We start from the raw sequence: 113,552 nt of genomic DNA, 5'->3' as shown, positions 1-113,552 counted from the left end.
CACTTCCTCGGCGGCGCATTGGCTCTTGGCGCGGGCGCGTGCATTCCGCCCGACCAGTCGCCGCTGGGGCGGCTGGCAGCGGAACTGCGGATCATCGAGGCGGCGGGAAATGGCACGCTCGGGGTCGAGATTTTCAACACTGCCACGGGCGGCTCGGTCGGGATCAATCAGGACAAGCGCTTCGGCCTTTCGTCCACCTTCAAACTGAGCCTTGCCGCGCTGCTGCTGCAACGCCACGCCGCAGCCACGATCGACGCCGACCGCCGCGTGACGTGGAGCGAAGCCGATCTGGTCTTCCACGCACCCTTCACCCGCGACCGGATCGCCAGCGGCGCAACCTTGCGCGAGCTGGCGCGCGCGGCGCAGCTCACTTCGGACAACCCTGCGGCCAATATCCTGCTGCGCAATCTGGGCGGCCCCGCCGGGATGACCGCCTTCTGGCGAAGCCTCGGGGACGATGTCAGCCGGCTCGACCGTTACGAAACGCAGCTCAACGATGTGCCAACACCGGAATTCCGCGACACCACCACGCCTGCCGCCATGGCGCGCACGGTGGCAAGGATCATTTATGGCGATGTGCTTCCCGAAACGGAGCGCGCAGAGCTGAAAGGCTGGATGGTCGAAACCGACACGGGGCTGAAGCGGGTACGCGCGGGCCTTCCCGAGGGCTGGATCGCAGGCGACAAGACCGGCACCAGCGGCCTCATCAACGGCGCGGAATACATCTATTCCGATATCGGCTTTGCCGAAGGGCCCAAGGGCGAAGGCCCGCTGACCTTCGCGTGCTATTTCCGCGCGCGCCAGACCGAGGAGGACGTCCTTGCCCGCGGCGAACAGGCGCTGGCGCGTGTGGGCCGGATCATCAAGGAATTCGCCGAACCCGAACGCGGGCTGCCGGTGGTGGGCAAGATCTACTGATCAGTGATCCGGCGTCGCTGACGCCTTCTCCTCGCCGCCGAAGATCGCCACTTCGTTGATGCCGTCACTGGTCGCGCGGCCGCGATACATGCCAGTGGTGTTGAAGCTGAAGAACGCGCCGCCAAGCGGGGTCACGAGAATGACGCCGCCATCCCCGCCGAGCGATTTGACATCGGCCATCACGCCGTCGGCGATGCCCTGCTCGCTTTCGCGGCCCATCCGCAGCCGCGAGCAAATTTCGTGCGCCACGCCGACGCGGATGAAATATTCGCCCCAGCCCGTCGCCGAGACCGCGCAGGCGCGGTTGTCGGCATAGGTTCCCGCCCCGATCAACGGCGCATCGCCCACCCGGCCCCAGCGCTTGCCGGTCATCCCGCCGGTCGAGGTGCCCGCGGCCAGATTGCCCTTGGTGTCGAGCGCCACCGCGCCGACCGTGCCGAACTTGTGATCGACATCGAGCGCGGACACCTTCTCCTCCTTGAGCCGCTCCAGCGCCTCGGCCCTCGCCGGTGTGGCGAAATAGTCGGGCGGGGTCACGGCAAAGCCCTTTTCGACCGCAAAGGCCTCCGCGCCCGCGCCCATCAGGAACACGTGCTCGCTTTGCGTCCTCACCGTATCGGCAAGCAGGATCGGGTTCTTGACCGTCTTCACCCCCGCGACCGCGCCCGCGCTGCGATCCCGCCCATCCATGATCGAGGCGTCCAATTCGTTCGTGCCGTCCCAGGTAAACACCGCGCCCTTGCCCGCATTGAACAGCGGCGAATCCTCCATGATGATGATCGCTGCCTTGATCGCGTCCATCGCCGCGCCGCCTTCGCTGAGAATCTTCGATCCCGCATCGAGGGCCGCCTGCAACGCCGCCTCGTATTGGCTGCGTTTTTCCGGCGTCATCTTGTCGGGGTCGAGCGTGCCCGCCCCGCCATGGATCGCCAGCGACCACTTGGGCGCTTCCCCGGCGAAAGCGGGTTGCGACAGAAAGGCAAGGGCGAGCGCGGCGGCGAGTTTCTTCATAGGGCGAAGGTGTAACGCGGCGTTGCGCCTTTCGCCAGCTTTGCAGCATCGCGCCTGCACGCTAGGGCAAGGGCATGATCTATCGCCCGCTCACCCCCGCCGATGCCCCTGCGCTTGCCCAGCTTGGCGCGGACACCTTCGTCGCCGCCTTCGGAACGCTTTACACCCCGCAGGATCTCGCCAAGTTTCTGGACGAGGTTTACAGCCCCGATGCCGTGGCGCGCGAGATTGCGGGCGGGCAATGCAGATATCGGCTGGTGGAGGATGACGGCGCGCTCGTCGCCTTCTGCAAGCTGCGCCATCCCACCAAGTTCACTGACCATTCGGATGCCGTCGATCCGATCGAACTGGCGCAGCTTTATGCGCTGCCCGGCTACACCGGCACCGGCGTCGGCGCGCAGTTGATGGACTGGACGCTGGAAACCGCGCGCAGCCGCGGTCACGATGCGGTGCTGCTCAGCGTCTATGCCGAAAATCACGGCGCGCAGCGGTTCTACCAGCGGTATGGCTTTCAAAAGATCGCCGACATCACCTTCAAGGTGGGCGATCACTACGATCCGGAGTATCTCTACGAACTGAAACTGTGAGGGAGAGCGCAATGAGCGAATTCGGCTGGGCCAGCACCACGGACGAGGTGCTGGCAGAGATCGACCTGTCGGGGCGCACGGTGTTCATCACCGGCGCGAATTCGGGGCTGGGTCAGGAAACCGCGCGCGCGATGGCAGCGCGCGGGGCGCATGTCATCATGGCCGGGCGCGATCAGGAAAAGCTCGATGCCAGCGTCGCCGCGATCCGCACCGATCAGCCGCAAGCCGCGCTCGACACGATCACGCTCGATCTCGGCAGCCTGGAATCGATCCGCGCCGCCACTTCGCGCGCGCGCCAGCGGTTCGACAAGATCGACCTGCTGATCAACAATGCGGGCGTGATGGCGACCCCGTTCCTGCACACCGCCGACGGGTTCGAGATGCAGTTCGGGACCAACCACCTCGGCCATTTCGCGATGACCGCCGAACTGATGCCGCTGATCGAACGCGGAAGCGCGCAGCGGATCGTCAACCTGTCGAGCCGCGGGCATTTCATGGGGCAGGTCGATTTTGCCGACCCGCATTTCGCCCGCCGGCCCTATGATCCCTGGGCAGCCTATGGCCAGTCGAAGACCGCCAATGTGCTGTTTACCGTGGGGCTCGAAGCGCGATACGCGGTGTTGGGGATCCACGCCTATGCGGTGCATCCCGGCGGGATCGAGACCAATCTCGGCCGCCACATGACGCCCGAAATGCGCGAAGGCCTGATGAAGCGCGTGACCAGTTCGGATGGCGGCTTCCAGTGGAAGACCATCCCGCAAGGCGCGGCGACGACATGCTGGGCGGCAACCGCGCCCGAGCTTGAGGGCAAGGGCGGCGTCTATTGCGAGGATTGCCATGTCGCATCGGTCGACGACGAATCCTCGACCGCGGGGGTGCGTTCCTATGCGCTCAACCCCAGCCATGCCGATCAGCTCTGGAAGCTGTCCGAGGATCAGACCGGGGCGAAATTCCCGAGCTAGTCCGCGATGAACTCCGCCAGCAGGCCAAGCGCGTCCTTGGCCTCGCGGGTGGGGAGGATCGCCATAAAGACGTGCGGCGCGCCCTCGTATTCATACAGGCGCGCGTCCACCCCGGCGCCGCGCAGGCGGGCAAGGAAGCTGCGCGAATCGACGATAAACAGGTCGTGCCGCCCGGTCCAGATCCGCGTCGGCGGAAGCGCTGCGAGCATGTCGGTGGACGCATAAAGCGGGCTGACCTCGGGCGCGTCCAGCGCGCGCGCCTCGGCCACCAGCGCACCGCAGGCGCGCAGCGTGCCGATCTTGAGCATCACGTCATGCGGCTCGACCGCGGCGATCGCGGGGTCTGCCAGCCCCAGATCGAGCCATGGCGCAAACAGCGCCAGCTTGCCCGGCTGCGCGCCCCCTGCCGCGATCAGCCTGAGCGCGAGCGCCAGCGCCATGTGGCCGCCCGCAGAATCGCCATTGAGGATGATCCGCGAAGGATCGTGCCGCGCGGCAAGATCGGCCCACACCGCATCGGCGAGCGCATCCTGATCGGCATGGCGCGCCTCGGGCACCACGGGATAAAGCGGCACGGTCACGCTGATCCCGCAACGTGTTACCATCGCGGCGACCAGCGGCCAATGCACCTTGAACATCGGCCGCACGAACCCGCCGCCGTGAAAATAGATCATGTGCCATGGCGCCGGCCCCGCCTTGGGGTGGAGCGTGACCACCTTGTGGCCCAGCATCTCGCTCTCTTCCACGATGAAGCGCTTGCGGAATGAATCGGGCATCGGCGCATCGACTGGCAGCGTGCGGCCCGCCATCGCGGCGCGAAAACCCTCTGCGTCGAGCGGGAATACCGGCGTCTGGCAGCGCATCAGCGCTTTCACCAGCCGCATCACCATGCTCGGCGCGTTACTGCGCAGTTGGATCGCACTCTCGGTCAGCATCTCTTTTCCCCTCGCGCTGGCAGAGTGGCGCGGCGGCGCGGTGTGTCAAGCGCCCGCGGGTCATTGCCCCGCCACCGATTGCAGCCTATATGCGCGGCCATGTCTTCCATCCGTCCGTGGCGCACGATCGAGCGGCGCAAATCGCGCCAGATCATGGTGGGGAATGTCCCCGTTGGTGGGGACGCTCCCATCACCGTTCAGACCATGACCAACACCCCGACCGAGGACGTGCGCGCGACGCTCGACCAGATCCGGCGGTGCGAGGATGTGGGCGCGGACATCATCCGCGTGTCCTGTCCAACGGAAGAATCGACGCGCGATTTCAAGAAGATCACGCAAGGCGCGAACATCCCGATCGTGGCCGACATCCACTTTCACTACAAGCGCGCGCTGGAGGCCGCAGACGCCGGCGCGGCCTGCCTGCGGATCAATCCGGGCAATATCGGTTCCTCCCAGCGCGTCGCGGAAGTCGTGCGCGCGGCCAAGGCCAATGGCTGCGCGATCCGGATCGGCGTGAATGCCGGTAGCCTCGAAAAAGACCTGCTCGAAAAATATGGCGAGCCCTGCCCCGAGGCGCTGATCGAAAGTGCGCTCGACCACATCAAGCTGCTGCAGGATCACGATTTCCACGAATACAAGGTCGCGGTGAAAGCGTCGGACGTGTTCCTCGCGGTCGCGGCCTATCATGGCCTCGCTGAAACGGTCGATTGCCCGCTGCATCTCGGCATCACCGAGGCGGGCGGCTTGATCGGCGGCACGGTCAAATCCTCGATCGGGATGGGCAGCCTGCTGTGGGCGGGCATCGGCGACACGATCCGCGTCAGCCTCTCGGCAGAACCTGAGGAGGAGATCAAGGTCGGCTACCATATGCTGAAGGCCTTGGGCCTCAGAACCCGCGGTGTGCGCGTGGTGTCGTGCCCGTCCTGCTCGCGGCAGGGTTTCGACGTGATCCGCACGGTGGAAACGCTCGAAAAGCGGCTCGAACACATCAAGACCCCGATGAGCCTGTCGGTATTGGGCTGCGTCGTCAACGGCCCGGGCGAAGCGCGCGAGACCGATATCGGTCTTACCGGCGGCGGCAATGGCAAGCACATGGTCTATCTGTCGGGGCTGAAAGCCCACGCGATCGACGACGAGGCGATGCTCGATCACATCGTCCGGCTGGTCGAGGAAAAGGCCGCCGCGATCGAAGCGGGTGAAGCCACCGCCTTCGATCCTCACGCCGCCCCCGCCGAAGCCGCAGAGTGATCCGCGCCTCTCTGGCGATCGCCCTCGCGCTGGCGCTGGGCGCCTGTGCGAGCGTGCCTGATGCCGCCGCGGCCCACCCAGAAGCGCAGCCCTATGCTGCGAGCGCCGATGCCAGCGCCGAAGTCGATGCCGCGCTCGCGCGCGCCGCGGCCTCGGGCAAGCGCGTGTTAATGGTGATGGGCGCGAACTGGTGCCACGACAGCCGCGCGCTCGCCGGATGGCTGGAAACCCCCCGCTTTGCCGCGCTCGCGGCCGAGCGTTACGAGGTCGTCTTTGTCGATGTCGGGGTGCCGCAAACCGGGCAAGGCCGCAACCTCGACATCGCGCGCCGTTTCGGGCTTGCAGAGATGCCCGGCACGCCTGCCTTGCTGGTGCTGTCGGCGCGAGGCGAACTGCTCAACCGCGACACCGCGACAAGTTGGCGCAACGCCGCCAGCCGCAGCGAGGATACCATTTTCGCCGAACTTGCCACTCTTGCACAAAGCCCGAAAAGATGATCGCCGCCCTCCTCCTTGCCCTCGCGCTGGCGATGGATGCCTTTGCCGTTGCGCTGACGCAGGGCGCGAAATTCCGGCCTTCTGCACGTCAGGGATTAGCGATTGCGGCGACCTTCGGGGTGTTTCAGGCGCTGATGCCGCTGGCCGGCTGGGTGATCGGCGCGGTCGCGCTCACCTATGTCGAGGCGTTCGATCACTGGATCGCCTTCGGTCTGCTGACCTTCCTTGGCGTCAGGATGCTCGGCTTCGGCGGCGATGATGATGAGGATGCGCCTGCGCTTACCGGCAAAACGCTGCTGATCGCAGGTGTCGCCACCAGTATCGATGCGCTCGCCGCAGGGATCACGCTGCCCACGCTCGGCGTCTCGCCCTGGGCTGCGGCGCTGCTGATCGGGCTGGTGACCTTCGCGCTGAGCGGCGCGGGCGTGGTGCTGGGCCGGCGCGCGGGCGATCACATGGGTGAATGGGCCGAACGGATCGGCGGCCTCATTCTGATCGGGCTGGGGGTGAAAATTCTCGCCGAACATTCGGGCTGGATGTGAGGCTGTCCTACAGCCGCTGATGCTGGCAGACTGGCGCGCATGATCATCGGCCCTCCCCTTGCCGCGATGCCTTTTTCCGCCCCGCGCTTGCAGGGGGTTTTTTCGCTTCTGGACAGTGTCTCATGTGTCTCCAACACGGCGGCGCGCGGGTGATGCTGCACGTGGTCCACCATGCCGACTACATGGCCCCGCGCCCTGAACGCGGATCGTTCCGTTTCGACAAATACTATCTCGTGATGGAGGAACTGCGCGCCTCGGGCGCGCCGATCACCGAACACGCGCCGCAGCCTTGCCCGCGTGAATGGCTCGAAGCGGTTCACTGCCCCGACTATGTCGACGAGGTGTTCCGCGCCAAAGTCCCGCGCGAGAAGGAGCGCCGGATCGGCTTTCCCGTCACCCCCGCGATCCGCGACCGTGTGCGTCACACCAACGGCGGCACCTGGCTCGCCGCGCAGCTGGCGCTGCAGCACGGCTATGCCGCCAATTCCGCAGCCGGAAGCCACCATGCGCTGCACGACACGGGCGCGGGCTATTGCGTGTTCAACGATCTTGCGGTCACCGCCAACCGCCTGATTGCCGAGGCCCAAGCGGCCCGCGTGCTGATCGTCGACCTCGACGTGCATCAGGGCGATGGCACCGCCAGCCTCACCGCCGGACGCGAGGACATCTTCACGCTTTCGCTGCACGCCGAGAAGAACTTTCCCGTGCGAAAGGCGCGCTCCAGCCTCGACATTGGCCTGCCTGACGGGATCGCGGACGATGCCTACATGGCGGTGCTGCGGCAGCACCTGCCGCGCGTGATGGACGATTTCGCCCCCGATTTCGTGCTCTATCAGGCGGGCGTCGATCCGCATGGCGACGACAAGCTGGGGCGGCTCGCGCTGAGCGATGCGGGCCTCGAAGCGCGCGACCGGTTCGTGATTGGCGAGGCGCGCGGGCGCGGGCTTCCGGTGGCAAGCGCGCTGGGCGGCGGCTATGGTGACGATGCGCGCAAGGTCGCCGCGCGCCATGCCGCCTCGATGCTGGCGATGGCAGCGCAGAACAGCGCGTTTCCGCCTCCCCCGGCGACGAGTGGAGGCTAGCATACGACAGGCTGCTTGGCCCCTTATTGGGAACGCGCCAGCGCCCGTTTACGTTGAGAGACAATGAAGCGTCGCGATATTCTCAAGGGAACCCTGGCCACTGCTGCCGCGCTTGCGCTGCCGGCACGGGTGTTCGCCGCGCCGATGGGCGGCTCCCCGCGCGACCGCATCCTGTTCGATATCGCGAAACGCGAACTCGTCCGCCACGGCAATGCGATCTGGCGGCGCGACATCGTCGGGATTGCCGATTTCGGGCTGCATTCGGCCAAGCCGCGGTTCCACTTCGTCAATCTGGAACGCGGCGAGATCAAGTCGCACCACGTCAGCCACGGCACCGGATCGGACCCGCAGCACGATGGCTGGCTCAAGCAGTTCAGCAATATCGAAGGCTCGAACGCGACCAGCCGCGGGGCTTACGTGACGTGGGAATGGTACACGGGGCGCTATGGCACCTCGGTGCGGCTGGGCGGGCTCGACCAGTCGAACGAGGCGGCGCTGCGGCGCTACATCGTGATGCACCACGCAAGCTATGCCGAGGATTCGCATCTGGCGCAGTATGGGCGTCTCGGCCGCTCGAACGGATGCTTTGCGATGGGCACCGCGCAGTTCCGCGAGGCGTTGCTTCACCTGTCGGGCGGCAGGCTGCTCTATGCCGATTCGCTGGGGCTGGAGGAGGATGGCTCGATCCAGCCGGTGCCCGCGCTCGCGATGATCGACCGCGCGCCGCTCGACCTGTCGCCGCGCCCTTCGATCAGCGGATACTGACGTTTCCTACACCCCGGCGCCGCGATAGATTGCGCGCGGCTCCTTGAAACTGTCGAAGCAGGTCGGCCCCCGTTCGCAAAAGGCGCGGCCCCTTGCGAACGGGTGTGAACCTCGCTGGGCTGATCCCGCCCCGGCTCAGGTGTCCTGAAGATCGTCCTCGATCACGATCACCTCGTCGGTCGGCACCGCGGAACGGTTGCGCACGCGCGGCTGATCGAGGCTGGCGAGCACCTTGGTGTCGCGGCCGTAGATGTCCTTGAAGGTCGCCATCTGGCCGTTGATGTCGGTCGCCATCGTGAAATAGGTGATGTAGGCTGCCCACGGCTTCTGCAACGCAACCTTGGTGTATTTGCCCCCGGTCGAGATCGCCACCGCCTCATCGCGGGTCGCGCCCTTGCCGACGATCGCCATCGTGATCGCCAATTCGAGCGCGCGTTCGGTCCGCACGCAGCCATGCGACAATGCGCGGAATTCATTGGCGAAGAGGTGCCGCGACGGGGTGTCGTGGAAGAAGATCGCATGCTCGTTGGGCATCTCGAGCTTCATCTGGCCCAGCGAATTTCCCGGCCCGGGCTGCTGCACCACGCTGACGTATCCGTTCGCTCCCCTGGTCGCGACATAGCCGTTGCGCTTGCCCCACGCGGGATTGGCAAGCACCTTTGCGCCCAGCCCCTCGCCCTTCACGATCGACTGCGGCACGGTCCAGGTCGGGTTGAACACCACGCCTTCGACCACTTCGGCCAGCTGCGGGGTGGCGGTGCGGCCCGGCTTGCCGACGATGGTGCGGTAGGTCTTGATGATCTTGTTCTTCACCGTAAGCCGCAGCTGGAATTCGGGCACGTTGGTGATCAGGTATTGCGGCCCCAGATCGCGCGCCAGCCACCGCCAGCGGTCCATGTTGGCGCGGATCAGTTTGCGCTTGCTCACCTGTCCGTCCGAAGTCGCGGCGAGTTCGGCCTTGAGCTTGGCGTAATCGGGGTGCGTGGGCGCAAGCTTGGCCAGCGTGCCCGCGATATCGCCGGTTTGGAGCGCCTGTGCGAGCACGGTGCCCGAAGGGTTGGCATCGCGATCGGGATCGACCACGAACCACTGTTCGCGCGCATCCATCGGAGTGCGCCCGTCACGCAGGTCCTCGACCAGCCAGACGAAGCTTTGCGAAGCCATCCGGTTCAACTCGTCCGACGGGCCCGATGCCAGCGCGACCTTGAGCGGGGCGAGATCGTAATCCTTGGGGTCGAGCCCTTCGGCGCCGATCCCTTCGATCACCGCGACCAGTGCCTTGGCCTGTGCCAGCGTCCAGGCCTGCACCAGCGGCGCGGCCGGGGCCGCAGGCTGCGCGGTTGCCGGATCGGCGACGGCACCGGGAAACGCCTTGGTGAAGGCATCGGACGCATTGGGCGCAGGCGCGGGGGCCGGCGCGGGAGCCTGTGCAGGCGCGGGCCGGGGGCTCGCGTTCTGCGCCAGCGTCGCTGTCGCCACCAGCGCAGCCATTGCCGCGCCGCCTGCCAACCTGCCCAAGAAACTCGTCATTATCCGTTCAGCCTTTTCGCCCCGCGCCGGAACATCACCGCACGCATCATCGTGACCGCGACCTTACCCGCAGCACCGCGCCCCTATCAACCACCTTGGCTTTCACCTGCATTAATGTTCACGCCTTTGATCGGGGGCAACACTTGGGATGTGACCTTGGCGGCGGTCTTGCCTAAGGGTGCGCCATGTTGCGCCGTGACCACGCCCTGCTCCCCTTCGCCGCCGCGCTTGCGGGCGTGGGCTTCCTGTCGCTGATGGACGCCTTCATGAAAGAGGCCGCGCTGATGATCGGCGCCTACACCGCGACGCTGCTGCGCGCGCTGATGGGCGCGGCGCTGATCGCGCCGCTGTGGTGGCTGCGCGGCGGGCGGATGCCCGGCACGGCAGCGCTGAGGCTGCATATCGAGCGCGGGATCGTCTCGGCCTTCATGGCCCTTACGTTCTTCTATGCGCTCACCGTGCTGCCACTGGCCGAGGCGATCGCGCTTTCCTTCATCGCCCCGCTGATCGCGCTCTATCTAGCGCGCGTGCTGCTGGGCGAGGTAATCAGCCGCCATGCGATCGGGGCGAGCCTCCTGGGCTTTGCCGGCACGCTGGTGATCGTCGGCGGCAGGATCGGGCAAGGCGCGTTCGATGCGCGCACCGCGCTGGGCATTGCCTCGCTGTTCATCTCGGCGCTGCTGTATGCGTACAATTTCATTGTCATCCGCCGCCAGGCACAGGTGGCCGGGCCGATGGAGATCGCGACCTTTCATAGCGGGGTGAGCGGTGTCGTGCTGCTCGGGCTTGCGCCGTTCCTGTGGCAGACACCGGAGCCTGCGGCGCTGGCACCGCTCGGCGCGGCCGCCGTCCTCACCGTGTGCGGATCGGCGGCGATCGCCTGGGCCTATGCACGGGCCGAGGCCAGCGCGCTGGTGGCGACCGAATATTCGGGCTTCGTCTGGGCCTCGGTGTTCGGCTGGCTGTTTTTCCGCGAGGGCGTGGCGCTGCCGACGCTGGCGGGAACCGCGCTGATCGTGACCGGCTGCTGGATCGCCGCCCGCGCACCGCGTCCGGGTGCCGCTACGGTGTTCGAATAACACCTTTGCATGAGGCCCCAAAGTCCCCTGCCCCCCTTGACCTCGCGCGCGGGGGTGGGCAGGAGCGGCGACGAAAAACCGCGCCCCTTTGGAAGACTAGTCTTCGTGTGGATCGGGGGCGGGCCAATCAGAAGGATGGAACCCCTCTCATGACCGCAATCGGCCAGGATACGCTCGGCACCCGCCAGATGCTCGATGTGGGCGGCAAGCAATACGCCTATTACTCGCTCGCCAAGGCGGCAGAGCAGCTGGGCGATATTTCGAAGCTGCCGATTTCGATGAAGGTCTTGCTCGAAAACCTGCTGCGTTTCGAGGACGGCGGTTTCACCGTCGATCGCAAGCACATCCAGGCGCTGGTCGACTGGCAGGCGAACCCCGCGACGGGCGAGGAAATCCAGTATCGTCCCGCGCGCGTTCTCCTTCAGGACTTCACCGGCGTGCCCTGCGTGGTCGATCTGGCCGCGATGCGCGATGCGATCAAGAAGCTCGGCGGCGACACCGCCAAGATCAACCCGCTGGTGCCGGTCAACCTCGTGATCGATCACTCGGTGATGGTCGACGAATTCGGCCACCCCAAGGCGATGGAAGCCAACATGGCGCTCGAATACGAGCGCAATGCCGAACGCTACGACTTCCTCAAGTGGGGCTCGAAGAGCTTCCAGAACTTCACCGCCGTGCCCCCGGGCACCGGGATCTGCCACCAGGTCAACCTCGAGCATCTGGCGCAGGCCGTGTGGTCTTCCGAAGGCCCCGACGGCGTGATGGTCGCCTATCCCGACACCTGCGTCGGCACCGACAGCCACACCACCATGATCAACGGTCTGGGCGTGCTGGGCTGGGGCGTCGGCGGGATCGAAGCCGAAGCCGCGATGCTCGGCCAGCCGGTCTCGATGCTGATCCCCGAAGTGGTCGGCTTCCACCTCGAAGGCCGCATGGCCGAAGGCGTGACCGCAACCGACCTCGTGCTGACCTGCGTGCAGATGCTGCGCAATGTCGGCGTGGTGGGCCGCTTCGTCGAGTTCTACGGCCCGGGCGTTGCCAACCTCACGCTCGCCGACCGCGCGACCATCGCCAACATGGCACCTGAATACGGCGCGACCTGCGGCTTCTTCGGGATCGACGACAAGACGCTCGATTACCTGCGCCTCACCGGCCGCTCGGAAGAAAACATCGCGCTGGTCGAAGCCTACGCCAAGGCGCAGGGCATGTGGTTCGATCCCGCGAACGAGCCGGTCTTCACCAAGACCCTCAGCCTCGACATGGCCGCGGTCGTGCCCAGCCTTGCCGGTCCCAAGCGCCCGCAGGACAAGGTCGTGCTGCAGGACGTCGATGATCTGTTCAACGGCGACCTTGCCAAGGTTTACGGCAAGGCCGAAGCCGTCCGCGTCGGCGTCGAGGGCGCGGCCCACGACATCGGCGACGGCGACGTCGTGATCGCCGCGATCACCAGCTGCACCAACACCTCCAACCCCGATGTGCTGATCGCTGCGGGCCTCGTCGCCAAGAAGGCGAACGAACGCGGCCTGAAGCCCAAGCCGTGGGTCAAGACGTCGCTGGCACCCGGATCGCAGGTTGTGACCGACTACCTCGTCAAGTCGGGCTTGCAGGAACACCTCGATGCGGTCGGCTTCGACCTCGTCGGCTATGGCTGCACCACCTGCATCGGCAACTCCGGCCCGCTGGCTGCGCCGATCAGCGCCGCCATCAACGGCAACGACATCGTCGCGGCATCGGTCCTGTCGGGCAACCGCAACTTCGAAGGCCGCGTGTCTCCCGATGTGCGCGCCAACTTCCTCGCCTCGCCGCCGCTGGTGGTCGCCTATGCATTGAAGGGCACGGTCACCGAGGACATCACCACCACCCCGATCGGCCACGACCAGAACGGCGCGCCGGTAATGCTCGCCGACCTGTGGCCGAGCAACGCCGAAATCGCCGAGCACCGCGCCGCGAACATCGACCGTTCGATGTTCGAATCGCGCTATGCCAACGTCTACAAGGGCGATGAGCACTGGCAGGCGATCACGGTCGAGCCGTCCGACACCTACCAGTGGCGCGCCGGGTCGACCTATGTCGCCAACCCGCCCTATTTCGAGGGCATGACCATGACCCCGGCGCCGGTCACCGACATCGTCGATGCCAAGCCGCTCGCGATCCTCGCCGATTCGGTCACCACCGACCACATCAGCCCGGCCGGATCGATCAAGGAAGACAGCCCCGCGGGCCGCTTCCTGATGGCCAATCAGGTCGCCAAGAAGGACTTCAACTCCTACGGTTCGCGCCGCGGCCACCACGAAGTGATGATGCGCGGCACCTTTGCCAACATCCGCATCAAGAACGAGATGGTCCCGGGCGTCGAAGGCGGCTTCTCGACCTTCGGCGGCGAGACGATGGCGATCTATGATGCCGCGATGAAGCACAAGGAAGCCGGCACACCGCTGGTGGTGATCGGCGGCAAGGAATACGGCACCGGCTCCTCGCGCGACTGGGCGGCCAAGGGCACGATCCTCTTGGGCGTGCGGATGGTGATCGTCGAAAGCTTCGAGCGGATCCACCGTTCGAACCTTGTCGGCATGGGCGTGCTGCCCTTGCAGTTCAAGGAAGGCGACACCCGCGAAACGCTCGGCCTGTCGGCAACCGACACGTTCTCGATCCGCGGCCTTGCCGATCTGGTGCCCGGTCAGGACATCACGGTCGAGGTGACCCGCGAAGACGGCACGCGCTTCACCTTCACCGCGCTGTGCCGGATCGATACCGCGAACGAGATGGAATATTACCGCCACGGCGGGATTCTCCATTACGTTCTGCGCAAGCTGGCAGCGTGAGAACCGCATGATCCGCGCCCGTCTCGTCCTTCCGCTCTGGTCCGCAGCGCTGTTGGCGCTGGCGGCCTGCGGGGGCGAGGCGGACGGGGAGCAGCCCAAGCGCGATGCTCCCTCGCCGCCGTTCGGGCTCGAACTGGCCTTCGCCTCTTTCGCGGACGAAGGCGGCGCGGCGAACCCTGCCCCTTCCCCGCTGTCCGCGCTGACACCAGCCGAGCTTGCCGCGCGGATCGCGGCGGGCAACGTGCGGCTGATCGATGTCAGCACCGATGCCGAGGTCGCCGAAGCGCGCATTGCGGGCGCGGAGCACATCGCGCTCGACCGCTTCGAACCCGAAACGCTCGACCTGTCGGACGGACGCGAGGTGGTGCTCTATTGCCGTTCGGGCCGCCTCTCCGCCATCGCGGGCGAACGGCTCGCTGCGGTCACCGGCGCGCCGGTGGTGCATCTCGATGGCGGGTTGATCGCTTGGGAAGCCGCCGGGCTACCGGTCGAGACGGCGGCGCCATTGCCGCGATAATTTTCCCGGTGAAACGCAAAAAGGGCGGCCTTCCGAATGGAACGCCGCCCTTTTTTGTGCGCCGCGAAGGCAGCGTCAGCCGATCAGTTTGCGCCGGCCCAGCACTGCTGCGGCGGCGAGGCCGAACAGGATCGTCATCGGCGGCGCAGGCACATCGTGACCGCCGGTGGTGCCGCTGCTGCCCGAGGTCGACGACGAGGACGAAGACGAGCTGCTGCTGCTGCTCGACGAGGAAGACGACGAGGAGCCCGACGAACCGCTGCTGCCCGAGGACGAGGAGCTGCTGCTCGACGAGGACGACGAACTGCCGCTGCTGCTGCTCGTGCTACTGGTCATGTCGCCCGATGTCCCGCCACTCGAAGACGAGGAGGAAGAGGACGACGACGAAGACGAGGATGACGACGACGAGCTCGACGAGGAGGACGAGGTCACCGCGCCGGTCGAGGAGCTGACATTGCCCGAAGAGCTGGACACGTTGCCCGACGAGCTGGACACGTTGCCCGACGAGCTCGACACCGCGCCCGTGCTGCTCGACACTGCGCCCGTCGACGACGAGACATTGCCCGAGGACGAAGACACCGCCCCGGTCGACGAGGAGACGTTGCCCGAAGTGCTGGTGCTCGACACCGCACCGGTCGAGGACGAGACCGCGCCTGTGCTGCTGGTGCTCGACACCTGGCCCGTGCTGCTCGACACCGCTCCGGTCGACGAACTCACCACGCCCGAGGACGAAGTGGTCGACGAGGAAATCACGCCGGACGACGATGTGGTCGAATTGTCGATGTCGATATCGATCACGACCCCGCTCGACCCGCTCGACGAGCCGCTGGTGCTGCCCGAGGTCGAGGTGGTGGTGGTAACCGAGACATCGCCCGACGACGATCCGCCGCCGCCGAAGAAGCCGCCGAAGAAGCCGCCGCCGATCCCGCCGCCAAAGCCGCCGCCGAAACCGCCGCCCCAGCCGCCGCCGGGCCCACCGCCGCCCGAAATCGGCGGCAAGGGCGGAAGCGGCGCAGGCATGTAGGCAACCTGCATCAACGGGGGGCATTCGTTCGTGTCGGTATAGGTCTGCACCGTGCGATCGGGCAGGCTGGCCGCGCCGGCGGCATCATAGGCTCCGACCGGCTGGCATTCGACCGTCCGCTCGACGATCCGGCGGCGGCGTTCCTCGGGCATCGGGATCACGCGCTCGCGGGTCTTGATGTAGCGTGCGCCGGTGACCGGATCGACCGCGACCAGCTTGCCATCGATCTTGGTGGCGAAGTCGGGCGTATCGGTGTTCATCGGCTCGGCCATGCGCACCGCGCCGCCTTGCAACAATGCAACCCCTGCCGCGGCGGCAGACAGCTTTGCGATGGCCAGTTTGAGCGACATGGTCGGTTACCCTGTTCAAATTGCGGCCCCGGCGCGCGAGGAGCCGCACCTTTGCCAAATCCAGCCTGCATTTGATGGCAGAAGGCTGCGACGGGCAATCGGGTTAACCAAGGATCGGGGCGCGAAACGCCCGAAATTGCCCGCAAAACGGCCGATTTCACCCTGCCTGTCCCGTAGTGGCACCGAAAACGGCAGCCCCGTTAGCCAAATGGTTAAGGCTGCGACTGGCGGTGGCGGGAATCAGTCCTCGAACAGTCCCGATTGCACCGGGGGCGATTCTCTTGGCGGGGTCATGTCGAGATGCTTCCACCCGTCTTCGTTGAGCATCCGCCCGCGGGCGGTGCGCGCGACCAGTCCCAGCTGGATCAGGTAGGGTTCGACCACTTCTTCCACCGTGTCGCGCGGCTCGGCAAGACCGGCGGCCAGCGTCTCGATCCCCACGGGGCCGCCCTTGTAGGTGGTCGCGATCATCGTGAGATAGCGCCGGTCCATCAGGTCGAGGCCCAGCCGGTCGATCTCGAGCCGGGTCAGCGCCTCGTCCGCCACCGCGCGGGTCACGCTGGGCGCGCCCGCGACATCGGCAAAATCGCGCACGCGCCGGAGCAGCCGCCCAGCCACGCGCGGGGTGCCGCGGCTGCGGCGGGCGATCTCGTGCGCGCCGTCGGGCTGGATCGCGAGCCCCATCAACCCCGCCGCACGGGTGACGACCTTCTCAAGCTCGGCATGGGTGTAGAAATTGAGCCGCACCGGAATCCCGAAGCGGTCGCGCAAGGGGGTGGTCAGCAACCCCTGCCGCGTGGTCGCGCCGATCAGCGTGAAGGGCGGCAGGTCGATGCGGACGCTGCGAGCGCTCGGCCCCTCGCCGATGATGAGATCGAGCGCGCGGTCCTCCATCGCAGGGTAGAGAACTTCCTCGACCACGGGCGAAAGGCGGTGGATTTCGTCGATGAACAGCACGTCATGCGGTTCGAGATTGGTCAGCAGCGCGGCCAAGTCGCCCGCTTTGGCGATGACCGGGCCGGAGGTGGCGCGAAAGCCCACGCCAAGCTCGCCCGCGATGATCTGCGCCAGCGTGGTCTTGCCTAGGCCCGGGGGCCCGAAGAACAGCGTATGGTCCATCGCCTCCCCCCGCGCGCGCGCGGCGGCGATGAAGACGGCGAGGTTGCCCTTGGCGGCTTCCTGCCCGACGAACTCGGCCAGGCGCCGCGGGCGCAGGGCAGCGTCCGGGTCGCCGGGCTGGCGGGCGCCACAATGTATCGGGGTGTGGAGGGGGTCAGTCATTCATACCTGCATGTGTCGCGCTGGTAATCCCATGCGCCGCCCCGGTCGAGGCAAGTGTCGATGTCGAGCCAATCGTCAATCCATGCTCCGGCGAACATGCCACCGATAAGAATGGCAAAAGCGATGGCAGCTCGCTTCACTTCTCACTTCCACGAACTGCGCATCCCGACGCCATAGACCCTGGCACAAGTTCAGGGTGACGAAGAAGGGAATAATCCTCTGAAATTCCGTCATGCTGAACTTGTTTCAGCATCCATCGCGCGGCATCCTCCGGGCCATGCGGCAAGAGCGCAACCCTTGCGTCTACATCCTCGCGAGTCAGCCACACGGCACACTTTATATCGGGGTCACCAGCGACCTGATCGGCAGGCTCTGGCAACATCGCAATGGCGTCGTCGAAGGCTTCACCAGCCGCTACAAAGTTCACCGTCTCGTCCGCTACGAGCTGTTCGGCGATATGGAGCACGCGATCCTGCGCGAAAAGCAACTGAAACGCTGGCACCGGCAGTGGAAGATCAACCTGATCGAGAGCGAGAACCCCGAATGGCATGATCTCGCCGCAGGGCTGGGGTTTCCGCCGGTAGGGCCGCGCAGAATTCCTGATGGATCCTGAAACAAGTTCAGGATGACGGAGGAAAGTGCCGACCATCACCCGGCCGCCTTCTTCAGCGCCACGCGGATCAGATCACCCTCGCTCGCGCCCTCGCCCAGTTCTTCCAGCGCGCGGGCAACGGCCTGCGCCGCGACCGCGGGCTTGAAGCCGAGGTTTTCAAGCGCGCTCGCCGCGTCGGCACCGACGCTGCCTGCGGGCGCCGCCGCCGCGCCAATTGCAAAGCTCCCGCCGCCGCCCGGCATACCGCCGGCCTTGTCCTTCAGTTCGTTGACGATCCGTGCCGCCAGTTTCGGCCCCACCCCGTTGGCGCGAGTCACCATCGCGGCATCGCCCTTGCCGCAAGCCTCGCGCAGTTCCCCGGTCGAGAGCGCGGAGAGGATCGCCAGCGCGACCTTGCTGCCGACGCTCTGCACCCCGGTCAGCAGCCGGAACCAGTCGCGTTCTGCGCTGTCGGCAAAGCCAAGGAGGCGCATGTCGGTCTCGCTCACCTGCATCTGCGTGTGGACCGTGCAGAACTCGCCCACCGATCCCAACGCGGCAAGCGTGCGGCTGGAGCACCACACCAGATAGCCCACCCCGCCGACATCGACGATGGCCCAGTCTTCGCCCGTGCTGTCGAGCCTGCCGGATAGCTTTGCAATCATGGTTTGTTCCTTGGCGCATCGCAGGGCCTAAAGCCAGAGGGAGGTTGTCCGCTGTCCGCAATTCAGGCGCGCGCGTGCCGCGTGTTGGAGACACATGAGACACTGTCCAGAACGCAAAAACCCTGCTCCCCCGAAAACCTGCGGCAAGGCCGGCAGTCAGCAAGAAATAGGGCATGGCGCAGGTCATGGCGGCAGGATAGCGCGCGGCCATGCAGTAGGAAAACGCCGCCTGCTCGACACGCGGCGCTTTTGCGGTAAGGAACCCAACCCATGAGCTGGAACACCTTCGGGCGCGTGCTGCGCTTTACCACTTGGGGAGAGAGCCACGGGCCTGCGCTTGGCGCGGTCGTCGACGGGTGCCCTCCGGGCCTCGCGATTTCGGAAGACTTCATCCAGCCCTTCATGGATGCAAGGAAGCCGGGCACCAGCCGCTTCACCACCCAGCGGCGCGAGGACGACATCGTGCGGATCCTCTCGGGGGTGTTCGAGGGTAGGACCACCGGCACGCCGATCGCGCTGCACATCGAGAACACCGATCAGCGCTCGAAAGACTATTCGCAGATTGCGCGAGCATATCGTCCGGGCCATGCCGATTACGCCTATGACGCGAAATACGGCATCCGCGACTATCGCGGCGGGGGGCGTTCCTCAGCGCGCGAGACTGCGGCGCGTGTGGCGGCGGGTGCGGTGGCGCGGCTGGTGATTCCCGAGGTGACGATCACCGCCTACGTCTGCGAACTTGGCGGCGACCGGATCGACGCAGGCAACATCGACCATGCCGAGATCGCCAAGAACCCCTTCTTCTGCCCCGATCCTGCCGCCGCGAAGCGCTGGGAAGAAAAGGTCGATGCGGCGCGGAAAGCCGGGTCATCGCTGGGCGCAGTCGTCGAGTGCGTCGCCACCGGCGTTCCGGCAGGCTGGGGCGCACCGATCTATGCCAAGCTGGACAGCGATCTGGCCGCCGCGATGATGAGCATCAATGCGGTCAAGGGCGTCGAGATCGGTGACGGCTTCGATGCCGCGCGGCTGACGGGCGAGGAAAATGCCGACCGGATGCGCCCCGGCAAGGACGGAATGCCCGAATACGCCAGCAACCACGCGGGCGGGACGGCGGGCGGCATCTCGACCGGGCAGCCGGTGGTGTGCCGCGTCGCCTTCAAGCCGACCTCGTCGATCCTGACCCCGGTGGAATCGATCAACAGCGCGGGCGAAGCGGTCGAAGTGGTCACCAGGGGCCGACACGATCCGTGCGTCGGCCTGCGCGGGACGCCCGTGGTGGAAGCGATGATGGCGCTGGTGCTGGCCGATCACAAATTGCTGCACCGCGGCCAGACCGGCCGCTGACGCGCCGCCCCTGCCACGCCACACCCTGGCTGACCGCCAAGGAACTTTCGCGCGCGCCGCATCTTCCCTTGCCCGAGACAACGCTTCGGCAAGGAGACGACTGCATGGCCTATTTCACTACCCGCGATGGCACCGCGATCCGTTACAAGGAACTGGGCGAAGGCCGTCCGGTGATCCTGATTCATGGCTGGCCGCTCTCGGGCGACAGTTGGGACCCGGTGATGATGCACCTCGCCGACAACGGGATGCGCGCAATCGCCTATGACCGGCGCGGGTTCGGCGGATCGGATCATGCGGCAAGCGGCTATGACTACGACACCTTCAGCGACGATCTGGCCGATCTGATCGCGCGTCTCGGGCTCGATGCGAATATCGGCCTTGCCGGGTTCTCGATGGGCGGCGGCGAGATCGCGCGTTACATGAGCCGGCACGGCGGCAAGGGCGTGACCGCCGCGGCGCTGGTCAGTTCGGTGGTGCCTTACATGCTCCAGACCGACGACAATCCCGAAGGCGTGCCCGATGCGACCTTCAAGGAAATGACCGAGGGAATGAAGGACGATTTCCGCGCCTTCTTCACCGGATTCTTCAAGGATTTCTACGGCGTCGGCGGCCCCGGCACCCCGGTGAGCGAGGAAGAACGCCACTGGGCGTGGCAGACCGCGATGAAGGCGTCGCAATATGCGACGCTACAATCGGCCGCGGCCTTCGCCTATACCGATTTTCGCCCCGATCTGGCGCATTTCAACGTGCCGACGCTGGTGATCCACGGCACCAACGACAAGACCGTGCCGATCGAAGCGACGGGCCGCAAGGCCGCCGCAGGGATCGCGAATGCCAGGCTGATCGAATATGCCGATGAACCGCATGCGGTCTTCGCAACCGTGACCGACCGGCTCAGCTCCGATCTGGCCGAATTCTTTGGCGCCAACCGGTAAGACCCAACCTGTCCGGATCGTCCCGCCCCGGCCTATGGTCGTGGCGGGCGCTCCGCACAGCGATGCGATCAGTGGCTTGGACTATCGCGGCACGTCCTCGAGGGTAGCCGGACGCTTGTCGAGCCGCTCTCGTTTGGCAGCAATCAGGCGCTCCTCGTCCTCTGGTTTGATCAATGCGCGACCCTCGTCCACTGATAGCAGGGTGAGCTTTGGAGCCTTGTAAGGTTTACGCATGCGACCGGCGACCTTTTTTCAAGCGGTTACAATACGATCAACGTGACATAACGGTGTATGATTTGCAACAACGCCGCAGCAGCTACCTGAACGTTAGCCAAGGTAAGTTGCGCGTCAGTGGTAAAAAAAGTGCAATTGTTACGCGTCGCGACAAAATGATGATTGTGAACGCTCTCAAACTTTCAGCTCGTGGTGTTGGTCGCAGTCTGGTGTCATTTCATCGGTTTTCCCTGAGGTTTGGAATTAACAGCCCAGCCTAACCCAAGACCGTCCGACCATCGCGCGGCGGAAAGACTTTCACCGCCTTTGACAGATTGAAAATTCCGATCTTCGCAATCGCACAAATCAACTTTTGTGCAGCGCAAAACCGCCTATCTGGGCACCATCGGTTTCAAGCCTCTCTCAACCACCCAACACAAGGACAAACTCCCATGGGTATCATCGGTTCGACCCTCACCCCCTTCACCGCCACCGCCTTCCAGAAGGGCAAGGACTTCTTCACCGTCACCGACGCGGATCTCGCGGGCAAGTGGTCGGTGTTCTTCTTCTACCCGGCCGACTTCACCTTCGTGTGCCCGACCGAGCTTGAGGACATGGGCGAAAAGTATGCCCAGCTGCAGAGCATGGGCGTCGAAGTCTATGCCGTCTCGACCGACACGCACTTCAGCCACAAGGCCTGGAGCGACACCTCGGACAAGATCGGCAAGCTGACCTTCCCGTTCCTGGGTGACCAGAACCACGTGCTGTCGAACAACTTCGGCGTGCTGCGTCAGGATTCGGGTCTGGCCGACCGTGCGACCTTCGTGGTCGATCCCGACGGCGTGATCCAGATCATGGAAATCACCTGCGAAGGCGTGGGCCGCAATGCCAACGAACTGACCCGCAAGATCAAGGCCGCGCAGTATGTGCGTGCCAACCCCGGTCAGGTCTGCCCGGCAGCATGGGAAGAAGGCAGCGACACGCTGGCCCCCTCGCTCGACCTGGTCGGCAAGATCTGAGGCATAAGGCCTTACAAGGACCGGCAGGCGCGCCGCCCCACATAAGCAGGCGCGCCTGTCGCAGCACCCCGGGAGTTGCCAAAAGGCTCCCGGGTCGTAGCCGGGACCGGCCGTTCGCCCCTCCCCCCTTTCGGGGCGTCCGGGCCGGTCCTGTGTTGCTGCCATCCCCTCGCCATCACCACATTCCGCGCGGCCTTTGACCGGCCCCGCGCCCGAAGGATTTCTCATGCTCGACGCCGCAATGCAGACCCAGCTCAAAGCCTATCTGGCGAACCTGCGCGAAGGCGTGGAACTGGTCGCCTCGCTGGACGACAGCGAGAAGTCGCGCCAGACCCGCCAGCTTATCGAACAGATCGCCGCGCAGCACGATCTCGTCACCGCGCGTTTCGACGGCACCGACGATCGCAAGCCCAGCTTCATCATCCGCCGCGCGAGCGACGCGGAGAAGTGGGTGCGGTTCGCAGGGCTCCCGATGGGTCACGAATTCACGTCGCTGGTGCTCGCGCTGCTGTGGGCCGGCGGCCACCCGCCCAAGGTCGACGCCGATCTGATCGAACAGGTCCGCGCGCTCGAAGGCGATTTCAATTTCGAGATGTTCTTCTCGCTCTCGTGCCACAACTGCCCCGACGTGGTGCAGGCGCTCACGCTGATGGCGCTCGAAAACCCGCGCATCACCGCGACGCTGATCGAAGGCGGCACCTTCCAGGACGAGGTCGAGCGCCGCGACATCATGGCCGTGCCCGCGACTTTCCTGAATGGCGAGCCGTTCTACAACGGCAAGATGGAACTGGCCGAGATCCTCTCGAAGCTCGACGTCAATGCCGATGCGCGCGCTGCCGAGAAACTCAGCGCCAAGGCCCCGTTCGAAGTGCTGGTGGTCGGCGGCGGCCCTGCCGGTGCGGCTGCCGCGGTCTATACCGCGCGCAAGGGTTTCAGCACCGGGATCGCAGCGGAACGCTTCGGCGGGCAGCTCAACGATACGCTCGGGATCGAGAACCTGCCGGGCACGCCCTATACCGAAGGCCCCAAGCTGACCGACAGTCTCAAGAGCCACGTGGGCCAATATGACATCGACCTGATGGACCTCGCCCGCGCGGTCGAACTGCGCGCAAGCAAGGATGTCGGCGGGTTCCACGAAGTCGTGATGGCCAACGGCGCGACCCTGCGCGCGCGCTCGCTGATCCTGTCGACCGGCGCACGCTGGCGCAACCTCGGCGTTCCGGGCGAAGCGGAATATCGCAACAAGGGCGTGGCCTATTGCCCGCACTGCGATGGCCCGCTGTTCAAGGGCAAGCGCATCGCGGTGATCGGCGGCGGCAATTCGGGTGTTGAAGCGGCGATCGACCTCGCCGGCATCGTCGGTCACGTCACGCTGGTCGAATTCGACGTGAAGCTGCGCGCCGACGAAGTGCTTCAGCGCAAACTGCGCTCGATGCCGAACGTGGAAATCATCACCAATGGCCAGACCACCGAGGTTCTGGGCGATGGCACCCGCGTGAACGGCATGGTGGTGAAAGACCGCGCGAGCGGGGACGAACGCCGGATCGATCTGGAAGGCGTATTCGTCCAAATCGGCCTTGTCCCCAACACCGAATGGCTGCAGGGCACGGGCCTCGAACTGTCGAAGCACGGCGAAATCGTCACCGACGATCACGGCGCGACCAATATCCCCGGCATCTATGCCGCGGGCGATTGCACCACCGTGCCGCACAAGCAGATCGTGGTTGCGATGGGCGAAGGCGCGAAGGCGGGTCTGGGCGCGTTCGACTTTCTGATCCGCAACGAGCCGGTGGAAGCGATTGCGCAGGCGGCGTAATCCGGCCCAAAAGTGACATGGAAAGGGGCGGGCTCTCCACCGGGGGGCCCGCTCTTTTTGCTGTGCGCCACGCGCGGCACTGATCGCCCCACTCAATCAAACCCTCCGCATTAATCGATTGGACGCACCATCATCATCGCGTCATTCTCCCCCCATAGGCTGCGCCCCCGAGGCGAGTCTGGCACATGAGAGGAGATACAATCATGGATGCAAAAACCGGCGATATCAGCGGCGGCTGCCCGTTCAACGGCAGCGTCGACATGCGCAACCTTCTGGGGCGCACCAACCGCGACTGGTGGCCGCAGGCCCTGCAGGTCGACATCCTTACCGAAGGCGGGCGCAGCGCGAACCCCTATGGCGAAGACTTCGACTATGCCGAGGCGTTCAATGCGCTCGATTACAATGCGCTGAAGGCCGATCTCACCGCGCTGATGACCGACAGCCAGCCGTGGTGGCCGGCCGATTACGGGCATTACGGTCCCTTCTTCATCCGCATGGCCTGGCACGCGGCGGGCACCTATCGCACCGGCGACGGGCGCGGCGGGTCGAACTCGGGCCAGCAGCGGTTTGCCCCACTCAATTCTTGGCCCGACAACGGCAACCTCGACAAGGCGCGCCGCCTGCTGTGGCCGATCAAGCAGAAATACGGCAAGAACATCAGCTGGGCTGACCTCTTCATCCTCACCGGCAATGTCGCGATCGAATCGATGGGCGGCCCGGTGTTCGGCTTCGGCGGCGGGCGCGCGGACGTGTTCGAGCCGGAAAGCGTCTACTGGGGCACCGAGGAGCAGTGGGTCAACGAAGGCGTTGCCACCCGCATCCAGCCCAAGGAAGGCAAGGCGCTCGAAAACCCGCTCGCCGCGATCCAGATGGGTCTGATCTACGTCAATCCCGAAGGTCCGGGCGGCAATCCGCACGATCCCGAAGGCATGGCGCGCGACATGCGCGAAACCTTTGCGCGGATGGCGATGAACGACGAGGAAACCGTCGCGCTCACCGCGGGCGGCCACGCCTTCGGCAAGGCGCACGGCGCGCACCCCGCCGACACCTTCGGCGGCGCGCCCGAAAGCGAAGACCTGCACCTGATGGGCTTTGGCTGGCTTAATGACGCGGACGAGATCGCCAGCGGGAACATCACCACCTCGGGGATCGAGGGCGCTTGGACGCCCAATCCGACCCAGTGGGGCGGCGACTATTTCCGGCTGCTGTTCAAGTACGATTTCGAGCTGGTGAAGTCGCCCGCCGGCGCGCACCAGTGGCAGCCGATCAATCCCGATCCCGAAGACATGGCCCCCGACGCGCGCGACCCGTCGAAGAAGGTGCCGACGATGATGACCACCGCCGACATGGCGCTGAAGTGGGACCCGGAATATCGCAAGATTTCCGAACGGTTCCTGCACGATCAGGCGGCGCTGGACGATGCCTTTGCCCGCGCATGGTTCAAGCTGTGCCACCGCGACATGGGCCCCAAGGTCAAGTATCTTGGCCCCGAGGTTCCGCAAGAAACGCTGATCTGGATGGACCCCGTGCCGCAGGGCACCACCCCGTCCGATGCCGAAGTCGCGCGCTTCAAGGCGGCGATCATGGACAGCGGCCTGTCGGTGCGCGAACTCGTCAAGGCGGCGTGGGCTTCGGCCTCGACCTATCGCAATTCGGACCACCGCGGCGGGGCCAACGGCGCGCGCATCCGGCTGGAACCGCAGCGTTCGTGGGCGGTCAACGATCCCGAGGAACTGGGCCGTGTGCTCGACACCATCGAAGCGCACCGCGGCACGCTCAGCATGGCCGACGCGATCGTGCTTGCCGGCAACGCGGCCATCGAAAAGGCCGCCAAGGATGCGGGCTTCGAAACGGAAGTGCCCTTCCTTGGTGGCCGCGGAGATGCGACCGACGAACACACCGATGCGGCGAGCTTCGAGCCGCTCGAGCCCTTCGCCGATGGCTTCCGCAACTACCTCAAGACCAAGGCACAGGTCCGCACCGAGGAAATGCTGATCGACCGCGCGCATCTGCTCGGCCTGTCGGTCCCCGAAATGACCGTGCTGGTCGGCGGGATGCGGGCGCTGGGCGCGGTGAGCAAGCACGCCCACCACGGCAACAAAATAGGTGTCCTCACCGAAACGCCGGGCAAGCTTACGCCCGATTTCTTCCGCAACCTGCTCGACATGGGGACCAAGTGGGCCCCCGTGGATGACAGCGGCGACGAGGAATATGTCGGCACCGACCGCGCGAGCGGCGAGGAAAAGTGGCGCGCGACCCGTACCGATCTGGTCTTCGGATCGAACTCGATCCTGCGCGCGCAGGCCGAGGTCTATGCCGAGAGCGGGAACGAGGGCAAGTTCGTGTGCGACTTCATCTCGGCCTGGAACAAGGTGATGAACGCCGACCGCTTCGATGTGACCTGGGCGAAATATCACTGAGCCTATCACGCCTGAACCGAGGTTCACGGCTGATTGCGAGAAGGCCTCCGGTGGCAACACCGGGGGCCCTTTTCATGGGGCGCGCGCTGCGGTGCTTGCGCCCTCCGCTGCGCCGCCTAGTCTGGCCTCCATGCTGAAACTTACTCCGCTGCTGCTCGCCGCAACTGCCCTCGCCGCTGCGCCCCTTGCCGCACAGGACGACGCCCCGCCTCCGGCCCATGCTGCCTCCACGCCCGAGGCCACGAAAGGCATCGGCGCAGGCGCCCGGCCCGTCGGCGCAGCGTGGAGCCGCTCGCCGGTGATCGCGCCCCATGCGATGGCGGCGACCGCGCACCCGCTCGCAACCCAGATCGCGCTCGATATCCTGAAAGCGGGCGGCAGCGCGGTCGATGCCGCGATTGCCGCCAATGCCGCGCTCGGCCTCATGGAGCCGACCGGCAACGGCATCGGCGGCGATCTGTTCGCGATCATTCACGATCCCAAGACCGGCGCGCTGGTGGGCCTCAACGGCTCGGGCCGCTCGCCTGCGGGGCAGACATTGGCGCAATTGAAGGCGAAGCTGCCCGAAGGCGCGACCAGCCTGCCGCCGGTGGGCGCGCTGCCCGTCACCATCCCCGGCACGGTCGATGCATGGTTCGAGATGCATGCCCGCTATGGCAAGCTGCCGATCGCGCAGGTGCTCGCCCCTGCAATCCGCTATGCCCGCGAAGGCCACCCGGTCGCCCCCGTGATCGCGATGTATCTGGAACGCGGGCTGAAGAATTACGAAGCGCAGCAACAGCGCACCCCGTTCGATTTCGCCAATGCCCGCAAGACATGGTTCGCCAACGGCCGCGCCCCGCGCGCGGGCGAGATGTTTCGCAACCCCGATCTCGCCAACACGCTGGAGGCGATTGCCACCGGCGGGCGCGATGCCTTTTACGAAGGGCCGCTTGCCAGGGTGATGGTGGACTACCTGCAGAGGCAGGGCAGCGCCTTTACACTCGCCGATTTTGCCGCGCATGACAGCGAATGGGTCAACGTCGCCTGCACCGCCTATCGCAAGGGCTACGAATTGTGCGAACTGCCGCCCAACAGTCAGGGCTTTGCCGCGCTGCAGATGGTCAACATCCTCAGGAACGTCGACCTGTCGCAGTGGGAGCGCGGCAGCCCGCAGGTGCTGCATTACATCACCGAAGCCAAGCGGCTCGCCTTCGAGGATGCGGCGCGGTTCTATGCCGATCCGGCCTTCGCGCGCGTTCCGGCAGAATTGCTGACCGAGAAATATGGTAGGCAGCGGTTCGCGCTGATCGATCCCGCCCGCGCCACCCCGGCCTTTTCGCCGGGCGCGCTCACCGCGCCCAAGCTGGAGGGTGAAGGCGACACCACCTACATGACCGTCGCCGACAGTTCGGGCATGATGGTCAGCCTGATCCAGTCGAATTATCGCGCGATGGGCGGCGGGCTGGCGCCCGACGGGCTCGGCTTCATGTTTCAGGACCGGGGCGAGCTTTACAGCCTCGATCCCGCGCACCCCAATGCCTATGCCCCCGCCAAGCGGCCGTTCCAGACGATCATCCCCGCCTTCATCAGAAAGGATGGCAAGCCTTGGGCAAGCTTCGGGCTGATGGGCGGCGGGATGCAGCCGCAGGGCCATGTGCAGGTGCTGATCAACCTTGCCGATTACGGGATGAACCTTCAGGAAGCGGGCGATGCCGCGCGGCTGCACCACGATGGCGGCCGCCAGCCGACCGATGCGCTGGCGGGAAGCCCCGCCGATACCGCGCCGATAGACACGCTGGGCGTGCTTCAGGTCGAACCGGGCATCCCCGCCGCCACGGTCGAGGCGCTGCGCGCGATGGGCCACAAGGTCGAGGTCGAGACCACCGGCATCCCCTTCGGCGGATACCAGATCATCGCCCGCGATCCCGTGACCGGAGTCTATTCCGGCGCGACCGAGATGCGCAAGGACGGGCAGGCCGCAGGCTACTGATTTATTATCATATATTAACGGAGCCTTCACCAGCTTGCTACTAAGGCGCTGATTATTCGAGTAGGGTTTACTCGCACAGGGCCGCAATCATGTCGCTGATCGAACCCATCCTGGTGCCGCCTTCCGCGGTGCGCGATACGCGCATGTCCGGAGGCGAACACCCCTCCCCCTTCCCGCTTTTGGGAAGCGAACGGCTGCGCGTGCAGTTCCTGCGCAGCGACCGCCTGACCCCGCCGGATCGTCGCCGCTGGGCGAATCTCACCGCCTGCGCGGCGCCCGGCAACGTGCTTGCCGCCGATTGGTGCCTGTCCCCCTTACTAGAGGATTACCCGGCGCGGCTGGCGGTGGTGTGCGATCGCGCGGGCGGCTGGATCGGGATGCTGCCGATCGCATATGAACGCCTTCCCGGCACCGGCTGGCTGGGCGGATGGCACACCTGGCCGCTTGGCGCAGCGCATGCACATACCGGCCTGATCGGCACGCCACTGGTGCGCGCGGGCGCCGAACACGCCTTCTGGGAAGCGCTGCTGGCGCAGCTCGATGCGCGGCCCGGGCTTGCCGGCGGGCTGTTTGCCGATGCGCTCCCGCTCGACGATCCCGCCACGCTCGCGCTGGTCAGCCTGTGCGCGCAGCAAGGGCGCGCGCTGCACGGCTGGGGCGGTTTTGCACGCTCCGCCTGGCGCCCCGACATTCCCGCCAAGCCCCGCGCCGAAATGCTGATGCGCTCGCGGATGGAAGAGCAGGAGGCATTGCTAGCGGTGGCGCATGGCCCGCTCAAGCTGGCCTTCCACCGCCATGCCGAGGATTGCGGCCCGTGGCTGGCGGCGTTCCACGCGCTCGAACGCGGCGGCGGGTCGCTGGGCGCGGCACCCTTTGCGCCCGCCACCTTGCGCAGCGTGATCGCCGCCGGACAGCAGCGCGGCGCGGTGCGGCTGGCCAGCCTTGCCGCGGGGGAGACGATCGTGGCGATGGCCGCGTGGCTGGTGTCGGATGCGCGCGGCTATGGGCTGGCGCTGGGGATCGATGCCCGCGCGCGCGGTTTTGCCCCGCACCGGATGCTGATGCGGCGGATCGCCAAGCATGCGCGGCATGAAGGCATGGTGCAATTCGATGCCTGCGCCGCCGCGGGCACGGTGCCCGATCTGATGTGGCCCGAACAGCGCCGCTTTGCGCGCTTTGCGGTGGCGATCGGCGGGCCGTGCCGCCGCGCGCTGCTTGCCCGCGCGATGGGCGCGCTCGACAGCGGCGCGTCCGCCTAGGCGGGCAGCGCGAGCGGCTTGGCCCCGAACATCGCCTGCCAGCCGGAAATCTCGTCGATTACCGCATCGTCGAGCGCATGCACCAGATCGGCGACCGCGCGGTAGGTGAGCATGGCAGGATCGCCGCCGAGCAAGAGTTCGACCCGCGCGCCGATGCCCGAAAGCCGGTCGGCGGCGGCCTGCGAGATTGCGGCGAAGCGTTCGAAATCGGCAAAATAGCGGATCCCGGCAAGGTTCGCGCCCAGCGTCGGGAAGGCGACCCCGCAGAAGGTGAAGAAGGCCGACAGATCATGCGCACGCGCCTTGGGCACCCATCCCAGCGCGCCCGCGCCCTTGAGCGCAAGATAGGCCGCCACCGCCAGCACCGCGAGCACGAAACACGCCTCGGCCACCTTGTCGATCCTGTGATGCGCGCGCGCCAGATTGCGCGCCTTGCTGCGGTGATAGGCGACTTGGCCGGCGATATGCGGCAGCACCGCGCCTTCGAGCCCTGCGCGCAGGTAATCGCGCGTCACCGCGACCTGCGGCAGCCCGACATCGCGCAGCGCGTGACGGGCGAAATGTTCGGGCCAGCGGTCGGCGAGCTGCCCGCCCCCGTGGCCGTGCGCGTGCCCGTGGCCGCCGCCGCCCGGCTGCGGCCAGCGTCCGGCAGGGCGTGCGACCCCCAGCACCAGCAGCGCGGGCGCGTGGCGCAGATATTCCGCCGCGCGCCGCATCGCGAACCAGCGCCGGTGTCACCCCAGCCGCAGGCCCGCCGCGGTCAGCGCGATGATCCCGCCCAGCAGCAGCAACTCGGCCAGCGCAAAGCCCCACTTTTCCTCCTGCATCCCCGCCGGAAGATAGGCGAGGCCCACCACCACCGCGAGCGTGGCGAGCACGAAGTTCACGCACATGCCCGAGCGATAGGCATCGGCCAGCCGGTTCGCGACCCCGTCGGCCCAAGCGTAAAGCGGCAACACCTCGTCCGCCAGCGCGCGCGCCACCGCTCCGTCGCCGCCGGGCATCGCGGCGGCGGCGGCGATCACCGCTGCCCCGCTGCCCGTGGCAATCGCTTGCGGCGCTTCGTAGGGAACGCGCATCGATCCCAACGCGCCGGGCGCGCCGCTGAACACGCGCTCGATCCGGCGGTAGAGCCCGAACAGGCGGCTCGACCGGGGGCGCCAGCGTTCGCGCGAAGGCTGCGCGGGCGACCAGCCTTCGACCATGATCGCGGCGCGGATGATCGCTTCCAGCCGCGCCCAGTCGGGGGCGGCACCAAGCGTCGCGGGGTGGCCCAATTCCTCGGGCCGGGTGAGAATGCGCCAGGTCGCGGGCTGCGCGGGGTCGATCAGTAGCACCGGCGCGCCCAGCGCCAGCGCGGCGGTGACGGTGTGGCCCGTGCCGCCGGGCAGATTGCTGACCCGGCCGTCCCACACCGCGATGACGAGATCGCTGCGTTCGATCATCACCCGTCCAGCCAGCGCGACATTCTCCGAGGCGAGCGTATCGAACGCGCGCGCGGCTGCGATGTCGTCCGGCGCGGCAAGGCTGGCGCGCCACAGGCCCGCAATCTCGCTATCGCGATCGGCCAGCGCGAACACCCGCGCACGTGCGGTGGTGGTGCGGATCGCCACCACTTTGGCGCGCGCGGCAGGATTCTGCGGTTCCCCGCCCGCCAGCAGCGCATCGGCATCGCCAAGGCTTTCGGGATGGGCATTGATCGCGGCGTTGAGCCGCGCGCCGAAGGGCAGCACCGCGGCCAGTTCCCAGCCCGTGGCCAGCGCATGGTCGGCGGCAAGCTGATCCGTGCCGTCGACCAGCAGGCTGTGCAGCCGCACCGCGCCGCGCGCGCCCGGTAGGCCTGCCGCAATCGCCTCGATCCGGGCAAACAGCGCGCCCAGCCCTTCACCGATCGCATCCGCATGCGCGCTGTAGGCAGGGTTGGCCGCGCGGTGTCCGGTGATCCCGAGCGCGAGATGCGGCTGCCAATCGGCATCGAGCGGGGCGGGAAGCGCAGCGGGCGAAGGGTTGCTTGCTGGCATGGCTCGGTCGTGTCCCCCGCCGCTTGGCACGCCTCCGCCGCGCACCCCCCGTGCGCGCCCGGCCGTGCTGGCCAAGGTTAATCACGCCCGCTGCCCCCGCACAAGCACCAAGCGCACAAATTGACGCTACGGCAACGAGGGCGTAACCTGGTGCGAGCGGCTGAGGTGGGGAGGCGCTGAGGATGGCATGGCTCCGGTTTCTCGCGGCGGTGGTCGCGGTATGCGCGTTTGCCCCGCTCGCCGCGCAAAGCCCCGCAGGCCCGCGCACCTATCCGCAATCCGATTCCCGCTATGCCGCGCCCGAAAAGGACGCCGCGGTGCTCGCCCGCCAACAGCAGGATTACGCCGCCGATCTTGCGCTGTGCGAGGGGGGCGACCTGCCTGCCTGCACCGCGCTTGCCGCCGCGCTGCGCGACGGCGCGGGGCAGCCGCAGAACCGCCCGGTCGCCGAATTGCTGTGGCGCAAGGCGTGCGATGGCGGGATCGCGCAGGCGTGCCGCGACCTTGCCGATCTGGTGCGGCTCGCCGATGGCTGGGAGGTGAGCGCCGAACAGGCCGAACTGCTCGCACGCGCCTGCACGCTTGGTGCAAATAATGCCTGCGCGCCCCATGCGCGGCTGGTCGAAGACGGTGTCGGCGCGCGTGCCAACCGCGCGGCTGCCGATGATCTGCGCCGCGTCGCCTGCACGCGCGGCGATACGGCGTCCTGCCTTGCGCTGGTGCAATCGCTTACCGGCCCGCGCCGCAGCCCTGCCGCGCGCGAGGAAGCCCGCACCATCGCCGCGAAGCTCTGCGCGGCGGCGGGCGACAGTTTCGAATGCACCGCCGCGCGCCGCCCCTTCGGCCCGGTATGGCGGGACGATCGCGCCGCGCTGCTCGCCGATCTGGAACGCGCCTGCGAAGGATACGGCGGGCTGGCCTGTTTCGATCTGGCGCAGGAGGAACTCGCCGCACGCAGCGCACCCGATGACAAAGCGGCGAACGCACGCGCTCTCGCGGCGCTGGATCGGGGTTGCCCGGCAAGCGCGGATGCCTGCACCCTCGCCGCGCGGCTGCGCGATGAGGGTGCGATGCTCGCTGCCTGCGATGGCGGGGACCGCGCCGCCTGCCACGCGTTTGCCATGCGGTATCAGGACGGGGGCTTTGCCGCGGGCGATGTGCGCAAGGCGCAGGACCTGCTGATCGCGCTGTGCGAAAGCGCGGACGCGGATGCGGCGGCCGAACGCGCGAATACCTGCGGGACGGCGGGCATGCTGCTTCTGGCAAGCGCACCGCCCGACGATCCGCCGCCTGATACTGCCCGCGCCGAAGCGCTGCTCTCGCGCGGCTGCGCGGCGGGAGCGGAGGAAACCTGCTTCGTGCTTGCCGACGAATGGGTCGCGGGCAACCGCCTCGCCCGCGATACGCCGCGCGCCTATGCGCTGATCCATGATGGCTGCACCGCCGGCTTCAGGCGCGCGTGCAACTGGCTGATCAACCGGCTTGCGCGCGATCCGGCAACCCCGCTGCCGCCTGCCGATAGCGACGCCGATGTCGAGGGTGCCGAGCCGCCTTTTCCTCCCACGCCGCCGCGCCGGGTGGCCGAGGACATCTGCACCACCTCGCACGTCGCCTATCGCGGGGTGACCTATGCCGACACCGTCTGCCCCAGCACCGCCTATGTCATGGAAGGCAGCCTGGTTGCCAAGGGGGCTGCTCCCTGGACGGCGCTGATCTGGCGCCCCGAACGGATCGGCACGCTTGCGGTGGGGCCCAGCAGCCGCGTGCTGTGCGGCGGCACGGTGGTGCGCACCGGCTGGGTGCTGACGGCCGCGCATTGCCTCACCGATCAGGGGCTCGACATCACCCGCACCGGGCACCGCCTGCGGCTGGGGGTGAGCGATCCCAACGGCGCCGAAGGGATCAGCTACCGCATCACCGCGGCCCACCCGCACCCCGCCTATACCGGCGCGCAGCCCTATTATTTCGATGTCGCGCTGATCCGCTATGACCCTAACAGCGGCACGCGTGCCGGGCCTGCCTTTGCGCCGCGCACCGTCGCCACCGATGGCAAGGCGATGGATGCGCGGATCATCACGCCCGCCGCGCCCGCACAGGTGTTCGGCTGGGGCCGCACCGAACTGGCGCAGGGGCCGGTGCCCACCAGCCTGCTGCGCGGCACGGTCCTGCTGCGCACCCCCGATGCCTGTCAGCGCACGATCAAGGCGCCCGACGGCGCGCGCGATACGGTCTTGTGCGCGGACAGCGCCAACCGCCAGCAGGCGTGCAGCGGCGACAGCGGCGGCCCGCTGATGGTGTTCGAACCCGGCCCCCAGGGCCCGCGCACCCCGGTGGTGATCGGGGTGATATCCTCGGGCAAGGCCTGCGGCACCGCGGGCAAGCCCAGCCGCTTCACCCGGCTGGCGCATCCCGCGGTGCAGGACTGGCTGCGCCGGATGCTACCCCCGCGCTAGCCTACCCTCGGGCGGGGCGATCAGCCCGGGCCGATCGGATTGTTGGTGGGATCGACATCGTCGGCAGGTGCCGGGGTTTCGGTCATCATCGGTTCGGCCGCCGGGGTTTCAGCAGGCATTGCGGCGGGCGTTTCGGCAGGGGCCATCATCTCGGCCTCGGTGGTGGCGGGCGCAGCGGGTGCTTCCTCGGCCTTCTTCCCGCATGCCGAAAGCGCCAGCGCAGCCGATGCAAGCCCCGCAAACACAACGATTTTTCTCATGTCCTCTTCCCCCGATCACGGCGCCCCAAGCCGGGTGCCGGGGCGAAAGCTATCATGACCCCAGCCGCAATAGCAATTGCGCGAAAGGGGGGGCGCGGCGCAGCGGGTCCATCAGCGGATCGTTCGCCAGCCACAACAATCCGGGATCGCGCGCCTCCCACGCCGCGTCGAGCAGCGCCAGCGCCGCCGCCGCCTCGCCGCGCTGGGCATGGACCTGCGCCTGCTGATACTGGCTGTTGTCGAACCCCTCGGCGATCTCCTGCAAGGCCGCATCCGAGCCCGCTGCATCGCCCAGCCGGTGCCGCGCGATCGCGGTCGCGGTGAGCGCGTAGGATTGGCCCGCCTCCTTGCCCGCCGCGGCAAGCGCGCCTTCAGCATCGCCCTCCATCAGCAAGGCGATCGCAATTGCGAACTGCGCGCTGGCGATGCTCGGGTTGAGCGCGAGCGCGCGCTGCATCCGCGCCGCGACCGTGCGGGTGTCGCGCGCGAACAGCGCGACATAGCCTGCACTGCGGAACGCGCGGGCGTTGAGCGGGTCGAGCTTCAGCACCTCGCCGATCATCCGCGTTGCCGCCTGCACGTCGGGGCCATAGGCGAGGAACCCCGCGACCGAGCGCAGCACATCGGCATCGCCCGGCGCAAGCCGCTGCGCCGCGCGGTAATGCGGCGCGGCCCCCGCCCGGTCGAGCCGCCCGTTGTTGAGCACGAAGCCCAGCGCCAGATGCCCGCGCGCCAGCCGCGGTTCGATCGCGATGGCCCGTTCGGCCGCGGCACGCGCGGCATCGAACAGGCGGCGCATCTCGCGCTTGTCGCTGACGACATTGTTGGCGACCGCGGCCAGCATCGTCGCGCGCATCGCGTGCGCGGCGGCATAGGCGGGATCGTCGCGCACCGCGGCCTCGAACTGCGCGAGCGCGGCGCGGTCGCTCTCGTCCCCGGCGGACAGATCGTAAAGCGCCATGCCGCGCAGGAACGCCTCGTAGGCGGCGACCGAAGCGGTGCCGCCGATCTCGCCCTGCGCGCTGGCGGCGGCTCTGGCCTCGGTATCGGAGGCGACCGTGGCGACCAGCGAGAGCGCCACGGTCTGCGCGATTTCCGATTGCACCGCGAAGACATCGGCAAGCGCGCGGTCGTAGGTTTCGGCCCAGCGCACCGCGCCGCCGTCGATCTCGACCAGCTCGGCCGAAACGCGCACCCGCGCGGTGTCGCGCTGCACGCTGCCGCGCAGGATATGGGCGACGCCGAGTTTACGGCCGATCGCGAAATCGTCCTCGCCGCCGAGCGCGCTCGAGGACGTGGGGGCGGCGACGCGCAGCCGCGGATTGCGCGACAGGATCGCGCGCACCTCGCGCGCCAGCCCCTCGGAGAAATACTTGCGCGCCGGATCGCCGGTTTCGTTGGCGAAGGGGAGGACTACCATCGACGTGCTCGCCGCCCCCGCCCCGCCGATCAGCCCGAAGCGCCACGCGCCGACGAGGCCCGCTGCCCCCGCAAGCCCGATCCCGCCCGCGACCAGCCCGCGCCGCGACAGCGCAAATCCGCGCGCAGCCGGGGGCGGCATCGCGGTGGGCACCGGCACTGGCGCGGCGGCACCGGGTGCTCCGCCCAGCCGCGCGCGCACCGCGACGAGGATCCGCTCGGCAAGCGGATGGCCGCGAGTGCCGTCCCAACCGGTGATGTCGAGCACTTGAAACTGCCGGAACCCCAGCGGCGCCATCGTCCCGTCGATCGACAGCGGCACCAGACACCCGCGCTCGCGCCCGCGCTGCGCCTCGTCGCGCACCCAGTGCGATTGCACCGAGGTCGCCGACCACAGCGCCACCACGCATGTCGCATTTTCAAGCGCGGTCTCGGTGGTGGCAAGGAAGTTCTCGCCCCCTTCGAGCCGCCCGTCCCACCACACATCAAAGCCGTGTGACTGGAGGAGTGCGATCACCGGGCGCGCGCGTTCGAGGTCGCTGCGCGAATAGCTGACGAACAGCAGCGGGCGCGGATCGGTGCGGGTCGTATCGCTGCCGTTCACTGTTCTGCGTCCTCCCCCCGGAACCGCCGTGCCGCGATGCTACGCCCAAAGCGCCCCTAACGCCAAGCGCTGATCGGTCTGCGCCGCGACGAAACGCGCTTGACGCGCTGGCCGCGTGATATAAACATGATATCGCAATTATATCGGGGATGGAGATACGTCATGAACACGAATGCCTCTGCTGCATTGAACCGCAGCCGCGAAACCGCCGCTTCCACGCAAAGCGGTTATGTCATGCTGCTGGTCAGCCTGGTGCTGATCCTGATTGCAGGCGCGGCGTTCTTTGTCGGGGTCGGCGGGAAGAGCGTGCCGCTGATCGCGGTTGCGGTGCTGTCAGGGATCGTCGGCCTGCTGATCCTGGCAGGCTTCTACATGATCAACCCCAACGAGGCCGCCGCGATCCAGCTGTTCGGCGCCTACAAGGGCACCGACCGCAAGGAGGGGCTGCGCTGGGTGCTGCCCTGGCTGACCCGCAGCAAGATCGCGGTGCGCGCGAACAACGTCATCAGCGAGAAGATCAAGGTCAACGATGCGCGCGGCAATCCGATCGAGATGGCAGCGCAGGTCGTCTGGCGCGTCACCGACACCGCGCAGGCGCTTTACGATGTCGACGACTATCGCCAGTTCGTCACCGCGCAGATGGAAGCGGCGGTGCGCGCGATCGGTTCGCGCTATCCCTATGATGATATCGAGCATCACGAGATCACGCTGCGCGGCAACCATGAGGAGGTCGGCGTCGAACTGCGGGCCGCGCTGATCGACCGGCTTTCGGTGGCGGGGATCACGGTCGACGAATGCGGGCTGACGCACCTTGCCTATGCCCCCGAAATCGCCAGCGCGATGCTGCGCCGCCAACAGGCCGAAGCGGTGATCGCCGCACGCGCCAAGCTGGTCGAAGGCGCGGTCTCGATGGTCGAAATGGCGCTCAACATGCTCAGCGAGAAGAACGTGGTCGAACTTGACGACGAACGCCGCGCGGCGATGGTGTCGAACCTGATGGTGGTATTGTGCGCCGAACAGGAAGCGCAGCCGGTGGTCAATGCCGGGTCGCTCTATTGATGGGGGAGGCATGAGCGGCAAGAAAGCCTTTGCGCTGCGGCTCGATCCGGCGCTTCACGATGCTATCCAGCGGCTGGCCGATGCCGAGCTGCGCAGCGTGAACGCCGAGATCGAAGTGCTGCTGCGCGAGGCGCTGGCGCGGCGCGGGGTCAAGCCCGAACGCACCGCGCCCGCCCGCCGCGGACGCCCGCCCGGCCCCAATGCCTCGTAATGGAACCGGGCAACAAATTCAAAGTTGTGAAGGCACGGCTAACTGTCTAGATACAAATGAAATACTGCGCTCAACGAAAGGGGGCAGGATGGTGAGGATACTGAGCGAGGATCGCCATGCCCAATCGCAACAAGCCCTTTGTCGTCTACAAACGCGCCTCGGGCTGGTTCACGATCGTGCCGCGCGGCGTGAAAGGCTGGCTGCAGATGATTGTCTGGCTGGCGCTGCTCGCGGGCCTGTGCGCGTGGTTTGCCGACCACTACGTCGAATACCGGATGCGCCCCGAACTGGGCACCGGCGTCTGGCTGTTCGTCAGCGGGCTGATCGCCTGGTCATTGTGCTTCATCTGGTTCGTGTTCGCCCGCGCCGAAGTGCTCGACCGCGATGTCTGGCTGCGCGATCAGGCGCGCAAGAACCGGCACCGGCAATAAGTCCGGCGTGCCGGCGATGACGCGCCGTGCACTGCTCGCCGCCACCGCCGCGCTGATCGCGGCAGCCCCTGCCCAAGCGCAGGATCAGGCACCCGCCCCTGCTGCACCCGAGGCCGCGCTGCCCGATGAGCTGGTGCTGCGCGGAGACAATATCGTCACCGTCACGGTCGCCGGCGTGCCGCTCAGCTTCGAAGTCAGCGCCGAGGCATTCGGCCCGGCGGTGGTCAACCCCGATGTGGCCGCGCGGCTGATGCTGGCGCCCGAACGCGCGCGCGGCTGGCGCTTCGGGCCGGTGGTGGTCGAGGGACAGTCCGCGCAGGTTTCCGCCGATTTCGGCGCAGGGCCTGTGCCGCTGACGCTGAGCTGGGCGGGCCGCCCGGCATCGGCGAGGGCCGACGGGGTGATCGGTGTCCACCACCTGCCCTTTGCCCGTGTCACCTTTGCGCTGCGCGCCGTGGCGCCGGGCGAAACGGTTCAGCGCCTGCCGCTGGCACGCGGCGGAGGGCGCAGCAACACCCGGATCGGCACCGAGGTCGCGGTGGGAAAAAAGCGCCTGATGATGATCTTCGTCAGCGAACGCAGCGAAAACCTGATTACCGCGCCGACCGCCAATTTCATCGCGACGCACCGCAACGGCGGGTTCGAGCCCGGCTCGGACGGAGTGGCCGTGATGGATTTCGGGGTCGAGCGTCCGACCCGCACGATGCGGATCGCTGATCCGATCATGCTGGGGGACATCGCGGTGTCGCGCTTTGCGGTGCGGGTCGAAGATTACGGCACGCCTGCGCGCGTGGGCGAAATCGCCGAAAACGATCCGCGCTTCGAGAAAGGGCATATCGTGGTCAGCCGTCGCAAGGGGCGCGGACGGCCCGATCTGCTGACCCGTATCGGGAGCGACCAGATCGCGCATTGTTCGGCGCTGACCTATGATTTTGCAGCGGCCGAAATCCGCCTGAGCTGCGCAGCCCTGCACGAGGATTGATCGAGTTTCGGCGGCGTGATGGGGCCGTGGACCCGGGGGTGCGTCCCGGCGACGGGCTCGCAGCGTCGACGGCGGCGGCGGGAAAGTGCGTTCATCGCGCCTGCCCGCCGCCGCCTGTCACCATGCGTCAGCCGCGGGCGGCGCGGCGGCTGGCCTTGCGTTCTTCGGGGGTCACGGTGCCGTTCTTGTCGGCATCCATCCGGTCGAACCGCAGCAGCGCGCGTGCAGCAAATTCGTCGCGCGTTACCGCCCCATCGCCATTGGCATCGACCCGTGCAAGCCAGCCGCCCTTCTTGCGCGGTTCACCGGCGGCCAGCCGCGCGGCCTTGCGTTCCTGCATCGCGGCACGGCGCGCTTCCTTCCTCGCTTCGAACCTCGCCTTGTCTTCGGCGCTCATCGCGGCGAGCCGTTCGGCGCGCGCGGCCTTCCTTGCCTCGCGATGGGCTGCCATTTCGGCGGCGCTGATCGTGCCGTCGCGGTCGGTATCGAGCCTGGCGAAGCGTTGCTCCACCTTGGCGAGCATTTCGGCGCGGGCCAGCGGTTGTGCGCGGTCATGGCCGGCATGCGCGCCGCCGGGCGCCGCGATGGCTGGGGCGACCAGTGCGAGTGCAAGTGCGCCGGCGGTCAAAGTAGAAAGAGTTCGCATCATCGTTCCTTTCGTTGCCAGTGGCAAACAGGGGCGGGATCGATGTGCGGTATTTGCCGGTCTGATCGCGCCCGCGGGATCATGCAATCGACCCCGCTTACGTTCATCTATTTAGCGGGTCTCGATGAACAGATGCTGATGCCGTGGTTGGCCGCTGATCAGCTTCGCGGGATCGCGGTCACGCCTTGGCAGCATGCTCCGCGCGGGCCAGTTCGTGCAGCCAATCGGCGTGGCGGGGGGCTTTCTTGGTCTGCGACCATTCCTCGAGCATCACGGGCGCGACACGAGCGAGTTCTTCATATTGCTCGGCCGTGCCGATATCCGCGGCGAGTTCGACGCGGTGCCCGTTGGGGTCGAAGAAATAGATCGACTTGAAGATGCCGTGATGCGTCGGCCCCAAAACGTCGATCCCCTGCGCCTCGATATGCGCCTTGGCCGCCAGCAGCGCCTCTTCGGACGCGACCTTCAGCGCCAGATGCTGCACCCATTGCGGGGTGTTGGGATCTTTCCCCATCTCGGGCTGGTTCGGCAGCTCGAAGAAGGCAAGGATGTTGCCGTTCCCCGCGTCGAGGAAGATGTGCATGTAGGGATCATATTCCCCGGTCGAAGGCACGTGATTCTCGGCAAAGGCGGTGGTGTAGGTCATGCCCAGCACGCGGGAATACCATTCCACAGTCTCGCGCGCGTCCTTGCAGCGGTAGGCGGCGTGGTGGATGCCGGAAAGGTTTACGGGGTGGCTCATTGGGCCGGCTCCTCGACATTGAGCACGCCGCGCTGGATCTGGTCGCGCTCCATGCTTTCGAACAGCGCCTTGAAATTGCCTTCGCCGAAGCCCTCGTCGCCCTTCCTTTGGATGAATTCGAAGAACACCGGCCCGACCTGCGCCTGCGCGAAGATCTGCAGCAGCAGGCGGGGCTGGCCGCCTTCGGTGGTGCCGTCCATCAGGATGCCGCGCATTTTCAGCGCATCGACATCCTCGCCGTGGCCGGGCAGGCGTTCGGCGAGCATGTCGTAATAGGCTGCGGGCGGCGCGGTCATGAAGGGCACGCCGAGCTTTTGCAGGCGATCCCAGCAGGCGGTCAGATCGTCACAGATCAGCGCGATGTGCTGGATACCCTCGCCGTTGAAGGCGCGCAGGAACTCCTCGATCTGGCCCTTGCCGCCCTCGCCCTCTTCATTGAGCGGGATGCGGATCTTGCCGTCGGGCGCGGTCAGCGCCTTGCTGGTGAGGCCGGTATATTCGCCCTTGATGTCGAAGAAGCGGATCTCGCGGAAGTTGAACAGCGTTTCGTAATATTCCTCCCAATACTTCATCCGCCCGCCATAGACGTTGTGGGTGAGGTGATCGATGGTGTGGAAGCCAGCGCCCACCGGGTGCTTGTCGACACCGGGCAGATATTCGAAATCGATGTCGTAGATGGTGAGGCCGTTGCCGCCGGGCGCGCCGTCATAGCGATCGACCAGATAGAGGATCGCCCCGCCGATGCCGCGGATTGCGGGGATGCGCAGTTCCATCACGCCGGTCTGCACCGCGACAGGCTCCGCGCCCTTGGCGATAAGGTGATCGTAGGCCGCCGCCGCATCGCGCACGCGGAACGCCATCCCGCACGCGGAAGGACCATGTTCGCGCGCGAAATACCAGGCGGCGCTTTTGGGTTCGTAATTGGCGATGAGGTTGATGCCGCCCTGCCGCCACAGGTGCACGTCCTTGGAACGGTGCTGCGCGACGCGGGTAAAGCCCATCGCCTCGAACACCGGCTCGAGCATGCCCTTTTCGGGCGCGCAGAATTCGACGAATTCGAACCCGTCGAGGCCGGCCGGGTTGTCGAACAGGTCGTTGGCCGCCGTGGCCGTGGTGGGTGCGTTCATCGGTCTCATCCCCGCTGGCGATATAGTTTCAATTGAAACCAACTACCGCAAATCGCGGGAGAGCGCAAGATCAGGCGACCCGCCCCGTGGTGCGCCCGCGCTCGTCCTGCCTCAGCGCCAGCCACCTGCCGAAGGGTTCTCCACTTTCGAACGCTTGCGCAGTAGCAGGGTCGGCAAGATCGGCATTGCCCACCACCCGCTCGCCCGCTTGCGTGCGGCCGATGAAGATCGCGACATCGCCCCTGGGGCTGCGGTTGATGGTGTAGGTTTCGACCGTGGCGTTCTCCACCGGCCCGCGCGCAGGCGGCACCGTGTCGGTGGCCTTGGGGAGCACGGAGAAGCGGTCGTTCCCGCTCCAGTCGGCTGGCACCGCCGAATAGATGCCGGTCGCATATTTGCTCATCCAGCCGCCATTCGCGCCGACCAAGGCAAACGAGCCCCGGTCGCCGCGCACGCGCTGCACGGCTTCGGCGATGGCGTGGGCCGAGTAGTTGTTCCCCGCCCCGCCGAAGAAGGGCAGGCCGCCGGTCAGCGTCAGCCCGCGCGGGTCGTCCGCCGTCAGGCCGAAATGGTCGCACTGGTTGAACACGGGGATCGCAAAGCACGAGTAGAAGTCGAGATAGGCCATGTCGCCGATCCCCTTCCCCGCCCGCGCCAGCGCCGCATCGACGCTTGCAAGGCTCGCCGGATTGCCAGACAGATCGGGCCGCTGCGAGAGCTTCAGCTCGGTCGCGGCGGTGACGGCGTGGATATGCACCCACCTGTCCTCCGGCACGCCGAGCGCGCGCGCAAGGCCCGCCGAGGCAAGGATGACCGCCGCCGCCTGGTTCACCTGATCGCGCGCCACGGTCATGCGCGGATAGGGTTCGGCGACGATGCGGTTGCGGTCGGTGATCGCGGCGAGCTCCTCCGCGCTGCGTTCGACCGGCGCCGCCGAATGCGGGTTCGCCGCTGCCACGCGCGTAAAGGGCGCAAACAGCTTGCCGATTTCGCGGCGGTATTCGTCCAGCCCCATGCCCAGCCGGTGCCGCCGGGCGTTCTCGGCCAGTGCATAAAGCGGGATCGCCCCGGTCGCGCCGTGCGCCATCAGCGCAGGTTCGAGCAGTTCCTCGACCCCGAAGCCCTGATCCTCGAAATCGCCGCCGATGGCCTCCGACCAGTCGGGGGTCTCACCCTTGGCCGAGAGCGCCAGCACGGTCGAAATCGCCTCAGAGCCGACGATCACCGCGCAAGCACTGTCGCCCGCCGCAATCACGGTCGCAAATTCGCCCACCAGCTGCTGGTTGGTCTGCCCGCCGGTGGTGGTCAGGATCGCGCGCGCGGGATTGGCACCGACCCGCCTGGCAATCGCCCGCGGTACATTGTCCGCCGCGCCGAAGGGGGGTTTCCGGTCGGGCCGCGACATTTCGAAGGCGCGGATCGCGGCGAGCGTGTCGATGGCGCCTGCCACGTCACCGCTCGCCGCGCTGTCCGCAATCGCCGCCGACAAGGCGCGCCCTGCAAGGTCCATATAGGACAGGGCTTCGTAACCGGGCTCTCCGACCCGTTCCGAATAGTGCCCCACCCCGATGATGACGGGCGTGTTGTCGGCGATCATGCCCCCGCGCCTCAGTCGACGAAGTCTTCGACCCGTTCGACGATGATCGCCGGGGCCATGCCGCCTGCTGCGCACATCGTCACGAGGCCATAGCGCCCGCCGCGCCGCTCCAGTTCGTCGACGATCGTGCCGATCAGGATCGACCCCGTTGCCCCGATCGGGTGGCCCAAGGCGATCGAGCCGCCGTTCACATTGACCTTGTCCCAATCAAGCTCGAGATCGCGCACGAACTTGGCCGCGACCACCGCGAAGGCTTCGTTGATTTCGAACAGGTCGATATCGTCCTTGGTCAGCCCCGCCTTGGCCAGCACCTTCTTCGCCGCCGGGACGGGTGCATTGAGCATCAGCGTCGGATCATCGCCCATGTTGGCGGTGGCAACGATGCGCGCACGCGGCTTCAAACCGTGCTTTTGCGCGTAATCCTTCGACGCGATCAGCACCGCAGCTGCGCCATCGACCACGCCCGAGCTGTTGCCCGCATGGTGGAAATGCTTGATCTCCAGATCGGGATACTTCTTGTTGATCAGCTTGCGGAAGGTGGTGCCTTCGGCGTCCAATGGCACATCGGCGATCTTGGGGAAGGCGGGTTCGAGCTTCGCCAGATCCTCGCGCGTGGTCTGGGGCCGCGCATATTCGTCGTGGTCGAGCAGCACGGTGCCGTCATCGGCCACCACCGGCACCACCGACTTGGCAAAGCGCCCCTCGGCAACCGCCTGCGCCGCGCGCTGCTGCGAACGGTAGCCGACCTCGTCCAGCTCCTCGCGGGTGAAGCCCTCCTTCGAGGCGATCGCATCGCCGCAGATGCCCTGGTGCGACTGCGGATGCACCGCCTGCAGCCGTTCGTTGTAGCTGCCCATCATCGGCGGCTTGATCCCCGCCTTCATCTTTTCCTGCGACATCGCGGCGGTCAGGCTCATCATCTCGGTGCCGCCGGCGATCACGCAATCTTCCATCCCGCTCATCACCTGTGCGGAGGCCAGCGCAACGCTGGTGATCCCGCCGCCGCAGAACCGGTCAAGCGTGGTACCGCTCGAGGTAATATCGAAGCCTGCGTCCAATGCCGCCATCCGGCCCATGTCGCCCGCCTGCATCCCGTCCTGTGTCGACACCGACCAGATCACATCGTCGACCGTCGCGGTGTCGAGGTTGTTGCGCTCCTTGATCGCCTTGAGGACCGTCGCGGCGAGGTGCTGCGGGTGCTGCGCGGCCAGCGCGCCCTTGCCCTGCTTGCCGATCCCGCGCGGGGTGCGCACTGCGTCGATGATGTATGCTTCGGCCATGATGGTCCTCTCCCATGTAGCGAAAATGCGGTTGACGCATCCGTAAACCGGCTGCACCACTCGCACAAGAATTGCGTTTCGAAACGCAATCGCATTTTCGATAGGGAGAGAGCCTGTGAGCGAGACCGCTGCGCCTGAAGTGCTGACCGAAGTCGAGGACGGCGTCCTCATCGTCACCATCAACCGCCCCGAAGCCAAGAACGCGATGACCAAGGCCGCCGCCGAAGGCATCGCCGCAGCGATGGAGCGGCTCGATGCCGAGGACGATCTGCGCGTCGGGATCATCACCGGCGCGGGCGGCACGTTCTGCTCGGGCATGGATTTGAAAGGCTTCCTGCGCGGCGAAAGCCCGTCGGTCGAAGGCAAGGGGTTCGGCGGCGTGGTGCAGGCCCCTCCGGCCAAGCCGCTGATCGCCGCGGTCGAAGGCTATGCGCTGGCCGGCGGGCTCGAACTGATGATCGCCTGCGATCTGGTCGTCGCGAATGCCAATGCCAAGTTCGGCATTCCCGAAGTGAAGCGCGGGCTTGTTGCCGCGGCCGGCGGGGTGATGATGCTGCCCGACCAGATCCCCGAACGCATCGCGCTCGAACTCGCGCTGACCGGCGATTTCATCGATGCGGAGCGCGCTTACCAGCTTGGCCTCATCAACCAGGTGACCGAAGGCAGCGCGCTTGAAGGCGCCAAGGCGCTGGCCGCGAAGATCGCGGCCAACGGCCCGCTCGCGGTCAAGGTGTCCAAGGCAGTGATGAAGCAGTCGCGCAGCTGGGCGCATGAAGACCGCTACGCCAAGCAGGGCCAGCTGATCGGCCCGGTCTTCGTCAGCCATGACGCGCGCGAAGGCGCGGCCGCCTTTGCCGAAAAGCGCAAGCCCAACTGGACCGGAAAGTAAGCGGCGCTGTGACCGGTTCTGGCAGGGGGTCGATCGGGGTTTGAGCCCTTTTTGACCCCCTCCAGACCCCGTTTAGACCCCGCCTCACCTGCCTTCTCTCGCGTGTTTCACGTGAAACATCTGCCGATCACCAGGAGAAAAAGATGCCTGTCATCGACGTGCCGCAACCGGCCTTCATGGAAGAAGAGGAAATCGCGATCTTTGCCGATGCGGTCGGCAAGTTCTACCAGCAGCATGCCCCCGAGAAGCGCGTTCACAAGTGGCGCGAGGACGGAATGGTCGAACGCGAGTTCTGGCGCGAAGCGGGCGCCGCAGGGCTGCTCGGCGTGTCGGTGCCGACCGAATATGGGGGCCACGGCGGGGACTTCCGGCACGACATGGTGGTGATCGACCAGCAGGCCAAGCACGGCGTCGAAGGCTTCGGCGCGAGCCTGCACAACACCATCATCCTGCCCTATCTGGTGCGCCACGGCACTGAAGAACAGAAACAAAAATACCTGCCCCGGCTGGTGACCGGCGACCTCGTCAGCGCGATCGCGATGAGCGAACCCGATGCCGGGTCCGACCTTCAGAGCATCAAGACCACCGCGCTGAAGGACGGCAACGGCTACCGGCTGAACGGGTCGAAGACGTGGATTTCGAACGGGCAGCTGGCCGATTTCATCATCGTGGTTGCCAAGACCGATCCGGCCGAAGGCGCCAAGGGCATCTCGCTGCTGCTGCTCGAAACCGAAGGCGCAGAAGGGTTCGCGCGCGGCAAGAAGCTCGACAAGATCGGGCTCGATGCACAGGACACCAGCGAACTGTTCTTCGACAACGTCTTCATTCCCGCGGATAATCTGCTCGGCGGGGTCGAAGGGCGCGGGTTCTACCAGTTGATGGGCGAGCTGCCACAGGAACGTCTGGTGATCGCGATGAACGCGATTACCGGGATCGAGAAGGCGCTCGATGTGACGGTCGAATATGTCAAGAACCGCAAGGCCTTCGGCAAGACGATCTGGGATTTCCAGAACACCCAATTCACCCTCGCCGACCTGAAGGCGCGCGGCACTGCGGCCCGCGTCTTCGTCAACGACTGCATCGCCAAGCTGCTCGAAGGCAAGCTCGATGTCGCGACCGCGAGCATGGCGAAATACTGGGTGACCGAACTGCAAAGCGAGGTCGTCGACAAGTGTCTGCAATTCCACGGCGGTGCGGGCTACATCAACGATTATGCGATCGCCCGGATGTACCGCGACACCCGCATCGCGCGGATCTATGGCGGCAGCAACGAGATCATGAAGATGCTGATCGCAAGGAGTATGTGAGGTTGTTGGCGTGCCAGCCTCCGCAGGCACGTCCTCGCTAGACGTGCTCCGCACCGCTGCGGAGCCGCTGCGGGCGGCCTTGCAGGTGTGCTTTGCACGTCTAAGCCTTCGGCTTCGACCCCGGCCTTGCGGTCGCTAGCGCGGCCGTTCTGGCACGAAGATCGAAATAAGAAGGCGGCCCCGCAACGGGCCGCCTTCTTTGTGCGCAATCGCGCTCACCTTGCCAAACTGCACTGGATCGGCCGCGAAGCGACCGCGACCGTGAGCGCACGCGCCCGGGCCGCAGGTGCTCCCGTAGCAAAGCGAAGGGGAACGCACCGAGGACGCTCGCCCGGAGGGGCGAACGCAAGACAAAAAAGGGGCGGCCCAGTCGCCCGAGCCGCCCCCCTCTCCCGCTCCTTTCCGGAGCTAACGTGTGCTAAACGCTCAGAACTTCGCGCGCAGCGTGACGCCATACTGGCGCGGCGGCAGCGTGAAGGCCGAACGCGAGTTGGCCGCACCCGAACCGCGCAGCGTGGTATTGAAGGTCACCCCGCGTACCACTTCGTCGGTAAGGTTGTTGACCCAGCCTTCGAGCGAGTACCTGCCGCCCGCGAACCGCAGGCCTGCGCGGGCATTGACGAAGGCCTTGCCGTCCTGGATGTCGGCCACGATCAGCGGCTGTGCCGCAACCGCAGCTTGCGGCCCGAGTGCGGCGATCTGCGCCGCGCTCGGCGGAACGATCGCCTGCGTCGAGGTGCGCTGGTCGCCTTCGGCGCGGACCTGGCCCGAGACGAAGAACTCGACATTGTCGCTCAGCGGCTTTTCCCACATCGCGCCGGCAAGCGCGATGATCCGCGGCGCGTTGGTCAGGTCATTGCCGCACAGCGACACCACCTGCGGGGCGATCTGGTCGCCGGCGCAATCGTCGGGATAGCTCGCCTCGAGGAAGGTCGCAGCCAGGTTGATCGTCAGACCGTCTGCGGGACGCAGCAGGCTTTCGATTTCGACCCCGCGGGTGTTGGCCTTGGGCACGTTGAAGGTGGCAAAGGCGGTGCCGGTGAATTCGAGCACCTGGAAGTCGCTGAACTTCTCATAGAAGGCAGCGACGTTGACGGTGACCGAACGGTCGGCGCTCTGCGCCTTGACGCCCAGTTCGTAGGCATCGACCTCTTCCGACTTGAAGCGCGGGTCGGCGCCGCCCACCGCAGCGGTTGTATCGAGGTTGATCCCGCCCGCCTTGTAGCCGTGCGTGAAGCTGGCATAGGTGCTGATCGACGGGCTGATTTCGTAGCCGAGCTTGGCGGTGTAGATCAGCTCCTCGTCCTCGAAATCGGTCTGGAAGGTGCGCGGCAGAAGCGCGCGGAAGGTCGCGCCGACCGCGCCCCCGCCCGCTGCGGTCGCCTGCGGCAGATTGACCGGTGCGGTGAAGCCGAAGCAGCCGAGCTGCGTCAGCGGACCGACCAGCGCGCCGGGAACGAACCCGCCCTGGATCGAGCCGATCACCGCGGGGCAGATCTGGTTGTTGACCGCGGTCTGCGTGAAGGCGCCCGACTTTTCTTCCCACGAATAGCGCGCACCCAGCGTCAGTTCGAGGCCGTCGGTGATCTCGAACGAGTTGTGCGTGAAGACCGCGTAGCTCTTGGCGCTCTGCTGGAAGCGGTTGGTGTTGGTGGTGCCCGCCGGATCGCGGCCGGTGAACACCGTCAGCGGGTTGGGACCGAGCGCGCCGCCCGTCGCCGCGAACAGCAGCGCGCCGACATTTTCGCCATAATCCTGACCGAGCGCGAAGCTGCCCGACTGGTCGATCTGCTCGTCCGAATAGAAGCCGCCGACCATGTAGTTGAGCCTGCCGCCCGCAGCCTCGCCCTGAAGCCGCAATTCGCCGGTCCAGGTTTCGAGATCGAGCTCGAGCCCGGTGACGTTAAAGATGTCGAGCCCGGTGAAGTCCGAATCGTAAGCTTCGAAGCTTTCGTATTTGCGATAGGAACCGATGAAGATGATGTCGGCATTTTCGGACAGCGGGAACTCAAGCTCGCCGGTCACGCCGTAGTTGTCGACATCCGCGCGCGGGGCGAAATTGGCCGAAACCACACGGTTGTCCATCGCCCGCTCGAACCCGCCCTGATCGAACGGCGCGGTCGCGACGAAGGGCTGGCCGTTGCCGCCATTCGCGCCCAGCCCGACCGCCTGATAGGCGCCCAGTGTGACGGCGGGCGACTGATAGAGTTCGATCGCGCCGCAGCAGCTCGAATTGCTCTTGGAATAGTCGGCGATGATCCGCCCGCGCAGCCCGCTTTCGGTGTCCCAGCCGATCTGGCCGCGCACCAGCCACTGGTCGACAGTGTTGGTCTCGCCGATCTTGGCGCCCGAACGGTTGACCACGTCGAGGAAGCCGTCGCGTTCGCGCCAGGCGCCCGTCAGACGCAACGCGAGCGTGTCCTTGACGATCGGCAGGTTGATCGCGCCCTGCAGGCTCTTCTCGTCGAAATTGCCGTATTCGGCGTTCACGAAGCCGCCGAATTCGGTGACATCGGGGCGGACGTTGGTAATGTTGAGCGCGCCGGCCGAGGTGTTGCGGCCGAACAGCGTGCCCTGCGGGCCGCGCAGCACTTCGACGCGTTCGACATCGACGAATTCGGACAGGGCGACGCCGGGACGCGACTGGTAGGCACCGTCGACGAAGATGCCGACCGCGCTTTCGAAGCCGATATTGTTCGACGTGGTGCCCACGCCGCGCACGCGCAGCACGACCGAGCCCGAAGCGAGCTGCGCTTGGCTGGCAGTGAAGGAGGGTGCGAGCGCCGCGATCTGCTGGATGTTGACGACACGCTGCGATTCAAGCTGTGCGGGCGCCAGCGCGGTCACCGCCAGCGGAATGTCCTGCACGTCCTGCGCGCGGCGGGTGGCGGTCACGATGATGACATTGTCATCGGTGGTCGCACCGCTCTCCTGGTTGCTTTGGGCAAAGGCAGGGGTGGTCAAGGCACTTCCGGCCAACAGGCCGCAGGCAATCGTAGCGAACTTGCGCGTCATGGGTTTCCCTCTCTCCACTGTCCAGCCGGTCTGTCGCCGGTCTTGGGTTAGCAGGCGGGATGCTATCAGGGTCGCGCGCCCTAACAAGAGTCACAGGCAAACTAATCTGTGACAGTAGCAAAAATGCCACATCCATGCATTCCGCGCATCAAGCGTTCGACACGGGCATGGTGCCCGCAACAATGTTGCGGATTGATGCGCCGATTGTCAGAAGCCGTAACGTAACCCTGCCCACAGGGTGCGCGGGGTGCCAAGGTCGATCGATCCACCCTGGTTGCGCGTGACGATGGTTTCGCTGGTCAGGTTCTCGCCCCGCAGCACCGCCGACAGCCGCCGGGTCAGCGGTGCGGCGACAAAGGCGTCGATCGTGGTCGCTGGCGCGAGTCGGTCGCTCTGGCGGTCGTCCTCGAACTGCGCCGACACGTGGCGCAGCGTTGCCGCAAGGTGCCAGCGGGGCGCAGGCTGCCAGCCCAGCGTCATGCTCGCCGACCATGCGGGGGTCTGCGCGGGGCGCTTGCCGTCGAGATCGGCCGAAGTGCCGCGCCCGCGCACGCGCGCATCGGTCCATGCAAGCGCGCCGTCGAGGCTCACTGTGCCGAATTTCGCCGCCAGGTTGGCCTCGATCCCTTGCGCTGCGATCGCCGGCAGATTGGCGCGGCGGCGCAGGTTCGGGCCGATGGTGACGTTGGCGATTGCGTCCTTGACCTCGTTGTCGAAGGCGGTGACCGACAGCACCAGCGCATTGACCGGCTGCCAGTCGAACCCGATCTCGTAGCCGCGCAGCCGCTCGTTCTGAAGCGCGGCATTGGCCTCGGTCACCACCGGGAACACCACAAAGGGGCGGTAGAGCTCGTTCAATGTCGGCACGCGCAGCCCGGTATAGGCCGCGGCGCGGAGGTCGAGCCGGCGCGCGGCATTGAACGATGCGCCCGCGCGCCAGTTCAGCGCCCAGTCGCTGCGGTCCGGCGCGGCGATCTCGCTCACCACCACGCCCGCGGCATTGACCGCGCGGTAGAACCCGTCGGTAATACTGGTCCGGTCAGCGCGCAGCCCGCCGTTGATGAGCAGCGGGCCGATCTGCCAGTCGTCCTCGACGAACAGCCCGAGATTGCTGGTCGCGCCCCCTGCCCGGCGGCGTTCGGTCACCGCGCCGCTGACGGCATTGAGCGCCTCTTCCTGCAATTGGCCATCCGCGCGGCGATAATCCGCGCCGATGCGGATATCGTGCCCTTCGAGGATCGGCGGCCGCAGTTCGAACTTGCCCCCGGTGCCGGTCGACGGCGTGCGCCGCTGGTCGAGCGTTGGGGTAAAACGTGTCGAGGAAATCACCACATTGCCGAAATCGCGCGCCTGGACATAGGCCAGCGCGTCGAAGGCCCACGCACCGCGCCCGACCAGCCGCAGGCTCGCCTCTTCGCCCTGACTGAACGAATCCGCGCCTTCGAAGCGCAGCGTGCGATTGTCGCGAAAGGCGGCGACGCGCGCCTGCACTTCGACCGTGTCGGTCAGCGGCGCGACACCGCGCAGGGCCGCGTTCCAGCTGTCGAAGGCCGCGCGCGCGCTGGCAGGAACGCGCTGGTTGTCGGGTGTCGTGAAGAACCCCTGCCCGCGGTCCCAGCGCCCGCTGGCGATGGCAAAGCCGCGTCCCAGGCTCTGCGTCAGCACGCCCGAAGCCTCGGTCTCCCCCCGGTCGTTGACCGCCGCGCTGGCCAGCAGCGGCGACACCGCCCCCGGCTCGGCGCTTTCCAGTTCGATCGTGCCTGCCAGCGCGCCCGCGCCGAACGGCCCCGAACCCCCGCCGCGCGTCACCCGGATCGTGCCCAGCGTTTCGGGCGCAATCGCCGAGAGCGGGATATAGCCGAAGAAGGGATCGGCGAGCGGCACCCCGTCAAGCAGCACCAGCGCGCGGCTGGTGGCATTGCCGCCCAGCGCGCGCAGCGTCACGCCTTGCGCGCTGGGATTGGACGAACGGCTGTCCGACCGGCGGAACTGCTGAAACCCCGCAATCCCGCGCAGCACATCCTCGATCCGCCCCGATGCACTCGCGACGATCGTCTCGCGTTCGAGCGTGGTGGTGGCATAGACCGCAGTCGACAGCGCCGGGTCGAGCCCGCGCCCGGTGACGATGATTTCTTCCACCGCAGCATCGCCAACGGCGTCGTCCATGCCTTCGTCCTGCGCGGCCAGGGGCCCGGCAAGCGGGAGGATCAGGCAGCAGGCGAGCAGGCGGGTGCGATAGGTCATGGCCAGCGGCATAGGCGGTGGCACGGCCCGCGTCACCACAAAGTCAGTTGCAGATTGCTATTCAAGACTCGCTTTTGCGCAAGCGGTATGATTACATCGCGCAAAATACCGGGAGGGAGAGCCCCACAATGTCCGCAACACCGCCTGATTTCGATGTCCTGATCGTCGGCGCCGGCATTTCCGGCATCGGGATGGCCGCGCACATGGAGATGAAGGCGCCGCACCATTCCTATGCCATCGTCGAACGGCGCGACAATCTGGGCGGCACATGGGATCTGTTCCGCTACCCCGGCATCCGTTCGGATAGCGACATGCACACGCTGGGCTTCGATTTCGAACCCTGGCGCCATGAAAAGAGCATCGCCGATGCGCCCGCGATCCTCGATTACCTCAACCGGATCGTCGATGAACGCGGCATCCGCCAGCATATCCGCTTCGGTCACAAGGTCGTGCGCGCCGATTTTCGCCACGATGACGCGCGCTGGCACGTCGCGATGGAACGCGCCGACGGCACCACCGCGCATCTCACCGCCAATTTCCTCTATCTGGGGGCAGGCTATTACGATTACGACGAGGCCTATGACCCCGGCTTCGACCTTGGCGAGTTCGATGGCCAAGTGCTGCACCCGCAATTCTGGCCCGAAAATCTCGATTACAGGGACAAGCATGTCGTCGTGATCGGATCGGGAGCGACCGCGGTGACGATCGTGCCGTCTATGGCGCGCGAGGCCGCGCATGTCACGATGCTCCAGCGCACGCCGACATGGATGTTCACCCGCCCTGCCAAGGACGGTATCGCCAACTTCCTGCGCAAGATTCTGCCCGAAAAGCTCGCCTACCGGCTGACGCGGTTCAAGAACATCAAGATGCAGGACTTCAGCTTCAAGCTGGCGCGCGACAATCCGCAAAAGGTGAAGGACGCGCTTTACAAGAAGATCGAGCAGGCGCTGGGGCCGGATTACGACAAGGCGAGCTTCACCCCGCCCTACAACCCGTGGGAACAGCGGCTGTGCCTCGTGCCCGACCAGGATCTGTTCACCGCGATGAAGGCTGGCCGCGCCGATGTGGTCACCGGCCATATCGCCAAGTTCGAAAAGGGCGGCGTGCGCCTGACCGATGGCACATTCCTGCCCGCCGATATCGTGGTGACGGCAACGGGCCTCAAACTCGCGGTCGCAGGCAAGATCGACGTGCGCGTTGATGGGGAACCCGTCGCGTTCAACCAGCGGTTCTATTACAAGGGCTGCATGTTCTCGAACCTGCCCAATCTGGCGGTGGTGTTCGGATATCTCAACGCCAGCTGGACTTTGCGCGCGGACATCAATTCGGATTACGTCTGCCGCGTGCTCGAACATATGCGCAAGACCGGCACCACCATCGCCACCCCGGTCCTGACCCCCGCGGCCGAGGCGGCGATCACCGAGGACGACGTGTTCGATTTCTCGTCCGGCTATATCCAGCGCGGCAAGCACATCATGCCGCGCAATTCGGTCAGCTACCCGTGGCGGCTCAATCAGGAATACGTTCTCGATCGCAAGCGGATGAAGAACGATCCGCTGACCGACGGCATCCTGACCTTCACCCGCGCGGGCGCCAATGCGCAAGCCGCGGGCGAGCAGCTCGAAGCGGCGGAATAAGCGTAGACGGCGGGCGGTAATCGCTTCCGATTGCGCCCGCCTTGGCCTAACCTTGCCGCCATGACCGCACCTGCAAAGATCTGGACCGCCGGGCTTATCGTCATCGGCGACGAAATCCTCTCCGGCCGCACGCACGACAAGAACATCGCGCAGGTCGCCAGCTGGCTGCAGGTGCAGGGCATCCGCCTGGCCGAAGTGCGCGTGGTGCCCGATGTCGAGGCGCGGATCGTCGATGCGGTCAATGCACTGCGCGAGGCTTACGATTATCTCTTCACCACCGGCGGGATCGGGCCGACGCATGACGACATCACCGTCGATGCAGTCGCCGCCGCGCTGGGTGTGCCGGTGGTGATCCACCCCGAAGCGCGCGCGATCCTCGAACGCTATTACGAGACCCGCGGCGGATTGAACGAAGGGCGGCTGCGCATGGCACGCGTGCCCGAGGGGGCAGAACTGATCCCCAACCGCATGTCGGGCGCGCCCGGTATCCGGCGCGGCAACCTGTTCCTGATGGCGGGCGTGCCGCACATCACCGCAGGGATGCTCGATGCGCTCACCGGCCAGCTTGAAGGCGGCGCCCCGCTCCTGTCCGAAACGCTGGGCGGATGGATCCCCGAAAGCGAGGTCGCCGATATCCTGCGCCGCACCGAAGCCGCGTTCGATACCTGCCAGATCGGCTCCTACCCCTTCTTCCGCGACGGCCGCGTGGGGGCAAATTTCGTGATCCGGTCGGTCGATGCCGATGACCTTGCTGCCTGTGCGGCGGAGCTGGCGCGCGCGCTGGCGGAGGCGGGGTATCCGACCACGCCGGGCGGGATCTGAGCCGCCGCCCTGCGCGCGAGGATACATCATCACCGCATCTTAACCCGCACGGGCCTAAGCTGCGGGCATGACCCGTGTGTTCATCACGATCGACACCGAATATTCATCGGGCCTCTACAGCGGTCCGGGCGCGGATGACCGGCGCGAGAATTTCGCCTGCTCGATCGCCGGCATCACGCCCGATGGGCCGGCCGGGATCACGCACAAGCTCGATCTGCTGCGCGAGACCGGACAAAGGGCCGTGTTCTTCGTCGACCCGATGCCCGCGCTGGTCTGGGGCATCGCCGCGATCGAGGATGTCGTCGGCCCGATCCTCGTCGCGGGGCAGGAAGTGCAATTGCATTGCCACACCGAATGGCTTGGTCTGGCAGGCGATGCCAATCCGCTGGCATCGCGCGCGACGGGCCGCAACCTGTTCGATTTCACCTTCGAGGACCAGTGCGCGATCATCGACTATGCGCGCAGCACCCTGATGGCGGCAGGGGCGCCTGCACCGATCGCGTTTCGCGCGGGCAATTACGGCGCCAATGACGATACTTTGCGCGCGCTTGCCGCCAACGGGATCGCCTACGATTCGAGCCATTGCCCTGCGCTGGCGGGCAGCGGTGTATGCCGGATCGCTCTGTCGCCGGAGGTGCGCGACCCGGTCGGACACATGGGCGTGATCGAAGTGCCGATCGGCGCGATCGGCACGCTGGGCGGCGGGCTGCGCCATGCGCAGATCACCGCGCTGACGCTGGCCGAGATGCTCGCCGCGATCCGCCACGTGCGCGCTGCGGGCCGGAGCGATCTGGTGCTCGTCAGCCATTCGTTCGAGCTGCTCAATCGCCGCACCCGGTCGATCAACCACATCGTGCGTCGCCGCTTTGCCGGGCTGCTCGCTGCACTGGCGCGCATGCGCGAGGTCGAGACCGGCAGCTTTGCCGCCACCCCGCCGCTGCTGCGCTTGACCGGCGAAACCCCGGCCGCGCTGCCGGCAAGCGCGATCCGCACCGGACGGCGGATGGCCGAACAACTGGTGTCCAACGCGCTCTACGGGGCGATCTAGGCCGGACCGGACCCGCAATGCCGCGACACGCCATCGACTTCACACTGGGATCGCGCCGCCTGCTGCGCGTGCCGCGCGATCTGGCGACGTGGGGCTTCGGGCTCGACGATGCGCTGGCGCGCGATCTCCCCTGCGCGCCAACACCCGGCCCCGACGGTGTGCGCGTGCTGTCCGCTCCCATCGCACGGCTTGCCGATGTTGCTGCGTGCTATCCCGGCTTCGTGGCGGGCGCACGGCAGGATTACCGCCGCCACTATATCGCGATGGACGGCGATTTTGCCGGCTACATGGCGCGCTTTTCGGGAAAGACGCGCGCGACCCTGCGTCGCAAGGCACGCAAGCTCGCCGACCGCCCGGGCGGATACCACGTCACCGCGCACCGGACGCCTGCCGAGATCGAGGCATTCCTTGCCGCCGCGCTACCGCTGTCGGCGCGCACCTATCAGGCGCGGCTGCTTGGTGCGGGGCTCCCCGGTGATGCCGCGGCGCGGCGCGGGATGCTGGAGGCGGCGGAAGATGACCGGATGCGCGCTTTCCTGCTCCATGCAGGCGGGATGCCGGTCGCCTATCTGTCGCTGCCGGTCAGCGGTCGCACGCTGGTCTATGCGCACCTCGGCTACGACCCTGATTTCGCGCAATGGTCGGTCGGGACGGTGTTGCAAATCGAGGCGCTCGAACGCCTGTTTGCCGAAGCGCGCTTTGCCCGGTTCGATTTCACCGAAGGCGAAGGCGCGCACAAGGCGCTGTTCGGAACGCACCATGCGCTGTGCACCAGCCTCGTCCTGCTCAGCCCGACGCTCGCCAACCGCGCATTGCTCGGCGCACGCGGCGCATTTGACGCGGGCACCGCGCGCGCCAAGGCGCTGGCCGCACGGTCAGGCGCGCTCGGCGGGGTCCGCGCCTTGCTGCGCCGCTGACGCGTTTGCCGCCTTGCGCCGCACCGCCGCCTGATGATCGGCGCGCGCCAGCAACGACGAACGCACCGAGGGCTGCCCGCTCAAGGCACCATAACGCAGCGACAGATAGGCCCAGGCCAGCGCCGCTGCCAAACTGAGCACCAGCGCCGCGATGCCGAGCCGCAGGTCATAGCTCACCAGCAAGCCATCGGCCGCGATAACGGCCGCCAGCACCAGCCATTTGGGGGACACCCAGTAGGATACGCCGTCCGAAGATACGGGCATCGCAAACACCTTTTCGATCATTGCGCCCCGGGCAAGGGAGAGACGGGCCGCGCAAGCGCCTGACATGGGTCGCGGCCCGGCAAAGACAAGCCCCGATGCCCGCATAAGTCGGACACAAAAAAGGGCCGGCACCCTTGCAGGCGCCGGCCCCTTTTCGTGTCTCTGCCACCGCGCCGCACCCGCTGACGGGAAGCGCGCGGCCAAGGCGATCTTACGCGCCTTCGACTTCCGACAGGTCGACCTTGAGGCCCGGGCCCATCGACGAGGTCAGCGACACCTTGCGGACATACTTGCCCTTGGCGCCGGCGGGCTTCGACTTCACGACCGCTTCGGTCAGCGCCTTGAAGTTCGCCTTCAGCGCGTCATCCGAGAAGCTCAGCTTGCCGATGCCCGAGTGGATGATGCCCTGCTTTTCGACGCGGTATTCGACCTGGCCGCCCTTGGCGTCCTTGACTGCCTGCGCGACGTTCGGGGTCACGGTGCCGAGCTTGGGGTTCGGCATCAGGCCCTTGGGACCGAGGATCTTGCCCAGACGGCCCACGACGCCCATCATGTCGGGCGATGCGATCACGCGGCCATAGTCGAGGTTGCCGGCCATCATGTCTTCCATGAGGTCTTCCGCGCCAACCTTGTCAGCGCCCGCAGCCAGCGCCTTTTCGGCGTTCTCGCCGCGCGCGAACACGGCAACCTTGACGTCCTTGCCGGTGCCCGAGGGCAGCGACACCATGCCGCGGACCATCTGGTCGGCGTGGCGCGGATCGACGCCGAGGTTCATCGCGACTTCGACGGTTTCGTCGAACTTGCTCTTGTGCTCACGCAGCACGTTCAGCGCTTCGCCAAAGGTGTAGAGCTTTTCGCGGTCGAGGCTGGAAAGAACCTTGGCCTTCTTGGTGATCTTGGTCATGTGCTTAGCCCTCCACCACTTCGAGGCCCATCGAGCGGGCGCTGCCGGAAATGATCTTCATCGCCTGGTCGATGTCGTTTGCGTTCAGGTCGGCCATCTTGGCTTCGGCGATTTCGCGAATCTGCGAGCTCTTGATGGTGCCGGCCGAAATCTTGCCCGGCTCCTTCGAACCCGACTTCAGGTTGGCAGCCTTCTTGATGTAGTAGCTGGCGGGCGCCGTCTTGGTGACGAAGGTGAACGAGCGGTCGCCATAGACGGTGATCACCGTCGGGATCGGCATGCCCTTTTCCATTTCCTGCGTCGAGGCGTTGAACGCCTTGCAGAATTCCATGATGTTCACGCCGCGCTGACCCAGCGCCGGGCCGATCGGCGGCGAGGGGGTGGCAGAGCCCGCGGGCACCTGCAGCTTGATGTAGCCTTCGATTTTCTTGGCCATGTGGCCTTACTCCTGTCGCACTCTTGCCGCGCTGTTTCCATCGCGGCTCATGTTAAGCGGTCGAACGCCCCTGCTTGTGCATCGCAAAGGCTCCCGCACGGAATCACCGGCCCGCAGGCCAGCGAAGGCGCGCGCATAGCCGTTTTGCAGCGCAATGCAACCCCGCGCCGCCCGCCCCGCCCCGCGCCCGCGTTCAGGTTCGCGGCTGTTGGAGACACATGAGACACTGTCCAGAACAGGAAGAACCTCCTTGCGCACAAGCTGCCGCGACGCGGCTGTCGCAGGAAGGAGCAAGGATGGGCGTGGGCAGCGCATTTGCCGAAGCTGACAGGTCACGCGCCGGTAGGAAAGCGGGTCCGTTTTGCGCGATTTGCGGCCAAGAGCTGCCAGGCAGGAAACGACCCCATTTTGGACGCCGGGGTTGTTCGTTAGAATGCCGATATGAGTTCATTTTTCAGCCAATCCAACCTGACCGCAGGTGGCGTGCAGTTTTCCGCATGGTCTACTGACGTCGAGAATGACGACTTGCGACTGCTTTCTCTGAGCTTGAGTGAGAAGCGAGTTCTCACGGCGATGTTTTTCTCAAGCGAGAAAGACCGGAGAGTTCGGTTCACCTTCGTGGATGCGCGAGCGTTCAGAGTTCTCGACGAGGGCGGGCTGGTAGAGCTATGGACGGCGTCGAAAGCGTCGTCACGACCTGCTGAAACGACGTTTCGAGTTCGCGGTCATTCATGGCAAGCCGAAAGCCCCTTAGCATGGGTTCATGGTTCTGATGATACGGGCTTCAGCTATTTTGTCGCCACTGATTGGGACTGCCTTGAAGTTGTCGTTGCGGAGCAACCAACGGTTGAGTTGCTAAACAGCAATAACTGATCGGAAGAAAACCCACCCACGACCGGCCATGAGCGGAGCTGCTGGGCGATCCCGAAAGCAGCACGGCGGCGTTGCCCCCGTGCTGGAAAATTCCTGCCGTTCTGAAAGCGACCCCATTGCGGTCATAATCAGGCTCAGCGGGTCACCACCTTGCCTGACATCGGCGCAAGTTTGGCCAGCAGGCGGTTCTGCGCGGCAAAGGGCACGCCTGCCTCACGCATCGCAACCTGCAGGTTCTCGACCAGCGCGTTCATGTCGGCCTTGGTCACACCCATTTCGGCATGGGCAGCGCGCATGTCGCGTCCGGTATAGTCGCAGCCCGCGCCGAGCAGAAAGCAGAACTGTTCGGAGAGCGTGCGCTTCAAGCGCACCATGTCATGGCTTTCGAAGATTGCGGCGATGCGTGGATCGGCTTCGCTGAGATCGACCGTGCGCTCGGCGATCCGGCGGATTCCCTCGCGCCCACCGAAAGCCTCGACCAGCGGCGCGCTGTTGTAGGGAGCAGCGCCGGCATTGGCGTTGGACTGGGGGTAGGGATCGACCGGCAGCTCGCCTGTCACCGGGTCGCGATCCTTCACTTCGACCCCGAATTCGGCATCCCAATCGGTGCCCTCGGCAGGGGCCTGTTGCAGCAGCATCAGCGCGGCGGCAGTTGCAGTGATCAGCAGCATGGTGGCACAGCTCCCGAGTGTCAGAATGCGACCTGCGCGGACAGGAACCCGCCGCGCTGATCGGAGACGGTGGCAATCGACCCCAGATCGACATAGGCCGCCGTCAAGGTCAGCTGATCGGTCAGCGCGTAGGTGGCGAACAGGTCCATCCAGTCATCATCGCCAAGGCCGAGATTGTCCGGCTTCGTGCGATACTCGACCCCGATCACCCCGCGGCGCGACAGCTGGTAACCCAGCGATCCTTCAAACTGCACATGGTAGCCGGCATTGGCAGACCCGAAGCCAAGCTGGCCCAGTTCATTCGCCTTGGTGTAGCGCAGGGTGCCATTGATCAGCAGGCTTTGCGCCAGCAGTAGCTTGGTGGCGCTGAGGGTGTAGTCCGTCCCGCTCGCCTCGCTCGCACCCAAGGCGCGCACCAAAGCGCCGTCACGGCTGCGTTTGTGTTCCGCGCCGATCGCGATCTGCGGCAGCCATGTGTCGCCATAGACGACATCGCCCGCCACCCGCAACTTCGCGCCGAAGGTGTCGAGGTTGAAGGTGTAGCCCTGCCCGATCCCGAGCAAGGCACCCACGTCGCGTGTGTCGAAATCCGCGCGTGCAATGCTCAGCTCCAGCCGGTCGCCCAGCCCCAGCAGCACGCCGTAGGAACGCCAGCCGAAGTCGGGCAATTCGATCGCCGTGGCATGGGCCGAAAGCCCCACACCGCCTGCCATCTGTCGCCCGCCGATGGTCGCCCAGCGGGCAAGCCCGCCGCCCGATGAGCCCTCGACCGTGGTCACGCCATTGGTCAGCAGCAACTTTCCGCCCGCCAGCACATCGACCTTGCCGATCCGCACGCCTTCATTGCCAAGTGCAGTCACCTCGCCGAGCGGAGCGAGAGCGCGCTGCGTGGGCGCGGCATCAAGCGGCAGGGGGACAGGGGGAATTGCAGGCGATCCGGCCACATCATTCGCATCGAGCACCGGGGCATAGGCGATGTGGGGCGCAGGCTCAGGCGCGGCAGCAGCAGCGGTCAGCGCCATCAGGGAGGCGAGCGATTGCATCATTACTCCAGCAATTAGCTGCAAATAGTAAATCTCACTTAAACCGCATGGCGAGGGAATCTTAAGAGGTCAGGGCTAGAAATAGCGAAAGATCATGCGCTTGTACTTGCCCTCTCGCACCGCATCTGCCGCCTTTGTCGCTATCCTTGGCATCGCGACTGGCGGGGTGGTGGCCGTCGCCGCCGCCACGCCCGCTGCCTTGCGGGTCCAGGTGGTCGATGGCAATGGTTTGCCGGTGCGCGATGCCGTGGTCGAACTGCATACCAGCAAGGCCCCCGTGGGCGCGATCCGCTTCCCCTGGAAAATGGGCATGGGGCAGAAAAACCAGCAATTCTCTCCTGGCACGCTAATCGTCGCGAGAGGCAGCACGGTGGCCTTCCCCAATCTCGACAATGTGCGCCATTCGATCTATTCCTTTTCCAAGCCCGCCCGTTTCGAGATCGAGCTTTACGGCCGCGATCAGACCCGCACCCACACCTTCACCGTGACCGGCAGCGTCAAGCTGGGGTGCAATATCCACGATCAGATGCGCGGCTATATCCGCGTGACCGACACGCCCTTTGCCGCCAAGACCGACCACAACGGCTATGTCACGCTCAGCGGCATGGCGGGCGGCGCGGCGCGGCTGACGGTTTGGCACCCGGCCCTGCGCGCGCCGGACAATGAGAGCGCTTCGGCGATCACAGTGACCGGAGGCAACCAGAATCACAAGCTCACGGTTGCTGTGCGATGAGCTCAGGCCCGCACGCCCTCGCACGCACCCTCGCACGCCCCCTCGCACGCACCCTCGCACACCTCGCCGCGCTGCCTTTCGGTGCGCTCAGCACGCGCATTGCAATGCTCTACGCCGGCCTGTTCGCCGTGGTGCTCGGCGTGGTCGTATCCCTCGCCGCCGGGGGCCTGTCGCGCTTTGGCGAGGCGAGCGCGGCGCGCGATCTGGCCGCCAATGCCCGCGTGTTCGACGAAATCCTCGCTGCCCGCGCGCGGCAGATGGGCGATCAGGCAGGCGTGCTCGCGCGTGATTTCGGCTTTCGTGAGGCGGTGGCGACTGACGACGCACCGACCATCGCCAGCGCCCTTGCCAGCCTTCAGGAGCGGGTGCGCAGCGACATGGCTTTCGTGCTGACGCTGGAGGGCGAGGTGCTCGCCGCCGACGCGCGCGGGGTGCCCGCACCCGAGACCCTGTGGGCACGCCTCGATGGCGGTGGCACCCGCGGGATCATCGCGTCCGACGAGGGCCTAGCGCTCGCCGCTGCCGCCCCCATCGAAGCGCCCGACCTGATCGGCTGGCTGGTGATCGCCCAGCCGCTCGACCGCGCCGAGCTTGACCGCCTCGTCGAACTCGCTCCCATCGCGCTTGAGGCACAGGTCGCCGAAGCTGGCTCCCAGCCCGAATGGTTGCGCGGCGCGGCGGCCAATGCCGTGTTCGAACGCGAAGCCGAAGGCGAGCGCTTCCTCTATCACGTCTCCGATCTTGCCGTGCTGCAAGACGGCATCGCCCCCCGGCTGGTGCTGCGCCACGATCTGGCGCAATCACTGGCCGCCTATGCCAGCCTCAAGTGGTGGCTGGCCCTACTGGCAGCAGGCGGCATCGTGCTGGTTCTGGGGCTCAGTTGGAAAGTCGCGCGCTCAGTCACCGAACCGCTTCAGCAGCTTGACGAGGCGACCCGGCTTATCGGGGAGGGACGCAAGGCCAACCTGACGATCACGACCAATGACGAGATCGGGCGGCTCGCGCAGAGCTTCAACCAGATGATTGCTGCAATCAAAGAGCGCGAACGACAGATACAGCTCGAGCTTCACGATAGCCTGACAGGACTGGCGTCACGCAAGCTGTTCATCGAACGGCTTGAAGCGAGGTTGTCGCAAGACATTTCGGACAGCCAGCTCATGCTTGCATTCGTCGATCTTGATAACTTCAAGACGGTCAATGACAAGTTCGGCCATCCAGCGGGAGATGCGCTGCTGCGAGAGGTAGGTCAGCAGTTGCGCAGTGATTTCAGCGATGCACTCATTGCCCGCTTCGGCGGTGACGAGTTCGCCATATTGTTCGATTTGCAGGCTTGCCGGGAAAGTCTCCAGCGACAAGCCGAGGCACTTCAGAAAAGTATCGCGGCGGCGATCACTGACGAGGGTCGAAAGGCCAATTGTTCGGCCAGCATAGGCATTGCAGTGGCCCCTGCTGACGGTCATCGGGTCGGAACTCTCATGAAACGCGCCGATCTTGCGCTCTACCATGCGAAGCACGAGGGCAAGGCACAATACCACTTCTTCGCGCCCTCGCTCGACCAAGCTGAACGCGCGCGCATTCGTCTGGAGCGCGATCTGCGTGATGCGATCAAGGGCGTAGGGTTCGAGCTTAACTTCCAGCCGCTTTACTCGTTGGAGAAACGACGCCTGACCGGTTTCGAGGCTCTGATCCGCTGGAATCATCCTGTGCGCGGGCCGATCAGCCCGCTCGAGTTCATTCCGCTTGCCGAAGAATCTGGCCTGATCATCCCGATCGGCGAATGGGTGCTGCGCGAGGCGTGCCATCAGGCGAGCACATGGCCCGCCGATGTTTCGGTGGCGGTCAATGTCAGCCCGAAGCAATTCACCGCCACCGGCATTGCCAACACAGTGCTGTCCGCCCTTTCGGCGAGCGGCTTGCCCGCGCATAGGCTGGAACTGGAAATCACCGAGAGCATCTTCACCGCCGACGTTGATCAGACGCTAGCGACGCTGCACTCCTTGCGCACTCTCGGGGTGAAAATCGTGCTCGATGATTTCGGGACGGGCTACTCCTCGCTCAGCTATCTGCGCTCCTTCCCCTTCGACAAGGTCAAGATCGACAAGAGCTTCGTCGAGGATCTGGGCACCAGCGGCAACGGCCATGCGGTGATCCGCGCGATCACCATGCTGGCGGCGGCGCTGGGGATGGAGACGCTGGCCGAGGGCGTGGAAGACGTCACCCAGTTCGAAGTGCTGGAGCGCGAGGGCTGCCAGAACATTCAGGGCTATCTGTTCTCGCGCCCGGTCGCCGCGGATGCCGTCACCGGCCTGCTGCGCGACGGTGCAGGATATCAACGCCAGCTGCGTGCCTGAGCCAATGGGAGGTTGTTCAAGCAGGTTCAAAGGCTGCCGGTCTCAAAACCACCCATCACCGGTCAGGAGCGGCGCCGCTGCGGGATCCAGATGCCTGCCCGGCAGCTATGGCCCGCCCGGTTGCCAGAAGCGGAAATTCTGAAAGCGACCCCAATGCCGCCATTCGCATTAAACCGTTGCGAGTGGCGGCAGACCGAGTGCGCGGTCGCATTTTCGGGTGAATGCAGGGCCTTATTTTTGCTCCAACCTCTGCCCGTGGCGGCTTGCACGGAGACGGCGGATCAGGTCCATCCGTAGCCCCAGCATGGCCATTAGGCCGATGAGGGCAATGGCGAACACGCCCACGATCACGTTCTGCGCGAGGCGTCCGACCGGGAACAGAAAGTTCCACTTGTGGATGAAGCTGAACACGAGGCGTTCGGGCTTCTCGCCGTCGGCCACCCGATCCACCAGCACGCCCGCGCCGGTATCGACGAACAGGCTGGCGTTGACCGGCGCGCCGTAATCGATCCGCCAGACCGGCAGGCGCTTGTTGCGGAAGTCGTATTCATGGCTGAAGCGGGTGACGAGTTCCACCCCCGTCACCGCGCTGTCGGGCGCCCCGGTGAAGCGTCGGGCGGTGGCGCGGGCGAGGTCCTTGTCGCCTGAGGACACCACGTTGCCGGTTGCAGCATCGAGATAGATCGCAGGGCCATCGGGCTTGATCCCGGCAAAGCGCGCCTCGCGGATTTCGGCGTCGGTGGTGGGGGCTTTGGCCTGCGCTGCTGCCATCATCGCAGCGTGATCGTGGCCTGTCATGCCATGATCCGCCGCTGCCTTGACCGGGCCGTGGTCATGCTCGCCCCCGCCCATCTGGCCTTTGGGGGCAAGGCCGATGCGGTAGAGTGGCTGCCCGCCCGCGCCCTCGACCAGCGCGACCGAGGCGATGTCGCGCCCCTTGGCGATCAGCGCCCAGTCCTTCTCGACCGGCCACTTGCCGCTCGCGACATTGACGGGACGCCCCATCTTGAGCTGGCTCACCGGAGGCACCAGCGCCGACTGGATCAGATGGTAGATCCCGGAAGCCGAGAACATGATCAGCGGCAGCGCCAGCACATAGCCTGCGATCCGGTGCCACCCGCGCGCGCCGGGCAGGCGTTTCCTGCGCCGCACCGTCACCAGCATTGCAACCCCTGTCAGGCCGAGCGCCAGCAGGCTCCCTACCATCAGGGCGATCACAATGACCCGCAGCCAGTCCATCCCCGGCGGCACCCATTCCCAGGTGTGCAGCGCCCGAAACACGCTTTGCAGCCGGGTCTTGGTGGTGTTGTTGACCGCAGCAAGGCTGGAAGTTTCGGTGTGGACATAGGCGGTGAGGCCGTCGTCCCCCGCAAACTCCAGCTTCCACACCGGCAGCAAGCGGTTGACCCAAGGGTAGTCGGCATCGAATTTGGTCTGGAGCCGTGCCGCAGTGATCGGCCGGTCAGTTGCGAGGTAGTGGCGGGCGAGGAATTCGGCCTGCGCCCGGTCACCGCCGGTTACTTCGCTGCCGTCTGCGGGGCGGAAGTAGCGCCGCGCGCCGTCTGCTGCCGCGGTAACCTGCCACAGCACCCCGCCGCCGGGCGCGGGGACGGTCTTCACCGCTACCGCCCCGGCGATGCCCTGTTCTGCAAGGGTCTGCGCAATCGGCCGCGCCCCTTCGAGCGCGACCGTGGCCGCAGGCGGCATGAACGCCGCCTGCTGCGGGCCGAACAGCACCATGGCAATATGGGTGAGGCCGGAGAGGCCCCACACCAGCAGACTGACTCCGCCGATCAGCCCCAGCCATTGATGCTTGGAATAGGACCAGCGCGCGGTCTTGGTCTTCATGCTCATCGCTGCCTCCCTCAGAACCGCGCGCGCAGGCCGCCAAAGACAGCGCGGCCCTGCCCGGGGGTGTAGATCGCCTCGTTGGTGAGGCGCTGGTTGGCGTTGGTGGTGACGTTGGAGATGAACACCTCGTCGAACAGGTTCTCGACCGATCCGAACAGCTCGATCCCCTCGGTCAGCGTGACCCCGGCGGTGATCTGGACAGTTTCGTAGCCGGGAGCCCTCTCGGTGTTGGCATAGTCCGCCAACGGGCCATCAGGGATCCAGCGCAGGGTGGTGGAGAGGTAGAACCTGTCCACTTGATCGAACCGCGCCTCGGCGATCAGCACATGGCGCGGCACCCCGGCAAGCTGGTTATCGCCATAGACCGCGTCATCATCGAAGGCGAAGTCGTTGAAGGTATAGGCCGCGCTCAGCCGCAGGGCCTGACCGTTCTTCTCCAGCGTCGCCTTGAAGGGCCGCACATCGAGCCCGAATTCGAGCCCCTGATGCACGGTCTTGTCGGCATTGGCCGTCACCGTCACCAGTCCGCGCGCGCCCGGCACGGCGAGGTCGAGAAACTCGTTCTCCAGCTCCGCCCGGTAAAGCGCGACGTCCCACGAGACGATCCCCGCCTGCCCGCGCGTGCCCACTTCGAACACGGTCGCTCGCTGGGGGTCCAATGGCGCGAAGGGGAAGGCTCCGCCACTGGTGAGATCGGCAAGGCTGGGCGCTTCGAAGCTGCGGCTGATGTTGCCGAAGAACTGGATGTCCTCGGCTGCATCCACCAGCAGGCCGACGCGCGGGTTGAACTGGTCATACTCGCCCCGGCCCGTCACCGCATTGAGGATTGCGGTCACATCGCGGGTGGCGCGGGCATATTGTCCGCCTGCAATCAGAGTGACGGCGTCGGTCGGCCCGAGATCGGCCTGGCCATAGACCGTCAGCGTGTCCGAATCCTGATCGGACTGCGTGCGCAGCGCCCCGCGCGCGCCGGAATTGTTGGCGAAGGTCTTCGCGTCATTGCTCGAGAAGGCATAGATCGCCCCGACCTGCCAGCGGCTCCGATCGGCGAGGAACGGGAGGCTGCCGGAGAGGCGCGTGGAGACGCCGACCTCGTCCTCGCCCTGCACGATGATCCCGGCAAAACGGGTGATCGCGTGGTCGAGATTGCGGCGCGCATACCATGCGCCCAGCTCAAGATCGGTTCCGCCGAGGTCGATTACGGTGAGGTTCGAGACGCGGTAGACGTCGAGATTGCGGTCCCAGTCATCCGCCACCGGGCCGGGATCGATGACCACCGGTCCCGCCCGCACTGGGCGACCCGCTGCGCGCGGATTGGCGAGCGCATCGGCGAGGCGCAAGCTGCCCGCCAGCTCGAAATTGTCCGACAGCGCGGTGACGTAGAAGCGCGTCTCGATATTGTCGGACACCCGCCAGCCAAGGTTGCCGTGGCCATAGAGGCTGCGCACCTCGCTGTGTTCGCGGTAGCCGTCGCTGGTGAGGCCGGTAATCCCGCCCCAATAGTCGACATCGCCGCTCTTGCCCGACAGGGAGGCATTGCCGCGGAAGGTGGAGAAGCTGCCACCCTCGGCGCGCAGGGTGAGCGGGGCGCGGGCGGTGCGCCCGGTGGGGCTGACGATATTGACCGCCCCGCCCAGCGATGCCGCCCCGTAGCGCAGCCCGTTGGCGCCCTTGAACACCTCCATGTAGCGCACCGTCAGCGGATCGACCTCCTGAAACTCGGTCGCGCCCGATGCGCGGCTGATCGGCACCCCGTCGCGCAGCACGGTGAGGCCGCGCCGTTCGAAGCTGGAATTGAGGCCCGACCCACGGATCGAGATACGGCTTTCACGCGGGGCACTGGTGTCGGCGAAGACACCGGGGGTTAGCTCCAGCGCATCCCCGATCGACTGAGCGAATATGTCGGCAAAGCCTTCGTCCTCCACCAGCCCCGTCGCGCCTGGGACGCGTTCGAGCTCCTTGCGGGCAGCCTCCGGCGTGGGCGCCGTGGGGGTGCCCTGAAGGCTTGCGGTGACGATGATCTCGTCCTGCCGCTGGCCGATCCCCTGCGCGTGGAGCGGGGCGTTAAAGGCACCAGTCGTTGCGGCAAGCATGGTTGCGCCCATGAGAGCGCACTTCATAGTATTGATTTGCATGATGTATCCCGAATTTCCGTCGGCGCACGCCTGTCATTCGGCGACGCACCGTTGACCCTGCGATGGCGGGTCAGTGAGCGAGACGACCTTGCGAGCGGGGCTCAGACGCCCGCACGCGCAGTCTGACGATCAAACGGAAAGGGAAGGCGGCCCGCGCAGGGGCGGGCGCAGGAAAGAAATATCGCGGGCAGGCGGCGCGCGAAGAGGCGCGAAGCCGACCAGCAGGATGAACGCCAGTGCAGCGGCCAGCAGCACCGGATCGGCCCCGCCGAGTGCCGCATGGCCAAGCCCGGAAAAGGCGCAAGGCTGGGATTTGTCCGCCGCCTCGGAATGATCGCTGCCTGTCTCATCCTTGTCAGGGATGGCAATGCGCATCTGCTTGGGCGTGCCGCTGGCATCGGCGCAGATCGTTACCGTCAGAAAGCGCTCGCCAGTGGACGAGATCATGTAGCCTGCTGGCACCAGCGCCTTGACCGCCAAAGCAAGCACCACGAGCACCAGCGCGAGCCGAGCATATTTGTGGGTCAAGGCGCGAAGGCTGGGCATTGCAGGCGAGCCGTTAGCGCAGGCAAATCGCCATGTCACCGTTTAACATCGACCAATCCGGCCATTCTGGTTTCCACCCACGAACGGTCATGAGCGGGACCGGGGCTCGCCCCTGAAAGCGGCTTGGCGGCTTTGCCACGCTTCTGAAAAATTCCTGCCCTTCAGGAAGCGACCCCATCTCAGTCATAAACTTGGTCGTTGTGCGAGCTCTACGACGCCGACTTTGCCTTTTTGCGCGTCGGGCCAATCAATCCAGCGGTGAAAAGCGATCAGCCCGAGCTCATCAATCGCCGGGTCACATTCAATCAGAGCGAGATTTCACCCGTCCGGTCTGGAACAAAAGACGGAGCTCGATAAGGTTCGCCACCCTCAGCCCGAATTCGAATACATCGAAAGGCTTTGTCACGATATCGCGCGCGCCGAGCGCCAGCGCGCGCCGTTTGGCGTCTATCGAGGTGTCGGCGGTCAGCACCATGATCGGCAGCAAATCATCTGCCCGGGTGAGCCGCCCGAGGCTGTCGAGCAGGGCGTAACCATCGATTGACGGCATCATCAGATCGAGCAGCACCAGATCCGGACGAAAAGCAAGATGACGCTGCACGGCTTGGCGTGGATCGGCCAGCGTTTCAATGTGGCAGTAGCCCTCCCGAACCAGAACCGCCTCGACCAAAGCAAGATTGGCCGGTTCGTCGTCGATTGCGAGGATGCGCGCGTCACGCGCGGATTGTTCGGCGATCATGACATGCGCTCCAGCAGTGTCTGGTTCATCGCAGCCAACAAGGCCGCCACATCAATCGGTTTGGTCAGCACCACGGAGGCCCCGCGCGCTGCCCATTCACCCTGCGCCGCAATCGCGTCTGCGGTGAGCAGGATCACCGGAATGTCGGGCAGGTTGGCGTGCAATTCCGCCAGCACCCAGTCGCCATCCTTGTCGGGCAGGTGCAGATCCAGCAGCACCAGATCGGGCCGGTGGCGGCGTGCCAGATCGAGCCCGATCCGCGCCTGCATCGCGCTGACCAGTCGCGCTTGCGGCAAGTGGCGTGCCACCAACGCCTCGATCAGCTGGGCATTGGCAAGGTTGTCCTCGACCAGCAGGATCGTCACGTCTCGCGGCCCAGCAAGCGTAGTCGGCGCCGTGCCGTGCGGCACGGGACCCGGTGAGGCCGGGCTTCGCGCCAGTGGCAATTCGAACCAGAAGCAGGCCCCGCCGTGCCCGTCGGCGCGCGGCATATAGCCGATCTCGCCGTCCATCGCTTCAACCAGTGCGCGTGACAGCGACAGGCCGAGCCCCGTGCCCTCAGTGCGCGCGGCGCCCGCGGCAAGGCGGGTGAAGGGCTGGAACAACTGCCCTGCCTGTTCGGGCTCGATGCCGATACCGCTGTCGATCACCTCGACCCGCATCCGCCCTTCATCAGCTTGCGCCGCCACCGTGACCAAGCCGCCGTGGTGATTATACTTGATCGCGTTGCTCAGCAGGTTGAGCAGCACTTGCAGCAAGCGTCGAGGATCGGCGGCGACCGGCGGGAGCTCGCCTGACCGGCTTGAAATCGTGATGTGGCGTGACTCCGCCTCGGGCAGGGACAGCCCGATAGCCTCGGCGATGATTGTTTCGAGCGATGTGGGCGCAATCGAAAGGCCCAGCTTGCCGGCTTCGATCCGGGCTATGTCGAGCACTTCGTCGATCAGTGCCAGCAGGTGCCGCCCGGCGCGCAGGATTTGCTGGATACTCGCGTCGTCAGGTTGCCCTGCGTGGCTCCGGTCTAGCTCCAACAACTGCGCAAAACCGAGGATCGCATTGAGCGGCGTGCGCAACTCGTGGCTCATGCGCGACAGGAACAGGCTCTTAGCGGCGCTCGCCTGTTCGGCTTCCTGCCGCGCCAGTTCCAGCGCCTCTTGCGCGCGGCGGCGTTCGGTGATGTCGCGGGTGACCTTGGAAAATCCGCGCAGGGTGCCCGTCTCGTCGTGGAGCGCGGTGATGACCACGTTGGCCCAGAACCGCGAGCCATCCTTGCGCACGCGCCAGCCTTCGTCCTCGGTGCGGCCGTCGCGCACCGCATCGGCGAGGTTGCGCATCGACCGCTCGCGTGCATCATCTCCGGGGTAGAAGACCGAGAAATGCTGGCCCAAGGCCTCGTCCCCCGTCCAGCCCTTGATTCGCTGCGCGCCGGTGTTCCAGCTGACCACTTGGCCATCCGGATCGAGCGCAAAGATGCCGTAGTCGCGCACGCCCTCGATCACGAGACGAAAGCGCTCCTCGCCATCTCGCAGCGCCTGCTCGCGGGCGCGCAGCAGTCGGCTTGCCTCGACCATGCGCCCGGCGAGCGAGCCAATCTCGTCGCCCTCCGCACTGCGCTGGTCCAAGGCCGCGCCCTGCGACAGCAACACCGCATCGCCTTCGAGCCGCTGCACCCGGCGCACGATCCCGCTGGAGAACAGGAACACCGCGAACAGGCTGCCGACAAGACCGGCAAGCGTCAGCAAGCCGGTGGCGATCAACCCGTTTTGGCGCACCGCAGTGAGCCTGTCCTGCCGTGCTGCCAGCAGCTCGCGCTCGCGCGCCTGCATCCCCTCGATCTCGCCGCGCAACGCGTCAAGCACCTGCTTGTTGGCCGCGAGGCCAGCGGCGATCGCAGGGTCGCCGACAACATCAGGCCCGGTTCGTGCTCGTGTTGTGAGGAGCAACGCCAGACCTTCGCGCTTCTGGCCCGCCAACGTCTCGATCCGGGCAAGGCGCGTGGCAGCCTCGGCATCGCGGATCGCACCGCGCAGGCGTGCTGTCACCTGCGGCACCAGCACTTCGGCGCGCTCAAAGGGTTCGAGAAATCGCGGCTCGCCGGTCAGGAGAAAGCCACGCACTCCGGATGAGGCCTCGGCCAGCAGGGCGTGGACTTCGTTGACATCGTTCTGGATCGCGATGGTCAGGCGGACGTCCTGCTCGGCGCGGGCCTCCATCCGGCTGATGGCGTAGAGTGCGGCGACCGAGCCAAGGAAGATCAGCAGCGGCACCGCCACCACCACCAGTCCCTTGGTGGCAAGCGGGCGATTGGCCCACCAGCGCGCAGTCACCGGACTAGTCACGCGGTCCACCCACCGCGGTGCTCGACCGCGATCACGGCAGCTTGGGTCCGGTCGCGCACGCCCAGCTTGCCGATCAAACGTTCGACGTGGGTCTTGACCGTCCCCGGCGTGATGCCGAGCGCCAGCGCGATCTCCTTGTTCGTTCCGCCGCTCGCAAGCGCATCGAGTACTTCGCGCTCGCGCGGGGTCAGCCGTTCCAGCGCAGCAAACACGGGACTGCGATCTGCCGCAACCACTGCGCGACGCATCAACGCGGGCGGATAGGCGATCCCGCCCGCGGTCACCAGATCGATCGCCCCCAGCAATTCCTCGCGCGACGCATCCTTGGTGATAAAGCCGCGTGCGCCCGCAGCAATCGCGGCGCGCAGATAATCGGCGTTGTCATGCATAGTGAGGATGATGATGGCGATTTCGGGCTGCGTATCGGACAGCCGCCGCGCGGCTTCCAGCCCGTCAATCCAGGCCTCGCCCCCGCGCGCACCATAGCGGATATCGAGCAGCGCCAGATCGGGCCGGTGCTGCTGGCACAGCGCCAGCGCTTCTTCACCGCTCGCCGCTTCGCCCACCACGTCGAACCGCGCGCTGCGATCGAGCATGGCCCGCAAGCCTTCGCGGGCGAGGGCATGGTCATCGGCAATCACGATCCGGGCGATCCTCATGCGGCAGGCACCTCGGCCAGCAGCGAGCAGCCCGCGCCGGGCGCGCTCGTGATCGTCAGGCACCCGTCCAGCAATTCGATCCGTTCGCGCATATAGGCAAGACCGAGGCCGCCTGCGTCATGGGCCGCGCGTCCGGCATCCGGATCGAATCCGCAGCCATCGTCGCGCACCGACAGCCGCCAGCGACCGGCACCGTACGCCAGTCGCAGGGTCACGTGAACGTCGGGCCCGGCATGGGCCCGGGCATTGTTGAGTGCTTCCTGCGCGATCCGGAACAGCGCCGTCTCGATCGCCGGGGGCGGACGGTGGCCGGGGTCGGGCGCGATTTCGAGAGCTATCGCCATGCCGCTTGCCCGCGCCTCGGCGGCCAAATGCTGGAGCGCGGGGACGAGTCCAAGGTCATCGAGCACCGGGGGCCGCATCCCCGCGATCACCCGGCGCAATTCTCTGACCAGAGCGCGCGCCTGATCGCGCGCCTTGGCAAGGTCGGCGGGATCACCGTCGCTTGCCAGCTCCAGTCGCCGCATCAGCGCAGCGGCGTTCTGTGCGACCCCATCATGCAATTCGTGCGCGATCCGGCTGCGTTCGATCTCCTGACCGCGCAGCAATTCGCCGAGCAGTCGGGCGAGCCGGGCCTCGCGCGCCCGGGCCGAAAGGCTTGCCCCGATCAACTGGCATACGACCGCGACAGCCTCGCGGTCTTCAGCCGAGGGCGCACTTCGGCGACCTTCGAGAACAAGCGCGCCGGGCGATGTCACGTCAGAACCCGGCGAGGTCAACGGGAAGATCAGGCCATTATCGTCACCCGCTTCGCCCGGCCTGTCCTCGACGACCCGCCCGCTCTCATATCCCGCCAGATGCGCTGCGGCGCGCGCCACTTCGCACACCGCAGCATCCAGCGTTTCGGGCGTGGCTCCAGCCAGAACTTGTCCAGCTTCGACCAGCACGCGCAAGCGCGCAGCGCGCGCTTCGGCTGCACGGTAAAGACTGCGCAAATCGGACGCGTTTTCGGGCAGGCGGGGAGTATCAAGCTGCGACATCACGACTGGTGATATGCGGGCCAGGCCGATTTGTCATACGCCAAACGGCATAGGCCACGCGGCCCGCTATCCGGCTGACGAAGCCGGCCCACCGCTGCGTCATCTGGTGATCATCCGCTGACAACCGCCTTCAACCGATGGAGCGATCCCATGAAAAAGAGCCTGTTCATCCTCACCGCCGCGTCCATGATGGTGGCATGCACCCCCGGCTATGCCAAGACCAAGCCGCACGCGGCCGCCGCCTCGATCGAGCAGAACGTTGACTGCATCGCCGAGAAGGAAGTCGTCGCCGCGCAGAGGGCGTGGGGCGAAGGCATCGTCAAGATAGGCAAGGTCTATTCCGACGGCGGCGATTACAGCGCCGCTGCCGCCGCCCACATCGACCAGTTCTATGCTTATGACCTCAGCCTCGTGCTGTTCAAGCCGACACTCGCTTCGGTCGAACAGTTCCGCACCTCGTTCGATTCCGCGCTGTCCTACTTCGTGGGCGGCAACGCCACTTACCCCGAGGACAAGGGCTTCGCGATCAAGCCCTGGACGAAGGTGCGCTGGAAGAATGTTGGCATCACCAACAACGCCTGCACGATGGCCGTCGCGATGGGCAATTACTGGTTTACCGCCGCTGACACCGGCGCCGAGACCAAGGTCGAATACACCTTCGGTTACATTCGCGATCCGCAGGGCGAGCTGAAGATCGTCGTCCACGATTCATCCGTGCCCTACAACGGCGGCTGACGCTTGCCCGCCCCCGCGGGGGCATCTACGGAGCGCGGGCTTCCTTCCCCCGCAATGGTCGCAAGGTCCGCGCTACACCCCTTATTTCGAGGTCGAATTTCATGCCGCTTCACCGGACTTGTATTGTCGCGACTGTGCTGTTGGGCGCAGGGTTTGCCTCGCCCGCCTGCGCCAACGAGGACGATTTCAATATCTGGCTCGGTCAGTTTGCCACCATCAATGCAACCGACGACGTATATGTACGGGTCGAAGCGCAAGAACGTTTCACCAATGACGCGGACCGGCTCGGCCAGCTCCTGCTGCGCTCGCTGGTGGGCTACCGTATCAACAAGGACGTGAACATCGGGGCGGGATACGCTTACATCCTGACTGACCCGGTCGGCCCCGCCCAACTGAATGAACATCGGTTCTATCAGGAGCTTAACGTCCGGCTGCTGTCGACCGCAGGCGGTGTGACGCTGGACTCGCGCACCCGGCTTGAGCAGCGCACCTTCGAGGAGCGCGAGGACACGTCTTGGCGGCTGCGAAGTTTCGTCCAGCTTCGGGTGCCGATCACTGAGAAGGGGCACAGGTTAGTGGCCTACACCGAGCCCTTCATTGACCTCAACGAAACCGGCGTTCAGCGCGGCGGCTTGTCGGTCTGGCGCAACTTCGTCGGTGTGTCGATCCCGGTTGCCAAGGGTATCGAGGTGGTGCCCGGCTACCTCAACCAGCACGTGTTGCGCGACGGGCAGGACCGATCCGACCACACCGCCAACGTCAATCTATTTATGACGTTCTAACTGACATTTATTCAAACTTGGGCTGAGCAAGCCGCCATTCCGTTTTCCACCCAGTTGCGGCCGAAATCTTGCTGACAGCGCCTCCCCGAATGCAGACCGAGGCCATCGTCAACCGCAGGCGGCGTAGGCGATAGCTGGTGCCTGTGCGTCCGCGTGGCCGCCACCATGACATGGCGGCCGTCGCTTAAGGCGCTTGCACGATCGCGCTGGCTTGGGCCGCGCGCGGGGGTCTGAGGCCCTTGGTGCGGCTGGTGAGGTGGAACGCCTTGCACAGCGCGCATTTGTAGACGCGCAAAGTCACGTCAGCCGCCAGCGCAACGGCGTCCGCTTCCTCGCGCGTGGCGAAGCGGCGCTTTCGCTGGCAGATGGCGGGGCGGGTTTTCATGCCAATAGCTCATCGACGCGCGAACGGCCTCGCAGAGGCCGCAAGCGCACGCGCGCGCCCCACAGGCGCTCTGGCGTGTAGCGCCAGATGCAGCGCCGAGGACGTGCCCGCGGAGGCGGGCACGCACACAAAGGCCTTACTTCGACAGTTCCACGTGCTCGAAATCGAGCTCGACCGGGGTCGCGCGGCCGAAGATCGAGACGCTGACCTTGACCTTGGCCTTGTCGAAATCGAGCTCTTCGACGATCCCGTTGAAGCTGGCGAACGGACCGTCGAGCACCTTGACCGAATCGCCGATCTCGTAATCGACGCTGATCTCGCGCTTGGGCGCGGCCTGCGCATCGGCGACACCGCCGAAGTAACGCGAGGCTTCGCGTTCGGAAATCGCCTGCGGCTTGTTGCCCGAGCCGAGGAAGCCGGTCACCTTGGGGGTGTTCTTGACGAGGTGGTAGACATCGTCGGTCATGTTGAGTTTGGCGAGCACATAGCCCGGCATGAACTTGCGTTCGACCTGGACCTTCTTGCCGCGCTTCACTTCGGTCACGGTCTCGGTGGGCACCTGCACTTCCTCGACCCCGTCCGACAGGCCGAGGCGTTCGGCTTCGGCGATGATCGCGTCGCGCACCTTGTTCTCGAAACCGGAATAAGCGTGGATGATGTACCAGCGGGCCATGGAACGTCCTTGGGAAATAGGGATCTAGCTTGGGAAGGCGGCAGGCGCCGGGCTTACTGCAAAAGGCCGATCAGCGCGTTGACCACAAGGCCGAAGATGCTGTCGATGCCGAGGAAGAAGATCGACAGGATCAGCATGAAGATGAACACGAAGATCGCCGTCCGCACGGTTTCCTCGCGGGTCGGCCAGACGATCTTCTTCTGTTCGGCCTGAACCTGGCGCATGAATTCGCCGGGCGAGGTTCTGGGCTTTTTGGGTTCGGCCCCGTCCTTGGGAGCGGGGGCGATCATCTTGTCGGCCATGCCAACTCTATCCTTCGCGTAATGCCGTGTCGTCGTGTCCGGCCGGCTTTCAGGTAGGGCTCCGCGCCGCCCGGGACAAGGTCGCCGGAGGGGCTGGAGGATCTGCCGATGTCGGAAAGACGAGAGAGGCATTACGCGCAAGGGGGCGCGATTGCAAGATGGGTTTGGCGGCGCGATGGCCGCAAGGGCGCCGCCCGAAGGCACGCGCCCCGGGGGCGTTTCAGCGCAGCCCCAGCAACCGCGACAGCAGGCCGCCTTGCGTCTGCATCGGTTGCAACGGCCCGTGAATCGCGCGAAGCCGTGCCGGATCGCGGGTCGGCCGCGGGCTGACCCACTTGTCTGGGCGCGAGGAACGGTAGGTGTAGGCGCTCATCCCTGTTCTCCTGTGCGGACGTGGTCAATCGGTTCGTCGACAGGAATACACGGCTCATCTTGCGCGATGATGAATGACACCCCTGTCATCATGCTCAATCGCTCAAGCGGGCGATCTGTTCCAACGGGGCGGAACATTGCCCGGACAGCCTGGTTGTTCCTGCATACCCCGACGCCCGGTGTCGGGCCCTGCGAATCGCCCGTCTCGCCCCGCGCTTGCCCTGCCCTGCACTTTCGGAGTTTCTGCGGATGAAGCCTCTCCTGCCGCTACTGCTTGTTCCCCTGCTGCTGACCGGCTGCGACATGGCGGGCAATCCCTTTGCCTCGGCCGAGAAGCCCGCGGCCGAATACCGCCCGCAGGATGCCGGAACGATCGACCATGCCTTGTGCCTGCTCGGTTTTGTGAGCGTGCCGGTGACGGGAGTGAACCCCGGGCATGATCTGGTCGAGGCGACGATCAACGGGGTAACGGGCAGCTTCGTGCTCGATACCGGCGCGAACCTTACCGTGATCAACGCTTCGCAGGCCGAACGCTTCGGATTGTCGGCACGCGGCAGCGGCTTGCCGGGGATCGGCACGGCGCGCTTTGCCGGCAACACCGCCAACGCGCGTCCGGTGGCGGTCGACAGCTTCACGATGGGCGATGTCACCGTGCGCCAGCGCCGGGTGCTGGTTGCCGATCTGGGATCGCTGCTCGCCAGTCTGGGGCAGATTTCGGGACGCGATATTGCCGGGCTGATCGGGCAGGACGTGATGAACGAACACCGCGCGATCATCGATGTGAACCGGCCGATGCTTTATGTCATGGCCGAAGACCGCGAGCCTGCGCCCGTGCCGGCGGAAAACTGCACCGGCGTCGCTGCCGCCGCCTGACGCGCATGCTATACGGCGGTGGTGGAAGCGGTGGGGCCGGACGCTGCGGCGTCAGCCGCGAATGGCAGGGGTGACAGGATTCGAACCCGTGGCCCTCGGTTTTGGAGACCGATGCTCTACCAGCTGAGCTACACCCCTGCAGTCGCTGCGGCGCGGCTCTTAACGCTGGTAATTGGCTAAGGCAATCCTCTTTGCCTGATTGCTGCTGCGGTTGTAGAGTGGCGCGCAACCATGCACGCGCCCAAACGCCCCTCCATCCCCGTCGAGACACTGCTGCTCGCCTATCGCAGCGGGATTTTCCCGATGGCGGACCAGCGCGACGATCCCGAGGTGTTCTGGGTGGAGCCGCGCGAACGGGCGATCATCCCGCTCGAAGGGGTGCATCTGTCGAAGTCGCTGAAAAAGGTGATTCGCGCCGACCGTTTCATGGTGACGGTCGACCGCGCCTTCGAGGACGTGATCCGTACCTGCGCCGAGCCGCGCAGCGATCATCCCGACACGTGGATTTCGGAACGGATCGTGCAGTCCTATATCGGGCTCCATGACGCGGGCCACGCGCATTCGGTCGAATGCTGGCAGCCGGGCGATGATGGGGAGCCGATGCTCGTGGGCGGGCTTTACGGGGTCAGTTTCGACCGCGTGTTTTGCGGCGAATCGATGTTCAGCCGCGTTCCCGATGCCAGCAAGGTCGCGCTGGTGTGGCTGGTGGCGCTGATGCGGCGCGCGGGCCATGCGCTGCTCGATTGCCAGTTCATGACCGACCACCTGCAATCGATGGGGGCGGTTTCCTTGCCGCAGGCCGATTACCGCAGGCTGGTCGAACGGGCATCGGGCGCCACGCGGATGACGCTGGGACAGGCCCGGCGCAGCTTCGGCTTCGGCTTCGGCTTCAGTTCGGCTTACGCGCCCGGGGAAGGCGCGGCGGCAGGCGGCGACGCGGCGGGCGCAGGCGTGGCCGCAGCGGTCGCAGACGCGCGCGGTGCCGGCCTGCCCGAAGGTTCGGGCTGGGGCGCGGCGGGGCCTTCCTCGCCGGGGAAGCTCATCGTGCAATCCTTGACCCAGACATCGTAGATCGGATGCTCGACCACGTTGAGGCTGGGGTTTTCGCGGAACATCCAGCCTGAGAACACGCGGTTGTGCTGCGCGGCGCCGCGTTCCTGGATGTCGACCTGCACGAAGGCGCCGGTCTGCTGCGGCATTTCCCACGGCGCGGTGCGCTCGCACGCCGACACGCGCACGATCACCGGCCCGATCGCGCGCGCCTCGCCCGGCTTCAGGCGAATTTCTTCGGAGACATTGTTGCGCTTGTTGATGAGGCCGAGCACCGCGACGCGGTCCTTCATCGGGGTCGCGCCGTAATCGTTGACCGGGCTGGCCGCTGCATCGGGCGCAGCCGTGGCCGCCGCCGCAGCGGGGGTCGCCGCGTCCAGCGGCAGGTCGATCACCTGCGCGGGCTCGGGCGCAAAGGCATCGCACGCCCCCAGTGCCAGCGCGCAGGCCAGCCCCGCAGCAAGACGAACCGCCGTCACGCCGTGCCGCCCGTCAGTCCGCGCTGCCCGGGGTCCAGGCCTCGTAATCGCCGACAGCACGCGCGCGCTTGCCACCGTTCTCGAGCGCGCCTTGCGGGCGATAGGCGGAGACGGTGCCGGTGGCGTTGGGGGTGTAATCCACCTCCCACACGCGCGGCGGGGGCAGGTGGCTTTCGGGCACGTCGTCATAGGTGCCGTGCAGCCACCCATGCCATTCGGACGGCACGCGGCTGGCATCATTGGCGCCGTTGTAGATCACCCAGCGCTTGTCGCGGCTGGTGTAGGACCCGGTGTTCAGCCCGCCCGCCGACTTGGCGCGGGCGCGGTAATACTTGTTGCCCGCGGCATCGGTGCCGACATGCTCGCCCTTGGCGCGGCTGGCCCACAGGTGCGTGCCGATGGTGGCACCGTCCCACCAGGTGAAGATCTTCATCAGGATTCCCATGGCCGCGGCGATTAGCCCAATTGGAGCGGGGGGGGAATATAGTTTTGTGCGGTGGCGTTCTTGTGTTCCGCATCGCCTGGGCGATGCGAAATCCTCGCTCACGCGGTGACCTTGCTGGCCTATCGCTTCGCTACATGAGGCCTGAAGGCCGCATCGCTGCGGGAATGGAAACTGGGCGATGGCCCGGTCGCGCCAGCGACCGCGAGCGCACGCGCGCGAGCCGCAGGTGCCCGGAGCGCAGCGGAGGAACAGCACCGAGGACGTGCCTGCGCAGGCAGGCACGCAAACTAGTAACTTACCTTGTCCCCCGCCACGATCCCCAGCGCCGCCGCGCGGCCCGCGCGCAGTTCGAGCACGGCGCTCGCAGCGCCCTTGGACTGCACCGAATCAAGCGAATAGGGCACGGTGTTGGCCGCGATATTCAGAATTCGCCCGTCGGGGCCGATGAAGATAATGTCGAGGCTCAAGGGCGTGTTCTTCATCCAGAAGCTGCGCGGCTCTGGCGCATCGGAGGGGAAGATCATCCCCTCGTTGTCGCCCAGCGCGGTGCGGAACATCAGCCCGCGCGCCTGCGCTTCCGGAGTATCGGCGACTTCGACCCTGAACGGCAGGCGGCGTCCGCCACGATCAATGGTGAGGTCGATCACTTCCAGACCCGACACCGGATGGCGCGCGGCCTGCGCAGCGGCGGGGGCCTGCGCGCTGGCATTCGCGCTCTGGCCCGGCGAACAGGCCGCAAGCGCCAGCGCCAGACCCGCGCCTGCCAGAATATACCTTACCATTGCCCGTCCATTCCTTCGTCCTCGGCCGCCTCGGCGATCCAGTCCTCGACATCCCCGATGCTGCCTGCCGCAAGGATGACCTTCACATGATCGTACTGGTGGCCTGCGCGCAGCAATGCTGCAACGGCTTTTTCGTGCGCCTTGCGCATGGCAAGCGGATCGCCGCCCGCATCCGGCGCGCCGTAGGGCCCGAGCCTTCGCTTCCGCGCCATTACCGCCGCCGCCTTGCGCGCCGCATGCTCGCCCGGCGCGTGCACTGCGCGCAAGGCCTCGCCCACGCCCGCGTGCCGCAATGTCTCGTCCACCCGCCGCGCGCCATAGCCGCGGCCGCCCAGATCGCGCGCGCGCATCCGGGCATAGGCATCGTCGTCGACGTAGCCCAGTTCCACCAGCCGCGCGACCAGCGCAGGCACATCGACATCCACCGTGCGCCCGTCGGCATCCTCGGCCAGCCCGCGTTCGCGGATCTTGCGCACCAGATAGGCTTCGAGCCGCGCTGCGGTGGAGGCAAAGCGCGCCGCATAATGCAGCGCCAGATCGCGCAGTTTCGTCTCGGTCAGCGGCGGCTTGGCACGCTTTTCCCGGCGCCCGCCGGGGGCGCGATCCGCCCCGGCCTCACGACCGGACGATGACGAATTCGCTTTACGTGAAACCATTTCGCCTTATTCGTGCCACTTTCCTTATCAAATGCCAAACCCTTGCCGCCGCCGGCCTGTCGCCGGCGACACGGGGTTATGCCAGAGCGCGGGAGACGGGGCTTTCATGTACCGCGCCGCAAATGACGGGTATCGCTGACCATTATGACCGACGCCGTTCTGACGCCGACGCCCAATGATTGCGATCTGCCGCGCATCCGCGCGCAGTTTGCGACCTTCAACGACGCGATCGATTATGCCGCGCAAAGTCGCAAGGGGCTGAACTTCCACGACATGCGTGGCGAACTCGCGCGGGTTTACCCCTTCAGTGAAATGCGCGCGGACGCGCTGGTGATGGCGCGCCGCCTGATCGCGGCAGGCATCGGGCGCGAAGATCGCGTCGCGCTGATCGCGGAAACCGGGCCCGATTTCGCCGCACTGTTCTGCGCCTGCGTCTATGTCGGCGCATGGCCCGTGCCGCTGCCGCTGCCGACCAGCTTCGGCGGCAAGGAAAGCTTCATCTACCAGCTCGCCGTGCAGCTGATGAGCAGCGATCCCAAGCTTCTGCTCTACCCCGAGGAAATCGCCGAAATGGCGAGCGCGGCCGCCGCGCGGCAGGGCTGCGAGGCGCAAAGCTGGCAGGATTTCGCGACGCGCCCCGCGCCCGAATGCGACCTTCCCAAGGCGAGCCCGGACGATATCTGCTACCTGCAATATTCGAGCGGATCGACGCGTTTCCCCACCGGGGTGGCGGTGACGCACAAGGCGCTGCTGCATAATCTTTACGGCCATTCGACCACGATGGAGCTGGGCGACAACGACCGCTGCATCAGCTGGCTGCCGTGGTATCACGACATGGGCCTGGTCGGCTGCCTCCTGTCGCTGATCGCCAACCAGGTGTCGGGCGATTATCTGAAGCCCGATGCCTTTGCGCGCCGCCCGCTGGCTTGGCTCGACATGATCAGCCGCAATCAGGGCAACTCGATGTCCTATTCGCCGACCTTCGGCTACGACATCTGCGCGCGGCGCATTTCCAGCCAGTCGAACGTCGCCGAACGCTTCGACCTGTCGCGCTGGCGGATCGCGGGCAACGGCGCGGACATGATCCGCCCCGATGTGATGCAGAGCTTCGTCAACGCCTTTGCGCCCGCCGGGTTCAAGGCATCGGCGTTCACCCCGTCCTATGGCCTTGCCGAAGCCGTGCTGGCGGTGACGGTGATGCCGCCGGGCGAAGGGATCCGCGTCGAACTGGTCGAGGAAGAGCGCCTGTCGGGCGCACCGCGCGATCTGTCGCGCCCGGCGCGCTACCGCGCGATCGTCAATTGCGGCAAGCCCCTGCCCGACATGGAAGTCGCGATCCGCGGCGAGAACGGCGAGACGCGCGCCGACCACCAGATCGGCAAGGTGTGGTGCCGCGGCCCCAGCGTAATGCATTCCTACTTCCGCAACGAGGAAGCGACCGAGGATTGCCTCGTGCCCGATGCCGAGGGCAACGTCTGGCTCGACACCGGCGACATGGGCTACACCGCCAAGGGGTATCTGTTCATCGTCGGCCGGGCGAAGGACATGATCATCATCAACGGCAAAAACCACTGGCCGCAGGACATCGAGTGGGCGGTCGAACAGCTGCCCGGGTTCAACCACGGCGATATCGCGGCCTTTTCGATCGAGACCGAAAACGGCGAGGAAGCGCCCGCGGTGCTGGTCCACTGCAAGGTGTCCGACCCCGAAGAGCGTGTGAAACTGCGCGAACAGATCGCCGACAAGGTGCGCTCGGTCACGGGAATGAGCTGCATCGTCGAGCTGGTGCCGCCGCGCACGCTGCCGCGCACCTCCTCGGGCAAGCTTTCCCGCGCCAAGGCCAAGAAGCTCTATCTGGCGGGCGAGATCGTGCCGATCGATCTGGCCGCCTGACCGCCGCTGCGGCCCGCGCAGCCTTGCGCGGGCCGCGGGGCGCGCAGGCTCAATCGGGCGCGTTCAGCGTGCGGCTGCGCCTGAAGATGCTCTTCTTGGCGAAGGGTTCGAAGAATTCATCGGGCGATTCGGGGTCGAGCATCGCCTGATCGGCCAGCGCCTTTTCGGCATCGGTCAGTTCCGGCAGTTCAAGCCGCGTCAGGCGCCGCCCGGGCTGCGTCAACCGCGCGACCGCCTCGCGCATCGAAAGCCCGGTGGCGAGCGTTTCGGCCATCTTTTCGGGGCTCACCCCGCAATGCTCAGCGAGCAGCCGGTGCCGGAGCCGCGTGATCGCCTCGCCCGCGGTTTCGTTGCCCGCGACCGTGGTGTCGATATGCAGATCGCATTCGCTGTCGAGCCCGAGCGAACGGTTGTTCATGTTCGCCGAGCCCACGCGCAGGATCTCGTCGTCGACGATCGTCAGCTTGGCGTGGACATAAATCCCCGTGCCGCCTGCGGTGTAGGGGATGTTGATCGAGAAGCGATCGTTCTTGTCCTTTTCCCCGATCGACCGGATCAGCCGCGCACGCGCGCTGTCCATCGCCTTTTGTTCAAGCCAGCCATCGGCGTTTTCGGCGGTGACGATGAAGATTTCGGGCGGAGCGGGTTCGGCCATCCGCTTCGCGATCGCCTCGGCGATCTTGCGCGAGGCGAAATACTGGTTTTCGGCGTAGATGAACTTCTTGGCGCGCGCGATCTGTTCGAGGAACAGCTTCTCGATCTCGAACACCGGGGGCACGCCTTCATATTCGGCGCGGGTGCGCGAAATGCCGACTTCGACGAACTGGAATTCGGCCGGGAGCGACGCGGGCCAGGGCGATTCCTTCTGCGGCGCGCAGGGTTCGAGCACCCCGCCGCCCGCGCGTTCCCAGCGCATCCGTGCCAGCTGGCCAAGCTCGGCCGCGGCCGCATTCTCGACCATCATCGTGACATCGTGCCAGGGGCCGTAAGGCTTGCGGTTGGGCCGCTTGCGACGCGGATCATCGTCGAGGTGGTCCGAGGTGTCCCAGCGGTCCGAAGTCATGTCGATCCCGCCGCACACGGCGAACTTGTCGTCGATCACCACGATCTTCTGGTGGTGGCTGCAACCGAAAGGATGCGCGCTGTCGAGCTTCATCTCGATCTGCGGGTGCATCTTCCAGCGCGCCACATCGAGCATCGTCGAACCGCGTCCGAGCATCTTCAATGCGCCGAAATTCCACTTGAGCAGCTTGATTTCGAGCCCCGGGGTGCGGTTGGCGAGATAAAGGATGAAATCGCCCAGCCGCTTGGGCGGGCTGCCGGGCTTGCGGCGCTTGCGCAGCAGGCTGATGCGCGTGTCGAAATCCCAGCCGATCAGCATGATCCGCTGCCGCGCGTTCATCATCGCGGTTTCGATCTGTTCGAAATAATCCGCCGCGTCGACAACGACATGCGCGCGGGTGGCCTGCGCGCGGCGCCAGATCGTGTCGCTGATGCCGTGATCGGGGTCCGCCGCCACCGCCGCCATTGCCGAAGAGGGCGCGATGTCCTGCACGGGTGTTCCGTGGGGCACAACAGGAACGGGTGGCGGAGTGTCGGCCTGTTCGATCATCGCAACGTGAAACCCCTGTTGACCATCGCCGGATCGCGCAGTGCGGGCCAGGCGTTTGCTGCGCTTCATATGCACATGCAAGCCGTGCAATCCAACGCCAATTTCGCCGTCCCGCGCGCCGCCCGCGACGGCGAACGCATGGCTACTGCGCCGCGTCCTGCGCCCACCCGGCGCTGAGCGGCGCAGGCCCCTCCCGCACCGTCACCGCAGCGCCCGCATCGCGCAGCACATCTGCGGCGACTTCGGCCGCGTCCGCAGGCCCGGTCAGCACCACTGCGCGATCGGCGCGCAAGGCGGCCCATGCGATCAGCGCCAGCGCCTCTCGATCAGGCGCGGCGTCCTCGACCGCGATAGTCACGCCCAGCGGCAGCGGCGGCGGGACCAGTTCGATCCGCCAGTCATCCAGCCCCGCCGCCACCCGCGCTTCCAATGCACGGTAGGTCGCAAGGCTGGCGCCGGGCAGGGGCTTGGCGCGCACCAGCGCGCGGCGGCGCGCCTCGTCGATCAGCACGTCGGTTTCGGCGACGCCCGCCGCCAGCGCCAGCCGCGCGGCCAGCCGTGCCGACCGGCTGGAAGCGGCGCGTTCGTCGCGTTCGCGCGCGGCGGAAAGCTGCGCGCGTTCGGCGGCGGTCGCATTGGTGCCGACCTCGTATTGCACGAGATCGAGCGTCACCTTCTCGCCCAGCCGGTCTGCCAGTGAAGCGGCAAGGCCCGTCTCGACCCCGGGGTTGAGCACGGGGGTGAAGACCACCGCCGAAATCCCCACCGGCTTGGCCGCGAAATCGAGTTCGAGCGTGTCGAGCTTGGCGCGCGCATCGAACTGGTCGCGCAATTCGCTGCGCACGATCCGCTGCGCATTGGCCTCCCACGCGATCCGTTGCAGCGCAAAGCCCAGCGGCACCGCGAGCGCCAAGAACACCGCGATCACCATGAAGCTCTGCAGCTGCGACTGGCGCCTGGAATGGCGCGCACGAAAGCCGTAGAGGCGCGCAAGGCCAAATGCGGTCAACGCGATCGTGATGAAGTTGGTCACGAACAACAGCAGCGCGCCCGAAAACACCGTCCAGTTCCAGGTCGCAAAGCCGAAGCCCACCACGGCGAGCGGCGGCATCAGCGCGGTCGCGATCGCCACGCCGACGATCGCGCCCTCGCGCCCGCGAATCATCGCATAGGCACCCGCGAGCGCCGAAAACAGCGCGACGAACAGGTCGAACAGATTGGGCCGCGTGCGCGCGGCGATCTCGCTCGTCACCGACTGGATCGGCGAGATGAACACCAGCACCGCGCACAGGATCACCGCCATGACGCTGCCGATCATCAGCGTGCGCAGACACTGTTTGAGCCAGTCCCAGTCGCCGATCGCCAGTGCAAAGCCCAGCCCCATGATCGGGCCCATCAGCGGCGACAGCAGCATCGCGCCGATCACCACCGCCGGCGAGGACAACAGCAGGCCGAGGATCGCGATCCCGCCGCTCATCGCGGTCATGAACAGGTAATGCTCGGACAGCTTGCCTTCCTCGCGGCGGCGCTCGGTCACTTCGGCCTGATCGACCTGGCCGACGACATGCACCGTCCACCATTCGCGCAGCCGCGCAAAACTGGGGGCTGCGTCTGGCGCGCCGGTGGTGTCGTTCATCTCTCGCCCCTTGGCCGTTGTCGGATACCCCACCCCGATAGCCGCGCGGCGACGATCCTGCCAAGCGGCTGCGTGGCAGGAGTGGACGCCGCCGCGCAATCGGGGGTATCGTGGCTCTCCGCTTGAAAGGCGTGTTTTAGATCACTAATACAGTCATGACAGCCGCGCAGGCCCGGGGCGGCGCATGAGGGAGCAGATTGCAGCATGAGCACCGAAACCCAGACCGCGACAGCGACCCCGTTCACGCTGACCCCGCCCGATCCGGTGCCCGTTGTCGCGCCCGCGCAGGCCGCCGGGCTGGTGCCGGTGACCTCCGAACAGAAATCCAAGCTCGACAGCAAGGTCGACAGCTTCGTTGCCGAACTTGTCGCCGCCGATGCCAAGTCGCCGCAATTCGGCGAAAAGGTCGATCAGATCACGCGCATGGGGCAGGAACAGATCCGCGCGGCGGCCGCGATGTCGAACCGCTTCCTCGACCGCCCGGTGCGCGCGATGGATGCCGATGGCAGCGTGGGCAAGGACCTCGCTGAACTGCGCCGCACGGTCGAAGACCTCGATCCCGGCCGGCAGGGCAAGCTGTCGGGCCCGCGCAAGATCCTCGGCATCATTCCCTTCGGCAACAAGATCAAGAACTACTTCGACAGCTACACCAGCGCGCAAGGCCATATCGCCGCGATCCTGACGCGGCTGGAGAGCGGCAAGAAGGAACTGCACCTCGATAACGCCGCGATCGATACCGAACGCCAGAAGCTGTGGGCGGCGATGGGCGAGCTGGAGCAGATGATCCACATCGCCAAGACGCTGGACGAACGGCTCGAGGCCAAGGCGCTCGAACTCGACAGCTCGGACCCCGAAAAGGCCAAGGCGCTGCGCGAATCCGCGCTGTTCTATGTCCGTCAGCGCACGCAGGATCTGCTGACGCAGATGGCGGTGAGCGTGCAGGGCTATCTTGCGCTCGATCTGGTCAAGAAGAACAATGTCGAACTGGTCAAGGGCGTCGACCGCGCCAGCACCACCACCGTGGGCGCGCTGCGCACCGCGGTGACCGTGGCGCAGGCGATGACCAACCAACGGCTGGTGTTGGGACAAATCACCGCCTTGAACAAGACGACAGCGGACATCATCGATTCGACCAGCACGCTGCTGCGCTCGCAAACCGCGCAGATCCACGAACAGGCGGCCTCCGCGACGATCCCGATCGAAACGCTGCAACGCGCGTTCCAGAACATCTACGACACGATGGACGAGGTCGACGCCTTCAAGGTGCGCGCCCTCGATTCGATGAAGCAGACCGTGGGCGTGCTCACCACCGAGGTCGAGAAGTCCAAGGGCTATATCGCGCGCGCCGAAGGCCAGGCGCAGGCGCAGGCCAAGGTCGCCTCGCAAACGCCCTCGCTGCTGGCGCTGGACCGCTGATGGCGGACACCACCCCCGACAGCGACCGCATCCTGCGCGATGCCAAACGCAGCCTTGTCACGCAGCAAGGCGGCGGCACGCACCGACCTGCGCCGCGCCGGGCCAGCATCGGCAAGGCCTCGGCCGAGATGAAGACCAGGGCGCTGATGAAGAAGGTGCGCAACATCGCGCTGGCTTTGCTTGCGCTCTATATCGGGGCCGGGATCACCGGCGCGGTTATCGGCGGGATCGGGTTCTGGGGGGTGATGACCGTCGTCGCATTGACCGCGTTCATCTTTGCGATGTTCGCCGCGACCGGCAAAGTGAAGGTGCCGCAGCGCGCCGAACTGAAGCAGGGCAATCCGCAGCAGATGGTCGCGCGCACCGAAATCTGGCTCGAGGCGCAGCGCCCCGCGCTGCCCCCGCCCGCGCAGGTGCTGGTCGGCAAGCTGGGCACCCAGCTCGATGCGCTCGGCCTGCAATTGCAGGGCCTCGGCGATAACGAGCCGGCAATGGCCGAAGTGCGCGAGCTGGTGGGCGAATATATCCCCGAAACGATCGACAATTACCGGAAAGTTCCAGCGCATCTGCGCGGCGAGGAACACGCGGGCAAGACCGCCGACGCGCGCCTTGTCGAAAGCCTCGAGAAACTGTCGGGCGAAGTCGACCGCGTCACCCGGCGGCTCGCCGAAGGCGCGCTGGACGATCTGGCGATCAAGAGCCGCTATCTCGAATACCGCTATGGCGGGGCGGCCGCGCTGGAAGACGCAGCCATGCCCGATACCGGCGTGCCCCTGCCCGATTTTTCGGCCATTCCCAGCAAGCAGGAACGCTAAAGCATGCGCGTCACTCTCCCCCACACCCTCGGCAAGGACGAGGTGCGCCGCCGGATGCACAAGCATGCGAGCGAAATCGGCAGCTTCTTTCCCGCAGGTCTCGCCAGTGTCACCACGGATTGGCCGAGCGAGGACCGGATGAGCATCAATGCGCAGGTGATGGGCCAGTCGATTCCCGGCGGGGTCGAAGTGCGCGACAACGAGGTGGTGATCGAAATGGATCTGCCGCTGATGCTGTCGGTGATGAAAGGCCCGCTCGAAGCCGCGGTCAAACAGCAAGCAGGCCGTCTGCTCGCCCCCTGAAAGCGGTTCTCGCCAATCGGCGTTTTTGCAAGCACTGTAACCCCTGATAACGGAAACCTGTCGCGCTTGACGGGCGCCCGGCCCGATGTCGTTCGGTTTTGACAAGATTTCCAGTCAAACCTGTCTTACAGGGTGGTCGTGAATTCCCGGAAGATGGCGGCATCGATGCTGCGTCAGGCGCGATTCGGACGGGAGGTACGCTCGGCAATGGCAGCTAGCAGTGACGAAACGCCCGCCGCGACCAGCCTGCGCGCCCATCTGCGCAGCGCGACGATGACGGCGCACGATCTGCTCGACCATGCGATGCAGGCAGCAAGCGGATGGCAGACGCGCGCCGATTATGCGCGCTTTCTTGCGGTGCAGCATGCCGCGCGCGTTCCGATCGAGCAATGGCTCGCCGCGCACGCGCCCGCAGGCCATGCGCCGCCCCCGGTGCAGACCACGCTGATCGCGCAGGATCTGGCGCTACTGGACACACCGCTGCCCCCCGCCAGCGCGCCGTTCGCTCCCGGCCCGCACGCCGCGCGCGGCTGGATCGGCGCGGCCTGGGTGCTGGCGGGATCGGCGCTCGGCAACAGGGCGATCGCCCGGCAGGTCGCCCGCATCGGCGGCGGCGCCTGGCCGGTCCGCTTCCTCGCCGACGACGCGATGATCGCCTATTGGCAGTCGCTGCGCACCACGATCGAAGAACCCGCGCCAAGCGGAGAAGCCGAAGCCGCCACCACCGCCGCCCAAGCTGTGTTTGCCCATTTTCTTGCCGCGGTGCCTCGCCCGCAAGGCAGTAATCCCGAATCCGAAAGCATCGTTGCATGAATCTCCCCCACTCTTCCGACGCCCTGACCGAATGCGACCGCGAACCGATCCACCACATCGGTGCGGTGCAGAATTTCGGCGGGCTGATCGCCGCCGACCGCGATGGCCGGGTGGTGCATCTGTCGGTCAATGTCGCCGAACTGCTCGGACTTGAGCGCCTGCCCGAACCCGGCACGCCGATCGCCGCCATCTTCTCCGCCGGTGCCTGCGCGATGATCGAGGACGCGCTCTATGGCCCCGCCGCGACCGATCTGCCCGCGCGGCGCTTCGGCGTCGATCTGACCGGCGAGAACCGCCTGTTCGATTGCGCGCTGCACCGTTCGGACGGGCTGAGCGTGATCGAGTTCGAACCGCATGCGCGCGGCGATTTTGCCGACCATGTCAGCCTGATCATCCCCGTGATCGCCCAGCTCGAAACCGCCACCGGCGTCGCGCAGCTGTGCGACACCGCCGCGCGGCTGGTGCGCCAGATGACGGGGTATGACCGGGTGATGGTCTACCGTTTCCACGCCGACGACAGCGGCGAGGTGATCGCCGAGGATGTGGTCGACGATCCGGCAGCGCCGCTCGATCCCTATCTCGGCCTGCGGTATCCTGCCGCCGATATCCCCAAACAGGCGCGCGAGCTGTTCCGCCGCAACCGGTTCCGGATCATCGCCGACATGGACGCCCCCTCGGTGCCGATCGTTCCCGAACGCGGGCCGGGCGGCGAACCGCTCGATCTGTCGATGTCGGTGCTGCGCGCCCATTCGCAGATCCACCATGTCTACATGCGCAACATGGGTGTAGGGGCCAGCCTGTCGATCGCGATCGTGCGGCACGACCGGCTGTGGGGCATGATCTCGTGCCACCACCGTAGCCCGCGCCTGCCCGCCTATTCGCTGCGCACCGTTGCCGAACTGCTGAGCCAGACATTCTCGCTGATGCTCGACCGCATCCTTGTGGCGCAGGCCGAAACCCTGCGCGACCGGGCGCGCCAGCTCAACGACCGCGTGATGCTGCGGCTTTCGGGCGGGGTGTCGCTGTCGGACAGCCTGCCGATGATCGAGGAACTGCTCAAGGGCGCGATCGCGCATGACGGGATTTCGCTGTTTGCCGCGGGCGAATACCGCGCCGCCGGCAGCGCCCCCGAAGAAGCCCAGTTCCGCGCGCTGGCGCCGATGCTGTCGACCACGCTGGGCGGCGGCACCTATGCCACCACCCGGCTGGCCGACCAGCTGCCCGGTGCCGCCACCTTTGCCGGACGGGCCACCGGCGCGCTGATCCTGCCGCTGACCCGCGGCACCCGCGATGCACTGGTGCTGTGGCGCGCGCCGCTGACGCGCACGGTGACCTGGGCGGGCAATCCCGCCAAGGCCGTCGCCAAGCCAGGCGAATTGCTCCAGCCGCGTGCCAGCTTTGCCGCGTGGCAGCAGATCGTTGCCGGACGATCCGCCGAATGGACGCCCGAGGAATGCGAGATCGCCGCGCGCCTGCGCCGCACGCTGATCGAGGTGATCCTGCGGATGAGCGAGGATCTCTCGCGCGAACGTGCGCGCACCTCCGAACAGCAGGACCTGCTGATCAACGAGCTCAACCACCGGGTGCGCAACATCCTCGGGCTGATCCGCGCGTTGGTCGCGCAGTCGCAGGCCGAGGCGGCAAGCGTTCCAGGCTTTGCCGCGATCATCGGCGGGCGGATCGCCGCGCTGGCGACCGCGCATGACAATATGACCGAGAAGAACTGGGGCCCGGCCAGCCTGTTCCGGCTGATCGAGGCCGAGTTCGCGCCCTATGGCGAAGATGGCCAGACCCGCGCGGCGGTGGACGGCGAGGACGTGCTGGTCACGCCCGAAGCCTACACGATTCTCGCGCTAGTGATCCATGAACTGGTCACCAACAGCGCCAAATACGGCAGCCTGTCGATGCCCGCGGGCAGGGTCGGGATCACGCTGGCGCGCAATCCCTTCGGCGACTTGGCGCTCGAATGGCGCGAAACCGGCGGCCCGGCGGTGACCGCGCCGACCCGCCGCGGGTTCGGCTCGACGATCATCACCCGCTCGATCCCGCACGATCTGCAAGGCGGCGCCGAGGTGCGTTACGAGGAAACCGGCCTCGAGGCCTCGTTCCTGATCCCCGCGCGCTATCTGGCCGACCCCGATCCGCGCGATGCGGCGCCCGCGCTGCGCCCGCTGGCCGAACCCGCCCCCACCCCCGCATCCGCCGCGCTCGCGGCCAAGCTGCCGGTGAGCGTGCTGGTGGTCGAGGACAGCGTGATCATCGCGCTCGATACCGAGGAAAACCTCAAGCGGCTGGGCGTTGCCGAGGTCAGGATCGAAAGCTCGGTCGATGGCGCGCTGGCGGCGATTGCCGAAGGCGGCTGGGATTTCGCGATCCTCGATTTCAATCTGGGCGGCGAAAGCAGCGAACCGATCGCCGCGGCGCTGCGCGCGGCGGACGTGCGCTTCGTGCTGGCGACGGGCTATTCCGAAAGCGCGGGGCAGTTCCAGCAGCTCGGCGCGCAGGCGATCCTGCGCAAGCCCTATGGCATGACCGAGATCGAGCGCCTGCTGATCGCGGGGTAACGGGCGGCGGGGATCGCGCGGCAGGTCAGGCGGTTCTTACCCCCCGCCAGACCCCGTCCAGACCCCGTTCAGCCCCCTGCCGCCCCCATCCAGCGGGGCGTTGCAGGGTGTCTGAAGCGATGTTTCACGTGAAACATGCCCGCGGCATCGCTCGTCAGAACCACTGCTGCCGCCAATAGAACGGTGCGGCGACCGGATTGCCATTGGCATCGCTTGCGGGCCGGAAGCCGAGCCGGCTTTCGACCAGTTGGCAGGTGATCCGGTCGGCCTGCGGATCGGGGCTGGCGCGCACCACGGTGCAATCGCGCGCCCGCCCATCGGTGCCCACCACCACGCGCACGATCACCTGCGTCCCGGCGCGCGCCGCGCGCCCTCCGGCAGGGACGGGAAAATCGCGCGCATTGTCGATCCGGCCCGAGATGTGGACCGGCTTTGACACCGGAATGCCGCCGCGCCCGTTCCCGCCATTGCCGCTGCCCGTGCCATCGCCGGTGCCCGCCGCGCCCGTCCCGTCGCCCGCTGCCGCGCCGCCCGCCTGCGTCGCGGTCCCGGTCGAGGCGGCGCGTGGCATAGCGGTGTCCTGTTTGACGCGCACCTTGGGCTGGGGCGCGGTCACGGGCTTGGCCACCGCCTCGCGGCCCGGTGCGCCCTGTGCGCCCTCATCGGGCTCGGGCTGGTTCTGCGGCGGCGGAGGGGCTGGCGGCGCAGGCGCTTCGATCTGGAACGCGGAGACGACTTCGCGCTCCACCGCCGCGGTGAAATCGGGCGCGAATGCGCGCGCCAGCCCATAGAGCGCCAGCACATGCAGGCCGATCAGCCCGGCGATCAACCGCCAGCGCAGCCGCCGCCGCCCGGCGCCATAGGCGGTCGGCGTGGTGATATCCCTCAAGTCCGCGTTGCTGTTCATTTGCTCCATTCCGGATGCGGTTGTCGCCCCGATCATCGGGAGCGGGACTATACCAGCCTTGCAGCAATTGGCGATGGAGCGCAGCGATCGAGCGCGCATTGAACAGTGAATGGCCGGGCAAAGACGATGCGCCCTCCGCCGATCCGGGTGACTCCGCCCCTATGGACGGTGCGCCTTGTGCCGCATCCGCCAGTGCTGCCCGATTGGACGATGCGGCCATTGCGAAGGCGGCCGCACCTCGTCACGCGGCATCGGTGCAGAGCCGCAAGGCAATGGCGAATGCCCGCCGCCGGATGCGTGCCGGTTCGCCCCCCGGCGCGACGCCGGCAGGATTTTCCCTGCCGCTGGTGCTTGCCGTATCGCTGCGTCGCCTTGCGCGGCACGGCATTGCGGCCGGACCGCTCGACCGCAGCAGCCTGATTGCTGCGGGGGTGGGCGGCATCGCCTATTTCGCGCTCGCCTGCATCAGCCTGGCTCTGTCGCAGGCCGGTCAGGACATCAGCCCGATCTGGCTGTCGAACGCGGTCGCGGTGGCGGTGCTCTTGCGCGTCAGGCTGCGCAACGAACTGCCCTTTCTCGCCGCGTGCCTTGCCGGCAGCCTGGCGGTGAATGCTGTGGTGCAATTGCCCGATCGCGTGGCGGTGACATACAGCCTTGCCAATCTGGCCGAGATGATCGCGGTGCTGGTGCTGACCCGGCGCGTGGGTCGCGCGCCGCCGGATATGGGGCGGCTGGCCGATCTCGCGCGGTTCGTGTGGGCGGGCGGGCTGGTCGGCCCCGTGCTCTCGGCAGCGATCGCCGCGCCGGTGATGGGCGATACCTTGGCCGCGTGGCGCGTGGGCGCGATGAGCTGGTTCCTGACCGATTGCATGGCCAATCTGCTGATCGTTCCGACCGCGCTGCTGGTGGTCGACCGGGTGCGCGGCAAGCAGCAACGCGCACCCGCACAACCGCTCGAATCCGCGGCGCTGCTGGTCGGCGGCATGGTCAGCGCGTTTCTGGTGTTCCACCAGACGCATTATCCGCTGCTGTTCCTGATCCAGCCGGTGACTTTGCTCCACGCGTTCCGGCTGGGCAGCCTCGGGACCGCGCTCAACGTCGGAGGGGTGGCGCTGGTTGCGGGGGCGATGACCTTCATGGGGCAGGGCCCGATTGCCGGGGCGCAGGCTGGCGGACTGGCCCAGCTCCACCTGCTGCAGGCCTTCGTCGCCGCCAATTTCCTCACCGGCCTGCCGGTTGCGGCAATTCTTGCCGGGCGCGACCGGATGCTGGCGCGGCTTGCCACCGGCAAGCGCGAGATCGATCTGCTCGCCGACACGATCAGCGATGCGATCCTGCGCTACGACATGGCGGGGATCTGCACCTATGCCTCGCCGTCCTGCCAGGACGTGATGGGCGCGCCGCCCGCGGCCTATCTTGGCCGCCACGCCGCCGCGCGGCTGCATCCCGATGCGCAGGAGCGTGTCGAGCAGGCGATCGCCCGGCTGCTCGGCGGGACGAGCGAGCGTGAGCGCGTGACCTATCGCCGGCTGGCCGATTCGCCCGATGGCGCGCCGGTCTTCCTCGAAGCCGATTGCACCGTGGTGCGCGCGCCGGGCAGCGGGCTGGTCGAAGGCGTGGTGGTCGCCGCGCGCGACGTGACCGAGCGGGTCGAGCTCGAGCTGCTGCTCACCCGCGCGCGCCGCCATGCCGAAAACGCTGCGCGCGCCAAGTCCGAATTCCTCGCCAACATGAGCCACGAGATCCGTACGCCCATGAACGGCGTGCTCGGCTTTGCCGAACTGATGCTGCAAGGCGATCTGGCCGACGACCAGCGCCGCTTTGCCGAGCTGATCGTGCAATCGGGCCGGTCGATGATGATGCTGCTCAACGATGTGCTCGATCTGAGCAAGATCGAAAGCGGCCAGTTTGCGATCGACCGTGCGCCGGTCGATCTGCATGCCAGCCTTGCCGAATGCGCCGCGCTTCACCGCCCGGCCGCCTTGCGCAAGGGCGTCGCGCTCGATCTGACCTGCGACTGCGCCGATGGCAGCGAATGCGAATGCGCGGCCCGCGCGGTGTGGGTGATGACCGACGGGCTGCGCCTGCGCCAGATCATGCTCAACCTGATCGGCAACGCGGTCAAGTTCACCGAGGCCGGGCAGATCCGCGTCAGTTACCGCGTCACCGACGAAGAGTTGCGCGTGACCGTGGCCGACAGCGGAATCGGGATCAGCCCGCTGCAACTCGAAACCATCTTCCACCCTTTCACCCAAGGGGAAGGCGATATTGCCCGGCGGTTCGGCGGCACCGGCCTCGGCCTGTCGATCAGCCGCCAGTTGGCGGGTCTGCTGGGCGGGCGGATCGAGGTCGAAAGCACGCCGGGCGAAGGCTCGCGCTTTGCTCTGGTGCTGCCCTGCGCCACCGCGCCGCAGGTGCCCGTCCCGCGCCTACCTGCAACCGGCACCGCGCCGCTTGCCACGCCCCTCGCAACCGCGCCGACCGCGCCCACGCTCGCCGCACCGCTCGATCCGGCGCGCATCCTGCTGGTCGAAGATCACGACATCAACCGCCTGCTGATGACCGAAATGCTCGAACGCTGCGGGCAGGAAGTCGATGTCGCGCATGACGGCAACGAGGCGATCGCGATGGTGATCGACCAGGTGATGCGCGGCCGGCCCTATGATCTGGTGCTGATGGATGTGCAGATGCCCGAATGCGACGGGCTGGCCGCGACCCGCGCGATCCGTGCCGAAGGGATCGGGCCGGGACTGATGCCGATCATCGCTCTGACCGCCAATGCCTATGCCGAAGATGTCGCCAGCGCGCGGCTTGCGGGCATGCAGGCGCATCTGGCCAAGCCGATCGATTTTGCCCGCCTCGTGCGGGTGCTGCAACGCTGGTTGCCGACCCGGATCGTCGAGGATGAAGCCTCGGGCGGCGCGCTATCCCCTCCCCCGCGCGCGGCGCTGCCCGCCGCCGCGCGCGCCACCGCGCTGGCCGCCTCGCCGCAGTTGATCGCGCGCTGGCAGGCCCGCCGCGCCGAAACCGTGGCCGCGGTCGAGACGGCGCTCGCCGGCGGATTGCTTGGCGCAGCCCGGATGGATGGCCGGGACGGGGAGCCGCCGCAGGACAGCCTTGCCTTCATGCTCCACAAGCTCGCCGGAACCGCTGCGATGTTCGCCGAGCCTGCGCTGGGCTCCGCAGCGGCGGCGCTTGGGCACGCGCTGGTGCAGGGTGAGGATGCGGCACGCTGCACCGCGCTGGCCCGGGCGCTGCTCGATCAGGCACGCAGTTCCGGCACCGCCCCGGCGGCTGCGACCACCACTCCCCGATGACCGGCGGATAGGCCGCCGCGCGCCGGCTGGCCGGCCTTGTCCGGCCCGCCCTCGCAACCACCCGCCCCGCCACCACGGCCCCCGCCTTCGCCCAACGCAAAAGGGCGGCCCGTTGCCGGACCGCCCTTTCGTGTTTCAGCTTGAAGCGCCGCGATCAGAAGCGAACGCGAACACCGAAGCGCACGCCCCAGAGCGAACCGTTGATGTTGGTCGCCTCGTTCGGTGCGCGGAAGCTCGAGTAGCGATACTGCGCGCAGGGCTGGCTGGCGTTGGTCGCCGCGGTGCCGGCCGTGCCGCTGGGCGCAGCGGCCTGAAGGCAGGTCACGTTGACCACCGACGCGGTGTAGGGGAAGCCGACCTGCTGGATCGTGCCCCAGTCCTTGTCGATCAGGTTCAGAACGTTTTCGACATCGGCCATCAGTTCAAGCTTGCCACCGAAAGCGAACGGCACTTCCTGACGAACCGACAGGTCGAGCTTGTGCACCCAAGGGGTCTTGCCGATGTTCTTCGGCGCGATCTCGCCCTGATACTCGTTCAGCTCCGAGGTGCGGACGAGGTTCTGCACCGCTTCGAAGGTCGCCTGGCTGTCGTAGCTCACGCGGGTGTCGGCAGTGATGCTGCTCACGTTCGGCACGTAGAGCAGACCGCGGCTTGCGCGCTCGTTGACGCCGAACACAGCCGAACGGCCCTGCGTGGGATCGTTCATCGTGAAGCTGTAACGCTGGCCCGAACGCACGTTGTAGAACAGTTCGATGCGGGTGTTGTTGTCACCGAACAGCTCGCTGTCGAAACCGGTGCCCAGACGGAACTGGTGGTCGCGGTTGTAGTTCGAGATGCCCTGCGCCGCGAAGTTCGGGTCGAGGAATGCGGTCTGACCGTAGTTCGAGTTGGCGACCGACGAGGTGCCCGGGTTCTGATCCTTGACGTCCTGATAGGTGTAGGAGCCGTTGATGAAGAAGCCGGAGTCGAACACCTTGTCGAACCGGCCGACGATGTTCCAGCTTTCGCCGAAGCTCGTGTTGGTCAGCAGCATGTCGGTGTTTTCACCGCCGACGCCGGGACGCACGTTGTAGCGCGGACGGCCATCGGGCAGCGTCGCATTGGCTCCGGTCTGACGGACCGAGCGCAGATCGGCCCACTCGAGCGCGTTGTTCACGTTCGAATAGATCACGTCGGCGCCGAACAGCCAGCCGTCACCGAGGAAGCCGAGGTCGGCTTCGTAATCGACCGAACCCGAGAAACGCCACTGCGAGGGCGCTTCGAAGTTGGGGTCGAGCGAGTTGGTCGGTGCACCGGCGAAACCGGCCTGACGCACGGCGTCGATCAATGCCTGCGGCACGCCCGGGCCACCCGAGACGTTGTTGAGTGCGGCTGCGCCCAGTGCCTGAACCTGTGCGTTCGAAAGGCCGATGGCGTTCTGTTCAGGCGTGCTGAAGGTGCCGTTGTCGTTGCGACGCAGACGGATGCGCTGCAGCGTCGGCCCGGGGTTCGAGAAGTTGTTCGAAATCCACACCAGCGGGTTGCCGCCGCCGAACAGACCGGCCGAACCGCGCACCTGCAGACGATCGCTCGGCTTCCAGTTCAGGCCGAAGCGCGGCTGGAGCAGGTCGCGACCATTGAGGGTCGAGGTGTTGGGGAAGCCGTAACGCTCGAGGAAGAACTGGTTGAAGAACGGACGATCCGGCGAGTCGAACAGATCGTAGCGCACACCGGCAACCACGGTCAGCGTGTCGGTCAGGTCGATGGTGTCCATCAGACCGAAGGTCCAGCTGTTGTTCTCGAACTCGGCGGTCACCGTGTCGATCCCGCCGCGCAGCGGCACGGCGAAGTCGAGTTCGTTGGCGCGGCGCGCTTCGAAGTTGGCGACGCTATCGAAGTAGAACGCACCCGAAACGCGCTGGGCGAACAGGTTGCGCACGTCCTGCTGGCGGCGCTCGGCGATCATCTTGAAGGTGTGGTTGCCGGCCTTCAGGGTCGCTGCGAATTCGACCGCCAGCGACTGGCTGTCGAGTTCGTTGGCCTGACGGCTGACGTCCGGACCGAAGTTGATGCGCTGCTGATTGGGCGAGCAGATCAGCGAACCACCGCCCAGCGCCGGGGTGGCGGTGACCGGGTTGACCGGGTCGAGGCAGACTTGGAACTGGCCGAATTCACGGCCCCCGATCGGCTGCTGCAGACGCACGTAGTCGGCGTAGGAAACGCGCAGCACGGTCGAGAAGTCGTCCGACCACTGGTTGTTCGACTGAAGGATGCCGAAGTGGTTCTTCGCGCCCTGAAGATAGTTGTTCGACAGCAGGTTGTAGGTCGGGTTGACAGCGACGATCTGCGCGGTCCCGGTCTGGCCGGCGAGCAGTGCGCTGTCGTTCCAGATGTAGGTCGCGCTGAGACGGTGGCCGTCGGCAACGTTCCAGTCGATCTTGGTGATCAGCTTGTCGTCTTTTTCGACGATGTCGCTGGCGACGCCAAGCGTGTCGTAGTTGTAGACCGACTGCGCGATGCTGCCGATGTTGGCGATCTCGGCGTCGGTGATCCCGAGCTGCGAGGGCGCAACGTCGGCCGGGACCGTGTCGCGGGTGCGTTCATAGGTGACCGCGAAGAACAGCTTGTCCTGAATGATCGGGCCGGTGACCTGCGCCACGTAGACCTGCGAATCGAACGCGCCGATGCGGCGGAGGTTGTCCGCCTTGCTGCCGCGCAGATCGTCGTTCTGGTAATAGGCTGCGCCCATGAAGGTGAAGTTGTTGCCACCCGACTTGAGCTGCGTGTTGATCGCGCCGCCCTGGAAGAAGCCCTGCTGGATATCGACCGGCGCGATTTCGACCGAGAATTCGCCGATCGCGTCAAGCGGCACCGGGCCGCGGCTCGAAACGAGACCGCCCGATTCCAGACCGAAGGGATCGCCGAAAGCGACGCCGTCGACGGTGAAGCGGTTGAAGCGGTTGTTCTGGCCGGCGATCGTGATTGCGCCATTGTTGGTCGCATCGAGCGTGACCAGCGGATCGCGCGCGGCAAGGTTGCGCACGTCGCGGTTGATGTTGGCGATGCCGGCGATGTCGTTGGCGGTCAGCACGGTGGCGGCGCCGGTCGACAGCGTGATCGCCGAGCGCGCGCGCGAGCCGGTGACGACGATCGTCTGGCCCTGTTCGGCGAGTGCAACGCTGATGCGCTGGGCCTGGCCAGCGGTAAGGAAACCGATTTCCTGCGACGCGGTTTCAAACCCGTCTGCGGTCACTTCGACGGTGAAGGGGCCGCCCAGACGCAGACCGGCTGCGTTGAAGCCGCCGGCAGCATCGGTGGTCTGGGTCGAGGTGGTGCCCGACGGAACGTGCGTCACCTTGACCGTCGCGCCGACGACCGGATTGCCGTTCTGGTCGAGCACGTCGCCGCGCACCGACGAGGTGGTTTCCTGCGCGGATACCGGAGTGGCGATCGTGGTGGTCGCGGCAAGGCTGACGATGCTTGCCGCGAGGAGATACTTGAGCTTCATGGGTTGAGGCCTCTGAGAAACGGAAAACGAAGAAGGAAAACGACGGAATCTGTTTGGTTCGGCCACGCTAGGCCCGACTGCTTGCGGCAAAGCGACTGTTCTGTGACAGTTTGATGAAATGCCCTGCCCTGACGCGGCGTTTCCTTAGTGTCTGTCCCGCCCGAATCCAGAAAAGTGTAGGATTTGCGCGCGTTCGCTCGCCGGGTGTTGCAATGCAGCAACGCCCGTGGCGAATTTCCCCGACAGATCAATGGGGCGCGAAAACGCGCTTACGCGAGGTTGATCTCGCGCAGGCGCTGCATGAGGTAATCATGCGCGCTGATCGGCGGCAGCGGCGGGGTCGAATCGCTTGCATCCACGCATTCGGGGAGCGCCTCGATCATGAAGTCGGGCCGGAAATGCAGGAAGAACGGCATCGAATAGCGCGCCCGGCGCGCCGCGTCGCCGCGCGGGTTCACCACCCGGTGCGTGGTCGACCGCAGCCGCCCATTGGTCTGGCGTTGCAGCATGTCGCCGACATTGATCACCAGCGCGCCCGCAGGCACATCGACCGCGTGCCAGGTGCCGTCCTTGGTCAGCAGTTCGAGCCCGGCTTCCTCGGCACCGAGCAGCAGCGTGATGGTGTTGATGTCCTCGTGTCCCGCGGCGCGAATCGCCCCCTCGGGCGCGCCTTCGGCGAGCGGGGGATAATGCAGCAGGCGCATCACCGAATTGCCCTCGGCCACGCTGTCCGCAAAGAAATCGCGCGGGCGGCCAAGGTGCAAGGCGATCGCCTCGAGCACGCGGCCCCCGGCTACTTCGAAGGCGGTGAACAGCGCGCTCAGCGTTTCGCGGAAACCTTCGACTTCGGTCGGCCAGACATTGGGCGCCATGAAGCGTTCGAGCGGGTGGCCTTCGGGCAGATCACGTCCGACGTGCCAGAACTCCTTCAAATCGAACACCTCGGCATCCTTGGCCTTTTCGGTGCCGAACGGCGTGTAGCCGCGCGCCCCGCCGCCGCCTTCGATCTTGTAGGCGCGCTTGACGGCGTCGGGCAGCGCGAAGAACGCCTTGGAGACCGCCTCGGCCTCGTCGATCAGGTCTTGCGGGATGCCGTGGTCGCGGATCACGGCAAAGCCGTTTTCGCTGAAACTGCGGCCCAATTCGTCGGCGATGGTTTCGAGCGGCTGGGCGAGGCTGACAGAGGCGATTTTGGTCATGGCCGCGCCCTTACACCTGCGGGCGCGGCCCTGCCAAGCGCTAGATGGGCAGGAACAGGCTGGCGAGCGCGGCGCTCATCAGATTGGCAAGGCTGCCTGCCGCAAGCGCCTTCAATCCCAGCCGCGCGATCACCGGGCGCTGGTTGGGGGCAAGCCCGCCGGTCACCGCCATCTGGATCGCGATCGAGGAGAAGTTGGCAAAGCCGCACAGCGCGAAGGTGATGATCGCCCGGCTACGCTCGGTCAGCTCGCCCGCCTGCATCTTGCCAAGGTCGATGAAGGCGACGAATTCGTTCAATACGATCTTGGTGCCGAACAATCCGCCCGCGATCTGCGCCTGTTGCCAGTCGGAAATGCCGATCAGGAACATGACGGGTGCGAACACATAGCCGAGCAGTTGCTGGAAGCTGATATTGGCAAGCCATGCCGCGGTGTCGGGCGCGAAGGGCGCGCCGATATTGGCGGCCAGATTGACCAGCCCGCCGCCCAGCCCGGCCAGCATGCCATTCGCCAGCGCGACGAGCGCAACGAACACCATCACCATCGCGCCGACCGCAACCGCGAGCTTCACCCCGGTCTGCGTGCCTTGCGCGGCGGCTTCGATGATGTTGGCGGGGCGCTGGCCTTCCTCGAAGGTTTCGGCGGCGGTGACTTCGTCCGCCTTGCCGCCGCCTTCGAGGATCGAGGCCGGGCCCACCGCACTGATCCGCGCCTGCGGCAGTTCGACCTGCTCGCCGTTCTCGTCATACATCACCACGCGGGTCGCTTCGGTGACGGCATTGGGCTTGGCGCGCGCGCGCGCGACCGCGGCGCTGGCGATTGTCGCGTCGAGCCCGGGGGCGGCCCTGGCGGCGTCTTCGGGCATCATGATCTTGGCCATCAGGATCCCGCCCGGCGCCGACATGAAGGCTGCGGCCAGCAGGAAGGGCACGGCCTCGGTGCCGATGAAGCTGGCATAGGCGGCCAAAATCGTGCCCGCCACGCCCGCCATGCCCACCGCCATCAGCGTGAACAGGCCCGAGGGGCTCAATCCGGCGAGATAGGGGCGCACCACCAGCGGGCTTTCGGACTGACCGACGAAGATGTTTGCCGCCGCTCCCAGCGCTTCGACCTGGCTGATCCCGGTGATCCACCCGATCGCCCCGCCGACCCAGCGCACCAGCTTCTGCATGATGCCGAGGTGATAGAGGATCGAGACGATCGCGGCGAAGAACACGATCACCGGCAGCGCCGCAATCACGAAGGTGTTGGCGAAGGGATTGCTTTCCATCGGCCCGAACACCGAAGTGATCCCGACCTTGGAGAAATCGAGCAGCGCGATCACGCCCGACGACAGCCCGCCGATCACCGCCACCCCGACATCGGTGCGCAGCACGATCAGCGCGGTGATCGCCTGCAGGGCAAAGGCCGATCCCACCACGCGCAGGTTGATGCGCCGACGGTTCGTCGACAGCGCAAAGGCAATCATGAGAATGGCGAGCACACCTGCAAGGCTCAGCAGGGTGGACGTGAGACTTCCGTTCACGGCGGCGACGATTCCTTGATGCTTGTGATACGTGACCCGAGCGCGCGCGAAAGATCCCGCCGTCGCGCAGCGCAGGTTCGGGCGTGGCAGCTAACGCAGCCAGTTGCAAGCCGCATCCGACAAGCCGCGCACAAGTCTGCCGGACAGCGCGCGCCGCATAAGCCGTGCACGCGCGCTTTCCTTTTGCGCCCGCGCTGGCTAGCACCCGTGCGATGGACACGACGCCCCCGCCCGCTTCTGCGGCCGCCGCCCCCTTTGCCGCCGCTCCCTTCGCCGGCACGCCCCCGACAGGCATTTCGATGCCGCTGGGGATGTTCGTCTACACGCTGGTTTACGGCGGCATGACGGTTCTGGCAGGCGTCCTCGCCTACAAGCAGGTGCAATTGTGGCCCACCGATCTGGCGGTCGAAAGCGGGATTTTCCCCTTCCTGCTGCTGGTGGTGATCTCCTCGACGCTGTCGCAGCTTTACGGGCGCGAGGCGGCCAAGCGGATCGTGTGGTGGGGTTTCCTGCCGCTGGGGCTGGCCGCGCTGCTGATGCAACTGGTGCTGACCCTGCCCGCATCCTCGGAAATGATCGCGTTCCGCCCCGATGACCTTGCCGCCTTCGAACGCGTCAACCAGTCGACCTGGCGGGTGTGGATGGCAGGCCCGGCGAGCTACATCACCTCGCTGCTGCTCAACATCTGGATCTTCGACCGGCTGCGCGGCAGCGGCGATGGCGACAGCACGATCGGGCTGATGATCCGCGGCGCGATCGCCTCGGCGCTGAGCCAGGCGATCGATTCGGTGATTTTCATCACGCTGGCCTTCTATGGCGAATTCGCGATCGCCAACCTGATGATCGGTCAGGTGATCGCCAAGGTCGTCCTGAGCCTGGTGCTGGTGCCGTTCCTGATCACCTTCGGCGTGCGCGCCGCGCGCTGGCTCGACGCGAGGCCCGTGCGATAGGCCGCCCCGCACTCTCGCGGCGGCCTCTGGAACCCGCTGGGGCATGAATGCGATCAAGGCGGTTGCCGGCTGGGCGGCGCGGCATGCGTTACTGTTCGCGCTGATCATTGCGGCATTGGTCGCCCACTCGCTCTGGTCCGACAGGCAGGCGGACAGGCGCGCCCAAATCGCCGCCATCACCGCCGAGCTTGCCGGTATCGACAGCGCCGCAAGCCGGATCGCCGCGACACGCCGCGAAGCCGCGGCAGCCGTGACTGCTGCGGCGGGGCAATTGACGCAGTATCAGGCGCAAATGCGCGGCGCATCACTCGCGCGGCTGACGCAGGAACGCGCCCGCACCCAGTCCGCACGCGCCGCCGCACGCGCTGCGCTGCCGACCGATTTTGCCGTGACCCGGCAGCTGCTCGCCCGCGATACCGAAGCGCTTGGCCGCACGGCGCTGGCGCGGGTCGATCTGGCGCGGCTCGAACGGCAGCTTGCCTTCCTCGACGAAAGCATCGCGATCGCGCGCGGCAACAGCGCGGTTCTGGCGCGGATCGCCGATCTCGACGTGCAATTGCGTGAGGCGACGGCGCTGCTCGCCCGGCATGAACAAGCCTGCCGCGACGCGGCGCGCGATCTCGCCGCATTCGACGCCAAAAGGCCTGCCGAACGCATCGTGCGCGAGCTTCTGGGCCAGCGGCGTTCGCTGGTCGCAGAGCAAACCTCCGCCTGTGCGCAGCGCGACCGCGCGCAAAGCGCCAAAGGCCTACTCGAACAGCGAATCGGATCGGGCCGGCAGCTTCTTGAAAAGGGCGCAGCCAAAATCGACAGCGCGATCACCGCAGATCTTGCCGCGATCGACGAACTGGCGCTGCGTGACGCCGAGCGCCGGGCGCTGCTGACCCGCCAGCTTGCGGCGACGCGCGGAGACATCGGGACGCTGGCCGCGCGCTACCAGTTGCCGGCCAAAGCGCGTGCTGCCCTGCTGATCCTCATCGGCATCATTCTCGTGCCCTATCTGATCCGCACGCTGTTCTATTATGTGATCGCCCCGCTGGCACAGGGCCGCGGCACGATCCGGATCGCGGTGCAAGGTGCGGATGCCGCAGCGCCCATCCCGGCAGCATCGTCGCATATCTCGCTCTCGGTAAACCTGGAGGCAGGGGAGGAATTGCTGGTCCGGCAGGACTACCTGCAAACCAGCCCGGTCGGAGCCGAGGCCGCAACGCGCTGGCTGCTCGATTATCGCCATCCGCTCTCGAGCCTGGCCAGCGGCCTCTATTTCCTCACGCGGCTGCGCGGCGGCGGGATGACCGCAGTCTCGGCGGTCAGGGACCCCTTTGCCGAACTCGCGCGGATCGATCTGTCGCCCGGCGCTGCCTGCGTGCTCCACCCGCGCGCGCTGGTCGCGATTGTCCAGCCGGTCGGCCGGACGATGCGGATTACCAGCCATTGGCGCCTGTTCTCGCTCAGCGCGTGGCTGACGCTGCAATTGCGGTTCTTCGTGTTCCACGGACCCGGCAGCCTGATCGTGCGCGGCGGGCGCGGCGTGCGGATCGAACCTGCCGCCACCGGGCGCATATTCCGGCAGGACCAGCTGGTCGGGTTCAGTGCGGACCTCGCCTATTCGGTGATCCGCACCGAGACTTTCGCGCCCTACCTGTTCGGCCGCGAAGAATTGTTCAAGGACCGGGTCGAAGCGGGCACCGGCGTGCTGATCATCGAGGAAGCGCCCTTCGCCGGACGCAGGGGCGGGGGCGCACGCCATGGTCTGGAAGGCGCCCTCGATGCCGGCTTGAAGGCGCTGGGATTGTGAAGCGGTCCTGATGACCGGACGCCGCATCGCGAAATTATGGTGAGCCCGACAGGATTCGAACCTGTGACCCGCTGATTAAAAGTCAGCTGCTCTACCTACTGAGCTACGGGCCCACACATGTGCCGCGCGAATGGCGGCTGGCGGGGCTCACCTAGGCAGGGGGCGCGGGCGGGTCAAGCGGGCTTGATGATGGATCAGCCGTAAACCGCGCGGCCGGGTGCGCCAATCGGCGGCGATCGCGCAGGCCGGGTCGAGCACGAAGCGGCGCTGCGCGAAGGCAGGATGCGGGATGGTGAGCATCTTGGATGCCCATACGCCCCCACTCCACAGCACGATGTCGAGGTCTAGCACGCGGTCGCCCCAGCGTTGCCCCGGGCGGCGGCCAAAGGCGCGCTCGGTGTGTTTGCACGCGGCGAGCAGCGACGGCGGATCAAGCTCGCTTTCGAGCACCGCGGCGGCATTGGCGAAGCGGCGCTGCGCGGCGCCCATCGCGGGCGTCGCGATGATCGGCGAGCGCGCGGTGACCGTGCCGAAGGCGGCAAGCTCCTCCATCGCCGCCTGCACCACGGCTTGCGGCGCGCCGTAACGGTGGTGCCGCCTATTGCTGCCCAGTGCGATCAGATAGGTGCTGGGCAGAATCAGATGTCCTGCGCGATCCGCCCGTAAAGCTGCGGGCGGCGGTCGCGGAAGAAACCCATGCCGGCGCGGTGCTTTGCCGCGCGCGCCAGATCGAGCCGCGCGGTCAGCACGCCGGTTTCCTCTTTCCCGAACAGCGCGAGGTCATCGCCCCATTCGTCGGTGATGAAGGAATGGCCATAGAAGCTCTGCGCGCGGGTCTCCGGCCCTTCGTGACCGATCCGGTTGGCAGCCACCACGGGCATGCAGTTCGAAACCGAATGGCCGATCATCGCGCGCCGCCACATCCGGCTGGTGTCGAGATCAGCATCATAGGGTTCGGACCCGATCGCGGTGGGATAGAGCAGCAATTCGGCGCCCAGCAGCGCCATCACGCGCGCCGCTTCGGGATACCACTGGTCCCAGCAGATCCCGACGCCGACCTTCACGCTCGCGCCGCCCTCGCCCGGCACGTCCCACACCTTGAAGCCGTCGTTTCCGGGGCGGAAATAATATTTTTCCTCATAGCCCGGCCCGTCGGGAATGTGGCTCTTGCGGTATGTGCCCATAATCGCGCCATCTGGACCGATCATCGCGAGCGTGTTGTAATAGTGGTGCCCGTCACGCTCGAAGAAGCTGGTGGGGATCGTCACCTTCAGCCGCGCGGCAAGTTCGCGCATCGCGATCACGCTGGGGTGCTGCTCTGTGGGACGGGCGAGAGCGAACAGCGCCTCGTCCTCCTCGCGGCAGAAATAGGGGCCACTGAACAATTCGGGCGGCAGGATCAGCTGCGCGCCCTTGGCGGCGGCGTCTTCCACCAGCGCACAGACGGCGGCGATGTTGGCGGCCTCGTCCTCGGAACCGAGGGCGAGTTGCAGGGCGGCGACAGTGATTGCGGTCATGGCCGCCGCATTACTTTGGCCGCAGCGCGAAGTCCACTTGCACGCTGACGCTGCTGGTCGTCTGGCCGGGTTGGATGATGCCGCCTTCCTCGGGGCGCGCCATCGTCTGCACGGAAGCGGCGACCGGCGGCGGCGGCGGCGCGGGAGGAACAAAGCGGTTGCCCTGCATCCCGCCACCATCGCGGATGGTGAGCACGCGGGAAATCTCCATCCCTGCTGCCCCGGCATAGGCCTCGGCGCGCTTCCTCGCGTTGGCATAGGCGGCGGCATAGGCGGAATTGGCCGCAGCCTCGGGATCGGTCATGCGCAGGTCCGGCCCGCTCATCACGTTCGCGCCCGCCCCGGTTGCCGCGGCGATGGCGGCATCGGCGCGGGCGATCTCGCGCACGGTGACCGCGACGATGTTGCTCGCCTGATACTGGCCCTTCCTGTCCCCCCAATCGATCCGCTGGATGTTGACCGCGCGGGTCTGGATGTCGGCCTCGGGAACGCCCGCGCCTTTGAGCGCGGCAAGCAGCGCGGCGATCCGCGTGCGGTTGGCGGTGCTCGCCGCCTCCCCGGTGGCGCCGAAGCTTTCGATCCCGACCTGGAAGAACGCCTGATCGGGGCGTGCCTCGGCCTCGCCCGTGGCGCTCACTGAAAGCAGCGTCTCATCGCGTGCTACTCCGCGCGGGTCCGCCGCGGTGTCGGCGCAGCCGGTAAGCAGCAGGGCGGTGATGGAAAGCAGAGCGGCGGGGTGCAGTCTGGTCATGGCATGGCCTTTTCTCAATAGACCCGCCCCAGACGCACCCCGCGCGCTGAATTGCCGCTTAACCGTTAGTGGCGAAAGGCTTATTTCGCCTTTTTGAAGAGCAGCGTCATGCGGTCGCTTTCGCCCTTGCCCTTCAGGTCCTCGCGCTTGGTGGCGAGCGTCGGCGGCAGTTCCCACACGCCTTCAGGATAATCGGCCGTGTCTGCGGGGTTGGCGTTGACCTCGCTCGATGCGACCAGTTCAAAACCGTTCAGCCGCATGAAATCGATCACGTCCTGCTGTTTCAGGTAGCCCTTGGTGCCGTTCGACTCCGCCCACGCCGCGTCCGCCTTGGCACGGTGCTGGACCACGCCGAGCAGCCCGTCATCCTTGAGCAGCTCGCGCATCGCGCGAATCTCGGTGTCCGCGATCCCGGCGCGGGTGATGCCGTGCAGCGCGCGGATCACCAGAATGCGATCAAACGTGCCCTTCTGTTCGCCCGCCTTGTCCAGCGTGATGCCCGAAAACCGGTCCGCGGGCAGCCCGGTATAGCCCGCGACTTCCGCACCGAAACCTGCCGCCTGGTCGCGCAGCCGCTGCTGGCGCGCGGGATCGGCGGTGGCAACAAGCGGGTTGTTGTAAAGCCCGACCAGCTGCCCCTCACCGCCCAGATAGTGGCCGAGCAGGCGCGAATACCAGCCGCCGCCGGGCGAATATTCGCCGACCTTCATTTCCGGCCCGACATGGAAGAACGCCAGCGTCTGTTCAGGATGGCGGAACGCGTCGCGCGCGCGGTCGTCCTTGCGGCTGGGATGATTGATCGCACCCGACAAAGCCTCGCCATGCATCTTGAGGAAATGCGCGGTGTCCTTGACATGCGCCTCATCGACCGCGCCGTGGCCAGCATGGCCATGTCCATCGGCCAGCGCCGGGGCGGTAAGCGCAAGTCCGCCTGCCGCGGCAAGCGCAAGGATCAGCTTGTTCATGGGTGTTCTCTCCCGAAGTTTGCAAAGAATAGCGCGGATCACCGCTGGCAATGGCGCAGTGCTACCCTATCTCAGCCAGAAACCAACGGAGAATTCTCGTGAGCGACACTCAAACCGCGATCATTGCCGGCGGATGCTTCTGGTGCACCGAAGCGGTGTTCCGCGATGTCATTGGCGTTACCAAGGTCGAAAGCGGCTATATCGGTGGCACCAAGGCGAACCCCACCTACAAGGAGGTCTGCACGGGCGACACCGGCCATGCCGAAGGCATCCGCGTGACCTTCGATCCGCACGCGATCAGCCTTGCCGAAATCTACGACGTGTTCCTCGGCACGCATGATCCGACGCAGTTGAACCGTCAGGGCGGCGATATCGGCACGCAATACCGCAGCGCGATCTTCCCGCTGTCGGACGAACAGGGCGAGGAGGCCAAGGCCGCGATCGCCCGCTGGAATGCGGACAACGGCAAACAGGCCGTGACCACGATCGAGGGCCTGTCGGGCGGCACGCAGACCGCCGAGTGGTATCCGGCCGAGGATTACCACCAGGAATACTGGGACGGTCAGGGCCAGAGCAATCCCTATTGCCTCGCAGTGATCCCGCCCAAGCTGATGAAGCTGCGCAAGAGTTTTCAGAAATATGTGAAGGACTGAAGCGACGCAGCCCCCCACTCCACGCCCGTTCCGGAGCGATGCCTCCGGCGGGCGCGGGCGGGGAATGGCTGATTGGCGGCATTCTGGAAAACAGCGGACCTTCGGGTATCGACCCCACACCAGACGCCTGACAGCAGAGCGCGACTTCCCGAAAACGGGAGCGCGCCAAGAAGGCATAGGTTCGCTCGGCCAGCGAATTTGTTGGCATCCAAAGCGCCCGGCAGACCATGAGATTTGCATAATCCGGCACCGAGTGCGTCCGTGCGGTCAATGGCGGGTATGTCACCACCAACTGGGCTCTGGCCGTTCAGGATGAGGTTAGCCAGGCCACCGCAGCCAGCATCTATCTCGGCCTAAGGTACAATAGGTTTTGCGAGCCGACTGGCGCAAATTCGGGCTTCAACGGCCGCTTGGCGAGAGGAGAAGCACGATGCTTGAACAGGCCCTTAGTAAATTCGAAGGCAAAACCCTGATCAAGGCCAAGTATGACAACTTCATCGGCGGCCGCTGGACCGCGCCGGTCAAGGGTCAGTATTTCGACAATATCTCGCCCGTGAACGGCAAGCGGGTGTGTCAGGTGGCGCGTGGCAGCGCCGAGGATATCGAGCTTGCACTCGATGCCGCGCACAAGGCGAAGGGCGCCTGGGGCCGCACCTCGACCACCGAGCGCAGCAACATCCTCAACCGCATCGCCCAGCGCATTGAGGACAATCTCGATATGCTGGCGCTGGTCGAAACAATCGACAACGGCAAGCCGATCCGCGAAACCACCGCTGCCGACCTGCCGCTCGCCGTTGATCACTTCCGCTATTTCGCCGGGTGCCTGCGCGCGCAGGAAGGTGGCATTTCCGAGATCGATCACGACACCATCGCCTACCACTTTCACGAGCCGCTGGGCGTGGTCGGGCAGATCATTCCCTGGAACTTCCCGCTACTGATGGCGGTGTGGAAGCTTGCCCCGGCACTCGCCGCCGGCAATTGCGTGGTGCTGAAGCCTGCCGAACAGACCCCCATGAGCATCATGGCACTCATGGAGGTGATCGGCGATTTGCTGCCCGAAGGTGTCGTCAACGTCGTCAACGGCTTCGGCATCGAAGCGGGCAAGCCGCTCGCCACCAGCCCGCGGATCGCCAAGATCGCGTTTACCGGGGAGACCACCACCGGGCGGCTGATCATGCAATATGCGAGCGAAAACCTCATCCCCTGCACCCTCGAACTGGGCGGCAAGAGCCCCAACATCTTCTTTGCCGACGTGATGCGCGAGGATGACGATTACCTCGACAAGGCGCTCGAAGGCTTCGCCATGTTCGCGCTCAATCAGGGCGAGGTCTGCACCTGCCCAAGCCGCGCGCTGATCCACGAATCGATCTATGACCGCTTCATGGAAAAGGCGATTGCCCGGGTGAACGCGATCAAGCTGGGCAGCCCGCTCGATTTCGACACCATGATCGGCGCGCAGGCTTCGAACGATCAGCTGGAAAAGATCCTCAGCTATATCGAGATCGGCAAGGGCGAAGGCGCAAAGGTGCTGACCGGCGGCAGCCGCCACATCCACGAAGGCGAGCTGTCCGAAGGCTATTACGTCAAGCCGACCGTTCTGGAAGGCCACAACAAGATGCGCATCTTTCAAGAGGAAATCTTCGGCCCCGTGCTGTCGGTGACCACCTTCAAGGATGACGCGGAAGCCCTCAGCATCGCCAATGACACCCTCTACGGCCTTGGCGCCGGGGTGTGGAGCCGCGATGCCAACACCTGCTACCGCTTCGGCCGCGCGATCGAGGCGGGCCGGGTCTGGACCAACTGCTACCATGCCTACCCCGCCCACGCGGCGTTCGGCGGCTATAAGCAGTCCGGCATCGGGCGCGAGAACCACCGGATGATGCTGGAGCACTACCAGCAGACCAAGAATCTGCTCGTCAGCTACAGCCCCAAGGCGCTGGGCTTCTTCTGAGCCGATTGGCCGGAACCGCCTCCCGCTCTCTCTCCCACCGAAGCGGTTCCGGTGTCCCACGGGGCGGACGGCCTGACATGGCCCTCCGCCCCGCTTTGTCGCTTGCTTGCCGGAGAGAACCTCCATGTCTGATCATACCCCGCCGCCTCCGCCCCGCATCCTTGCCACGCCCGAGGCCGAGGGCTGGATCGCCCGCCTTGCCGCTGCCCACGGCCTGCTGATGTTCCACCAATCGGGCGGGTGCTGCGACGGGTCTGCGCCGATGTGCTTTGTCCGAGGCGAGTTCAAGGTGGGCTCGCAGGACGTGCTGCTTGGCCATATTGCAGAGGATACCCCGGTGTGGATCGGGGCGCGCCAGTTCGAATACTGGCAGCACACTCAGGTCATCATCGATGTCGTGCCGGGGCGCGGATCGGGAATGAGCCTTGAGGCGCCCGAGGGCGTACGCTTCGTCACCCGTTCCCGAGTCTTCACTGATGCCGAGGCCGCCGCGCTGGACGCTGCGCCCGCACCGCTGACGGGCGCCTGAAAGTGCTTGCCGGGCCGGGGAATCTCCAACAATATGGGTTAGGGATGAAGGCTCGGCCTTCGTGGGAAACTTGGGAGAGACCTGTGCACGCACCGCGCCCTTCGGCGGCAGGCGGTCTTGTCGTGGCAAGTTCGCATGCCGCCTGTCCGGTTGAGGCTGTGGCGGACATTGCCCGCGCGATCGACGGGCGGGCGCTGGCCGGCGGCGTGATCTTCTGTTCCAGCACCTACCCGCGCGAAGCGCTGGCCGCTGCCATCGGGGAGCATCTGGGCCACATCCCGCTTGCCGGGTGCACCAGCGCCGGCGAAATCACCGGGCGCGGTTATGACGCCGACAGCCTCGTCTTCATGGGCTTTCCCGAGGGCAGCTTTACCTTCCGGGTGCTGCACGTCACCGACATCGACGGTTTCGACCGCGAGGACGCGCAGGCGCAGGTGCGCCATCTTGCCGCCAATGCCCGCCACGAAGCGCGTTTCCTCGGCCCGGATGCGAGCCAGGTCGCGCTGTTCCTTGTCGATGGCCTCTCGCACCGCGAGGAATTGCTGACCATGACGGTGCAGGACGCACTCGGCGATATTCCGCTGATCGGCGGGTCGAGCGGCGATGATCTCCTGTTCAGCGAAACCGGCGTGCTGTGCGACGGCGCGTTCCGATCGGGCACGGCGGCCATCGTGCTGCTCACCAGCGCGCAGCCGATGCAGGTCTATTCGGAATGCTTCTATGAACCCGGCCCCGTCCGCATGGTCGTGACCGCTGCTGATCCGGAACAGCGCATCGTCCACGAAATCAACGCCGCGCCCGCCGCTGACGAATACCGCCGCCTGGCTGGCGTGCCGGAGGCGACGCTTGACACCGCCTTTTTCGCCGCTCACCCGCCGATGGTGCGCGCTGGCGGCACTTATCATGTCCGCGCGGTGCAGACCGCCAACCCCGACGGCAGCCTCACCTTCTATGGCGCGGTCGATAGGGGGATCGTGCTGTCGGTGGGCGAGCCCGTGGACCGGCTGGCGCGGATGCGGGCTTTCTTTGACCGGGTGCGGGCCGAGATGGGCGAGGTCGATCACATGCTCGGTTTTGACTGCGTGCTCAACCGCATCGATGCCGAAACCCGCCAGATCACCCGCACCGTGTCCGACCTCTACGCCGCCAACCGCGTGACGGGCTTCAACACCTATGGCGAACAGTTTCGCGCCGCGCACCTCAACCAGACCTTCAGCTGTCTGATGATCGGCCGCTGATGGCGACCGCCATCGCAGCGGACGAAGTCGCGCGGCTGAAAGAGCAGGTCCGCAAACTCGAAGCGATCAACGCCGCGCTGATGGACCGGGTGGAACGGTCAAGCGACCTTCACGCCGGGGCCTTTTCGATGTTCGAAAACGCGCTCACGCTCGAAGCCATGGTCCGCGCGCGCACCGCCGAGCTTGAAGAAGCGATGGGCAAGCTCGCCACGATCAACGCCCAGATCGAAGCCGCGCACCATGATGCCGACGCCGCCCGCGCGCGGCTGCGCGATGCGATTGAATCGCTGTCGGACGGGTTTGCCCTGTTCAACGCCGAAGACCGGCTGGTGATGTGCAACACCGCCTTCCTCGATATCTGGCCCGAATTTCGCGACATCGTCGCCCGGCAGCCGACCTTTGTCGAACTGGTCGATCTGCTGGCCCGACACGGCAGCACGCTGGGATCGCTGGTTTCGCCCGAACGCTGGAAACAGGAACGCCTCGCCCGCCACAATGATGCCGGCGCGCATGTGCAACTGCTGGCCGACGGGCGCTGGCTCCAGATCAACGAGCTGCGCACGTCGGAAGGCGGGACGGTCGGCATCTACACCGACATCACCAGCGTCAAGGCCGAGGACGCCCGCCAGCGCGCGCGCGAACTCGCCGAACGCAACCTTGCCCTGCAATCGACGCTCGATACCCTGTCCGAAGGCGCCTGCCTGTTCGGGCCGAACCAGCAATTGCAGGCCTGGAACGACGAATTTGCCAACATGCTGCGCGTGGGCCGCGATATTGCCGCCCATGTCGGCACGCATGCGGATTTCGTCGCGCATTGCGTTGAACAATGCCAGCTCGACCGGCCGCAGGCGGTCGAATGGCGCGAGGGCCGGGGCCCGCGCATCTCGACCGATTGCATGCTGGGCAGCCGCAATTTCGTGATCCGCTCGGTCACGCTGGCGACCGGCGGCATGGCCTTTGCCTTCGACGACGTGACCGATCGCATCCGCTTCCAGAAGAGCATGACCGAGGTCGCCGAAACGCTCGAACGCGCCGTGCGCGAACGCACCGCCGAACTGGTCGAGGTCAACCGCCAGCTCGCCGATGCCAAGGACGAGGCCGAGCAGGCCAACCAGTCCAAGACCCGCTTCCTTGCCGCAGCCAGCCACGATCTGCTGCAACCGCTCAATGCGGCGCGGCTGTTTGTCTCGGCGCTCCATGAAAAGCGGCTGGCGGCCAGTACCCGCGGGCTGGTGGGACAGGCGGGGATCGCGCTCGATTCGGTCGAGGACATGCTCGAAAGCCTGTTCGAGATTTCGCGGCTCGATGCCGGCGCCATCCAGCCTGAGGTGCGCGCCATATCGCTCGACCGGATCCTGTCGGCGCTGAAGGTGGAATTTGCGCCGCTGGCCAGGTCACGCGGGCTGGCCTTTGCCGTGCCCGAAACCGGCCTGTTCGTGTCCAGCGATGTGCAGATGCTCAGACGGGTGCTGCAAAACCTTGTCTCCAACGCGATCCGC

General features: G+C 66.3%; 97 protein-coding genes, 2 tRNA genes and 1 pseudogene (2 of these 100 only partly in view). 52 read left to right on the top strand and 48 right to left on the bottom strand.

What is annotated here, in order from left to right:
* A protein-coding gene (bla, locus tag A9D12_RS06895) for a class A beta-lactamase (RefSeq protein ID WP_068350626.1) crosses the window boundary here: on the top strand, positions 1 to 918 show its 3' portion. 18 nt of this gene lie to the left of the window's left edge; 918 of the gene's 936 nt are visible here — the last part of the coding sequence; its start codon lies beyond the left edge, outside the window; its stop codon occupies positions 916 to 918.
* Here the strand turns inward: bla and A9D12_RS06890 are convergent, their stop codons facing one another.
* Positions 919 to 1,929 carry an isoaspartyl peptidase/L-asparaginase family protein gene (locus A9D12_RS06890; RefSeq protein ID WP_082925439.1) on the bottom strand — a complete coding sequence of 337 codons (1,011 nt, stop codon included), beginning with the start codon at positions 1,927 to 1,929 and terminating at the stop codon, positions 919 to 921. It lies immediately after the preceding gene.
* 74 nt (positions 1,930 to 2,003) lie between these two features.
* Between A9D12_RS06890 and A9D12_RS06885 the strand changes: the two genes are divergently transcribed.
* Both A9D12_RS06885 and A9D12_RS06880 read left to right on the top strand, forming a co-directional pair.
* Positions 2,004 to 2,516 (top strand): GNAT family N-acetyltransferase, encoded by a 513-nt coding sequence (locus A9D12_RS06885; protein WP_068350625.1) that lies wholly within the window; start codon positions 2,004 to 2,006, stop codon positions 2,514 to 2,516.
* A gap of 11 nt (positions 2,517 to 2,527) precedes the next feature.
* Positions 2,528 to 3,478: an SDR family NAD(P)-dependent oxidoreductase gene (locus A9D12_RS06880; protein WP_068350624.1), complete on the top strand. Its 951-nt coding sequence runs from the start codon at positions 2,528 to 2,530 to the stop codon at positions 3,476 to 3,478.
* Here the strand turns inward: A9D12_RS06880 and A9D12_RS06875 are convergent.
* Positions 3,475 to 4,413: an alpha/beta hydrolase gene (locus tag A9D12_RS06875; RefSeq protein ID WP_068350623.1), complete on the bottom strand. Its 939-nt coding sequence runs from the start codon at positions 4,411 to 4,413 to the stop codon at positions 3,475 to 3,477. The two genes, A9D12_RS06880 and A9D12_RS06875, sit on opposite strands and share 4 nt — an antisense overlap.
* A 99-nt stretch (positions 4,414 to 4,512) precedes the next feature.
* Between A9D12_RS06875 and ispG the strand changes: the two genes are divergently transcribed.
* The 5 genes from ispG to A9D12_RS06850 all read left to right on the top strand — a co-directional run bounded on the left by ispG (position 4,513) and on the right by A9D12_RS06850 (position 8,547).
* Entirely contained in the window at positions 4,513 to 5,661 is a 1,149-nt protein-coding gene (gene ispG, locus A9D12_RS06870; RefSeq protein WP_068350622.1) for a flavodoxin-dependent (E)-4-hydroxy-3-methylbut-2-enyl-diphosphate synthase, read from the top strand.
* Entirely contained in the window at positions 5,658 to 6,158 is a 501-nt protein-coding gene (locus tag A9D12_RS06865) for a thioredoxin family protein (RefSeq protein ID WP_068350621.1), read from the top strand. The genes ispG and A9D12_RS06865 overlap by 4 nt, the downstream gene beginning before the upstream one ends.
* Positions 6,155 to 6,700, top strand: a complete 546-nt coding sequence (locus A9D12_RS06860) for a manganese efflux pump MntP (RefSeq protein ID WP_068350620.1) — start codon at positions 6,155 to 6,157, stop codon at positions 6,698 to 6,700. The genes A9D12_RS06865 and A9D12_RS06860 overlap by 4 nt, the downstream gene beginning before the upstream one ends.
* Before the next feature lie 152 nt (positions 6,701 to 6,852).
* Positions 6,853 to 7,782, top strand: coding sequence for a histone deacetylase family protein (locus A9D12_RS06855; protein ID WP_068353903.1), 930 nt, complete (start codon positions 6,853 to 6,855; stop codon positions 7,780 to 7,782).
* 63 nt (positions 7,783 to 7,845) lie between these two features.
* Positions 7,846 to 8,547 carry a murein L,D-transpeptidase catalytic domain-containing protein gene (locus tag A9D12_RS06850; RefSeq protein WP_068350619.1) on the top strand — a complete coding sequence of 234 codons (702 nt, stop codon included), beginning with the start codon at positions 7,846 to 7,848 and terminating at the stop codon, positions 8,545 to 8,547.
* Positions 8,548 to 8,682: 135 nt separating this feature from the next.
* On the opposite strand, the gene A9D12_RS06845 is transcribed toward A9D12_RS06850, so the two are convergent.
* Complete coding sequence (locus A9D12_RS06845; RefSeq protein ID WP_068350618.1) at positions 8,683 to 10,077, bottom strand: L,D-transpeptidase family protein; 1,395 nt, start codon at positions 10,075 to 10,077, stop codon at positions 8,683 to 8,685.
* 185 nt (positions 10,078 to 10,262) lie between these two features.
* On the opposite strand from A9D12_RS06845, the gene A9D12_RS06840 reads away from it, so the two are divergent.
* The 4 genes from A9D12_RS06840 to A9D12_RS06825 all read left to right on the top strand — a co-directional run bounded on the left by A9D12_RS06840 (position 10,263) and on the right by A9D12_RS06825 (position 15,519).
* Positions 10,263 to 11,156 carry a DMT family transporter gene (locus A9D12_RS06840; RefSeq protein WP_068350617.1) on the top strand — a complete coding sequence of 298 codons (894 nt, stop codon included), beginning with the start codon at positions 10,263 to 10,265 and terminating at the stop codon, positions 11,154 to 11,156.
* 149 nt (positions 11,157 to 11,305) lie between these two features.
* On the top strand, positions 11,306 to 13,978 hold the full coding sequence (gene acnA, locus A9D12_RS06835; protein WP_068350616.1) for an aconitate hydratase AcnA: 2,673 nt from the start codon (positions 11,306 to 11,308) through the stop codon (positions 13,976 to 13,978).
* 7 nt (positions 13,979 to 13,985) lie between these two features.
* Positions 13,986 to 14,495, top strand: a complete 510-nt coding sequence (locus A9D12_RS06830; RefSeq protein ID WP_068350615.1) for a rhodanese-like domain-containing protein — start codon at positions 13,986 to 13,988, stop codon at positions 14,493 to 14,495.
* Positions 14,496 to 14,664: 169 nt separating this feature from the next.
* Positions 14,665 to 15,519, top strand: coding sequence for a hypothetical protein (locus A9D12_RS06825; protein WP_197489890.1), 855 nt, complete (start codon positions 14,665 to 14,667; stop codon positions 15,517 to 15,519).
* Positions 15,520 to 16,109: 590 nt separating this feature from the next.
* Here the strand turns inward: A9D12_RS06825 and ruvB are convergent.
* On the bottom strand, positions 16,110 to 17,150 hold the full coding sequence (ruvB, locus tag A9D12_RS06820; RefSeq protein ID WP_068350613.1) for a Holliday junction branch migration DNA helicase RuvB: 1,041 nt from the start codon (positions 17,148 to 17,150) through the stop codon (positions 16,110 to 16,112).
* 232 nt (positions 17,151 to 17,382) lie between these two features.
* Between ruvB and A9D12_RS06815 the strand changes: the two genes are divergently transcribed.
* Entirely contained in the window at positions 17,383 to 17,763 is a 381-nt protein-coding gene (locus A9D12_RS06815) for a GIY-YIG nuclease family protein (protein WP_231889721.1), read from the top strand.
* Positions 17,764 to 17,798: 35 nt separating this feature from the next.
* Here the strand turns inward: A9D12_RS06815 and ruvA are convergent, their stop codons facing one another.
* Entirely contained in the window at positions 17,799 to 18,407 is a 609-nt protein-coding gene (gene ruvA / locus A9D12_RS06810) for a Holliday junction branch migration protein RuvA (RefSeq protein WP_068350612.1), read from the bottom strand.
* 270 nt (positions 18,408 to 18,677) lie between these two features.
* On the opposite strand from ruvA, the gene aroC reads away from it, so the two are divergent.
* From aroC to A9D12_RS06775, 7 genes are all read left to right on the top strand, one after another.
* The gene (aroC, locus tag A9D12_RS06805; RefSeq protein ID WP_068350611.1) at positions 18,678 to 19,751 is read left to right on the top strand and encodes a chorismate synthase; all 1,074 of its coding nucleotides are present in this window, start codon (positions 18,678 to 18,680) and stop codon (positions 19,749 to 19,751) included.
* Positions 19,752 to 19,855: 104 nt separating this feature from the next.
* Positions 19,856 to 20,686, top strand: a complete 831-nt coding sequence (locus tag A9D12_RS06800; RefSeq protein WP_068350610.1) for an alpha/beta fold hydrolase — start codon at positions 19,856 to 19,858, stop codon at positions 20,684 to 20,686.
* Positions 20,687 to 21,351: 665 nt separating this feature from the next.
* On the top strand, positions 21,352 to 21,918 hold the full coding sequence (gene ahpC, locus A9D12_RS06795) for an alkyl hydroperoxide reductase subunit C (protein WP_068350609.1): 567 nt from the start codon (positions 21,352 to 21,354) through the stop codon (positions 21,916 to 21,918).
* A 226-nt stretch (positions 21,919 to 22,144) separates the two neighbouring features.
* Positions 22,145 to 23,734, top strand: coding sequence for an alkyl hydroperoxide reductase subunit F (gene ahpF, locus A9D12_RS06790; protein ID WP_068353897.1), 1,590 nt, complete (start codon positions 22,145 to 22,147; stop codon positions 23,732 to 23,734).
* Positions 23,735 to 23,937: 203 nt separating this feature from the next.
* Positions 23,938 to 26,154 carry a catalase/peroxidase HPI gene (katG, locus tag A9D12_RS06785; protein ID WP_068350608.1) on the top strand — a complete coding sequence of 739 codons (2,217 nt, stop codon included), beginning with the start codon at positions 23,938 to 23,940 and terminating at the stop codon, positions 26,152 to 26,154.
* A gap of 130 nt (positions 26,155 to 26,284) precedes the next feature.
* On the top strand, positions 26,285 to 28,126 hold the full coding sequence (locus tag A9D12_RS06780; protein ID WP_068350607.1) for a gamma-glutamyltransferase family protein: 1,842 nt from the start codon (positions 26,285 to 26,287) through the stop codon (positions 28,124 to 28,126).
* Positions 28,127 to 28,215: 89 nt separating this feature from the next.
* Positions 28,216 to 29,385, top strand: a complete 1,170-nt coding sequence (locus tag A9D12_RS06775) for a GNAT family N-acetyltransferase (protein WP_068350606.1) — start codon at positions 28,216 to 28,218, stop codon at positions 29,383 to 29,385.
* On the opposite strand, the gene A9D12_RS15015 is transcribed toward A9D12_RS06775, so the two are convergent.
* Together A9D12_RS15015 and A9D12_RS15010 are read right to left on the bottom strand one after the other, a co-directional pair.
* Positions 29,382 to 30,101 carry a hypothetical protein gene (locus A9D12_RS15015; protein WP_231889720.1) on the bottom strand — a complete coding sequence of 240 codons (720 nt, stop codon included), beginning with the start codon at positions 30,099 to 30,101 and terminating at the stop codon, positions 29,382 to 29,384. The genes A9D12_RS06775 and A9D12_RS15015 overlap by 4 nt on opposite strands.
* Before the next feature lie 18 nt (positions 30,102 to 30,119).
* On the bottom strand, positions 30,120 to 31,406 hold the full coding sequence (locus A9D12_RS15010; RefSeq protein WP_231889719.1) for a hypothetical protein: 1,287 nt from the start codon (positions 31,404 to 31,406) through the stop codon (positions 30,120 to 30,122).
* Between the two features lie 182 nt (positions 31,407 to 31,588).
* Here A9D12_RS15010 and A9D12_RS06765 point away from each other — a divergent pair, with 182 nt between their 5' ends.
* Complete coding sequence (locus tag A9D12_RS06765; protein ID WP_068350605.1) at positions 31,589 to 33,859, top strand: trypsin-like serine protease; 2,271 nt, start codon at positions 31,589 to 31,591, stop codon at positions 33,857 to 33,859.
* A gap of 20 nt (positions 33,860 to 33,879) precedes the next feature.
* On the opposite strand, the gene A9D12_RS06760 is transcribed toward A9D12_RS06765, so the two are convergent.
* Together A9D12_RS06760 and A9D12_RS06755 are read right to left on the bottom strand one after the other, a co-directional pair.
* Entirely contained in the window at positions 33,880 to 34,119 is a 240-nt protein-coding gene (locus tag A9D12_RS06760) for a hypothetical protein (RefSeq protein ID WP_068350604.1), read from the bottom strand.
* Between the two features lie 52 nt (positions 34,120 to 34,171).
* Positions 34,172 to 36,142: a TIR domain-containing protein gene (locus A9D12_RS06755; RefSeq protein ID WP_068350603.1), complete on the bottom strand. Its 1,971-nt coding sequence runs from the start codon at positions 36,140 to 36,142 to the stop codon at positions 34,172 to 34,174.
* Between the two features lie 162 nt (positions 36,143 to 36,304).
* Between A9D12_RS06755 and A9D12_RS06750 the strand changes: the two genes are divergently transcribed.
* The 4 genes from A9D12_RS06750 to A9D12_RS06735 all read left to right on the top strand — a co-directional run bounded on the left by A9D12_RS06750 (position 36,305) and on the right by A9D12_RS06735 (position 38,825).
* A complete protein-coding gene (locus A9D12_RS06750) occupies positions 36,305 to 37,201 on the top strand; it encodes an SPFH domain-containing protein (RefSeq protein WP_068350602.1) in 897 nt (298 codons plus the stop codon).
* Between the two features lie 10 nt (positions 37,202 to 37,211).
* A complete protein-coding gene (locus A9D12_RS06745) occupies positions 37,212 to 37,412 on the top strand; it encodes a type II toxin-antitoxin system antitoxin (RefSeq protein ID WP_068350601.1) in 201 nt (66 codons plus the stop codon).
* Positions 37,413 to 37,528: 116 nt separating this feature from the next.
* Complete coding sequence (locus tag A9D12_RS06740) at positions 37,529 to 37,843, top strand: hypothetical protein (RefSeq protein ID WP_068350600.1); 315 nt, start codon at positions 37,529 to 37,531, stop codon at positions 37,841 to 37,843.
* A 16-nt stretch (positions 37,844 to 37,859) separates the two neighbouring features.
* Positions 37,860 to 38,825 (top strand): hypothetical protein, encoded by a 966-nt coding sequence (locus A9D12_RS06735; RefSeq protein ID WP_068350599.1) that lies wholly within the window; start codon positions 37,860 to 37,862, stop codon positions 38,823 to 38,825.
* Positions 38,826 to 38,952: 127 nt separating this feature from the next.
* Here the strand turns inward: A9D12_RS06735 and A9D12_RS06730 are convergent, their stop codons facing one another.
* From A9D12_RS06730 to A9D12_RS06710, 5 genes are all read right to left on the bottom strand, one after another.
* Positions 38,953 to 39,471, bottom strand: coding sequence for an EF-hand domain-containing protein (locus A9D12_RS06730; RefSeq protein WP_197489889.1), 519 nt, complete (start codon positions 39,469 to 39,471; stop codon positions 38,953 to 38,955).
* 178 nt (positions 39,472 to 39,649) lie between these two features.
* A complete protein-coding gene (locus A9D12_RS06725) occupies positions 39,650 to 40,213 on the bottom strand; it encodes a VOC family protein (protein ID WP_068350597.1) in 564 nt (187 codons plus the stop codon).
* A complete protein-coding gene (gene hppD, locus A9D12_RS06720; RefSeq protein ID WP_068350596.1) occupies positions 40,210 to 41,340 on the bottom strand; it encodes a 4-hydroxyphenylpyruvate dioxygenase in 1,131 nt (376 codons plus the stop codon). Before hppD ends, A9D12_RS06725 begins: the two co-directional genes overlap by 4 nt.
* A gap of 70 nt (positions 41,341 to 41,410) precedes the next feature.
* A complete protein-coding gene (locus A9D12_RS06715) occupies positions 41,411 to 42,937 on the bottom strand; it encodes an acetyl-CoA acetyltransferase (RefSeq protein WP_068350595.1) in 1,527 nt (508 codons plus the stop codon).
* A gap of 11 nt (positions 42,938 to 42,948) precedes the next feature.
* Positions 42,949 to 44,217: an acetyl-CoA C-acetyltransferase gene (locus tag A9D12_RS06710; RefSeq protein WP_068350594.1), complete on the bottom strand. Its 1,269-nt coding sequence runs from the start codon at positions 44,215 to 44,217 to the stop codon at positions 42,949 to 42,951.
* A gap of 115 nt (positions 44,218 to 44,332) precedes the next feature.
* Between A9D12_RS06710 and A9D12_RS06705 the strand changes: the two genes are divergently transcribed.
* A complete protein-coding gene (locus A9D12_RS06705; protein WP_068350593.1) occupies positions 44,333 to 45,106 on the top strand; it encodes a crotonase/enoyl-CoA hydratase family protein in 774 nt (257 codons plus the stop codon).
* Positions 45,107 to 45,249: 143 nt separating this feature from the next.
* A complete protein-coding gene (locus A9D12_RS06700; protein ID WP_068350592.1) occupies positions 45,250 to 46,413 on the top strand; it encodes an acyl-CoA dehydrogenase family protein in 1,164 nt (387 codons plus the stop codon).
* A 426-nt stretch (positions 46,414 to 46,839) separates the two neighbouring features.
* On the opposite strand, the gene A9D12_RS06695 is transcribed toward A9D12_RS06700, so the two are convergent.
* Positions 46,840 to 49,428 (bottom strand): TonB-dependent receptor, encoded by a 2,589-nt coding sequence (locus tag A9D12_RS06695; RefSeq protein WP_068350591.1) that lies wholly within the window; start codon positions 49,426 to 49,428, stop codon positions 46,840 to 46,842.
* 207 nt (positions 49,429 to 49,635) lie between these two features.
* Positions 49,636 to 51,672, bottom strand: coding sequence for a TonB-dependent receptor plug domain-containing protein (locus A9D12_RS06690; RefSeq protein ID WP_068353891.1), 2,037 nt, complete (start codon positions 51,670 to 51,672; stop codon positions 49,636 to 49,638).
* Between the two features lie 128 nt (positions 51,673 to 51,800).
* Here A9D12_RS06690 and A9D12_RS06685 point away from each other — a divergent pair, with 128 nt between their 5' ends.
* From A9D12_RS06685 to A9D12_RS06670, 4 genes are all read left to right on the top strand, one after another.
* Positions 51,801 to 53,309 carry a flavin-containing monooxygenase gene (locus A9D12_RS06685; RefSeq protein WP_068350590.1) on the top strand — a complete coding sequence of 503 codons (1,509 nt, stop codon included), beginning with the start codon at positions 51,801 to 51,803 and terminating at the stop codon, positions 53,307 to 53,309.
* A 60-nt stretch (positions 53,310 to 53,369) separates the two neighbouring features.
* Positions 53,370 to 54,131, top strand: coding sequence for a competence/damage-inducible protein A (locus A9D12_RS06680; RefSeq protein WP_068350589.1), 762 nt, complete (start codon positions 53,370 to 53,372; stop codon positions 54,129 to 54,131).
* Positions 54,132 to 54,198: 67 nt separating this feature from the next.
* Positions 54,199 to 55,179, top strand: coding sequence for a polysaccharide deacetylase family protein (locus A9D12_RS06675; RefSeq protein WP_068350588.1), 981 nt, complete (start codon positions 54,199 to 54,201; stop codon positions 55,177 to 55,179).
* Between the two features lie 17 nt (positions 55,180 to 55,196).
* Positions 55,197 to 56,096, top strand: coding sequence for a GNAT family N-acetyltransferase (locus tag A9D12_RS06670; protein ID WP_068350587.1), 900 nt, complete (start codon positions 55,197 to 55,199; stop codon positions 56,094 to 56,096).
* Here the strand turns inward: A9D12_RS06670 and A9D12_RS06665 are convergent.
* The 3 genes from A9D12_RS06665 to rplK all read right to left on the bottom strand — a co-directional run bounded on the left by A9D12_RS06665 (position 56,055) and on the right by rplK (position 57,700).
* Positions 56,055 to 56,381 (bottom strand): hypothetical protein, encoded by a 327-nt coding sequence (locus A9D12_RS06665; protein WP_068350586.1) that lies wholly within the window; start codon positions 56,379 to 56,381, stop codon positions 56,055 to 56,057. The two genes, A9D12_RS06670 and A9D12_RS06665, sit on opposite strands and share 42 nt — an antisense overlap.
* A 190-nt stretch (positions 56,382 to 56,571) precedes the next feature.
* Positions 56,572 to 57,264 (bottom strand): 50S ribosomal protein L1, encoded by a 693-nt coding sequence (gene rplA / locus A9D12_RS06660; RefSeq protein ID WP_068350585.1) that lies wholly within the window; start codon positions 57,262 to 57,264, stop codon positions 56,572 to 56,574.
* A gap of 4 nt (positions 57,265 to 57,268) precedes the next feature.
* Complete coding sequence (gene rplK, locus A9D12_RS06655; protein ID WP_068350584.1) at positions 57,269 to 57,700, bottom strand: 50S ribosomal protein L11; 432 nt, start codon at positions 57,698 to 57,700, stop codon at positions 57,269 to 57,271.
* A gap of 441 nt (positions 57,701 to 58,141) precedes the next feature.
* Here rplK and A9D12_RS14655 point away from each other — a divergent pair, with 441 nt between their 5' ends.
* Positions 58,142 to 58,573 carry a hypothetical protein gene (locus tag A9D12_RS14655; RefSeq protein ID WP_156522817.1) on the top strand — a complete coding sequence of 144 codons (432 nt, stop codon included), beginning with the start codon at positions 58,142 to 58,144 and terminating at the stop codon, positions 58,571 to 58,573.
* Between the two features lie 134 nt (positions 58,574 to 58,707).
* Here A9D12_RS14655 and A9D12_RS06650 read toward each other — a convergent pair whose 3' ends face one another.
* Both A9D12_RS06650 and A9D12_RS06645 read right to left on the bottom strand, forming a co-directional pair.
* The gene (locus A9D12_RS06650) at positions 58,708 to 59,244 is read right to left on the bottom strand and encodes a group I truncated hemoglobin (RefSeq protein ID WP_082925437.1); all 537 of its coding nucleotides are present in this window, start codon (positions 59,242 to 59,244) and stop codon (positions 58,708 to 58,710) included.
* Positions 59,245 to 59,264: 20 nt separating this feature from the next.
* On the bottom strand, positions 59,265 to 60,287 hold the full coding sequence (locus A9D12_RS06645) for a DUF3034 family protein (RefSeq protein WP_231889718.1): 1,023 nt from the start codon (positions 60,285 to 60,287) through the stop codon (positions 59,265 to 59,267).
* A gap of 106 nt (positions 60,288 to 60,393) precedes the next feature.
* On the opposite strand from A9D12_RS06645, the gene A9D12_RS06640 reads away from it, so the two are divergent.
* Positions 60,394 to 61,020: a cupredoxin domain-containing protein gene (locus tag A9D12_RS06640; RefSeq protein WP_197489888.1), complete on the top strand. Its 627-nt coding sequence runs from the start codon at positions 60,394 to 60,396 to the stop codon at positions 61,018 to 61,020.
* Between the two features lie 104 nt (positions 61,021 to 61,124).
* Positions 61,125 to 63,371, top strand: coding sequence for a putative bifunctional diguanylate cyclase/phosphodiesterase (locus A9D12_RS06635; protein ID WP_197489887.1), 2,247 nt, complete (start codon positions 61,125 to 61,127; stop codon positions 63,369 to 63,371).
* A gap of 231 nt (positions 63,372 to 63,602) precedes the next feature.
* Here A9D12_RS06635 and A9D12_RS06630 read toward each other — a convergent pair whose 3' ends face one another.
* The 7 genes from A9D12_RS06630 to A9D12_RS06600 all read right to left on the bottom strand — a co-directional run bounded on the left by A9D12_RS06630 (position 63,603) and on the right by A9D12_RS06600 (position 72,680).
* Positions 63,603 to 65,225 carry a PepSY domain-containing protein gene (locus tag A9D12_RS06630; protein ID WP_082925435.1) on the bottom strand — a complete coding sequence of 541 codons (1,623 nt, stop codon included), beginning with the start codon at positions 65,223 to 65,225 and terminating at the stop codon, positions 63,603 to 63,605.
* Between the two features lie 11 nt (positions 65,226 to 65,236).
* A complete protein-coding gene (locus tag A9D12_RS06625; protein WP_068350583.1) occupies positions 65,237 to 67,342 on the bottom strand; it encodes a TonB-dependent receptor family protein in 2,106 nt (701 codons plus the stop codon).
* A gap of 144 nt (positions 67,343 to 67,486) precedes the next feature.
* Entirely contained in the window at positions 67,487 to 67,885 is a 399-nt protein-coding gene (locus A9D12_RS06620) for a DUF2946 family protein (protein ID WP_231889717.1), read from the bottom strand.
* A 319-nt stretch (positions 67,886 to 68,204) separates the two neighbouring features.
* Positions 68,205 to 68,642, bottom strand: a complete 438-nt coding sequence (locus A9D12_RS06615) for a response regulator (RefSeq protein WP_156522815.1) — start codon at positions 68,640 to 68,642, stop codon at positions 68,205 to 68,207.
* Positions 68,639 to 70,981, bottom strand: coding sequence for an ATP-binding protein (locus A9D12_RS06610; protein ID WP_068353865.1), 2,343 nt, complete (start codon positions 70,979 to 70,981; stop codon positions 68,639 to 68,641). Before A9D12_RS06610 ends, A9D12_RS06615 begins: the two co-directional genes overlap by 4 nt.
* Complete coding sequence (locus A9D12_RS15130) at positions 70,978 to 71,640, bottom strand: response regulator (protein WP_068350581.1); 663 nt, start codon at positions 71,638 to 71,640, stop codon at positions 70,978 to 70,980. Before A9D12_RS15130 ends, A9D12_RS06610 begins: the two co-directional genes overlap by 4 nt.
* Positions 71,637 to 72,680, bottom strand: a complete 1,044-nt coding sequence (locus A9D12_RS06600) for a sensor histidine kinase (RefSeq protein ID WP_068350580.1) — start codon at positions 72,678 to 72,680, stop codon at positions 71,637 to 71,639. Before A9D12_RS06600 ends, A9D12_RS15130 begins: the two co-directional genes overlap by 4 nt.
* Before the next feature lie 150 nt (positions 72,681 to 72,830).
* On the opposite strand from A9D12_RS06600, the gene A9D12_RS06595 reads away from it, so the two are divergent.
* On the top strand, positions 72,831 to 73,415 hold the full coding sequence (locus A9D12_RS06595; RefSeq protein ID WP_068350579.1) for a phosphoribosyl-AMP cyclohydrolase: 585 nt from the start codon (positions 72,831 to 72,833) through the stop codon (positions 73,413 to 73,415).
* Between the two features lie 134 nt (positions 73,416 to 73,549).
* Positions 73,550 to 74,197 carry a DUF2490 domain-containing protein gene (locus A9D12_RS06590; RefSeq protein WP_231889716.1) on the top strand — a complete coding sequence of 216 codons (648 nt, stop codon included), beginning with the start codon at positions 73,550 to 73,552 and terminating at the stop codon, positions 74,195 to 74,197.
* A gap of 184 nt (positions 74,198 to 74,381) precedes the next feature.
* Here A9D12_RS06590 and A9D12_RS06585 read toward each other — a convergent pair whose 3' ends face one another.
* The 4 genes from A9D12_RS06585 to A9D12_RS14650 all read right to left on the bottom strand — a co-directional run bounded on the left by A9D12_RS06585 (position 74,382) and on the right by A9D12_RS14650 (position 75,930).
* Entirely contained in the window at positions 74,382 to 74,582 is a 201-nt protein-coding gene (locus tag A9D12_RS06585; protein ID WP_068350577.1) for a hypothetical protein, read from the bottom strand.
* A gap of 136 nt (positions 74,583 to 74,718) precedes the next feature.
* Positions 74,719 to 75,255 carry a transcription termination/antitermination protein NusG gene (nusG, locus tag A9D12_RS06580; protein ID WP_068350576.1) on the bottom strand — a complete coding sequence of 179 codons (537 nt, stop codon included), beginning with the start codon at positions 75,253 to 75,255 and terminating at the stop codon, positions 74,719 to 74,721.
* Between the two features lie 53 nt (positions 75,256 to 75,308).
* Complete coding sequence (secE, locus tag A9D12_RS06575) at positions 75,309 to 75,545, bottom strand: preprotein translocase subunit SecE (RefSeq protein ID WP_068353861.1); 237 nt, start codon at positions 75,543 to 75,545, stop codon at positions 75,309 to 75,311.
* A gap of 232 nt (positions 75,546 to 75,777) precedes the next feature.
* Positions 75,778 to 75,930: a hypothetical protein gene (locus A9D12_RS14650; protein ID WP_156522813.1), complete on the bottom strand. Its 153-nt coding sequence runs from the start codon at positions 75,928 to 75,930 to the stop codon at positions 75,778 to 75,780.
* Positions 75,931 to 76,178: 248 nt separating this feature from the next.
* On the opposite strand from A9D12_RS14650, the gene A9D12_RS06570 reads away from it, so the two are divergent.
* Entirely contained in the window at positions 76,179 to 76,802 is a 624-nt protein-coding gene (locus A9D12_RS06570; protein ID WP_068350575.1) for a retropepsin-like aspartic protease family protein, read from the top strand.
* 62 nt (positions 76,803 to 76,864) lie between these two features.
* On the opposite strand, the gene A9D12_RS06565 is transcribed toward A9D12_RS06570, so the two are convergent.
* Positions 76,865 to 76,940 (bottom strand) — tRNA-Trp (locus tag A9D12_RS06565).
* A 93-nt stretch (positions 76,941 to 77,033) separates the two neighbouring features.
* Here A9D12_RS06565 and aat point away from each other — a divergent pair.
* Complete coding sequence (gene aat / locus A9D12_RS06560) at positions 77,034 to 77,873, top strand: leucyl/phenylalanyl-tRNA--protein transferase (RefSeq protein WP_068350574.1); 840 nt, start codon at positions 77,034 to 77,036, stop codon at positions 77,871 to 77,873.
* 35 nt (positions 77,874 to 77,908) lie between these two features.
* Here the strand turns inward: aat and A9D12_RS14995 are convergent.
* The 4 genes and pseudogenes from A9D12_RS14995 to A9D12_RS06545 all read right to left on the bottom strand — a co-directional run.
* A pseudogene (locus tag A9D12_RS14995) lies at positions 77,909 to 78,145 on the bottom strand (DUF2155 domain-containing protein); the annotation flags it as partial.
* Between the two features lie 199 nt (positions 78,146 to 78,344).
* Entirely contained in the window at positions 78,345 to 78,776 is a 432-nt protein-coding gene (locus A9D12_RS06555) for an NADH:ubiquinone oxidoreductase subunit NDUFA12 (RefSeq protein ID WP_068350573.1), read from the bottom strand.
* Positions 78,777 to 79,063: 287 nt separating this feature from the next.
* On the bottom strand, positions 79,064 to 79,558 hold the full coding sequence (locus tag A9D12_RS06550; protein ID WP_068350572.1) for a DUF192 domain-containing protein: 495 nt from the start codon (positions 79,556 to 79,558) through the stop codon (positions 79,064 to 79,066).
* On the bottom strand, positions 79,552 to 80,214 hold the full coding sequence (locus tag A9D12_RS06545; protein ID WP_082925433.1) for a regulatory protein RecX: 663 nt from the start codon (positions 80,212 to 80,214) through the stop codon (positions 79,552 to 79,554). The genes A9D12_RS06550 and A9D12_RS06545 overlap by 7 nt, the downstream gene beginning before the upstream one ends.
* A 144-nt stretch (positions 80,215 to 80,358) precedes the next feature.
* Between A9D12_RS06545 and A9D12_RS06540 the strand changes: the two genes are divergently transcribed.
* Complete coding sequence (locus tag A9D12_RS06540) at positions 80,359 to 82,107, top strand: fatty acyl-AMP ligase (protein ID WP_068350571.1); 1,749 nt, start codon at positions 80,359 to 80,361, stop codon at positions 82,105 to 82,107.
* Positions 82,108 to 82,156: 49 nt separating this feature from the next.
* On the opposite strand, the gene A9D12_RS06535 is transcribed toward A9D12_RS06540, so the two are convergent.
* Complete coding sequence (locus tag A9D12_RS06535; RefSeq protein WP_231889715.1) at positions 82,157 to 83,788, bottom strand: phospholipase D-like domain-containing protein; 1,632 nt, start codon at positions 83,786 to 83,788, stop codon at positions 82,157 to 82,159.
* A gap of 73 nt (positions 83,789 to 83,861) precedes the next feature.
* Positions 83,862 to 85,355 (bottom strand): TIGR00341 family protein, encoded by a 1,494-nt coding sequence (locus A9D12_RS06525; RefSeq protein ID WP_068350568.1) that lies wholly within the window; start codon positions 85,353 to 85,355, stop codon positions 83,862 to 83,864.
* A gap of 204 nt (positions 85,356 to 85,559) precedes the next feature.
* Between A9D12_RS06525 and A9D12_RS06520 the strand changes: the two genes are divergently transcribed.
* The 5 genes from A9D12_RS06520 to A9D12_RS06500 all read left to right on the top strand — a co-directional run bounded on the left by A9D12_RS06520 (position 85,560) and on the right by A9D12_RS06500 (position 91,266).
* Positions 85,560 to 86,771, top strand: coding sequence for a toxic anion resistance protein (locus A9D12_RS06520; RefSeq protein ID WP_068350567.1), 1,212 nt, complete (start codon positions 85,560 to 85,562; stop codon positions 86,769 to 86,771).
* Positions 86,771 to 87,586: a hypothetical protein gene (locus A9D12_RS06515; protein WP_068350566.1), complete on the top strand. Its 816-nt coding sequence runs from the start codon at positions 86,771 to 86,773 to the stop codon at positions 87,584 to 87,586. Before A9D12_RS06520 ends, A9D12_RS06515 begins: the two co-directional genes overlap by 1 nt.
* Positions 87,587 to 87,589: 3 nt before the next feature.
* Entirely contained in the window at positions 87,590 to 87,889 is a 300-nt protein-coding gene (locus A9D12_RS06510) for a polyhydroxyalkanoic acid system family protein (RefSeq protein WP_068350565.1), read from the top strand.
* 207 nt (positions 87,890 to 88,096) lie between these two features.
* Positions 88,097 to 88,702 (top strand): biliverdin-producing heme oxygenase, encoded by a 606-nt coding sequence (locus A9D12_RS06505; protein ID WP_156522812.1) that lies wholly within the window; start codon positions 88,097 to 88,099, stop codon positions 88,700 to 88,702.
* Positions 88,699 to 91,266 (top strand): HWE histidine kinase domain-containing protein, encoded by a 2,568-nt coding sequence (locus tag A9D12_RS06500; protein ID WP_068350563.1) that lies wholly within the window; start codon positions 88,699 to 88,701, stop codon positions 91,264 to 91,266. Before A9D12_RS06505 ends, A9D12_RS06500 begins: the two co-directional genes overlap by 4 nt.
* 154 nt (positions 91,267 to 91,420) lie before the next feature.
* On the opposite strand, the gene A9D12_RS06495 is transcribed toward A9D12_RS06500, so the two are convergent.
* Positions 91,421 to 92,173 carry an energy transducer TonB gene (locus tag A9D12_RS06495; RefSeq protein WP_068353856.1) on the bottom strand — a complete coding sequence of 251 codons (753 nt, stop codon included), beginning with the start codon at positions 92,171 to 92,173 and terminating at the stop codon, positions 91,421 to 91,423.
* Positions 92,174 to 92,427: 254 nt separating this feature from the next.
* Between A9D12_RS06495 and A9D12_RS06490 the strand changes: the two genes are divergently transcribed.
* A complete protein-coding gene (locus tag A9D12_RS06490; RefSeq protein WP_197489886.1) occupies positions 92,428 to 95,490 on the top strand; it encodes a PAS domain-containing sensor histidine kinase in 3,063 nt (1,020 codons plus the stop codon).
* 154 nt (positions 95,491 to 95,644) lie between these two features.
* Here A9D12_RS06490 and A9D12_RS06485 read toward each other — a convergent pair whose 3' ends face one another.
* From A9D12_RS06485 to A9D12_RS06475, 3 genes are all read right to left on the bottom strand, one after another.
* Positions 95,645 to 98,977 carry a TonB-dependent receptor gene (locus A9D12_RS06485; protein ID WP_068350561.1) on the bottom strand — a complete coding sequence of 1,111 codons (3,333 nt, stop codon included), beginning with the start codon at positions 98,975 to 98,977 and terminating at the stop codon, positions 95,645 to 95,647.
* Between the two features lie 269 nt (positions 98,978 to 99,246).
* The gene (locus A9D12_RS06480) at positions 99,247 to 100,176 is read right to left on the bottom strand and encodes an isopenicillin N synthase family dioxygenase (RefSeq protein WP_068350560.1); all 930 of its coding nucleotides are present in this window, start codon (positions 100,174 to 100,176) and stop codon (positions 99,247 to 99,249) included.
* A gap of 40 nt (positions 100,177 to 100,216) precedes the next feature.
* Positions 100,217 to 101,644, bottom strand: coding sequence for a NupC/NupG family nucleoside CNT transporter (locus A9D12_RS06475; RefSeq protein ID WP_068350559.1), 1,428 nt, complete (start codon positions 101,642 to 101,644; stop codon positions 100,217 to 100,219).
* Between the two features lie 356 nt (positions 101,645 to 102,000).
* On the opposite strand from A9D12_RS06475, the gene A9D12_RS06470 reads away from it, so the two are divergent.
* Entirely contained in the window at positions 102,001 to 102,651 is a 651-nt protein-coding gene (locus A9D12_RS06470) for a queuosine precursor transporter (RefSeq protein ID WP_068353850.1), read from the top strand.
* A gap of 43 nt (positions 102,652 to 102,694) precedes the next feature.
* Positions 102,695 to 104,449 carry a coiled-coil domain-containing protein gene (locus A9D12_RS06465; RefSeq protein WP_068350558.1) on the top strand — a complete coding sequence of 585 codons (1,755 nt, stop codon included), beginning with the start codon at positions 102,695 to 102,697 and terminating at the stop codon, positions 104,447 to 104,449.
* A gap of 37 nt (positions 104,450 to 104,486) precedes the next feature.
* Here the strand turns inward: A9D12_RS06465 and A9D12_RS06460 are convergent.
* The 5 genes from A9D12_RS06460 to A9D12_RS06440 form a co-directional block, all read right to left on the bottom strand.
* Positions 104,487 to 104,562 (bottom strand) — tRNA-Lys (locus A9D12_RS06460).
* A gap of 34 nt (positions 104,563 to 104,596) precedes the next feature.
* On the bottom strand, positions 104,597 to 105,013 hold the full coding sequence (folK, locus tag A9D12_RS06455; protein WP_418251576.1) for a 2-amino-4-hydroxy-6-hydroxymethyldihydropteridine diphosphokinase: 417 nt from the start codon (positions 105,011 to 105,013) through the stop codon (positions 104,597 to 104,599).
* A 74-nt stretch (positions 105,014 to 105,087) separates the two neighbouring features.
* The gene (gene aguB / locus A9D12_RS06450) at positions 105,088 to 105,966 is read right to left on the bottom strand and encodes an N-carbamoylputrescine amidase (RefSeq protein ID WP_068350556.1); all 879 of its coding nucleotides are present in this window, start codon (positions 105,964 to 105,966) and stop codon (positions 105,088 to 105,090) included.
* Between the two features lie 10 nt (positions 105,967 to 105,976).
* The gene (locus A9D12_RS06445) at positions 105,977 to 106,717 is read right to left on the bottom strand and encodes an SIMPL domain-containing protein (RefSeq protein ID WP_082925428.1); all 741 of its coding nucleotides are present in this window, start codon (positions 106,715 to 106,717) and stop codon (positions 105,977 to 105,979) included.
* A gap of 80 nt (positions 106,718 to 106,797) precedes the next feature.
* Positions 106,798 to 107,682 carry a class I SAM-dependent methyltransferase gene (locus A9D12_RS06440; RefSeq protein WP_068350555.1) on the bottom strand — a complete coding sequence of 295 codons (885 nt, stop codon included), beginning with the start codon at positions 107,680 to 107,682 and terminating at the stop codon, positions 106,798 to 106,800.
* A 50-nt stretch (positions 107,683 to 107,732) separates the two neighbouring features.
* On the opposite strand from A9D12_RS06440, the gene msrA reads away from it, so the two are divergent.
* The 5 genes from msrA to A9D12_RS06415 form a co-directional block, all read left to right on the top strand.
* Complete coding sequence (gene msrA / locus A9D12_RS06435) at positions 107,733 to 108,335, top strand: peptide-methionine (S)-S-oxide reductase MsrA (RefSeq protein ID WP_068350554.1); 603 nt, start codon at positions 107,733 to 107,735, stop codon at positions 108,333 to 108,335.
* A 430-nt stretch (positions 108,336 to 108,765) separates the two neighbouring features.
* Positions 108,766 to 110,286: an aldehyde dehydrogenase gene (gene adh, locus A9D12_RS06430; RefSeq protein WP_068350553.1), complete on the top strand. Its 1,521-nt coding sequence runs from the start codon at positions 108,766 to 108,768 to the stop codon at positions 110,284 to 110,286.
* A gap of 124 nt (positions 110,287 to 110,410) precedes the next feature.
* Complete coding sequence (locus A9D12_RS06425; RefSeq protein WP_068350552.1) at positions 110,411 to 110,815, top strand: DUF779 domain-containing protein; 405 nt, start codon at positions 110,411 to 110,413, stop codon at positions 110,813 to 110,815.
* A gap of 122 nt (positions 110,816 to 110,937) precedes the next feature.
* Positions 110,938 to 112,053: an FIST N-terminal domain-containing protein gene (locus A9D12_RS06420; RefSeq protein WP_231889713.1), complete on the top strand. Its 1,116-nt coding sequence runs from the start codon at positions 110,938 to 110,940 to the stop codon at positions 112,051 to 112,053.
* On the top strand, positions 112,053 to 113,552 hold the 5' portion of the coding sequence (locus tag A9D12_RS06415) for a hybrid sensor histidine kinase/response regulator (protein WP_068350550.1). It continues 699 nt past the right edge of the window; only the first 1,500 of its 2,199 coding nucleotides appear in the window; the start codon lies at positions 112,053 to 112,055; the stop codon falls past the right edge of the window. Before A9D12_RS06420 ends, A9D12_RS06415 begins: the two co-directional genes overlap by 1 nt.

Origin of the sequence: Erythrobacter neustonensis, from assembly GCF_001663175.1 — a bacterium.
Taxonomy (GTDB): domain Bacteria; phylum Pseudomonadota; class Alphaproteobacteria; order Sphingomonadales; family Sphingomonadaceae; genus Erythrobacter; species Erythrobacter neustonensis.
Note: the sequence above shows the minus strand (reverse complement) of the source record. Positions and strands in the feature narration are given on the sequence as shown.

What these genes read in the sequence shown, in the direction of transcription:
- A9D12_RS06890 (WP_082925439.1), bottom strand. Translation starts at nt 1,929, where the DNA reads ATGAAGAAACTCGCCGCCGCGCTCGCCCTTGCCTTTCTGTCGCAACCC.
- A9D12_RS06885 (WP_068350625.1), top strand. Translation starts at nt 2,004, where the DNA reads ATGATCTATCGCCCGCTCACCCCCGCCGATGCCCCTGCGCTTGCCCAG.
- A9D12_RS06880 (WP_068350624.1), top strand. Translation starts at nt 2,528, where the DNA reads ATGAGCGAATTCGGCTGGGCCAGCACCACGGACGAGGTGCTGGCAGAG.
- A9D12_RS06875 (WP_068350623.1), bottom strand. Translation starts at nt 4,413, where the DNA reads ATGCTGACCGAGAGTGCGATCCAACTGCGCAGTAACGCGCCGAGCATG.
- ispG (WP_068350622.1), top strand. Translation starts at nt 4,513, where the DNA reads ATGTCTTCCATCCGTCCGTGGCGCACGATCGAGCGGCGCAAATCGCGC.
- A9D12_RS06860 (WP_068350620.1), top strand. Translation starts at nt 6,155, where the DNA reads ATGATCGCCGCCCTCCTCCTTGCCCTCGCGCTGGCGATGGATGCCTTT.
- A9D12_RS06855 (WP_068353903.1), top strand. Translation starts at nt 6,853, where the DNA reads ATGCTGCACGTGGTCCACCATGCCGACTACATGGCCCCGCGCCCTGAA.
- A9D12_RS06850 (WP_068350619.1), top strand. Translation starts at nt 7,846, where the DNA reads ATGAAGCGTCGCGATATTCTCAAGGGAACCCTGGCCACTGCTGCCGCG.
- A9D12_RS06845 (WP_068350618.1), bottom strand. Translation starts at nt 10,077, where the DNA reads ATGACGAGTTTCTTGGGCAGGTTGGCAGGCGGCGCGGCAATGGCTGCG.
- A9D12_RS06840 (WP_068350617.1), top strand. Translation starts at nt 10,263, where the DNA reads ATGTTGCGCCGTGACCACGCCCTGCTCCCCTTCGCCGCCGCGCTTGCG.
- acnA (WP_068350616.1), top strand. Translation starts at nt 11,306, where the DNA reads ATGACCGCAATCGGCCAGGATACGCTCGGCACCCGCCAGATGCTCGAT.
- A9D12_RS06830 (WP_068350615.1), top strand. Translation starts at nt 13,986, where the DNA reads ATGATCCGCGCCCGTCTCGTCCTTCCGCTCTGGTCCGCAGCGCTGTTG.
- ruvB (WP_068350613.1), bottom strand. Translation starts at nt 17,150, where the DNA reads ATGACTGACCCCCTCCACACCCCGATACATTGTGGCGCCCGCCAGCCC.
- A9D12_RS06815 (WP_231889721.1), top strand. Translation starts at nt 17,383, where the DNA reads ATGCTGAACTTGTTTCAGCATCCATCGCGCGGCATCCTCCGGGCCATG.
- ruvA (WP_068350612.1), bottom strand. Translation starts at nt 18,407, where the DNA reads ATGATTGCAAAGCTATCCGGCAGGCTCGACAGCACGGGCGAAGACTGG.
- aroC (WP_068350611.1), top strand. Translation starts at nt 18,678, where the DNA reads ATGAGCTGGAACACCTTCGGGCGCGTGCTGCGCTTTACCACTTGGGGA.
- A9D12_RS06800 (WP_068350610.1), top strand. Translation starts at nt 19,856, where the DNA reads ATGGCCTATTTCACTACCCGCGATGGCACCGCGATCCGTTACAAGGAA.
- ahpC (WP_068350609.1), top strand. Translation starts at nt 21,352, where the DNA reads ATGGGTATCATCGGTTCGACCCTCACCCCCTTCACCGCCACCGCCTTC.
- ahpF (WP_068353897.1), top strand. Translation starts at nt 22,145, where the DNA reads ATGCTCGACGCCGCAATGCAGACCCAGCTCAAAGCCTATCTGGCGAAC.
- katG (WP_068350608.1), top strand. Translation starts at nt 23,938, where the DNA reads ATGGATGCAAAAACCGGCGATATCAGCGGCGGCTGCCCGTTCAACGGC.
- A9D12_RS06780 (WP_068350607.1), top strand. Translation starts at nt 26,285, where the DNA reads ATGCTGAAACTTACTCCGCTGCTGCTCGCCGCAACTGCCCTCGCCGCT.
- A9D12_RS06775 (WP_068350606.1), top strand. Translation starts at nt 28,216, where the DNA reads ATGTCGCTGATCGAACCCATCCTGGTGCCGCCTTCCGCGGTGCGCGAT.
- A9D12_RS15015 (WP_231889720.1), bottom strand. Translation starts at nt 30,101, where the DNA reads ATGCGGCGCGCGGCGGAATATCTGCGCCACGCGCCCGCGCTGCTGGTG.
- A9D12_RS15010 (WP_231889719.1), bottom strand. Translation starts at nt 31,406, where the DNA reads ATGCCAGCAAGCAACCCTTCGCCCGCTGCGCTTCCCGCCCCGCTCGAT.
- A9D12_RS06765 (WP_068350605.1), top strand. Translation starts at nt 31,589, where the DNA reads ATGGCATGGCTCCGGTTTCTCGCGGCGGTGGTCGCGGTATGCGCGTTT.
- A9D12_RS06760 (WP_068350604.1), bottom strand. Translation starts at nt 34,119, where the DNA reads ATGAGAAAAATCGTTGTGTTTGCGGGGCTTGCATCGGCTGCGCTGGCG.
- A9D12_RS06750 (WP_068350602.1), top strand. Translation starts at nt 36,305, where the DNA reads ATGAACACGAATGCCTCTGCTGCATTGAACCGCAGCCGCGAAACCGCC.
- A9D12_RS06745 (WP_068350601.1), top strand. Translation starts at nt 37,212, where the DNA reads ATGAGCGGCAAGAAAGCCTTTGCGCTGCGGCTCGATCCGGCGCTTCAC.
- A9D12_RS06740 (WP_068350600.1), top strand. Translation starts at nt 37,529, where the DNA reads ATGCCCAATCGCAACAAGCCCTTTGTCGTCTACAAACGCGCCTCGGGC.
- A9D12_RS06735 (WP_068350599.1), top strand. Translation starts at nt 37,860, where the DNA reads ATGACGCGCCGTGCACTGCTCGCCGCCACCGCCGCGCTGATCGCGGCA.
- A9D12_RS06730 (WP_197489889.1), bottom strand. Translation starts at nt 39,471, where the DNA reads ATGCGAACTCTTTCTACTTTGACCGCCGGCGCACTTGCACTCGCACTG.
- A9D12_RS06725 (WP_068350597.1), bottom strand. Translation starts at nt 40,213, where the DNA reads ATGAGCCACCCCGTAAACCTTTCCGGCATCCACCACGCCGCCTACCGC.
- hppD (WP_068350596.1), bottom strand. Translation starts at nt 41,340, where the DNA reads ATGAACGCACCCACCACGGCCACGGCGGCCAACGACCTGTTCGACAAC.
- A9D12_RS06715 (WP_068350595.1), bottom strand. Translation starts at nt 42,937, where the DNA reads ATGATCGCCGACAACACGCCCGTCATCATCGGGGTGGGGCACTATTCG.
- A9D12_RS06710 (WP_068350594.1), bottom strand. Translation starts at nt 44,217, where the DNA reads ATGGCCGAAGCATACATCATCGACGCAGTGCGCACCCCGCGCGGGATC.
- A9D12_RS06700 (WP_068350592.1), top strand. Translation starts at nt 45,250, where the DNA reads ATGCCTGTCATCGACGTGCCGCAACCGGCCTTCATGGAAGAAGAGGAA.
- A9D12_RS06695 (WP_068350591.1), bottom strand. Translation starts at nt 49,428, where the DNA reads ATGACGCGCAAGTTCGCTACGATTGCCTGCGGCCTGTTGGCCGGAAGT.
- A9D12_RS06690 (WP_068353891.1), bottom strand. Translation starts at nt 51,672, where the DNA reads ATGACCTATCGCACCCGCCTGCTCGCCTGCTGCCTGATCCTCCCGCTT.
- A9D12_RS06685 (WP_068350590.1), top strand. Translation starts at nt 51,801, where the DNA reads ATGTCCGCAACACCGCCTGATTTCGATGTCCTGATCGTCGGCGCCGGC.
- A9D12_RS06680 (WP_068350589.1), top strand. Translation starts at nt 53,370, where the DNA reads ATGACCGCACCTGCAAAGATCTGGACCGCCGGGCTTATCGTCATCGGC.
- A9D12_RS06675 (WP_068350588.1), top strand. Translation starts at nt 54,199, where the DNA reads ATGACCCGTGTGTTCATCACGATCGACACCGAATATTCATCGGGCCTC.
- A9D12_RS06670 (WP_068350587.1), top strand. Translation starts at nt 55,197, where the DNA reads ATGCCGCGACACGCCATCGACTTCACACTGGGATCGCGCCGCCTGCTG.
- A9D12_RS06665 (WP_068350586.1), bottom strand. Translation starts at nt 56,381, where the DNA reads ATGATCGAAAAGGTGTTTGCGATGCCCGTATCTTCGGACGGCGTATCC.
- rplA (WP_068350585.1), bottom strand. Translation starts at nt 57,264, where the DNA reads ATGACCAAGATCACCAAGAAGGCCAAGGTTCTTTCCAGCCTCGACCGC.
- rplK (WP_068350584.1), bottom strand. Translation starts at nt 57,700, where the DNA reads ATGGCCAAGAAAATCGAAGGCTACATCAAGCTGCAGGTGCCCGCGGGC.
- A9D12_RS14655 (WP_156522817.1), top strand. Translation starts at nt 58,142, where the DNA reads ATGAGTTCATTTTTCAGCCAATCCAACCTGACCGCAGGTGGCGTGCAG.
- A9D12_RS06650 (WP_082925437.1), bottom strand. Translation starts at nt 59,244, where the DNA reads ATGCTGCTGATCACTGCAACTGCCGCCGCGCTGATGCTGCTGCAACAG.
- A9D12_RS06645 (WP_231889718.1), bottom strand. Translation starts at nt 60,287, where the DNA reads ATGCAATCGCTCGCCTCCCTGATGGCGCTGACCGCTGCTGCTGCCGCG.
- A9D12_RS06635 (WP_197489887.1), top strand. Translation starts at nt 61,125, where the DNA reads ATGCTCTACGCCGGCCTGTTCGCCGTGGTGCTCGGCGTGGTCGTATCC.
- A9D12_RS06630 (WP_082925435.1), bottom strand. Translation starts at nt 65,225, where the DNA reads ATGAGCATGAAGACCAAGACCGCGCGCTGGTCCTATTCCAAGCATCAA.
- A9D12_RS06625 (WP_068350583.1), bottom strand. Translation starts at nt 67,342, where the DNA reads ATGAAGTGCGCTCTCATGGGCGCAACCATGCTTGCCGCAACGACTGGT.
- A9D12_RS06615 (WP_156522815.1), bottom strand. Translation starts at nt 68,642, where the DNA reads ATGATCGCCGAACAATCCGCGCGTGACGCGCGCATCCTCGCAATCGAC.
- A9D12_RS15130 (WP_068350581.1), bottom strand. Translation starts at nt 71,640, where the DNA reads ATGAGGATCGCCCGGATCGTGATTGCCGATGACCATGCCCTCGCCCGC.
- A9D12_RS06600 (WP_068350580.1), bottom strand. Translation starts at nt 72,680, where the DNA reads ATGTCGCAGCTTGATACTCCCCGCCTGCCCGAAAACGCGTCCGATTTG.
- A9D12_RS06595 (WP_068350579.1), top strand. Translation starts at nt 72,831, where the DNA reads ATGAAAAAGAGCCTGTTCATCCTCACCGCCGCGTCCATGATGGTGGCA.
- A9D12_RS06585 (WP_068350577.1), bottom strand. Translation starts at nt 74,582, where the DNA reads ATGAAAACCCGCCCCGCCATCTGCCAGCGAAAGCGCCGCTTCGCCACG.
- nusG (WP_068350576.1), bottom strand. Translation starts at nt 75,255, where the DNA reads ATGGCCCGCTGGTACATCATCCACGCTTATTCCGGTTTCGAGAACAAG.
- secE (WP_068353861.1), bottom strand. Translation starts at nt 75,545, where the DNA reads ATGATCGCCCCCGCTCCCAAGGACGGGGCCGAACCCAAAAAGCCCAGA.
- A9D12_RS14650 (WP_156522813.1), bottom strand. Translation starts at nt 75,930, where the DNA reads ATGAGCGCCTACACCTACCGTTCCTCGCGCCCAGACAAGTGGGTCAGC.
- A9D12_RS06570 (WP_068350575.1), top strand. Translation starts at nt 76,179, where the DNA reads ATGAAGCCTCTCCTGCCGCTACTGCTTGTTCCCCTGCTGCTGACCGGC.
- aat (WP_068350574.1), top strand. Translation starts at nt 77,034, where the DNA reads ATGCACGCGCCCAAACGCCCCTCCATCCCCGTCGAGACACTGCTGCTC.
- A9D12_RS06555 (WP_068350573.1), bottom strand. Translation starts at nt 78,776, where the DNA reads ATGGGAATCCTGATGAAGATCTTCACCTGGTGGGACGGTGCCACCATC.
- A9D12_RS06550 (WP_068350572.1), bottom strand. Translation starts at nt 79,558, where the DNA reads ATGGTAAGGTATATTCTGGCAGGCGCGGGTCTGGCGCTGGCGCTTGCG.
- A9D12_RS06545 (WP_082925433.1), bottom strand. Translation starts at nt 80,214, where the DNA reads ATGGTTTCACGTAAAGCGAATTCGTCATCGTCCGGTCGTGAGGCCGGG.
- A9D12_RS06540 (WP_068350571.1), top strand. Translation starts at nt 80,359, where the DNA reads ATGACCGACGCCGTTCTGACGCCGACGCCCAATGATTGCGATCTGCCG.
- A9D12_RS06535 (WP_231889715.1), bottom strand. Translation starts at nt 83,788, where the DNA reads ATGAAGCGCAGCAAACGCCTGGCCCGCACTGCGCGATCCGGCGATGGT.
- A9D12_RS06525 (WP_068350568.1), bottom strand. Translation starts at nt 85,355, where the DNA reads ATGAACGACACCACCGGCGCGCCAGACGCAGCCCCCAGTTTTGCGCGG.
- A9D12_RS06520 (WP_068350567.1), top strand. Translation starts at nt 85,560, where the DNA reads ATGAGCACCGAAACCCAGACCGCGACAGCGACCCCGTTCACGCTGACC.
- A9D12_RS06515 (WP_068350566.1), top strand. Translation starts at nt 86,771, where the DNA reads ATGGCGGACACCACCCCCGACAGCGACCGCATCCTGCGCGATGCCAAA.
- A9D12_RS06510 (WP_068350565.1), top strand. Translation starts at nt 87,590, where the DNA reads ATGCGCGTCACTCTCCCCCACACCCTCGGCAAGGACGAGGTGCGCCGC.
- A9D12_RS06505 (WP_156522812.1), top strand. Translation starts at nt 88,097, where the DNA reads ATGGCAGCTAGCAGTGACGAAACGCCCGCCGCGACCAGCCTGCGCGCC.
- A9D12_RS06500 (WP_068350563.1), top strand. Translation starts at nt 88,699, where the DNA reads ATGAATCTCCCCCACTCTTCCGACGCCCTGACCGAATGCGACCGCGAA.
- A9D12_RS06495 (WP_068353856.1), bottom strand. Translation starts at nt 92,173, where the DNA reads ATGAACAGCAACGCGGACTTGAGGGATATCACCACGCCGACCGCCTAT.
- A9D12_RS06485 (WP_068350561.1), bottom strand. Translation starts at nt 98,977, where the DNA reads ATGAAGCTCAAGTATCTCCTCGCGGCAAGCATCGTCAGCCTTGCCGCG.
- A9D12_RS06480 (WP_068350560.1), bottom strand. Translation starts at nt 100,176, where the DNA reads ATGACCAAAATCGCCTCTGTCAGCCTCGCCCAGCCGCTCGAAACCATC.
- A9D12_RS06475 (WP_068350559.1), bottom strand. Translation starts at nt 101,644, where the DNA reads ATGATTGCCTTTGCGCTGTCGACGAACCGTCGGCGCATCAACCTGCGC.
- A9D12_RS06470 (WP_068353850.1), top strand. Translation starts at nt 102,001, where the DNA reads ATGCCGCTGGGGATGTTCGTCTACACGCTGGTTTACGGCGGCATGACG.
- A9D12_RS06465 (WP_068350558.1), top strand. Translation starts at nt 102,695, where the DNA reads ATGAATGCGATCAAGGCGGTTGCCGGCTGGGCGGCGCGGCATGCGTTA.
- aguB (WP_068350556.1), bottom strand. Translation starts at nt 105,966, where the DNA reads ATGACCGCAATCACTGTCGCCGCCCTGCAACTCGCCCTCGGTTCCGAG.
- A9D12_RS06445 (WP_082925428.1), bottom strand. Translation starts at nt 106,717, where the DNA reads ATGACCAGACTGCACCCCGCCGCTCTGCTTTCCATCACCGCCCTGCTG.
- A9D12_RS06440 (WP_068350555.1), bottom strand. Translation starts at nt 107,682, where the DNA reads ATGAACAAGCTGATCCTTGCGCTTGCCGCGGCAGGCGGACTTGCGCTT.
- msrA (WP_068350554.1), top strand. Translation starts at nt 107,733, where the DNA reads ATGGCGCAGTGCTACCCTATCTCAGCCAGAAACCAACGGAGAATTCTC.
- adh (WP_068350553.1), top strand. Translation starts at nt 108,766, where the DNA reads ATGCTTGAACAGGCCCTTAGTAAATTCGAAGGCAAAACCCTGATCAAG.
- A9D12_RS06425 (WP_068350552.1), top strand. Translation starts at nt 110,411, where the DNA reads ATGTCTGATCATACCCCGCCGCCTCCGCCCCGCATCCTTGCCACGCCC.